The organism is Providencia sp. PROV200 (genome assembly GCF_049901995.1).
Lineage (GTDB): Bacteria > Pseudomonadota > Gammaproteobacteria > Enterobacterales > Enterobacteriaceae > Providencia > Providencia rettgeri_E.
This window is the reverse complement of record NZ_CP096308.1, coordinates 57672-168995: the sequence shown is the minus strand read 5'-3', so window position 1 is coordinate 168995 and position 111324 is coordinate 57672. Positions and strand designations below refer to the sequence as shown.

At 49.6% G+C, this 111324-nt stretch carries 130 protein-coding genes and 18 pseudogenes (1 of these 148 cut by a window edge); 50 read left to right on the top strand and 98 right to left on the bottom strand.

Features of this window, described 5'->3' with window-relative positions:
• Positions 1-176, bottom strand: the beginning of a protein-coding gene (locus tag M1E86_RS20765; protein ID WP_166267798.1) for a GntR family transcriptional regulator. The gene continues 535 nt to the left of window position 1, outside the view; only the first 176 of its 711 coding nucleotides appear in the window; its start codon is at positions 174-176; its stop codon lies beyond the left edge, outside the window.
• Between the two features lie 203 nt (positions 177-379).
• Here M1E86_RS20765 and M1E86_RS20760 point away from each other — a divergent pair, with 203 nt between their 5' ends.
• Positions 380-1054, top strand: coding sequence for a helix-turn-helix transcriptional regulator (locus tag M1E86_RS20760; protein WP_162762206.1), 675 nt, complete (start codon positions 380-382; stop codon positions 1052-1054).
• Between the two features lie 14 nt (positions 1055-1068).
• On the opposite strand, the gene M1E86_RS20755 is transcribed toward M1E86_RS20760, so the two are convergent.
• From M1E86_RS20755 to M1E86_RS20555, 41 genes are all read right to left on the bottom strand, one after another.
• Positions 1069-1737 (bottom strand): hypothetical protein, encoded by a 669-nt coding sequence (locus tag M1E86_RS20755; RefSeq protein WP_042847309.1) that lies wholly within the window; start codon positions 1735-1737, stop codon positions 1069-1071.
• A 44-nt stretch (positions 1738-1781) separates the two neighbouring features.
• The gene (locus M1E86_RS20750; protein WP_042847312.1) at positions 1782-2936 is read right to left on the bottom strand and encodes an acyl-CoA dehydrogenase family protein; all 1155 of its coding nucleotides are present in this window, start codon (positions 2934-2936) and stop codon (positions 1782-1784) included.
• 9 nt (positions 2937-2945) lie between these two features.
• Positions 2946-4379 carry an FAD-binding oxidoreductase gene (locus M1E86_RS20745; RefSeq protein WP_072035188.1) on the bottom strand — a complete coding sequence of 478 codons (1434 nt, stop codon included), beginning with the start codon at positions 4377-4379 and terminating at the stop codon, positions 2946-2948.
• 30 nt (positions 4380-4409) lie between these two features.
• Positions 4410-5258, bottom strand: coding sequence for a GNAT family N-acetyltransferase (locus M1E86_RS20740; RefSeq protein WP_166267800.1), 849 nt, complete (start codon positions 5256-5258; stop codon positions 4410-4412).
• A 182-nt stretch (positions 5259-5440) separates the two neighbouring features.
• A complete protein-coding gene (locus tag M1E86_RS20735; protein ID WP_226617167.1) occupies positions 5441-5719 on the bottom strand; it encodes a hypothetical protein in 279 nt (92 codons plus the stop codon).
• A 71-nt stretch (positions 5720-5790) separates the two neighbouring features.
• Entirely contained in the window at positions 5791-6114 is a 324-nt protein-coding gene (locus tag M1E86_RS20730) for a hypothetical protein (RefSeq protein ID WP_042847315.1), read from the bottom strand.
• Entirely contained in the window at positions 6114-6677 is a 564-nt protein-coding gene (locus M1E86_RS20725; protein ID WP_042847318.1) for a hypothetical protein, read from the bottom strand. The genes M1E86_RS20730 and M1E86_RS20725 overlap by 1 nt, the downstream gene beginning before the upstream one ends.
• On the bottom strand, positions 6674-7156 hold the full coding sequence (locus tag M1E86_RS20720) for a hypothetical protein (protein WP_166267802.1): 483 nt from the start codon (positions 7154-7156) through the stop codon (positions 6674-6676). The genes M1E86_RS20725 and M1E86_RS20720 overlap by 4 nt, the downstream gene beginning before the upstream one ends.
• Before the next feature lie 32 nt (positions 7157-7188).
• Positions 7189-7608, bottom strand: coding sequence for a hypothetical protein (locus M1E86_RS20715; RefSeq protein ID WP_042847321.1), 420 nt, complete (start codon positions 7606-7608; stop codon positions 7189-7191).
• A gap of 8 nt (positions 7609-7616) precedes the next feature.
• Entirely contained in the window at positions 7617-8387 is a 771-nt protein-coding gene (locus tag M1E86_RS20710; protein WP_042847323.1) for a hypothetical protein, read from the bottom strand.
• A 25-nt stretch (positions 8388-8412) separates the two neighbouring features.
• Positions 8413-8775, bottom strand: a complete 363-nt coding sequence (locus M1E86_RS20705) for a hypothetical protein (protein ID WP_042847325.1) — start codon at positions 8773-8775, stop codon at positions 8413-8415.
• Positions 8776-8898: 123 nt separating this feature from the next.
• Positions 8899-9246, bottom strand: a complete 348-nt coding sequence (locus M1E86_RS20700) for a hypothetical protein (protein ID WP_144139272.1) — start codon at positions 9244-9246, stop codon at positions 8899-8901.
• Positions 9247-9380: 134 nt separating this feature from the next.
• On the bottom strand, positions 9381-10262 hold the full coding sequence (locus tag M1E86_RS20695) for an AbaSI family restriction endonuclease (protein WP_042847328.1): 882 nt from the start codon (positions 10260-10262) through the stop codon (positions 9381-9383).
• A gap of 50 nt (positions 10263-10312) precedes the next feature.
• Entirely contained in the window at positions 10313-12028 is a 1716-nt protein-coding gene (locus tag M1E86_RS20690; protein ID WP_052219395.1) for a DUF4942 domain-containing protein, read from the bottom strand.
• 124 nt (positions 12029-12152) lie between these two features.
• On the bottom strand, positions 12153-12761 hold the full coding sequence (locus tag M1E86_RS20685; RefSeq protein ID WP_042847330.1) for a hypothetical protein: 609 nt from the start codon (positions 12759-12761) through the stop codon (positions 12153-12155).
• A gap of 72 nt (positions 12762-12833) precedes the next feature.
• Positions 12834-13286 (bottom strand): hypothetical protein, encoded by a 453-nt coding sequence (locus M1E86_RS20680; protein WP_042847331.1) that lies wholly within the window; start codon positions 13284-13286, stop codon positions 12834-12836.
• Between the two features lie 12 nt (positions 13287-13298).
• Positions 13299-13766, bottom strand: coding sequence for a hypothetical protein (locus tag M1E86_RS20675; RefSeq protein ID WP_042847333.1), 468 nt, complete (start codon positions 13764-13766; stop codon positions 13299-13301).
• An 88-nt stretch (positions 13767-13854) separates the two neighbouring features.
• A complete protein-coding gene (locus tag M1E86_RS20670; protein ID WP_052219397.1) occupies positions 13855-14502 on the bottom strand; it encodes a DUF2726 domain-containing protein in 648 nt (215 codons plus the stop codon).
• A gap of 37 nt (positions 14503-14539) precedes the next feature.
• Positions 14540-14908, bottom strand: a complete 369-nt coding sequence (locus M1E86_RS20665) for a hypothetical protein (protein ID WP_042847335.1) — start codon at positions 14906-14908, stop codon at positions 14540-14542.
• Positions 14905-15225, bottom strand: a complete 321-nt coding sequence (locus M1E86_RS20660) for a DUF1064 domain-containing protein (RefSeq protein WP_052219416.1) — start codon at positions 15223-15225, stop codon at positions 14905-14907. Before M1E86_RS20660 ends, M1E86_RS20665 begins: the two co-directional genes overlap by 4 nt.
• A gap of 242 nt (positions 15226-15467) precedes the next feature.
• The gene (rdgC, locus tag M1E86_RS20655) at positions 15468-16463 is read right to left on the bottom strand and encodes a recombination-associated protein RdgC (RefSeq protein ID WP_042847513.1); all 996 of its coding nucleotides are present in this window, start codon (positions 16461-16463) and stop codon (positions 15468-15470) included.
• A gap of 239 nt (positions 16464-16702) precedes the next feature.
• Positions 16703-17524, bottom strand: a complete 822-nt coding sequence (locus tag M1E86_RS20650; RefSeq protein ID WP_166267806.1) for a DNA adenine methylase — start codon at positions 17522-17524, stop codon at positions 16703-16705.
• Positions 17525-17578: 54 nt separating this feature from the next.
• A complete protein-coding gene (locus M1E86_RS20645) occupies positions 17579-18220 on the bottom strand; it encodes a nucleoside triphosphate pyrophosphohydrolase family protein (protein WP_052219399.1) in 642 nt (213 codons plus the stop codon).
• Between the two features lie 226 nt (positions 18221-18446).
• Positions 18447-19715 carry a DNA polymerase III subunit beta gene (locus tag M1E86_RS20640; RefSeq protein WP_227336995.1) on the bottom strand — a complete coding sequence of 423 codons (1269 nt, stop codon included), beginning with the start codon at positions 19713-19715 and terminating at the stop codon, positions 18447-18449.
• A gap of 148 nt (positions 19716-19863) precedes the next feature.
• Complete coding sequence (locus tag M1E86_RS20635; protein WP_166267808.1) at positions 19864-20196, bottom strand: hypothetical protein; 333 nt, start codon at positions 20194-20196, stop codon at positions 19864-19866.
• Positions 20193-20654 (bottom strand): hypothetical protein, encoded by a 462-nt coding sequence (locus M1E86_RS20630; protein WP_042847339.1) that lies wholly within the window; start codon positions 20652-20654, stop codon positions 20193-20195. The genes M1E86_RS20635 and M1E86_RS20630 overlap by 4 nt, the downstream gene beginning before the upstream one ends.
• A 54-nt stretch (positions 20655-20708) precedes the next feature.
• A complete protein-coding gene (locus M1E86_RS20625) occupies positions 20709-21230 on the bottom strand; it encodes a hypothetical protein (RefSeq protein ID WP_042847341.1) in 522 nt (173 codons plus the stop codon).
• 106 nt (positions 21231-21336) lie between these two features.
• Positions 21337-21762, bottom strand: coding sequence for a hypothetical protein (locus M1E86_RS20620; RefSeq protein ID WP_042847343.1), 426 nt, complete (start codon positions 21760-21762; stop codon positions 21337-21339).
• 856 nt (positions 21763-22618) lie between these two features.
• Positions 22619-23101, bottom strand: coding sequence for a hypothetical protein (locus M1E86_RS20615; protein WP_162762209.1), 483 nt, complete (start codon positions 23099-23101; stop codon positions 22619-22621).
• Between the two features lie 149 nt (positions 23102-23250).
• Positions 23251-23412 carry a hypothetical protein gene (locus tag M1E86_RS20610; RefSeq protein ID WP_161595381.1) on the bottom strand — a complete coding sequence of 54 codons (162 nt, stop codon included), beginning with the start codon at positions 23410-23412 and terminating at the stop codon, positions 23251-23253.
• Positions 23413-23521: 109 nt separating this feature from the next.
• On the bottom strand, positions 23522-23872 hold the full coding sequence (locus M1E86_RS20605; protein WP_042847355.1) for a hypothetical protein: 351 nt from the start codon (positions 23870-23872) through the stop codon (positions 23522-23524).
• Between the two features lie 67 nt (positions 23873-23939).
• Entirely contained in the window at positions 23940-24461 is a 522-nt protein-coding gene (gene ssb, locus M1E86_RS20600; protein WP_052219401.1) for a single-stranded DNA-binding protein, read from the bottom strand.
• Positions 24462-24709: 248 nt separating this feature from the next.
• On the bottom strand, positions 24710-25081 hold the full coding sequence (locus M1E86_RS20595; protein ID WP_369473487.1) for a hypothetical protein: 372 nt from the start codon (positions 25079-25081) through the stop codon (positions 24710-24712).
• 68 nt (positions 25082-25149) lie between these two features.
• Entirely contained in the window at positions 25150-25434 is a 285-nt protein-coding gene (locus M1E86_RS20590) for a hypothetical protein (RefSeq protein WP_042847360.1), read from the bottom strand.
• 110 nt (positions 25435-25544) lie between these two features.
• The gene (locus M1E86_RS20585) at positions 25545-26465 is read right to left on the bottom strand and encodes an SPFH domain-containing protein (RefSeq protein WP_042847363.1); all 921 of its coding nucleotides are present in this window, start codon (positions 26463-26465) and stop codon (positions 25545-25547) included.
• 23 nt (positions 26466-26488) lie between these two features.
• Positions 26489-26920, bottom strand: coding sequence for an NfeD family protein (locus M1E86_RS20580; RefSeq protein WP_042847366.1), 432 nt, complete (start codon positions 26918-26920; stop codon positions 26489-26491).
• A gap of 282 nt (positions 26921-27202) precedes the next feature.
• Positions 27203-27364: a hypothetical protein gene (locus M1E86_RS20575; protein WP_162762211.1), complete on the bottom strand. Its 162-nt coding sequence runs from the start codon at positions 27362-27364 to the stop codon at positions 27203-27205.
• A 50-nt stretch (positions 27365-27414) separates the two neighbouring features.
• Entirely contained in the window at positions 27415-28320 is a 906-nt protein-coding gene (locus M1E86_RS20570; RefSeq protein WP_042847368.1) for a hypothetical protein, read from the bottom strand.
• Entirely contained in the window at positions 28317-28844 is a 528-nt protein-coding gene (locus M1E86_RS20565; protein ID WP_042847371.1) for a hypothetical protein, read from the bottom strand. Before M1E86_RS20565 ends, M1E86_RS20570 begins: the two co-directional genes overlap by 4 nt.
• Before the next feature lies 1 nt (position 28845).
• Positions 28846-29484, bottom strand: coding sequence for a hypothetical protein (locus M1E86_RS20560; RefSeq protein ID WP_113767330.1), 639 nt, complete (start codon positions 29482-29484; stop codon positions 28846-28848).
• Complete coding sequence (locus M1E86_RS20555; protein ID WP_042847373.1) at positions 29481-30071, bottom strand: hypothetical protein; 591 nt, start codon at positions 30069-30071, stop codon at positions 29481-29483. Before M1E86_RS20555 ends, M1E86_RS20560 begins: the two co-directional genes overlap by 4 nt.
• A 301-nt stretch (positions 30072-30372) precedes the next feature.
• On the opposite strand from M1E86_RS20555, the gene M1E86_RS20550 reads away from it, so the two are divergent.
• Entirely contained in the window at positions 30373-31077 is a 705-nt protein-coding gene (locus tag M1E86_RS20550; protein ID WP_001067858.1) for an IS6-like element IS26 family transposase, read from the top strand.
• Here the strand turns inward: M1E86_RS20550 and M1E86_RS20545 are convergent.
• From M1E86_RS20545 to M1E86_RS20505, 9 genes are all read right to left on the bottom strand, one after another.
• Positions 30968-31612: a hypothetical protein gene (locus tag M1E86_RS20545; RefSeq protein ID WP_426099736.1), complete on the bottom strand. Its 645-nt coding sequence runs from the start codon at positions 31610-31612 to the stop codon at positions 30968-30970. The two genes, M1E86_RS20550 and M1E86_RS20545, sit on opposite strands and share 110 nt — an antisense overlap.
• A gap of 147 nt (positions 31613-31759) precedes the next feature.
• A complete protein-coding gene (locus M1E86_RS20540; RefSeq protein WP_042847377.1) occupies positions 31760-32365 on the bottom strand; it encodes a DUF2913 family protein in 606 nt (201 codons plus the stop codon).
• Positions 32366-32526: 161 nt separating this feature from the next.
• Positions 32527-33117, bottom strand: a complete 591-nt coding sequence (locus tag M1E86_RS20535) for a hypothetical protein (RefSeq protein WP_166268309.1) — start codon at positions 33115-33117, stop codon at positions 32527-32529.
• Positions 33118-33180: 63 nt separating this feature from the next.
• Positions 33181-33720, bottom strand: coding sequence for a hypothetical protein (locus tag M1E86_RS20530; RefSeq protein WP_042847383.1), 540 nt, complete (start codon positions 33718-33720; stop codon positions 33181-33183).
• Positions 33721-33734: 14 nt separating this feature from the next.
• Positions 33735-34439, bottom strand: coding sequence for a hypothetical protein (locus M1E86_RS20525; protein WP_042847384.1), 705 nt, complete (start codon positions 34437-34439; stop codon positions 33735-33737).
• A 28-nt stretch (positions 34440-34467) separates the two neighbouring features.
• Positions 34468-34857 (bottom strand): hypothetical protein, encoded by a 390-nt coding sequence (locus M1E86_RS20520; protein WP_042847385.1) that lies wholly within the window; start codon positions 34855-34857, stop codon positions 34468-34470.
• A gap of 88 nt (positions 34858-34945) precedes the next feature.
• A complete protein-coding gene (locus tag M1E86_RS20515) occupies positions 34946-35272 on the bottom strand; it encodes a PerC family transcriptional regulator (protein ID WP_042847386.1) in 327 nt (108 codons plus the stop codon).
• A 278-nt stretch (positions 35273-35550) separates the two neighbouring features.
• Positions 35551-35898: a hypothetical protein gene (locus M1E86_RS20510; RefSeq protein WP_042847387.1), complete on the bottom strand. Its 348-nt coding sequence runs from the start codon at positions 35896-35898 to the stop codon at positions 35551-35553.
• A 130-nt stretch (positions 35899-36028) separates the two neighbouring features.
• A complete protein-coding gene (locus M1E86_RS20505; protein WP_042847388.1) occupies positions 36029-36592 on the bottom strand; it encodes a recombinase family protein in 564 nt (187 codons plus the stop codon).
• Between the two features lie 184 nt (positions 36593-36776).
• On the opposite strand from M1E86_RS20505, the gene M1E86_RS20500 reads away from it, so the two are divergent.
• The 3 genes from M1E86_RS20500 (at position 36777) to M1E86_RS20490 (ending at position 37739) form a co-directional block, all read left to right on the top strand.
• A complete protein-coding gene (locus tag M1E86_RS20500; RefSeq protein ID WP_042847389.1) occupies positions 36777-37127 on the top strand; it encodes a type II toxin-antitoxin system RelE/ParE family toxin in 351 nt (116 codons plus the stop codon).
• A 1-nt stretch (position 37128) separates the two neighbouring features.
• A complete protein-coding gene (locus M1E86_RS20495) occupies positions 37129-37428 on the top strand; it encodes a helix-turn-helix domain-containing protein (protein WP_042847390.1) in 300 nt (99 codons plus the stop codon).
• 140 nt (positions 37429-37568) lie between these two features.
• Positions 37569-37739 carry a hypothetical protein gene (locus M1E86_RS20490; protein WP_206086939.1) on the top strand — a complete coding sequence of 57 codons (171 nt, stop codon included), beginning with the start codon at positions 37569-37571 and terminating at the stop codon, positions 37737-37739.
• Here the strand turns inward: M1E86_RS20490 and M1E86_RS20485 are convergent.
• Positions 37736-38683 (bottom strand): IS30 family transposase, encoded by a 948-nt coding sequence (locus M1E86_RS20485; protein WP_140035165.1) that lies wholly within the window; start codon positions 38681-38683, stop codon positions 37736-37738. The genes M1E86_RS20490 and M1E86_RS20485 overlap by 4 nt on opposite strands.
• 245 nt (positions 38684-38928) lie before the next feature.
• On the opposite strand from M1E86_RS20485, the gene M1E86_RS20480 reads away from it, so the two are divergent.
• Positions 38929-39666 carry a hypothetical protein gene (locus M1E86_RS20480; protein ID WP_206086938.1) on the top strand — a complete coding sequence of 246 codons (738 nt, stop codon included), beginning with the start codon at positions 38929-38931 and terminating at the stop codon, positions 39664-39666.
• A 50-nt stretch (positions 39667-39716) separates the two neighbouring features.
• On the opposite strand, the gene M1E86_RS20475 is transcribed toward M1E86_RS20480, so the two are convergent.
• The 5 genes from M1E86_RS20475 to M1E86_RS20455 form a co-directional block, all read right to left on the bottom strand.
• Positions 39717-40118, bottom strand: a complete 402-nt coding sequence (locus M1E86_RS20475; RefSeq protein WP_042847392.1) for a hypothetical protein — start codon at positions 40116-40118, stop codon at positions 39717-39719.
• Positions 40119-40549: 431 nt separating this feature from the next.
• Positions 40550-41074: a hypothetical protein gene (locus M1E86_RS20470; protein WP_052219403.1), complete on the bottom strand. Its 525-nt coding sequence runs from the start codon at positions 41072-41074 to the stop codon at positions 40550-40552.
• Positions 41075-41107: 33 nt separating this feature from the next.
• Entirely contained in the window at positions 41108-41326 is a 219-nt protein-coding gene (locus M1E86_RS20465; protein WP_042847394.1) for a hypothetical protein, read from the bottom strand.
• A gap of 273 nt (positions 41327-41599) precedes the next feature.
• Positions 41600-41914 (bottom strand): hypothetical protein, encoded by a 315-nt coding sequence (locus M1E86_RS20460; RefSeq protein WP_042847396.1) that lies wholly within the window; start codon positions 41912-41914, stop codon positions 41600-41602.
• Positions 41915-41990: 76 nt separating this feature from the next.
• The gene (locus tag M1E86_RS20455) at positions 41991-42200 is read right to left on the bottom strand and encodes a hypothetical protein (protein WP_042847397.1); all 210 of its coding nucleotides are present in this window, start codon (positions 42198-42200) and stop codon (positions 41991-41993) included.
• Positions 42201-42415: 215 nt separating this feature from the next.
• Here M1E86_RS20455 and M1E86_RS20450 point away from each other — a divergent pair, with 215 nt between their 5' ends.
• Complete coding sequence (locus M1E86_RS20450; protein WP_094962948.1) at positions 42416-43573, top strand: PAAR domain-containing protein; 1158 nt, start codon at positions 42416-42418, stop codon at positions 43571-43573.
• Positions 43563-43826 carry a hypothetical protein gene (locus M1E86_RS20445; protein WP_042847398.1) on the top strand — a complete coding sequence of 88 codons (264 nt, stop codon included), beginning with the start codon at positions 43563-43565 and terminating at the stop codon, positions 43824-43826. Before M1E86_RS20450 ends, M1E86_RS20445 begins: the two co-directional genes overlap by 11 nt.
• Positions 43827-43860: 34 nt before the next feature.
• Here the strand turns inward: M1E86_RS20445 and M1E86_RS20440 are convergent, their stop codons facing one another.
• The 4 genes from M1E86_RS20440 to M1E86_RS20425 form a co-directional block, all read right to left on the bottom strand.
• Positions 43861-44199: a hypothetical protein gene (locus tag M1E86_RS20440; RefSeq protein ID WP_042847399.1), complete on the bottom strand. Its 339-nt coding sequence runs from the start codon at positions 44197-44199 to the stop codon at positions 43861-43863.
• Positions 44200-44422: 223 nt separating this feature from the next.
• A complete protein-coding gene (locus M1E86_RS20435; protein WP_042847400.1) occupies positions 44423-44665 on the bottom strand; it encodes a hypothetical protein in 243 nt (80 codons plus the stop codon).
• Between the two features lie 185 nt (positions 44666-44850).
• Positions 44851-45900: a hypothetical protein gene (locus M1E86_RS20430; protein WP_042847402.1), complete on the bottom strand. Its 1050-nt coding sequence runs from the start codon at positions 45898-45900 to the stop codon at positions 44851-44853.
• Entirely contained in the window at positions 45893-46609 is a 717-nt protein-coding gene (locus M1E86_RS20425; protein WP_094962950.1) for a hypothetical protein, read from the bottom strand. Before M1E86_RS20425 ends, M1E86_RS20430 begins: the two co-directional genes overlap by 8 nt.
• Before the next feature lie 153 nt (positions 46610-46762).
• Between M1E86_RS20425 and M1E86_RS20420 the strand changes: the two genes are divergently transcribed.
• On the top strand, positions 46763-47497 hold the full coding sequence (locus tag M1E86_RS20420; protein WP_042849100.1) for a hypothetical protein: 735 nt from the start codon (positions 46763-46765) through the stop codon (positions 47495-47497).
• Positions 47498-47533: 36 nt separating this feature from the next.
• Here M1E86_RS20420 and M1E86_RS20415 read toward each other — a convergent pair whose 3' ends face one another.
• Both M1E86_RS20415 and merR (M1E86_RS20410) read right to left on the bottom strand, forming a co-directional pair.
• Positions 47534-48274, bottom strand: a complete 741-nt coding sequence (locus M1E86_RS20415) for an SDR family NAD(P)-dependent oxidoreductase (protein WP_241017482.1) — start codon at positions 48272-48274, stop codon at positions 47534-47536.
• A gap of 44 nt (positions 48275-48318) precedes the next feature.
• Positions 48319-48774, bottom strand: coding sequence for an Hg(II)-responsive transcriptional regulator (gene merR, locus M1E86_RS20410; protein ID WP_001166628.1), 456 nt, complete (start codon positions 48772-48774; stop codon positions 48319-48321).
• Between the two features lie 71 nt (positions 48775-48845).
• On the opposite strand from merR (M1E86_RS20410), the gene merT reads away from it, so the two are divergent.
• From merT to M1E86_RS20370, 8 genes and pseudogenes are all read left to right on the top strand, one after another.
• Positions 48846-49211 carry a mercuric ion transporter MerT gene (merT, locus tag M1E86_RS20405; protein ID WP_001294656.1) on the top strand — a complete coding sequence of 122 codons (366 nt, stop codon included), beginning with the start codon at positions 48846-48848 and terminating at the stop codon, positions 49209-49211.
• A 15-nt stretch (positions 49212-49226) separates the two neighbouring features.
• Positions 49227-49502, top strand: coding sequence for a mercury resistance system periplasmic binding protein MerP (merP, locus tag M1E86_RS20400; protein ID WP_000732275.1), 276 nt, complete (start codon positions 49227-49229; stop codon positions 49500-49502).
• 27 nt (positions 49503-49529) lie between these two features.
• Positions 49530-49955, top strand: coding sequence for an organomercurial transporter MerC (gene merC / locus M1E86_RS20395; RefSeq protein WP_000522996.1), 426 nt, complete (start codon positions 49530-49532; stop codon positions 49953-49955).
• A gap of 38 nt (positions 49956-49993) precedes the next feature.
• A complete protein-coding gene (gene merA, locus M1E86_RS20390; protein ID WP_000209296.1) occupies positions 49994-51679 on the top strand; it encodes a mercury(II) reductase in 1686 nt (561 codons plus the stop codon).
• A 17-nt stretch (positions 51680-51696) separates the two neighbouring features.
• Positions 51697-52062, top strand: coding sequence for a mercury resistance co-regulator MerD (merD, locus tag M1E86_RS20385; protein WP_001277466.1), 366 nt, complete (start codon positions 51697-51699; stop codon positions 52060-52062).
• Positions 52059-52295 carry a broad-spectrum mercury transporter MerE gene (gene merE / locus M1E86_RS20380; RefSeq protein WP_001087807.1) on the top strand — a complete coding sequence of 79 codons (237 nt, stop codon included), beginning with the start codon at positions 52059-52061 and terminating at the stop codon, positions 52293-52295. The genes merD (M1E86_RS20385) and merE (M1E86_RS20380) overlap by 4 nt, the downstream gene beginning before the upstream one ends.
• Positions 52296-52360: 65 nt before the next feature.
• The gene (locus M1E86_RS20375) at positions 52361-52573 is read left to right on the top strand and encodes a DUF3330 domain-containing protein (RefSeq protein ID WP_000993245.1); all 213 of its coding nucleotides are present in this window, start codon (positions 52361-52363) and stop codon (positions 52571-52573) included.
• A gap of 32 nt (positions 52574-52605) precedes the next feature.
• A pseudogene (locus M1E86_RS20370) lies at positions 52606-52671 on the top strand (EAL domain-containing protein); the annotation flags it as partial.
• Positions 52672-52810: 139 nt separating this feature from the next.
• Here M1E86_RS20370 and M1E86_RS20365 read toward each other — a convergent pair.
• A pseudogene (locus M1E86_RS20365) lies at positions 52811-53176 on the bottom strand (DDE-type integrase/transposase/recombinase); the annotation flags it as partial.
• A 98-nt stretch (positions 53177-53274) separates the two neighbouring features.
• On the opposite strand from M1E86_RS20365, the gene M1E86_RS20360 reads away from it, so the two are divergent.
• Positions 53275-54483, top strand: a complete 1209-nt coding sequence (locus M1E86_RS20360) for an IS4-like element ISVsa5 family transposase (RefSeq protein WP_001352368.1) — start codon at positions 53275-53277, stop codon at positions 54481-54483.
• Between the two features lie 15 nt (positions 54484-54498).
• On the opposite strand, the pseudogene M1E86_RS20355 reads toward M1E86_RS20360, so the two are convergent.
• Together M1E86_RS20355 and gltS are read right to left on the bottom strand one after the other, a co-directional pair.
• Positions 54499-54618 (bottom strand): annotated as a pseudogene (locus M1E86_RS20355) (LysR family transcriptional regulator); the annotation flags it as partial.
• A 230-nt stretch (positions 54619-54848) separates the two neighbouring features.
• Positions 54849-55556 (bottom strand): annotated as a pseudogene (gltS, locus tag M1E86_RS20350) (sodium/glutamate symporter); the annotation flags it as partial.
• 99 nt (positions 55557-55655) lie between these two features.
• Here gltS and tet(B) point away from each other — a divergent pair.
• Entirely contained in the window at positions 55656-56861 is a 1206-nt protein-coding gene (gene tet(B), locus M1E86_RS20345) for a tetracycline efflux MFS transporter Tet(B) (protein WP_001089072.1), read from the top strand.
• A gap of 112 nt (positions 56862-56973) precedes the next feature.
• On the opposite strand, the pseudogene M1E86_RS20340 reads toward tet(B), so the two are convergent.
• Positions 56974-57291, bottom strand: a pseudogene (locus tag M1E86_RS20340) (tetracyline resistance-associated transcriptional repressor TetC); the annotation flags it as partial.
• Positions 57292-57333: 42 nt separating this feature from the next.
• Between M1E86_RS20340 and M1E86_RS20335 the strand changes: the two are divergent.
• Positions 57334-58031, top strand: a protein-coding gene (locus M1E86_RS20335) for an IS1-like element IS1B family transposase (protein WP_095033700.1) whose coding sequence is annotated in 2 segments (ribosomal slippage) — positions 57334-57583 and positions 57583-58031 — 699 coding nt in all. Because the reading frame shifts where the segments join, the coding sequence is not laid out codon by codon here.
• A 106-nt stretch (positions 58032-58137) separates the two neighbouring features.
• Here M1E86_RS20335 and merR (M1E86_RS20330) read toward each other — a convergent pair.
• The gene (merR, locus tag M1E86_RS20330; RefSeq protein WP_000429836.1) at positions 58138-58572 is read right to left on the bottom strand and encodes an Hg(II)-responsive transcriptional regulator; all 435 of its coding nucleotides are present in this window, start codon (positions 58570-58572) and stop codon (positions 58138-58140) included.
• 71 nt (positions 58573-58643) lie between these two features.
• On the opposite strand from merR (M1E86_RS20330), the gene M1E86_RS20325 reads away from it, so the two are divergent.
• The 14 genes and pseudogenes from M1E86_RS20325 (at position 58644) to tnpC (ending at position 70436) form a co-directional block, all read left to right on the top strand.
• Positions 58644-58994 (top strand): mercuric transport protein MerT, encoded by a 351-nt coding sequence (locus M1E86_RS20325; protein ID WP_001294663.1) that lies wholly within the window; start codon positions 58644-58646, stop codon positions 58992-58994.
• Positions 58995-59007: 13 nt separating this feature from the next.
• Complete coding sequence (gene merP / locus M1E86_RS20320; RefSeq protein WP_000732292.1) at positions 59008-59283, top strand: mercury resistance system periplasmic binding protein MerP; 276 nt, start codon at positions 59008-59010, stop codon at positions 59281-59283.
• A 35-nt stretch (positions 59284-59318) separates the two neighbouring features.
• Positions 59319-59741 (top strand): organomercurial transporter MerC, encoded by a 423-nt coding sequence (gene merC, locus M1E86_RS20315; RefSeq protein WP_001340589.1) that lies wholly within the window; start codon positions 59319-59321, stop codon positions 59739-59741.
• A 51-nt stretch (positions 59742-59792) separates the two neighbouring features.
• Positions 59793-61487 (top strand): mercury(II) reductase, encoded by a 1695-nt coding sequence (merA, locus tag M1E86_RS20310; RefSeq protein WP_000105636.1) that lies wholly within the window; start codon positions 59793-59795, stop codon positions 61485-61487.
• Between the two features lie 17 nt (positions 61488-61504).
• Positions 61505-61867: a mercury resistance co-regulator MerD gene (gene merD, locus M1E86_RS20305; protein ID WP_001277456.1), complete on the top strand. Its 363-nt coding sequence runs from the start codon at positions 61505-61507 to the stop codon at positions 61865-61867.
• Complete coding sequence (merE, locus tag M1E86_RS20300; RefSeq protein ID WP_000993386.1) at positions 61864-62100, top strand: broad-spectrum mercury transporter MerE; 237 nt, start codon at positions 61864-61866, stop codon at positions 62098-62100. Before merD (M1E86_RS20305) ends, merE (M1E86_RS20300) begins: the two co-directional genes overlap by 4 nt.
• A 35-nt stretch (positions 62101-62135) precedes the next feature.
• Complete coding sequence (locus M1E86_RS20295; RefSeq protein ID WP_001300294.1) at positions 62136-62804, top strand: EAL domain-containing protein; 669 nt, start codon at positions 62136-62138, stop codon at positions 62802-62804.
• Between the two features lie 74 nt (positions 62805-62878).
• Positions 62879-64129 (top strand): annotated as a pseudogene (locus M1E86_RS20290) (transposase); the annotation flags it as partial.
• 64 nt (positions 64130-64193) lie between these two features.
• Positions 64194-64898 carry an IS6-like element IS26 family transposase gene (locus tag M1E86_RS20285; RefSeq protein WP_001067855.1) on the top strand — a complete coding sequence of 235 codons (705 nt, stop codon included), beginning with the start codon at positions 64194-64196 and terminating at the stop codon, positions 64896-64898.
• A 449-nt stretch (positions 64899-65347) separates the two neighbouring features.
• The gene (msr(E), locus tag M1E86_RS20280) at positions 65348-66823 is read left to right on the top strand and encodes an ABC-F type ribosomal protection protein Msr(E) (protein ID WP_000052512.1); all 1476 of its coding nucleotides are present in this window, start codon (positions 65348-65350) and stop codon (positions 66821-66823) included.
• Between the two features lie 55 nt (positions 66824-66878).
• On the top strand, positions 66879-67763 hold the full coding sequence (locus M1E86_RS20275; protein WP_000155092.1) for an Mph(E) family macrolide 2'-phosphotransferase: 885 nt from the start codon (positions 66879-66881) through the stop codon (positions 67761-67763).
• A 308-nt stretch (positions 67764-68071) separates the two neighbouring features.
• A complete protein-coding gene (tnpA, locus tag M1E86_RS20270; protein WP_126616196.1) occupies positions 68072-68380 on the top strand; it encodes an IS66 family insertion sequence element accessory protein TnpA in 309 nt (102 codons plus the stop codon).
• Complete coding sequence (tnpB, locus tag M1E86_RS20265) at positions 68380-68748, top strand: IS66 family insertion sequence element accessory protein TnpB (protein WP_126616199.1); 369 nt, start codon at positions 68380-68382, stop codon at positions 68746-68748. Before tnpA ends, tnpB begins: the two co-directional genes overlap by 1 nt.
• A 68-nt stretch (positions 68749-68816) precedes the next feature.
• On the top strand, positions 68817-70436 hold the full coding sequence (gene tnpC / locus M1E86_RS20260; RefSeq protein ID WP_126616202.1) for an IS66 family transposase: 1620 nt from the start codon (positions 68817-68819) through the stop codon (positions 70434-70436).
• A gap of 40 nt (positions 70437-70476) precedes the next feature.
• Here tnpC and M1E86_RS20255 read toward each other — a convergent pair.
• A pseudogene (locus M1E86_RS20255) lies at positions 70477-70743 on the bottom strand (recombinase family protein); the annotation flags it as partial.
• 56 nt (positions 70744-70799) lie between these two features.
• Between M1E86_RS20255 and M1E86_RS20250 the strand changes: the two are divergent.
• From M1E86_RS20250 to M1E86_RS20240, 3 genes and pseudogenes are all read left to right on the top strand, one after another.
• A complete protein-coding gene (locus tag M1E86_RS20250) occupies positions 70800-71504 on the top strand; it encodes an IS6-like element IS26 family transposase (RefSeq protein ID WP_001067855.1) in 705 nt (234 codons plus the stop codon).
• A 53-nt stretch (positions 71505-71557) separates the two neighbouring features.
• Positions 71558-71785: pseudogene (locus tag M1E86_RS20245) on the top strand (Mu transposase C-terminal domain-containing protein); the annotation flags it as partial.
• A 2-nt stretch (positions 71786-71787) separates the two neighbouring features.
• Complete coding sequence (locus tag M1E86_RS20240) at positions 71788-72648, top strand: TniB family NTP-binding protein (protein WP_000344784.1); 861 nt, start codon at positions 71788-71790, stop codon at positions 72646-72648.
• Positions 72649-72698: 50 nt separating this feature from the next.
• Here M1E86_RS20240 and M1E86_RS20235 read toward each other — a convergent pair whose 3' ends face one another.
• Entirely contained in the window at positions 72699-74243 is a 1545-nt protein-coding gene (locus M1E86_RS20235; protein ID WP_000287615.1) for an IS3 family transposase, read from the bottom strand.
• A 122-nt stretch (positions 74244-74365) separates the two neighbouring features.
• Between M1E86_RS20235 and istA the strand changes: the two genes are divergently transcribed.
• Positions 74366-75889, top strand: coding sequence for an IS21-like element IS1326 family transposase (gene istA / locus M1E86_RS20230; protein ID WP_001324342.1), 1524 nt, complete (start codon positions 74366-74368; stop codon positions 75887-75889).
• Positions 75876-76661, top strand: a complete 786-nt coding sequence (istB, locus tag M1E86_RS20225) for an IS21-like element IS1326 family helper ATPase IstB (RefSeq protein ID WP_000983249.1) — start codon at positions 75876-75878, stop codon at positions 76659-76661. The genes istA and istB overlap by 14 nt, the downstream gene beginning before the upstream one ends.
• A 175-nt stretch (positions 76662-76836) precedes the next feature.
• Here the strand turns inward: istB and M1E86_RS20220 are convergent, their stop codons facing one another.
• From M1E86_RS20220 to M1E86_RS20200, 5 genes and pseudogenes are all read right to left on the bottom strand, one after another.
• Positions 76837-77337, bottom strand: coding sequence for a GNAT family N-acetyltransferase (locus M1E86_RS20220; RefSeq protein ID WP_000376623.1), 501 nt, complete (start codon positions 77335-77337; stop codon positions 76837-76839).
• 127 nt (positions 77338-77464) lie between these two features.
• Positions 77465-78304, bottom strand: a complete 840-nt coding sequence (gene sul1 / locus M1E86_RS20215) for a sulfonamide-resistant dihydropteroate synthase Sul1 (RefSeq protein ID WP_000259031.1) — start codon at positions 78302-78304, stop codon at positions 77465-77467.
• Entirely contained in the window at positions 78298-78645 is a 348-nt protein-coding gene (locus M1E86_RS20210; protein WP_000679427.1) for a quaternary ammonium compound efflux SMR transporter QacE delta 1, read from the bottom strand. The genes sul1 (M1E86_RS20215) and M1E86_RS20210 overlap by 7 nt, the downstream gene beginning before the upstream one ends.
• Before the next feature lie 222 nt (positions 78646-78867).
• On the bottom strand, positions 78868-79320 hold the full coding sequence (locus M1E86_RS20205; protein ID WP_001749986.1) for an NAD(+)--rifampin ADP-ribosyltransferase Arr-3: 453 nt from the start codon (positions 79318-79320) through the stop codon (positions 78868-78870).
• An 84-nt stretch (positions 79321-79404) separates the two neighbouring features.
• A pseudogene (locus tag M1E86_RS20200) lies at positions 79405-79818 on the bottom strand (CatB-related O-acetyltransferase); the annotation flags it as partial.
• On the opposite strand from M1E86_RS20200, the pseudogene M1E86_RS20195 reads away from it, so the two are divergent.
• The 4 genes and pseudogenes from M1E86_RS20195 to M1E86_RS20180 all read left to right on the top strand — a co-directional run.
• Positions 79817-79960 (top strand): annotated as a pseudogene (locus tag M1E86_RS20195) (IS30 family transposase); the annotation flags it as partial. The pseudogenes M1E86_RS20200 and M1E86_RS20195 sit on opposite strands and share 2 nt — an antisense overlap.
• Positions 79961-80060: 100 nt before the next feature.
• A complete protein-coding gene (locus tag M1E86_RS20190; protein ID WP_004201164.1) occupies positions 80061-80873 on the top strand; it encodes a subclass B1 metallo-beta-lactamase NDM-1 in 813 nt (270 codons plus the stop codon).
• Between the two features lie 3 nt (positions 80874-80876).
• Positions 80877-81242 carry a bleomycin binding protein Ble-MBL gene (ble, locus tag M1E86_RS20185; RefSeq protein WP_004201167.1) on the top strand — a complete coding sequence of 122 codons (366 nt, stop codon included), beginning with the start codon at positions 80877-80879 and terminating at the stop codon, positions 81240-81242.
• A 4-nt stretch (positions 81243-81246) separates the two neighbouring features.
• Complete coding sequence (locus M1E86_RS20180; RefSeq protein WP_223231887.1) at positions 81247-81741, top strand: phosphoribosylanthranilate isomerase; 495 nt, start codon at positions 81247-81249, stop codon at positions 81739-81741.
• A 177-nt stretch (positions 81742-81918) separates the two neighbouring features.
• Here M1E86_RS20180 and M1E86_RS20175 read toward each other — a convergent pair whose 3' ends face one another.
• The 7 genes from M1E86_RS20175 to M1E86_RS20145 form a co-directional block, all read right to left on the bottom strand.
• Complete coding sequence (locus tag M1E86_RS20175) at positions 81919-83460, bottom strand: IS91-like element ISCR1 family transposase (protein WP_272675800.1); 1542 nt, start codon at positions 83458-83460, stop codon at positions 81919-81921.
• Between the two features lie 404 nt (positions 83461-83864).
• Positions 83865-84704 (bottom strand): sulfonamide-resistant dihydropteroate synthase Sul1, encoded by an 840-nt coding sequence (gene sul1, locus M1E86_RS20170; protein ID WP_000259031.1) that lies wholly within the window; start codon positions 84702-84704, stop codon positions 83865-83867.
• Entirely contained in the window at positions 84698-85045 is a 348-nt protein-coding gene (locus M1E86_RS20165) for a quaternary ammonium compound efflux SMR transporter QacE delta 1 (protein WP_000679427.1), read from the bottom strand. The genes sul1 (M1E86_RS20170) and M1E86_RS20165 overlap by 7 nt, the downstream gene beginning before the upstream one ends.
• A gap of 116 nt (positions 85046-85161) precedes the next feature.
• Positions 85162-86007 carry an ANT(3'')-Ia family aminoglycoside nucleotidyltransferase AadA16 gene (locus M1E86_RS20160; RefSeq protein ID WP_001749984.1) on the bottom strand — a complete coding sequence of 282 codons (846 nt, stop codon included), beginning with the start codon at positions 86005-86007 and terminating at the stop codon, positions 85162-85164.
• 180 nt (positions 86008-86187) lie between these two features.
• Positions 86188-86661, bottom strand: a complete 474-nt coding sequence (gene dfrA27, locus M1E86_RS20155) for a trimethoprim-resistant dihydrofolate reductase DfrA27 (protein ID WP_001749985.1) — start codon at positions 86659-86661, stop codon at positions 86188-86190.
• Between the two features lie 132 nt (positions 86662-86793).
• Positions 86794-87246, bottom strand: a complete 453-nt coding sequence (locus tag M1E86_RS20150; protein WP_001749986.1) for an NAD(+)--rifampin ADP-ribosyltransferase Arr-3 — start codon at positions 87244-87246, stop codon at positions 86794-86796.
• Between the two features lie 96 nt (positions 87247-87342).
• Positions 87343-87897 (bottom strand): fluoroquinolone-acetylating aminoglycoside 6'-N-acetyltransferase AAC(6')-Ib-cr5, encoded by a 555-nt coding sequence (locus M1E86_RS20145; protein ID WP_063840321.1) that lies wholly within the window; start codon positions 87895-87897, stop codon positions 87343-87345.
• A gap of 291 nt (positions 87898-88188) precedes the next feature.
• Here M1E86_RS20145 and intI1 (M1E86_RS20140) point away from each other — a divergent pair.
• Positions 88189-88986, top strand: a pseudogene (gene intI1, locus M1E86_RS20140) (class 1 integron integrase IntI1); the annotation flags it as partial.
• Between the two features lie 52 nt (positions 88987-89038).
• On the opposite strand, the gene M1E86_RS20135 reads toward intI1 (M1E86_RS20140), so the two are convergent.
• Positions 89039-89743, bottom strand: coding sequence for an IS6-like element IS26 family transposase (locus tag M1E86_RS20135; protein ID WP_001067855.1), 705 nt, complete (start codon positions 89741-89743; stop codon positions 89039-89041).
• A 47-nt stretch (positions 89744-89790) separates the two neighbouring features.
• On the opposite strand from M1E86_RS20135, the pseudogene M1E86_RS20130 reads away from it, so the two are divergent.
• Positions 89791-90186 (top strand): annotated as a pseudogene (locus tag M1E86_RS20130) (RepB family plasmid replication initiator protein); the annotation flags it as partial.
• 2 nt (positions 90187-90188) lie between these two features.
• Positions 90189-91225: pseudogene (locus tag M1E86_RS20125) on the top strand (IS3 family transposase); the annotation flags it as partial.
• Between the two features lie 429 nt (positions 91226-91654).
• On the opposite strand, the gene M1E86_RS20120 reads toward M1E86_RS20125, so the two are convergent.
• From M1E86_RS20120 to M1E86_RS20090, 7 genes and pseudogenes are all read right to left on the bottom strand, one after another.
• On the bottom strand, positions 91655-92434 hold the full coding sequence (locus M1E86_RS20120; RefSeq protein ID WP_109018074.1) for an APH(3')-VI family aminoglycoside O-phosphotransferase: 780 nt from the start codon (positions 92432-92434) through the stop codon (positions 91655-91657).
• A 245-nt stretch (positions 92435-92679) separates the two neighbouring features.
• A pseudogene (locus tag M1E86_RS20115) lies at positions 92680-93015 on the bottom strand (enoyl-CoA hydratase/isomerase family protein); the annotation flags it as partial.
• 232 nt (positions 93016-93247) lie between these two features.
• Entirely contained in the window at positions 93248-94789 is a 1542-nt protein-coding gene (locus M1E86_RS20110; RefSeq protein ID WP_272675800.1) for an IS91-like element ISCR1 family transposase, read from the bottom strand.
• A gap of 404 nt (positions 94790-95193) precedes the next feature.
• Complete coding sequence (gene sul1 / locus M1E86_RS20105; RefSeq protein WP_000259031.1) at positions 95194-96033, bottom strand: sulfonamide-resistant dihydropteroate synthase Sul1; 840 nt, start codon at positions 96031-96033, stop codon at positions 95194-95196.
• A complete protein-coding gene (locus M1E86_RS20100) occupies positions 96027-96374 on the bottom strand; it encodes a quaternary ammonium compound efflux SMR transporter QacE delta 1 (protein WP_000679427.1) in 348 nt (115 codons plus the stop codon). The genes sul1 (M1E86_RS20105) and M1E86_RS20100 overlap by 7 nt, the downstream gene beginning before the upstream one ends.
• Positions 96375-96521: 147 nt before the next feature.
• Complete coding sequence (gene lnu(F) / locus M1E86_RS20095; protein ID WP_000939727.1) at positions 96522-97343, bottom strand: lincosamide nucleotidyltransferase Lnu(F); 822 nt, start codon at positions 97341-97343, stop codon at positions 96522-96524.
• A gap of 84 nt (positions 97344-97427) precedes the next feature.
• Positions 97428-98266, bottom strand: a pseudogene (locus M1E86_RS20090) (AadA family aminoglycoside 3''-O-nucleotidyltransferase).
• Positions 98267-98411: 145 nt separating this feature from the next.
• On the opposite strand from M1E86_RS20090, the gene intI1 (M1E86_RS20085) reads away from it, so the two are divergent.
• The 3 genes and pseudogenes from intI1 (M1E86_RS20085) to M1E86_RS20075 form a co-directional block, all read left to right on the top strand.
• The gene (gene intI1, locus M1E86_RS20085) at positions 98412-99425 is read left to right on the top strand and encodes a class 1 integron integrase IntI1 (RefSeq protein WP_000845054.1); all 1014 of its coding nucleotides are present in this window, start codon (positions 98412-98414) and stop codon (positions 99423-99425) included.
• Between the two features lie 305 nt (positions 99426-99730).
• The gene (locus M1E86_RS20080) at positions 99731-100288 is read left to right on the top strand and encodes a recombinase family protein (RefSeq protein WP_001162012.1); all 558 of its coding nucleotides are present in this window, start codon (positions 99731-99733) and stop codon (positions 100286-100288) included.
• Between the two features lie 2 nt (positions 100289-100290).
• A pseudogene (locus tag M1E86_RS20075) lies at positions 100291-101505 on the top strand (DUF4158 domain-containing protein); the annotation flags it as partial.
• Positions 101506-101631: 126 nt separating this feature from the next.
• Here the strand turns inward: M1E86_RS20075 and lnu(G) are convergent.
• From lnu(G) to M1E86_RS20055, 4 genes and pseudogenes are all read right to left on the bottom strand, one after another.
• Positions 101632-102435 (bottom strand): lincosamide nucleotidyltransferase Lnu(G), encoded by an 804-nt coding sequence (gene lnu(G) / locus M1E86_RS20070; RefSeq protein WP_002333496.1) that lies wholly within the window; start codon positions 102433-102435, stop codon positions 101632-101634.
• A 318-nt stretch (positions 102436-102753) separates the two neighbouring features.
• On the bottom strand, positions 102754-103131 hold the full coding sequence (locus tag M1E86_RS20065) for a DUF6262 family protein (protein ID WP_002333497.1): 378 nt from the start codon (positions 103129-103131) through the stop codon (positions 102754-102756).
• The gene (locus tag M1E86_RS20060) at positions 103132-105030 is read right to left on the bottom strand and encodes a tyrosine-type recombinase/integrase (RefSeq protein WP_031911636.1); all 1899 of its coding nucleotides are present in this window, start codon (positions 105028-105030) and stop codon (positions 103132-103134) included. It lies immediately after the preceding gene.
• Positions 105027-106112 (bottom strand): annotated as a pseudogene (locus M1E86_RS20055) (tyrosine-type recombinase/integrase). The gene M1E86_RS20060 and the pseudogene M1E86_RS20055 overlap by 4 nt, the downstream one beginning before the upstream one ends.
• 135 nt (positions 106113-106247) lie before the next feature.
• Between M1E86_RS20055 and M1E86_RS20050 the strand changes: the two are divergent.
• Positions 106248-108008: pseudogene (locus M1E86_RS20050) on the top strand (Tn3 family transposase); the annotation flags it as partial.
• Here M1E86_RS20050 and M1E86_RS20045 read toward each other — a convergent pair.
• The 4 genes from M1E86_RS20045 to M1E86_RS20030 all read right to left on the bottom strand — a co-directional run bounded on the left by M1E86_RS20045 (position 107977) and on the right by M1E86_RS20030 (position 111241).
• Complete coding sequence (locus M1E86_RS20045) at positions 107977-108495, bottom strand: type I-E CRISPR-associated protein Cas6/Cse3/CasE (RefSeq protein WP_166268350.1); 519 nt, start codon at positions 108493-108495, stop codon at positions 107977-107979. The pseudogene M1E86_RS20050 and the gene M1E86_RS20045 overlap by 32 nt on opposite strands.
• Before the next feature lie 135 nt (positions 108496-108630).
• Entirely contained in the window at positions 108631-109323 is a 693-nt protein-coding gene (locus M1E86_RS20040; RefSeq protein ID WP_191901247.1) for a DUF6710 family protein, read from the bottom strand.
• A gap of 55 nt (positions 109324-109378) precedes the next feature.
• A complete protein-coding gene (locus M1E86_RS20035; protein WP_042849106.1) occupies positions 109379-110260 on the bottom strand; it encodes a DNA replication terminus site-binding protein in 882 nt (293 codons plus the stop codon).
• 204 nt (positions 110261-110464) lie between these two features.
• The gene (locus M1E86_RS20030; RefSeq protein ID WP_191901246.1) at positions 110465-111241 is read right to left on the bottom strand and encodes a hypothetical protein; all 777 of its coding nucleotides are present in this window, start codon (positions 111239-111241) and stop codon (positions 110465-110467) included.
• Positions 111242-111324 lie beyond the last annotated feature (83 nt).

Below are 111324 nucleotides of genomic sequence, written 5' to 3'. Positions count from 1 at the left end.
TCTGCAATTTCCTTGGTGATCATCTTTTGGCCTGGAGCAAGAAACCCCAGAATTAAGGCGCATTTTAGACGATTTTCAACTTGTTGGGTTAGACTGATTCTACGCGGAGGTTTTGCATTTAATGACAATAGGATCTGGTCTGAAATGTCACATAGTTGAAATTTATTTTTATTCATAATTGAAATTCTCGCGGAACTTTAACCTAACAAAATATTTTTAGGAACATTTTATTAGAATTGAATATTCTAAAAAAATCAATTTTCAGAAGTAACGAATTCTTTCATTATCATAGATCATGATGATTTTTGAATGAACGACGGGTATCCTAAGAGTAGTCATAGCTGTGTACTCTGAGGTTACGGTGAAACGGTTATTTAGCTTGGATGACGTTGATATTATTGAACAAATTTTGAAGGTTTCAGATGCGCTAGGATGCAAAGGCTTCTCCTATGCGGTCCAGCCTAAAAGCAAAAAAGGTGGTTCCGTAATCGTCTCGAACTTTCCACCACACTGGCAGGTTAGATACGAAAAACTATCATATCATCACATAGACCCTATCATGACATGTGCTAAAAAAAGTATACAGCCTTTTCACTGGGCTGATGCTGGTAGCAAACCATATCAGGATGTCAGAAATATTCAGATATCCGACCATGCCATTCCTGGTGTACTGAATGGATACACAATACCTTTGCATGACCACATGGATAACGTAGTGGCCTTTAGTGTTTGGAATGACAATTCATCCAGCGAACTCCAGCGACCTCATCATCCAATAAATGATAATATATATAGAAAAATCATAACCCTACATGAGATGATGTTAACCAAAAAAAATGAAGTGGCTGAAATAGAACAACACATCCTTAGCAGCAGGGAACTACAGGTGCTGCAACTGTCCGGACATGGAAAAACCTACAAAGAGATCGCTCAGACTCTATCAATTTCTGAGAACACTATAAAATTTCACGTTAAGAATATCCTAACCAAATTGAATTCTAGCAATATGAGACAAGCCATAACTACGTTAAAAAAGACTTCTGGCTATTTTTAAGTGGAGAAATAGCTTCAGAAAGAGTCACCATACACCCGCTCGGGCAGCGCGCTGAGTTTTTCACAAATCTCGCCCCTAACAAACAAGCAGTAATCCCGCTTACCAACCAAATACACATCGTAATCCACCAGGCAAGCATGTGCATTTGATAACTTCACAAGCAAAGCACTCATAATGTCCGGGAAGCCTGGCGCTTGATTCAACAGGTGAAAATTCACTGTAAATCGCGTAGGTAGAGACTCCAGAATATCTCTTTCATAAAAATCATTTTCATTCTGAACACCCCAGTAAAAACTTATCTTTCGTTCCGAATCTTTATTTGCTTCAGTGAGTAAAATAGAGCGAGCATAAGAATAACCAGAACCAAAGGCCAGAACGATGACAGGCCTACCGCTGTCTGAACGAAGCCAGGCGTTCCCCATAGGCCCGGCAACAACAACGTCATCACCGACCTTTAGTTTTTTGAGAAAACTATCATGCTTCCTTGTGTCGGCGATATGTAACTCGATCACCTCACCTGAGTTTTCGGGAGAAGCTATCGAAAAATACCCAGATCGGCCGCAATTTAGAATAACCTGAACATATTGACCGGGCTGATAATTTAGTTCAGATTCAAGTCGAATCACTACACGATAGATGTAAGAGTTTAGAGCTCTCATGCTTGATACAGTTGCCGTTACCATTTTTGCCTCACGTTAAAGGCTGGGGATGACCCAGCCAATAAACATCAAATGAACAGGTTGTTTGAATGGTTGTTTAGTAGAAATTGTCCACACTGCTGAACAATAGACTCACTGGCAACAGCGTGCTGATTCATGGTGTAACTGTCGCGCAACCATTTATCCATCGGTGTTTCGTTTTTATATATCGAAGCACCGCCCACCAAGTCATAAATGGTTGAGATGATTTGACGGGAAACCTTGAATGCTTGTTGCCTTGCCAGGGCAACTGTAATGCGGTGAGCGTTGCTCAGCGGCTCTTTACCTACAAGGCCATCCCATTGCTCATTCAGTGATGAATAAACGGCACATCGTGCGCTATAGAGCTCAATTTCACACCGTGCAAGAACCGCCTGCACTCGTGGACTTTTTTTCCACGAAACCGACAGTGAGCGGTCGTATTTGTGCTCAGCAAGGCTGATCGCATAGTCCAGAGCAGCACGCGCCATCCCGAGTGGTATTCCTGCCATGTTGCGCAGGATAGCATCAGGAACATCGTGTAAAGGCCCTTTGCGATAAGGCTCATTGAAACTAAAACTGTGCTCGTAGGGAACGAACATGTTATTGGCACCATAATCACGACTTCCACTTCCGGCAAGACCAGTCGTGTGCCAGTTATCGTGTAATTCGTACTCATCAGGTTTTGCCATCATAACCCGCCAAATTGGCGCTCCGTGGCGATCAACGACCTGATTACCATCCTGATAAACGAAACACCCTGCGCTGAGTATATCGCAATGACTTAAGCCACTGCCAAACCGCCAGCGGCCGGAAACACGATATCCACCAGGCACTATCTCTGCTTTACCTTGAGGATGTATCCAGCCTGCCGTAATCGAGTCAACGGTGAACATATCACGCGCCACAGGCTCATCTATAAAGCCTGAGTAAATACCTGAGTCACTGCCGATCATTGCACACCAAGCCACAGCAGCATCACCAATAGCCAGTTGCTCGATAACCTGGGTTTGCTGAGGTGAGGTTAATTCCAGCCCTCCCCATCCTAATGGGAAATTCATCCTGAATACGCCAATCTCCCTGAGTTTGTTAACAATATGGGGAGGTAGTCGGCGCTGTTCTTCAAGTACACCACCTTCAGCTGAAACTTCCTTTGCCAGCTTTTTTGCATTAAGTAACAATGATTCGAATGAGATTGCGTGCATTGCGATCACCTATAAATATCTGTCATTACTGATAATGTTATTGGGGTCAATGAATTGCTTTAATTCACGAACAAAGCTTCTTTCACCCACACCAGGAGTAATTGGATCCGCCCACTTGGCATGTTCAACACCTAGCCGGTAAGGGATAAATCCTTGCGCCGTAAATTTTTCATGTAATTTACTTAAAGCGGTCAATGAATCTGCCGACTCTTTTTCGCTTTTCTTAAAAGCGATTGAGACAACCAGGTCTATGACATCACCACTAAGGGCGTTGATCGTAGCCCCGCAAAGAACTCCGGTTTCGTTGTGAACTTCATCAATTAGCTGATAGGCCATTTCCAGCGCATCAGCAGTGAAAGGAATCAACGGAAGGAAAAAGATCCAGCCAGTGCCACCTGTATCAACTTTGTCGTGTCTAGCTCCCAGCGTTTTTCTAAGCAGAGTGTCATTTAGGGATGAATCGCCAACATGGGCAGCTTCAACCAAATTAGCGATCACATCAGGCCCAGGATAATTACCTTCAGTTACCGAATTCGATGTCACATTTGTAAATACCTGCGAAGATTCGCACAATTTTTTAATCAAACCGATTCGTTGCGAGACATCGTCAGATAGACCGTCCACACACAAGTGAACGGTATATAATCCGTCACTACCGCCATAGGTTGAGTTGGCCGTGGTGTCATAGATCTTCAATACGCCGCTACTCAGGCCGTTAGCCACCCATTTCTTCAATGTTTGTATTGCTGGTGAAAGCAACTTTCGGCTGAAGTTAAATCGGACTACATGTGTACTTTCAGGGCGGGTATGTAGTTTTATTACCCCTGCCGTAACAACACCAAAACTAGATTGCGTAAAAAACTGCACTAATGAGGGGCCTACACCATGCGGGTATATAGGCGTTTCAACACTTCCGGGCCACCAGCCAACACGGATGATTTTTCCCGTCGGCAACAGGACTTCAATGCCGACAAGGTCTTCAGTTCGTTGATGACGAAGTCCCACCCCTCTGTCCAAGGCATTGCCGAGGAAGCTGGAGTGAGCGGAAGATGCTGTAATGTTCAACATTTTTTGGGTGCCGATTAACAGCTCAGACAGTTCGCCTTGGGTCACGCCAGGCTCAATAATTGCCCAGCCTTGGTCTGTATCAATTTTCCGTACTGCATTTAATTTTTGTAACTCAACAAGGTAGCTACCGTCCGCAACATCCTCCCTAGAGCCCAGGCCCCAGTTGTACCCAATGCTGACAGGATGCAGCCGGGTGTTAGGAAACTCACTTGCACCTATCACTATTTGCTGGAGGTCTATGAGTGAGTTTGGACGTAAAATGCCTTTAATTTTTCTACGTCGAAAAGCACTGACGTTATCTGGTAGCCGTTTTGCCCTGACAACGCACTCACCATCTACACGCGATGCAATATAGCTAAGGAAATCTTCTTTCATGGTATTCTCTTATGTTGAAAGGTTGGTGTTTCAGAGTTTGGTTTTGACGTAACTTAGTTGGTCACTGAAAGTGCCATCTTGATTAATTAGTCTGTGTTTACTGACTCCTTCATGTACATAGCCTGCCTTGAGCGCGACTTTTTTGGAGGCCACATTTTCGGGTTTAACTCCTAATTCAAGGCGATTAAATCCTCCATCAGTCATCAGCCACTCAGAAAGCAATTTCAGGGCCTGAGATGCATACCCCTTTCCTCTGAACCCTGAAAAAACGCCGTAGCCAACATCACCAACCTTGGGTGGCACTACAGGCCGAAGGCTGATCCGACCAATTAATTCTTGTGTCTCATTTTCGAAAATAGACAGCATCATTTTTTCCCCCAGTAGCCAATATAGGCCTGCCAGACGGCAGTCTTTATCAAACTGAGAGAATGGGATGTCAGGATAGATAGACCAAAAACGAGTGACAGAGTCGTAGTGGTCTTGGAACATACGATGCCCATCGGGTCGGGCTGAAATGCGTAGCGTTACCACGCCATCGGTAAGGCCTTCTTGCGGGAATGGAGTGAAGGATTCGTGACCAGATTTAGCGCTGGAATAATGCAGTTCAACAATATCGATATCAGCGCCCCTGGGATCTTTAAACGCTATCAATCCACTGGGACTGAGTCCGGCATTCAGCGCTGCGGCTACTGCTGGTAGATTGTCTGAGTGAATTAGGCTCAGAACAGTTTTTCCTGCCTGCTCAAGCTCAAGAAATTGAGTCGTGAGTTTTAAAAATGCAGCCTCTGGGTCTGAGCACTCCCCCAGGGAGTGATAGATGACATTGTTAGAAATGGGATGTTCACTGAATAGAGACATTACACCATCGGAATCGCTCATTTGAACAACCCTGTGATGCATGTTTAGTTTATCTAAGACGTGCTGAGTGCTGTTACATAGCGGTGCGGAAGATGCATGATGTAAGAAATTCATCGTTAAACCTGTGAGATGGTTGTTTTGGCTAGGACGCTCAAAGCATATAGCCAATTCTTACAGGTTTAACCTACACAACAGGGTAGTTTTTATGGGGCAGTGGTATTAATGACCTTTGTGGCGACTTCCAGTTCGTCAATGGCAACGTTGCCTAGAAGGAGACCTAATCGGGTTGTAAGATTTAATTGGTTATTTGCATACAGCCAAGCCATTGCTCCCATACAATAGGATTCACGGCCTGAAGACTGATACTGCCCTTCCTCTCTGTCTTCAGCACCGCCCTGGTAGGTTGTCTTGTGGCAGAAAAAAACCTCCTGATCAGAAGAAAGCAATGTGCGCTTAATGTCATCCAGACGGCCCTCTGTCAACGGGATCCCTCCCGTCGTTCTGAACGGACAATTTGCGCAAGGTTTTTTAACGGCAAACAATTTTTTAATGTTCATTTCTGTTCCGTATAAATAATCGATGCACCTTTCCAGCGGCGAGTAGTGTTGAGCATGAAGTTAGGGTCGATACTGCGGACCGCCTCGGCCATCATTCGTGGTAAATCGTGCTCCACACCGACAATGTCGAGAGACATACAAAGGCCGGAAGCGTACTCGTTCAACAGCGTAGCAGCCAGCTCTGGTGTTGATACGCCGCGCTTGACTTCATCTTGCCGGACGGCCAGAACACCACCAAATTGGGCATAGACATCGCGCCGAATAGCATCAAGCAAGTGCGGCCAAAAAGCGCCTTTTGGTAACTCACTTAGGCGATTCATCAAAAAAGCCTCACAAGGAAGTCAGGGGTTGACTGCTTGGTATATAGATTACCATCACATCGTTCGCCATCGAAAGATTCCCAGCCCCATGCGGGGTCAACAGAGGTTCCTTTGAGCACTCTATCAATACGTGGCAGTTGAAGAAGGGCTTCATCGTACAAGGCCTGGTTGGTTTGCTTAAGCATCGGCAAGATCCGATTACCCATTTCCCACAGGTGGAACAGGATACCTTCATTTACGCCGGGCCTTGCTATCTCGTGTAACTCAGGAAGTGTCTTATGAATGCGACTTAACTGATGTTCCCAGTTCACATAGAGATCAACCTCTGCCTTGATTGCAGTGCGGTCAGTAATGATATTTGCGCCGTATATACGGTGCATTAACACGATGACATCCAATTCACATAACCCGTCATTGAGGAAATTGAAGGTCGGCAGGTTGAAGTGCATGAACTGAAGGTAAGCAACAGCCAGATCCACCTGGTGCAAGTTCATCATGGTTTCTATTGCGTAAAAATCATCTTTTCGGGTGGCGTATGTATGGGTAATGCGAAACTTATTCATTGCTGACCGCCTATGTTCCAGTGCCCTGGGATTACATCGCTTAAACGCATGAATGGTGTGTGTTGCTCATCAGAGGGGTAGCGTTCATCCAAAGCGGTAAAGACATCATCGGCATCCAAATCCGTTGCTCGAAAATCGTCCACCAGCCGACGAACTATTTGCCCTTTCCTCTCCAATTCAGTAAGCAACAGGATGACACGACATAGGGCTTGCTTAGCGCTGGCCTGCGCGTATCGAAGTTCACATGCGGCGACATTGGCTTCAGGGCTGATTGGAATATTAAGTTGTAGATAAGCCGTGGCCGCAGCACGGTTGTGTTCAAGGCTTCTCACCAATGCCCTGATCAATACAGGCATCGCACCAATGTGATGTGGTGATATCACGATACTAAGAGCGTCACTCTTAACTATCATTTCATTGGTGATTTTCCATTGATAATCGCGGTTTTTATTGTCCTGAACATACAGTAAACGGACCAAGATCAGGACAGCCGCGATCAGCACATACATCATCATTTAACCCCGTGCTTGATGTCTATTTGTTCAGCACGCGCAATGCTCCCGGCAATCAGTTGCTCGCATTTCTCGCGACGAAAATCTGAACTTGCGCCGATCTCATCGAACTGAGTTTTTAGCTGGCCGGTGTATTTCTCAACGGTTTCCTGCATATAGTCGGTCATTGCCTGCGCCCTTTCATCAGAATCCTGTTCAGCACCTAGCGCTTTAGATAACGCCCGCTGCATTTGTCGGGCAATTTCTTTGCCGCGCGAACTGGGGCTTTCAATGTAGGCTCGGCACTGTGCGATTGCGGCGAGTACAGCGCCATGCGAGCCTGCAATTTCGCCTATGGATTCTTTCGGCAAAGGTGCAGATTGAGCCGGAATAGACCCCAGAGAGAGCACCGCGATGAATATAGCGATAGAACTTTTCATTGTTAACCTCACGGTTTCATTTCGACGGGTAAAGCCAGCACGGCAATGCGATGGATAGCCGCAGTGATTAGCGCAATGGGCACGATCGCAGTGTAAACCAGCCAGTCACTATTAAGTGACGTGTACGACCACAGTGCGAACATGGCAAGGGATAGCATGGAAGTGGCAATCATGATGCTGACATTGCGGAACACGGCCAAGACGACGGCCTTGAAGTTGCTGAACAACGCCCCTTCACAACACACTACAGCCCCCACGAACATGATCATCATTGGCAGGACGAGCAAGGTCGTGAACGTCACCAGACTGTACATGTTGAAGTAGACTGGGAACAATGAAAAGAACCCCTGGGACTGAACGGCTGGAGGGGTTGATAACGGTACTGGTACTTGAGCATTACTTGCGGCAGCGCTGGCTGTCGGCATGTAGAGGCTGAGGCACCAAAGCACAAATACCAGCAAGAGTGTGGCAATAAGGCCAGTAAACAAAGTCACAATCAGGTTCCGAATGTGATTTTTAAATGGCAGTCTTTTGCCCGTGATTTTCTGTTGTGTCAGGGTCATCATCACCAGCGAGGTGATGAAAACAGGTTGGAGGATAAAAAAGCCGATATCGGCCATAGAAAGCCGCTGCATTAGCAAAGAAAGCAATCCTCCGCCGATAAAGGTCGGGACTATCAACATGAGCAAACCGTAAGGGCTCAAAAAGGATTTACACGTTTCGGTGAAAATGGATTTGATCGAACGGGTGCTAACTTTCGCGTGTCGCATTTTGGACATTGGACATCCCTTATTTGAAGGTTGGTTATTGGCCGCAACGCTTTTGAGGCGAAGCGTGGGAAATAACATTGGTGAGGTCACGGCGCTTTCGGCGGGTATTGAGGTCAACAACGTTGGAGTTAGAGGTTGTTGAGAGCAAGGCGGTCCGTTCGGCAGGACGATAGGCCTTAAGAGTAACGCCCTGGAATGTTAACGGGACTCCCTCCCCACCATCTTCATTGCAACGCCCCCCGGCGAGTTCATGCAGTTTCATACGCTGCTTCACATCCGAGGCTTTACGGCGAAACTCGTCCATGCTCTGACGGTCAGCCAGGCACTGGGCCAGATCTTCGTTGCTCAATGTGAAGCGGTATACCACCAGCTTTAACCAATATTTAAAGTTACCCATGACTCTTCCTAAATGGTTTCGAATGGGTTAATTGTCTCATGCAACTACTGCTGACAAAGAATGCAAAGGAGATCGAAATGACCTCCTTTTCTTTCAGAATTTCAACGCAGAATGGAGGATGATTTATTTCGAGGCTGTCATTGATAGGTACTTTTTACACTGCTGGTGGACACGACCGGCAAGAATGATCGAGGCGCTATAGTCGAGAACATCTAACCCAAAATGATAGAGCGTTTCATCGTTAGTCGGCTCAAACCAGCGACGAACGCCACGACGGCCAACTTTCAAGAACCAGGAGATACCTGTGGCTTTGTCATGTTCGATGAAGAGTCTTTCAGCCCCCTGCTCATCGGTGATGATAAACCCTGCCCCTTGCGGGTAGATAAGGCCTGAAGCACCAGGAGGAATGCAAGTTGATTCATTGGCTGAGAAAGCCAGTCGCTTTCCACGCAAATTTACAAACTGAGTCACGCTATTGTCCTGAAGAAAAATGAACAGCAGATAAAAAAAGGCAGGCATTGGAACCCACATGCCTGCCTATGTGTGACGTCATTTTAAGATGAGGTGAACCTGTGACGAAGTAAAATGGGCGACAAAACGCGGTGCTATTTTTGCCCTGAAAAAACCTTCACGCGTGTATCTACCCGCTTGAAAACATTAACGCCTTCAGTTGATTCAGACTCGTCTTGGGTGAAAACCCCCAGAAATCGATATAGCGTTCGATTCAGTTCATCGCGCGAATGAGCCATTACGATGCGGTAACACCATGTTTCCTTATAGTTACGCTCAGGATTAAGGCTTTCTTCCCTTATCAGATCGCCATTAATGGAAAGTGAATTATCCCATTCTCCTGCCTTGTATAAACGTGGAAACCAAACCATCACATCCCCGGTCAACCCTATTGCTTCTACAGCGGCTTTGGGTAATCGCCAGCCTCCTGATTGATGGTGGCCTTTATCTCCATAGCCAAAGCACTGTAAAGCATCACGATGATATCTGAATACAGCGTAAGGTCCCGCCTCCAGGAAACCTGCATCAATATGTTTTTGAGCAGTATAGCGTTCTTCATAGTCCCAGGAGAGGAACAAACCTTGCATTTCCAGCTGGGCTTTTCTATCCCTGACGAACTGGATAAATTCGTCAACGAGTTGATTGATGGCATCCAGGGTTAGGTTATTGGTCGGAATGCGTTTTTCAATAAATCCGGTCGCTTCCAAAATATCTAACCGACGAATACCGTCAGCCTTTTTTGCATCATCGCTGTCATGGTGTGCTTCGTCTATCTCAAGATACAGCTTAAGTTGAGGGAAAAGCAGATCAGCAAGGTAAATCTTTCCAGATTCTCCTTCCTTACGGATGCACTGCTGGCAAACGAACTCAAGCTGCGGATCATCCAACTTGTGAAAGATTCTATTAATGATGTAGTGCTCCCAGCGCTTGTGTGAAATTTTTGATAATGCTCGGAGAACGTAGTCGGTTTTACTCATAGGTTTACCAGTGCGGCCGTTATGGCAAATCCCATTAACGGCCGAGAATATTAATGGAAATCAATAGTAAATAGTCTAACTTGCACTCCAGTTCCTTCAAAGGCATTTTCATATTGGCCGACCTGATGTACATCACACTCACGATCTATCAACGCCTGAATACTTTCGTCAGTAGCGCTTCCAGGTAAGATAACCACAATACGCCCTTCACTCTTAACAAACTGCTGCGCATGCTGTAGGTGCAATTTCCAACGATTGTCGGAGTATGGAGGATTCATTAACACACGCTCAAATAGGCCCAGTTGCGTTACCGTGGTACTGAGGAAATCTTGCTGGTGGGTATCCCAGCGCAAGCGAGAGCACATGGCTGCGACATTGTTTGCCTCGACCCCGATCACCTTAACACCTTCTGGCAAATTGCGAAGTAGCGCACCAAAGCCGATGCTGGGTTCAAGTAAAGTATCACCCTCACGCGGGTCGCATTCGTCCATAGCCGCTTTCTGGAGGTCCCCCGTTGTAGGGTAGAACTGATGTGTTTTTTGGTCGGGCAAGGTACCACTGATTGCGATCGCTTTAAACGCGTCCATCGGCCAGAATTCAAACTCGTAGACTTCAGGCTTTACCTCCACCGCGCCAAGGATACGGAAGATACTATCAAGTTCCTTTTTTACCAAGTCGGTGTATTGGTATGGTCGGGGCATCACGATAGTAAATGGAGCCGCACCATATTGCTTCGCACTGTGTTGGTTGTTTCGGGCCATTTCAGCCAATTCTGTGCAGGTTGGGAACGCAATCCGGTAATCAATTAAATCGCCCGTGTATTGCGTGTTTCGAGGTGCCTTGTTGGTTTTTCCTCTCTCTTTGAATTGAGGGATGAGGCCTGGCATACGGTAAGCCAGTACCGTATTGAGGTCATCGCAAACAGTCTCGGAGACCTGAATATGTACATTGCCGTTAAGGAAGCCTTTACAGGTCAGCGCGCCACCGTCTACCGATATCCATTCTCCCACGTTACTGCTGAGGGATTGCTCCAACGCCCACTTATTCACGATTTCAGCGCCAGGACGGCCTTGCATGAGGCCGATGATTTTACGCAGATCGCTGAGGTAATCCATATTGTCATAACCGCGTTTATAGTCGCGGCATGGCAGGCAATTGGTGATCACCATCTTCGGACTAAAACCTTGAGCCTTGTTAGTTTTGTGAAACACTGACAGTTTTTTGAATACGCCTTCGACCATTTCTGCGAAATAATCTTTTTTCTCAGTGGTCAGGCTTTTTGCAGTGGCGAGCACATTCTCTTCTGTGAAGGCAACAGGCCGTAGGGCGGCAAGTCGATCTGGAGATGCTTTGCGCCACTGCCTAAGCGTGTTGTACCACTCGTCTTTCCGGGCGGTTGGCATAAAATTACGTACACCAGTGAGATCCAATACTTTTTGCCAGAAGGACTCATCCAATGCGCAGGTGGCTCGCTGGAGATCAAACAGACAATCAACGGCCAATGTTGTCCCTATCGAGTTGTTACATCCGTCAGTAAAATAACGAAATGCCTGGCTATGACGTTTACCCATAACGACGAGGTGCAATGAGTCAATTTCGCTACGTGCATCGTGGTATTCTGCGAGTAGTTGCGTAAGTGCGTTGAACAGACGAAACCCTTCGTGTGGGGTTATACCGGCATGATGACCATCTATAGCTTGATACAGAGGAAGTATCGGCTGAAATTCAGTGGCGGGGTTGGGTTCGTAGATGGCTAAACTTGTCATGGGGTACCTCACTGGAAATAGAATTATTATCCGGTGGGACTAACCGCTGACGAAGGGAAAAAGTCAAAAAAAAAGCCTCGTCCTAACGAGGCATCTATTAAAATGAGGTACTACTTATTATCTCTCAACACACGTCGTCTTCAACATCCTCACCGAACTCATCGAAACAAACCCGCGTCGGGAGAGCGACTCCTTTGGGGCGAAACGTATGATGGAGCTGGAGGTTGTTCAAAAACTCTGCTTGTATGAGTATTTTTATACTGTTACGTAGAGTATCTGAGGTCGGGTTTAAGATCCAGCCACATTTTACGCGTATACCACGTTTATTCGTGATCAGCGCGGTGCATTCACTTTCATGATCGGACTCTTGATTGCAGTTCGGGCAAAGGAATACCGGCGTAGAGCCGCCTTCCATGAGGGCCTCGCGAAAGTCTTCAGCGGTCGGCCAGATATAAGCATCGCAAATTTCCGGCAGACGCTGCTCGTTATAGAACTGAGCCGGTGCATCATGACCTCGAATACCCTCCAGTGACTGAAGGATCCGCTCTGGCGAAAGAGATAACACATCGCTGTATTCTTCCAACTTCGCGTAGGTCGTGTTGCGCATTATGGTCACAGTTAACACGTCCGCGCCCGATCGCAAGGCTACATTTTCAAGCGCCTGAATAGCTCCCTCAACCGAGTTCGGTGGTAATTGGGTATGAATGCGTTGCGCTATCAGTGACTGGCTCATTTTCACTTCCTCAGGAATGGTTGTAATGCCGATTTTACTTCGGCTTGTGCCGCTGACTGAATTTTCCAGGTACTACAATTTGCTGCTCATGGTTAGGCCATCACTTGTCGGGATGTCAAAGCACAGGGCATTTCCAGACTGATATTCGTAGTCACCCATCAAATAGCAAAGTTTGAAATTCCCGCGATGGTACTGGCGCAATTCAAGCGGCAGACCCGGATTGGGGAAGATCTGTAGCTGAACAGTAAATTGGCCTTTTGTGGTCTGGAAATCAGTCTTCAAACCAGTGCCCGTTTCATTTGAGGCTCGAACAACAGGCTGCGTGACCGTGCCAACATCCCAGGTGGTGATCAAGGTTGTCGAACGCAAGTAATAAATCACGGAAAGCCCGGCCACAAGCAAGACCAAAAGAAATGCAATCAGGAACTCCCTTGACGTAATTGTGTACGACCAGTGTTTTTGCTTTTTGCGCGTGTTTTTTTTACGGCGCGGAGCTCTTTTAGGAGGCCGCTCAGGAGTAGTCATAAAAACCTCTTTTTAACTTTTCGTGGCAATTTTTAAGCCAGCCAACATGTACATCACTTGAATTTCACTCAAGGTGCTTAGGTTTAATTCTTGTATATATCTACATATCCCTTCCGGGGTTTCAACGATCGGCATGCCAGGCAATACACCTCCACCAGCACGCTTTGCGAGATGCAAACCTGCATAGAGATGTTTGATCTGATGAGAAGAAAGCGCCGATATATCCAGGTGTGTCAGATAATCCCGCTGCCGCTGAATGCTATAGCGTTCGCGGACATCATACTCATCAGGTAGTGCAACAACGCCTTCTATGCTGGTTGCTGTGAATTTATCAAAGGGAGAGGAAATGCCAGCAACAATGAACCGTTGTTCGGCAACATTAACGACCTCACCTTTGGAAAGATGACCGTCCTGGTGCTGAATGAATACCGTGGATCCGGTATACAGGTTACCTGTCCAATATCTATAGGATTGAGACATTCCACGCCCCCTTTAAGTGATCTCACAAATACATGATATCAGTAGTTCAGAATCGACAAAGCCCGAACAAGTCGGGCTTTCATTTGGTTTATTCGAATTGACCGTCGGAGATGGTCTCCGATATATCTATCGCGAGATCGTTATCGCTGATATCTGCCAGGCGCTCGTAGCGGTAGAGCGGGATATTCAGGTGGCTGAGCAGGCCAATCAGAAATGCACTGTTCTCAGATTCGGCCAGTCGCTCTTCAGTCAGCATGACCAGTACAATTTCGCCGCTATGCACATCGCTTAGAACAAAGTTAAAGTTCATTCGCGACATAAACTGCATGGCACTTTTGACGTCCAGACTTTGGCTCTCAAAATCCTTTTCTTCGGCCTGAATAATGTCGGTCACTCTGACGCGTGGTGCAACCGCATATTGGTCGGCAAACATCTCAATCAGGCGAGAGTACAGATTGCTGGCATCGCGCGGGAGAATAAATTTATGGCGTTTGTACCCAACGTAAATGGCCGGAGTCAGTTCGTCATCACTGGATATCACGCCTTCGTGATCTTCCCTTTGATAAATTCGCTCACCCGTTTCGGCATCAATGGGAAACAACTCGTCGAGCGTTGGCTTCCGGCTCCCCTTTTCGCCGCCCGGTTTTTTTTCCGACTTCCCGGTAAAAAACAGTAAGTAGGCCAACCCTAATACACCTGCAATAAATACGGCCAATCCAATCATCTTGAAAGACATGACGCACCCCCGTGCCTGTCTTGGTGAGTAATTCCTGTTATACCGGCCTGTCCGCAATGTCGTTGCGGATCAGGTAGTCAGCCAGGTCCCTAAGTGAAGAAACGCCCAAGTCCCGCAGTACCGCAGGCGGGCGCTCTTTATTAATTTCGGCTTCACGCGCTTTGCGGACATTCTGCAAATATCGATACATCTCTTCCGGCAAAGTCATGGCTTTGGCACTCAACAGCGGGTAATCGCTGCGGGCAAACCACGCTTCATAGGCCGCATCCTTGCGAACGTGATACATGGAGGGATCCATTTGCCCCTCGACGGGCGGTTGCCAAGTATCGTCATTGCGCTTCTTGCGCTCCGTGGATAAGAACCAGGTTTCGAAAAATTGCTTTACCACGCTATCAGTTACGCTCATGGATTTTCCTTGTTGTACCACGGAGAGAAGTCTTCAAAATTCCAACCTCCCTCATCTTTGAGCCATTTCACGGCCAGAAAACGGAAGGGATAGTGTTCTGCTGCAAGCTTTATCTTGACTCTCGCGTCCTCTTCCCAATGCCCTTTCACTTCATGCACCTCCAGATCACCCGAGGTCAGCATGACGAAAAAGTCCGCTGTATACGTTGTTTTGTCGGCAAGGCGCAGTTTGATTGATTCGAACTTGAACCAGGCGACTTCACCAGCATGCATACGCCATTTCAGATGTTCGGCGTAGCGTGCTTCTGTTTTATTCATTGTGCCCGTTCGCAACCGCCCCAGCGCTTGGGTCCGTAGCTTTGCTGTCAACTCTGCGGGTGCAGACTCAAGGCTTTGCTGGATGGGCGTTACAGGCTGCACGTCTTTCTTTGGTACCGATTTTGAACTCGCGCTCCGGCCCATTCTCTGTTCGTATTCGCGTTGCTGTTCTTCAGTCCAACGAAGCATTAGACGTTACCTTCGGTTTCGATTACCTAATTCATACCCGGTATGGTTACACGTTATTCGTCGTCATCCAGCTCGCTGTTATCGGCCGCCTCACCACTTTCATCGCCTTCCTCTTTGTCACCCCCGTCAGCTTCAGTTGAGGACTTAGCTTCCCCGCCGAACGCAGCAATTAACTGATCAAGGAGCTCCATAATGACTCCGGTAAACAAAACGAAGTCTGCATCAAACCTCTGCACTTCATCTTCACGATCAATATCATCGTTTTGCTCAATGAGGGCGTCAGCAAAGTTCAGCCTTGAGATGACAAAGCTGTCGTTGATGACGAAATTAAGTTGCTCCATCCAGCTCATCGCCAGCTTAGTGACCAACTTGCCAGCTTCGATGTGGTTAGCAATCTCATCGCAAACCAGATCTTGTCGTTTTGTCGTCACAACGCCACCGTCTTCCAGAATAGCTTCCAGGGTCGCTTCATCGCACAACGCCAGGCCTGGAGGCAGCTCGGAAGAGCGAACCCACTCGGTCAGCTTCAGCTCAACCGGAGTTTCTAACGTGAAAGGTATGATAGGCAGAGTGCCCAGTGTTTTACGCAGGAGCGCTGCCGCGTCTTCAGCGCGTTTAAAGCTGGTGGTATCCACTATGATCAGCCGGGATTTGGGATCAATCCACATGTTCATGTTGGCGTATTTACTCAGTGCTTTGGGTAGCAATTCCCCTAGCACCAGGTCGTTCAGCGCTGAAATTTCTGTGCGTTTCAGACGACGATTTTGCTCTTTTTCCAGCTTGGTCACACGCTGGCGCACGAGCTCTTTTACCGTGGCCGGAGGAATGATTTTGCTCTCGTTACGCTGAGTCAGCAGAATGAGGCCATTCGCCTGGTGAGTAAGCTCTTCGTACTCTTCACCCAGCGGGCTGACCCAACCAGTGCGCGCCATATCCTGCGGGCCGCACGGCTGAAACATGAAGGGTTTCAGTTGTTCTGTGATGTTACTGAAGTCAATCTGGCGGGTGATGCGGTACACCACGACACTTTTGGGACGAAAAAGAGGCATAGCTCCCTCACTATGATTTTTAATCAGAAGGGGCTTGCCCTTTGATTTTTGTTTTGACAGGTACTGGATGCGGTCACGAATAGCCAATTGCACCCAATACACCACATTGTTGTCTTTGATAAATTCAAGGTATTGGCGACTAGCTTCAGCAGGGTCATACCGGTGAATGATGGCAATTTCATCGCAGAATCGCTCAGTTAGAGGATCCTTGAGCGGTGGAATTTCAAACACCGGCACGGTCATGCTGAGGTCTTGCCGGAAGATACAGCCCGACGGATAGCGATAATTTCATTCGCCTTTTTCCCTTCCCCCGTTCCGTTATAAACACTGCGTGGGGCAGAAAACCCTTTAACTGCGAATCCGGCATACATCTCGCGGATGTTCTCGGCATCATGGCTGGAAGCCACCACATGCACCCCTTCCTCCGGCAGAGTATTCAAAATGCCCACCAGCTCGCGTTGTTGGGCTTCAGAGAATCCGCTTGCGTGATAACCTGTAAATTTGCCCGGATTGACATAAGGCGGGTCACAGTAGACCACGTCACCTTCACCGGCCAGTTTCAGCGTTTCTTCATAGCCTGCGCAAAGCAGATCCACATTTGCAAGGCGGTCAGCCATGTAGCGGATTTCTTTCTCTGGCAGATAGGGTTTGCGGTAATCGCCCCAGGGTACGTTAAACTCCCCTTTACGCTTGTTGTACCGGCACAGACCACGATACCCGTGGCGGTTCATGTAGATGAACATCGCGGCCATACGGACTGGCTCAGCTGTACGTTCGTTAAATTCTTTACGGATCGCATCGTAGTGTTCGCGAGTACGGCACGTAGCATAGAGTTCAGACAGTGCAGCAATAACGCTTTCAGCAGCGTTGCGGATGGTGTCGTAAGTGTTGATTACGTCGGCGTTGATGTCAGCCAGTACGTAGTTTGAATACGCGGTATTCATCATCACTGCACCCGAACCACAGAAAGGTTCGATCAGACGGGCACCCTTTGGCAGCGCCAACTTCAGCTGAGCCATGACGCCTTGCTTACCCCCAACCCACTTCAGAACTGTATTCATTATTTCACCATAGAAAGCGGGCAACCCCACGTTGCCCACATGAATGGATAAGGCTTACTTGATGCCGTTTACCAACGCTTTGCGCTCTTCGACGAGATTACGGTTCTCATCGTGTGCCAGGAACGCTTCAAACTTCTCTGGATAACGGACGGCCAGCTTGACGATATTGGTTTCCAGAATACGGCCATAATGGATACCGGAGGCCGATGGGAAAACACCCAGGCTATACCAGTTCAGGTCGCCGAACTCTTCAGACAGGTTAACCAGGTCCAGCGACTGTCCTTCAATCGTGTTCACCAGCGCTTTGCAGATTTCTGCGGATTCAGTAAACACACCCAGAGAGGCATGCAGAATGCGCGAGTCGATTGCACCCAGGGAACCGAGGCCGATATTGTGTGCTTTGCCGTCAAAACCAGTCATCATCATGGTGTTGGTGTCGTCATGCAGCTCATCAGCGGAAATGGACTCCGGCGAAAGCGTGCCGATCAGGTCTTGCAGGTCGGCCAGGCCTTTTTTAAAGCGATTAATGTCAATCGGTTTACGGTAAAAAATACCTTTTTTAAACTGGTCCAGCATTTCACCCAGTGAGTGAGCCGCTGACAACAACAGATACAGGTGAGGCACACTCACGCCGCTGATGTTAGGGATCACCGATTCGGTGCGAAGGGCTTCTTCATGGTATTGCTTCAGTTCCACGTAAAATCCTCAAGTTTCTTTATTGCTGGTGGAGCAAGAGGTAACTTTTGAAAAATAAATGTTACCCATGCGGGAGAAAGTGCTCTCATCATAACCGTTGACGTTTCCCATTCCCTTCGAAAAGGCGGTCAATTTGTCGTTGTTTTTCAGTGGGAAATGCCAGCAGCTTTGCACGATTGACGTGCGATTGCTTTTGGTTAACAAAACAAACAGTTAGTGCGACTTGTTAGAATCTGACTGGCATGATGATGTCGCAGCAGTCATCGCCGAAGCCGATTTCCAACCCTGTTACCGTGTCTTTCAGGGCAACAGTTATTTCTGTTTCTTCGTCTGAATGTGAGATCAAGCTATTCAGTGCGCGAAGCAGGTATTCGCAGTTGATGCCGATTTCAATTTTGTCTTCCTGCTCCCCTGCCACTTTTTCGATATCCAGCACTTCCTTGCACTCGATCAGGTTTTGATTAGGGGACTTAATCATCAGCGCATTACTTTTGAAAACGAATACGCCTGTACTGTTCGCATTCTTACTGACTGCGCCTGCATTGATGAGCGGCAGCGCACGGCTTAATGCGTCACGGAGCACCAAGGCATTTATGCTGAACTTCTCTGTATTGTGCTTAACAACACCTGCAACACGATGCCAATCGGGATAGCTGCCATTAATCAGATTGGAGACCAAGGTGACATCACCCAGGTTAAAGGTCAGGTAACTTTCGCTGTAGTCAATACGGAAATTTCCTTGGTTTGCACCCAGCAACTTCATGAGGATAGGACATACTTCGATCGGCAGGATGACCCCAGAAGAAGTCCCAGACAGAGATGCAGGGGCTACTGGTGTCACGATCTCTTCTTGTGATTCGTTCGTAAACAGTACGTCTTGAGTCATTACAGACATTCGGTGCCCATCGGTCGCGACGGCGTTGAAGGTATTTTTATCCAGACTCAGGAAAACCCCATTCATGTAATGGCGAACGTCATTCTTACCCGCAGAGTGCATGACACGTTGCAAGGTTCGATGCAGCATATTGGCAGGGAAAGTGATGCTGTACTTGGCTGTCAAATCGGACTCGTCTACAACCGGGATTGTGTCCATACACAGAGGAATGTTGTAAGCATTTTTGCCGGTACGAATGATGAGGCGATTTCGGTCTTGGTCGCATCGTACATTCACGGTTTCTTCACCTTTCATGTTACGGAACAAGGTGCTGATATGGGTTGCAGGTACAGAGGCCACCATATCACCGTTGGCTTTATGGACCACTCCACGGGAGATCACTTGCCCGGTATTGTAATCAACACCGAGCGCGCTCAGGTTGTCCCCTACCAGGGTCAGGGTCAACATTTCCAATACTTTGAACTGAACGTTACCACGCTTAATGATCATGCAAGGCGCATCGATGATACGCAGCATGTCATTTGCAGAGATGTCGAAGCCTGGCAGATCTTTGAAGGTACGCTTCTTTGGTGCCGCTTGCTGATTCAGAGTTGTGGTCATGTCGGATCCCTATAATTTAGTAAGTAGTCATAATTAGACTACCTCGACCCAAACTGGTGACGAATAGCAAAACAGCGAATTATTTAGGATAAGTGAAGTATTATGGCTTCACAAAATAAATGGGGTCACTTGACCCCATCGCCTTCTGTTAACGCAGACAATCCGCCATAGTAAAATATCCGAGCCGCCGCATCATGTCGTACATCTGGCGGGCTTTACCGTTAGGACCTTCGTGCTTACCCAATTTGTAGATCAGAACGCGCATCCCCATCAACACACTTTCTGTATCGGGTTCACCTTTGAGCAGGGGCTTATCTGTATTCTCCAGCCAGGCTCCGTGCTGTGCAAAATGCAGAATATCCCCGGCCAGTAATTCAGGCTGCTGTAACATAAGATGGCAAGTAGTGAGTGCAAACTGAGTTGCTTCGGCTTCACTGACGTTCAATGTAATTGCCAGATCAGCCGCTGAATTAACGGTCATAGTGCATTCCTTTCCCATGCCTCTGGGTTCCCTCCCAGCGTCAGCACCAACGCCTTGAGTCTTTCCGTTTCCGCATCCGCTTCCAGTCGTTCAGCACGAAGGCGCTCATTTTCAGCTGTCAACTGCTCGTTAGCCCCACGCTCAGAGTTAACTTCATCTTGAAGTCGCTTGAGTTCAGCCGGATTGTCTCTGTCTTGCTTGGCTTTTTCACGGTAGAAAGTCAGTTGCTTGCCGAATGAGACGTTCAGTTGCTGGAGGGCATTAAATTGGCGCAACAAACCTTGATAGTCAGGAGCCGGGGAATAGCTGCCTTTGTAATCACCGGACAGGTTAGCCAGCGTTGAGATCAGCTGTGTGATGAGCTCTGAGGGGGCCGTGACTTTTCGCAGATTGTCAGCACAGACCCCTTTCTCTTTCAGCGTCTCAAGTGTTTGGTTCAAAATCGACTTCATGTTCATGATGAATTACTCCGGTTGCTGATGTTGAAAAAAGTTCACTCACCTACGCGAGCATTATGCTGACCAAGGTTTACCCACCGCATCTAATGCGGCGATAACGGTTTGACGATAGGCGGCAACTGCCCCCGCGACCTGTGCGGTATAGACCCTGTCAGAAGATAAATCGACGGGTTGGTTGATGTGCTCCACCAGACGATCCAGCGCCGCAATTAGGTGCGTGACATTCTCATAGCCAAAATCACTGTCTGCCCGGTCATACAGGGCGATGACGGCATGGTGATGTTCGCCATGCTCTTCGAAGTGCTCGCGAAATTCGTCAGCCAACGCACGCATCGTAGCGATAGCGGAATGCGTTTCGGGTGTCAGCAATTGCGATGCCGGTTGTTTCAGGCGAGCATGGTGGCAGCGGACCCAGGCATTCCATTCCACGTTGAGGTCGATACGTTCAGAGTCATCATCATCATCGACAAAGCCTGCGGCTACTAGCTCAGCGGCCGTGGCGTGGTTGATGTTTAAGCGCGATTGCAGATCCTGTATGAACAACTGCCGCAGGTTCAATAAGCATGGGTCTTTCATGGTGTGTCCTTCTGGATAATTTGAGATAGCATAACGTGGGTGATATGGCTCACGAAATTTTTGCGTAGAAAACCCGCTGGTTTAGCGGGTTGATGATCTGGCTGGGTTACTTGGGGCCACTAAAGGTGTTTTCGATAACTTTCTGACTGCGTTCAACCCAGTCGCTGCTGTTTTCACAGTTAACGTTGGCTTCGAATACCTGGCGTGCGGATGTGTACATGGGGCTGTTGTACCCCCCACGATTGGCAAGCATGACGCGGATGCCGTTGAGGTAGGGATAAATCGGGTCCTGCAAGATAGTCTGATCCACATCACCAGCTTGCTGACAATGCTGGGTGCGCATTTTAATAATGTCCTGAGCAACCTGTAAGCACTCAGGGCAGCTGGCTTTGTAGGATTGGAATTCTGCCATTGATTTTCCGGCAACAGGTCGCCCACTCGCATTGGTAGGAATTTCAGCAAAGGCACTGGTCATACACAATGCGGCAATGGCTCCGGCCAGAAATGGTACGCCACGGATACGTTTAAACATGTTTTTTCACCTTGTTAATGTTCACCCAGACGGGTAGCTCGATCCTACTACGGACATGATTTCCACTCGCCCGAAAAGGCCAACAAAACGAGGACTAAAAACGATGACATGGAGCCAGGCTAAAGATAGCTTATTCATATCGTATATGATTAGGCGTAAACATGGAAAACACCACGCAACACCGGAACTCATCGTTACAACAAGACGTAATGTACGTATTGCTTAAAATTAGGGCGCGTAACAGCAATCCAATTCCTTTCACAGCCATCTTCTCGATCCTTAACAAAGGCCGTTCCTGTGAGGTAGAACGCCCCAATTTGCGCATATCTTGTAGAACGTTGGTGGAGCGAAGGCTGTTGCTCAAGTACCGTGACCCACGCTCACTAAAAGTCGCGTACACATTAAGCGAGATTGGCATTGAATTGGCAGAGACTATCCGCAAAGGGCGCGAGGACGAATGAGGAAAAGAAGACCGGCACAGGGCGTGCCGGTTCAAAGGCTAACCTAAATAACGACGGCTAATGGAAATAACACTGCGACGACGAGCTGGTAATAAAGCTGCTTGCTTATCAATTACACGCTCGGCATTATCGACTTGAAACTTCACGCGGTAGCCCTTCCCTATCAGCGCTCGCCGCATGTGTCTGTCCATTTGGTCACGCGACCAGCCGAAGGCAAATTCACGATCACCACCACTACCAGATTGAGGCCCAGCGATGATATCGCGGACCCGTTGTTTCAGAAACTGACCACGAAGGCCGTATCCGGACAGCTTCCGGCGTAGCTTTTTAGTCGTCATTGAGTGCGTAGACTGTCCGTTTTTCACGTTATTTCTCCACTTGTTACGCCCAAGGGGCTAATTGATACGTTGGCCTGGCATTGGATTCGATCTGTCTCCACGTAGTGAGGCTTTGATAATCCCTATGGATTGCTCAATGCCACGGGTATCTTGCCCTTTATTGGCAAGGATGTGCTTTTGCTCATTCAGCGCCATGATGGCATTTTCAACACCAGCACTAAACACGTCAGTCTTCACCTTTTCAGTGGTGATAACACCATTGGTGACAGCCTCAAATCCATTAACGATTTCGTTAAGTGCCAATGCGCCTTCTGGCTCAAATTGTTGGTAGTTGTGTAAGTCAATGAACGGCAGCAGGTTATCCAGCAGGCCGCGTAGCGCATAGAACATTGTCAGCAGATACAGGTTGTCATTCTCAGTCGAACTGTTATCGGCGATTTTTTTTGACAGTGTTTCTTGGGCTTTCGCGTTATACCGAGTTGCCCAAGCCTCACTCACGCAAGCCAAGAAGCGTTCCCCTTCTTGTTCGGTCGCTTCCAAACTCGGGACGCCAAAAGAACTTGGTAAAGCCTCTCTCCAGGGGATCCGAGATAAAAACCTCCATTAAATGGCTATTTTCAGCCAGGAGGGTATGTTCATGGTGTTGAGCGCCCATCGCGAGTTCATTCAGGGCTTTAGTTGTTTTTGGGTCAATCATGCTGATTTTCCATATCAGCGGGATGCGTATGCACTGGCGCGCGGCCATGTCGCATGTGGTACAGGGTATCGCGGTGCTGTTTGGCATCCATCGTGTTATTGTTTTTGTTTCCCCAAGACAACGATGAAATTAATTTTTTGAAGAACGCTTTCAATTTAGCCTCTCTGATTTACGGCAGAATTTATTTCTTAATCAGTGATATCTGCGAGTGAAAAGTGGTAACACAAGAATGCTACCACCGGTTTAACCGCTGTCGAAACACCTTATCTCGGCAACAATCCACAATCTCCGGCAATGGTTAAAACGTCACCATTGCGGATCACAACACCAATGTTACGGATATGCTCAATCTTGCCTGCCGCACATTCACTGGCCTGCGCCATTTGCGTAACCAGCTGGGAAGATGCTGCGGTAGCCTTATCCAGTGCCGCTTCAGGGGTATTCAGGAAGAATACATAGAATGTAGCAACCGCCCCCAGCATGACCATCATCACACTACGAAACAGCAATGACGCAACAGCAAAGCCTGCCACAGCAATCCCCGCGTAACTGAGTGCCTGGCCGATACTACCGTTGTTGAGAATGGCATTCAGTGATGCCTGTATTTCGTTCATGTCAGACTCCGAGAGATAGAAACAGTAATGCAGCCCGGAAGGCTGCATAACGGAACGATGGTGGATGTTAGAATGGTGGGTCGTCGGTATTTGGCGCACCCCAACCGCCTTGGCTGTGCTGTTGCGAATTTTGTTGCGGAGCACCCCATCCTCCTTGCTGGCCGCCAGGTGCATTATTCGGTTGATTATTTGCCTGGCGGGGGTTTTGCTGGTTCTGTTGCTGCCCGCTGGCAGGGGCTGAACCGAGCATTTGCATAGTGCCACCAGAAGCCGGATTGACTACGATCTCAGTCGTGTAGCGATCCGTGCCGCTTTGGTCTTGCCACTTACGCGTGGAAAGTTGTCCTTCGATATATATTTGCGAGCCTTTGTGCAGGTACTCACCAACAACATCGGCTAATTTTCCAAAGAAAACAACGCGATGCCACTCTGTTTTTTCTCGTTGCTCACCCGTCTGCTTGTCACGCCAGGTTTCAGATGTTGCGATTGAAATATTGGCTACAGAGCCACCATTTTGCATTGCACGGAGTTCGGGATCTTGGCCGAGATTCCCGACAATGATGACTTTGTTAACACCACGTTGTGCCATACGACTATCCTTCTGGTATTGATGGTTGACTGAATTACCATCTTTATTTTACGGATGTGCGTCAGATGACAAACCTTTAAGGGGGACAAAATGGGGTGCTTTTCCAGAAACATTCTTAGGGAAAGGAAAATAAAAAAAGCCCGGAAGCCGGGCATGGTGATCGTTATGTCTAACGAGGTAAAACACTTTTTTTATATTTAATAGTGGTGCTGGCTAACTGTATTGCATTCCCTGGTGAGGCGCAATTGCTATAGGAGTTGTGATGCCAATTCCGCAGCATGTTTTTGAGCAATATCAGGAATATCGATGGCAGAGATAAGCGCATGCTTAGCGCCGTCAGCACTGACTCCGTACACCACCCATCGTAGCGTATCGCCAGGCGCTGCAACCAGCTCATCGACATCGCCGCTCGCCGGAAGATCAATGATTTCGTTACCGATACCTTCGGCACCGTAAGCAATGCGGATAAAGCCGTGCCCTGTTCCCAGAGGCAATTCGTTAAGGACAAACTCACGTAGCGACACGAGTTCTTTCTCAGCGGTTTGTGTTGCCAGATAATGAAGGTTTGGGATGCGGCTTAAAATTTCAGCCGCACTGGCGGTGTCGCGGGTCGTGGACATCAAAATATAAGCAGCCCACAGAGCGCCAGCGTTGAATTCATTTGAAGTTAGTGTAGTCATGGGAGTCCTTATCTTTTTTGTCGCTTGAAGCTTTCGCTTCCATATTGTTTGAAATATTCAGTGAAGCCTTTATCGCTTTCACGCGTTGCAGATTCAGCGGCCGCAGTTGCTTTTCGCATGTCACGCTCGGCGACTTCTTTGCTCAGCTGCATATATCGAGTCATGTTGTCAGAACTGGGATCCGTAACCACCTCTTCATAGGCAGATTGGTAGCGTTCATCAAGTGATAACCCAAACGTGGTTGAACATCCTGCCAGAAAAAAAGCCAGAGGTAAAATGATTAATTTATTCATGTGGTTACGCCATTTTCAGAGCCAGAGTCTGTGTTTCGTTTTACAGATTTTGAGAACCAGACTCGGGCTTTCGTTTCTGATAAGGCCACCAAAGTGATGGCCGATTGAGGTTATTTGGACACAGCAGAACCGACAGACATCAGGGAACCTGCATTGATGAGACCACCAACGCTTTGCGCCAAATCAGCGGGCATAGCCACCACTTTCGCGTTAGGGCTGGTTGCCAGCACAGAGAGAGTCTCAATATAGTTGTTCGCTAACTGGAAACTCATTGCTTCGCGCCCCCCCTCAATCGTGAGTGCTTCAGCCAATTTCGACGAAGCTTTGAATTGCCCATTAGCCAGCGTTTCCAGCGCAGTAGCTTCGCGAACAGCCGATTGCTGCTTCGCCTCTGCATCCAGGATCATGGCTTCCTTCTTGCCTTGCGCCTCCATAATGGCAGCATTTTTATTACCGGCCGCGAGCTCTTCGGTCGCTTTGCGTTCACGAACCGCAGCAGCTTGCTTTTCCATTGACTTCAGCATTGAGTCGGAAGGTGTAATATCCTGAATATCCACAGTACGCAGGCTTAGGCCCCAATCAACCATCTGCACGTCCATACTCTGACGTAAACGTGCGGCCAGTTCGTCACGGTTGGTCAGCGTCTCATCGAGCTCCATCCCACCAACGGCGTTGCGGATCGTGGTCATGACCAGATTACGCACGGCGGTGTTGAAGTTATCAACCCCGTAGGCAGCTTTTTTCGGATCTGCGACGCGAATGAAACAAATCGCATTAACCTGCGTCATGGCGTTATCTTTTGTGATGGCTTCAATGCCTTTCACTTCGATCATCTGATCTTTCGCCGACATACGGTAGGCGATGTTATCCAAAAACGGGATCAGGATGTTCAGTCCGGGATTTAACGTCGTATGGTATTTACCCAGGCGCTCGACCACCCATTGGTCCGCCTGAGGCACGATGCGCACACACTGGTACAGCGTGATACCGAGAAACACAACAACAACAGCAAGACTGATAAGTCCAATCATGTTTTTTTCCTATCCAATCAACGTTATTCCGCAGTCACTGCGGCGACTAAAACAACACCACTACCAACACTCACAATTCTGACACGAGCGTCGCGTGGCAGCACCTCTTGTGATTTACACGGCCATTGCTGGTTACCCTGAACCGGCTTTGTCAGCAAAATCACACTTTCCCCACCTTCCGGTAACGCAAATGCCAATTGACCGACCTCGCCGATCAATGGTTCTTCCACGTATCGCTTCGGCTTATTGCGTGAGAACTTCACCCAGAAAAACGCACAACACACCGTTGCAATGCACCAAATGCTAATCTGCCACTGCAAACTCACATCAGGAGCAATCAGCGTGATAGCTGCTGGAATTATCGCGGCCAGCGCCATCCATAGGCCAAAAAAAGTCAATGTGAACAGCTCAATAATGCCAAAAAGTGCGCCCAGTCCCACCCAAATCCAAACCACTGTAACCCCCTTAAAACATCTAACCGATCATAAAAACGTAAGCGGCCAACTTGTAGGCCCCGGTGCCGGATAGCAGAGCAATTAAGCCACAGAGAAATGACCACTCTTTTTCACGCCTGCGCATGACAAGGCCATCTGCCCGACTGCACAAATAAGGCATAAGTGACAGCCCCAAAAATGTCAGGCAGGTAATGCTCAGCAATGCAGCAATGAACGTTAGCAAATGAGCAACCTCTCAGGTGGTCGGATGAAGGATACAAAAATTACGCAGGACGCTCAGCATTAAACGTCCGCAGAATGGGGACGAAAAAAGTACCAGGCGACAATGCCCAAATCAGCAGCAATCCAAGGGATATAAGCCCAGGAATGATAGCTGTCTGGAGAAATGGCAATCCAACTGAGTTGCACCAGTAGTGTGATAATACTGAGCAGCCAAAATGTCATGAGATACCTCAACGATAGTGTTAGTTCGTATGTAGAGAGTTAATCACGAGTCATTCGGGTGACGAAGTTTTCAGGACCTTTTGGGTTACTCCTTCAACGAATTTCCACCGATGGCCGCGACCTTCAAAACCATAGGCTTCACATTCGTAGCCTTGGCGCATCAATGACGTGTTTATGCCGCTGACCGCACTACTCCGGCTCGCCCAGTGATAGCCACCGTTGACGTTTAACCAGTCAACAATCTCAGCAACATGCCTTTGTTTACCATCCCCCATCAACGTTTCAATACGGATCATGGTGCGTTTCCAGTCGGTCATAAATTGTCCCGTGCCTGTGGTGCCCGCAACGGCGATCCGCATATCGTCGTGAAGCTGAGCCCGCAAGATTTTCCCTTGATGACGAGAGCCAGGAACCATGCGAGGTTCAAGCTGAACCCTGAGAGAGTAATGGGCTTCACTGATCTTTTCGGTGACTCCGTCATAACGCAGTTTTCGTGAAGGCGACTTCTCAACTTCCAGCAAACCGATACCCCACTGACGCATGAGTAACAATGGAAAGTCTCGGCGGGCAGACGACTTCTTACAGGCCACATAGATGAGATGGGGAAGGCCTACCTTGTTATTGCGATATGGATAGAACCAGGCCATAGCTTGTTCCAGTACCGGCAAACCGATCGCTTTTTTGCACTCAATGACCTGTACAAAAGGACCTTTCGTGGCAACAAAATCAGGACGCTTTCCGTGGTGTTTTAAATGTACTTCGGGATAGACCTCCCAATGCAGCCACTTCATCCAGGCTTCAACGCACGCGGCAATTTCAGCTTCCGTCATATCGTTGCTGTCAGGCGAAGCGAACTCAGGCTGGTGAGGCAGGTAAGTGGTAAAGCTACATTCCACACCATCATGCGTACCGAAACGTCGGTTGTGTTTAATCATGTGGTCAGCATAGTGACTCATTGGGCATTGACCTCCTGATCTGCCGCAAACATCATTGATAACGCGATAGTGACCTGGGTGACTGTGCGATGGCTAAACGCCATGATATATGCCTGCGCAGCGGCACGAGCGTTCTCGTCTTCCACCTGCGCTATAGTTATGAAAGCTTCGGTATGGCTGGTGGGATATACCCAGCCAGCCCACCAGCTTAACGTGTAATTGAACAGTAGAATAAATGCTGTGAATAGCGTCCAAAGTGTTGCAAACGCAATCAGGCATAACATCATGCACGACAGGAACAACGCGGCCAGTGAATGCCAGCTGTCTACATCAGTGGTGATGACCCGCACAACAAACCCGACGGCACTGGCCCAGAGTGCAACAGACAGTAACCCACGTTTTCGATATTGCTGCTTCGCACCATTTCGCGCCATCATGATTTTGAACCACAACATGAAGAGCGTCAGATAGACTTTTTGTGTGAAAGTGGCGTTAGCCCAGTGAGGACGCACGCTCTTCTCCAGATACTGGTTGGCGTATTTCATCTTAACGTTGGCTCCAGTCGTGCTTCAGTGCAGATATGCTTGGGCGCGGGGCTTTGCCTATCCACTCGCAGCAGGTGAACCAGAATCGGTTAAATTTGTAGGGGATGTGGGTGTAATACCGATCGCCGTCATCTTCTTTGATTTTTTCACCGGCAATGACGGGGTGTTGGTGGCAGAACGGGCATGCCGCTGCACCGTCTGCCATTTCTGGCGCGATCGGGAATTGTGTAGCACCTAACATTTCCGGATCACCCGGCATGCGATGACGCCAGTGGGTGCCTTCTGGCAAGGTGATGAATTCATCGTCCAGTACGTATTCAAAGGTTGGCATCAAGACGTGATGCACACCGTGTTTACGCCAGCGTAACTGCGCCAGAAATTCAACTGTTTCCTCCGGCTTGGATTCCATCGGGACACGGAAGCGATACACGCCGGGAGTGCTTGGTAACCCTTCCCCCTTGGTGCCCACGGGATGCCAACAAACGTTCGCAGTAGGAATTGGATTGTGGTTGGCGTCATCCGCCATTGGTGAAAATGATTGAGAGTCAAACATGATATTCAGCACTCCTTTCGTGCAGATCGCTTTACCGAGTTGAATGAAAACACGCAGGCGCGCGCAGAATGACGAGGGTAGTTTCATCGGCGCACCTGCCCTACAGTGGCAATGCCGTGCAAGATAAACTCTGGAGGGGATCCGTTTTCAATGCGATAGATGGATAAGAAGACAAATAGCGCAACCCAGACAGTCATAAGCGGCGAAAGCATGAACGGCAACACTGTCCAGGTGGTCAATAGGAGCAGGCTCAACGATGCCCCTGCCACAATGAAAATCTGATAAAGCACCAGCTTGTAGTTGGCGACCATACGCAATAGCGCATGTGTCCGAAAGGTTGCATTATGGCGGAAGTTGCGAAACTCAATCCACATCAACCCGATCCAAAAGACATACGGGCTAAGACTGGCAGCGGCGTTAATCAGTAACATATCCCGCAGCGCCATCATCACTGAAGCTCGGTTGGTCTGTGAATATAATTGCCCTTCCGCAAGCAGGTGTACGGCACGAATAAACCCGTTATCCGCAATGTTCAGCAAGAGAACAATGATCGCGAAAACACCGAAGCCAATACGCAGAGCATTGTGTGACATTTCAGAGGTTTTCAAGCCCCAACCGATAGCGGATGTAGCCCCACAAATATAGCCGACACCCAATAGCGTTGACTGTGTCAACGAGGTTTCCTCAAACCCGGCCAGAGAGAACCAGCAAAGGCAGAAAACGCACATCACGCTAAGGCAGCACAAAAGACTACGTCGAGAGATGAGCGGGTAACGCAGTGCGCATGCCGCAATGTGTTGAAGCTCAGCAAACGGAAGAATAAACAAGCTCCGCATCAGCCTGCCCTCCGGCTTTCCAAAGCCAGTCGATTCCGGATCAGTGTGTAACGGTCATGGAAAAGGTGGCTTTCTGGGCACTGTTGCAAATAGTCGGTGGTGATAAACTTATCATCCCCTTTTGCTGATGGAGCTGCACATGAACCCATTCAAAGGCCGGCATTTTCAGCGTGACATCATTCTGTGGGCCGTACGCTGGTACTGCAAATACGGCATCAGTTACCGTGAGCTGCAGGAGATGCTGGCTGAACGCGGAGTGAATGTCGATCACTCCACGATTTACCGCTGGGTTCAGCGTTATGCGCCTGAAATGGAAAAACGGCTGCGCTGGTACTGGCGTAACCCTTCCGATCTTTGCCCGTGGCACATGGATGAAACCTACGTGAAGGTCAATGGCCGCTGGGCGTATCTGTACCGGGCCGTCGACAGCCGGGGCCGCACTGTCGATTTTTATCTCTCCTCCCGTCGTAACAGCAAAGCTGCATACCGGTTTCTGGGTAAAATCCTCAACAACGTGAAGAAGTGGCAGATCCCACGATTCATCAACACGGATAAAGCGCCCGCCTATGGTCGCGCGCTTGCTCTGCTCAAACGCGAAGGCCGGTGCCCGTCTGACGTTGAACACCGACAGATTAAGTACCGGAACAACGTGATTGAATGCGATCATGGCAAACTGAAACGGATAATCAACGCCACGCTGGGATTTAAATCCATGAAGACGGCTTACGCCACCATCAAAGGTATTGAGGTGATGCGTGCACTACGCAAAGGCCAGGCCTCAGCATTTTATTATGGTGATCCCCTGGGCGAAATGCGCCTGGTAAGCAGAGTTTTTGAAATGTAAGGCCTTTGAATAAGACAAAAGGCTGCCTCATCGCTAACTTTGCAACAGTGCCGCTTTCTGCAATTCCACTGGCCTGGCGACTACAGAACCAAGTCACATCATGAACTTGTGCATAAGAGACGTGTTCTTGCTTGTTCAGCAGTACAATGAGTTCACGAATGACGTCTTCTGGCGCACCACTGGCCGCGAACCGAAGCAAAGCTGCATGCGTAAACGGGGTTTCAATCGCGGAGATTTGGTAAAACAGTCCACCAGGATAACGCGCTAATGCGATCATTGAGACCATCACAGCGGAAGCTGCGCCTATCAGTGTCAACAATGGCATTACACCACCCATCGCTATAAAACTGGCCCCAGCGCTCACCATCGTCATTCCCGTGATCAGTGCAGTTGTTCCGGCCAAATTACGCTTCATGGTAACGCGGCGCATGCCCTCTAACGAGATATGACCCGCTCTCGCTTCCTGTTCAAGGAAATGCGAAAGGGACTCGTTGTACTCGGTGCCGGGTGTAATACTGCCTCTAAATTTGGACATAGTGCCCCCTGTGCTTGTATTACTGACAGGTTAACCCTGAGGCACTGACTGACGAAATTAAAAGGGCAGCAGAATGAGGGGGTTTTAAGACAAAAAAAGAGCCTTTTATTGAGGCTCTCTTTTGTGAAAATGGTGCAGCGCTTAGCGCTAATCCGGTAACGCGAGCAGGTGATAAAACGGCTTTTGCGCCAATTCCGTATTGGATAGGCCCCAACAGCAAGAAGCCAGCAGCGACTCCACTTTGTCCACCCTCCCTGTTAACACCACTTCGACTGGGTCGGTTTGTGTGCCGTCGTTATTGAAACCGGAGTCTAATGAGGCTTTTCTGATCCGTAGGTAGTCCGTATTTGCATTTAATCGTGCCGCGTCCATCTTCAGCCATTCCACTTCCGTTAACAGTGAGTACGGCCAGCCCATTTGAGACAGGGTACCCAAGATCGTTGTCAGCCGATACAAGTCGTTTTGAGTGGTCAGCTTGCCAGTCCCGCTGTCGTACAAGTATTGAAGCTTTTCCTTCAGCTTGGCATTGGTGGGGTGATTCTCACCTTGGCTGATAAGCCAGCGCAAGTCAGGGGCAACGTCCTTGTGAAAACGCTTTTGACGCATTGCCTGCTTCAACCATTCGAAGAGAAAAAGGTGCTCTTGTATATTTCCGTTAGCACGGCCATCTCTTTTGGCAATACCCAATGCGGTAAGCGCACACCAGGCAAGGTGCGCGCTCATTTGGTTTAAGGTCGTCTTTGTTTGGTTCATAACGTCAAGTATTGCCTATATTTCTCTTTTGTTTACAGCGCTATTTTACCCGAAATCTCACTGATATTCATGACACAGTTGCCCTGGGGCTGAGTTAAGACGTTAGTCAAATGCGAAGTCTTTAAAAGCACACTGACTACGTTAGCACCTTTTTCGCAATGTTAGTGGTCTGGGTGTTCTAACGAAGGTGTATCCTGAGTCAGACCCGTTTTTGCAATACTGTCAGTCAGCGAATTAATATTTTTTTCCATCTTAAGGCGAGCATCGTGATTGTCTTTTTCTTTTTTTGCCCGGAAAAGCATGGCATCCACGGCTCGGGTATGCACCGCGCTCATCGGCACGCCGGACATGACAACTGCATTGAGATAGTCAATGGCGGGACGCTCGTCCTCTGGCCCATAGCCCAATTTGTCGTAGGCATCCTTAGACACCGTATAAAGCAATTCAATTTCACTGACTGTTAACAGAGCCTTGAACTTAGGCAAAGCCCCATAGAAGAACAGACGAGTTAAGACCAGGATGCTACCACAACCCAGCGCGTAGTACCCCGCCAGATCCATTACACGGTGAAATTCTGAGTCACCGAAACCGACCAGATGGGTACATAAATAAGTAAAGCCATACAAGACCACAAAAAATAACATTGGCGTCAGCACAGCCGACAAGAGGATATTTTCAATAAACACAGTGACCTTCAGCATACGGCTATTACTCTGCCGTTGCAGGTACAGTTGAATGTCTGTCTTATCCATATTCATCATGCTCTCTTTGAGCACTCAAACCGTTCGTGTTAGACGGTCTGAGCGTTACGATATTTAGGGGCGGCTATACGACCGTTTTGTTTTTTCAATGGCAGATTCGAATGTCTGGCTCAAGGCGTTCAGCTTGGAATCACGTTCATCCGCCTCGACCAATGCGTTAATTTTTCGCCGGTGGCGATAATTCATTGGGATCCCTTCCCTGATCAGAGTGTCGAGGTAATCAATACCCGACTTTTGTATTGACTCTGAACACCCCATTTCTTGGTATACGCTGAACGTTTTGGAACAAAGCGCCTCGATTTCACTTACTTCCAGCAGCGGGCACAGGCGTGGAAACACACACGAATAGTACAAATGCACAAAGGCCAGCAAGCAGACACAGCCCCCGGTAAAGAAGCACAACGGGATGAATAAGAGCTCATCCACAATTTTCGGCATGATGATCAGGTGAGCGATAGAAAACAGCAACGCCATGATAAGGAAGGAGATAAGCGGTGGTGTGAGGATGCAGTCCATCAGACGTGTGAACTTCAACAACCCACAGGAGCTTTGACGTTGTAGGTACAATTTGATGTCAATTTGTTCAGTTTTCATGTTGTCCTCTTCGGTTAACGGTCGTTTGCTTTTTTCTGTACATCTTCACATTTGGGCGAAACCCCGTGCGAGCCCTGCTCTTGCGCACTCAGGATCCACCAGCCATTTTCGACTTTATGCCTTGGGCTCAACCCGTCATCATCCGCCCAACGCATTGCTACCACGAAGTTATAATTGTTAAGCCAGCGGACAGCTGTTTGACAGTACAAGGCATTTTGCAGCATTGCTTTAATGCGATTGCTGATTTTTTTTGCCTCAGCGGGACTGCTCGTTGGGTTGACGTTGAAAATCAGCGCCGGATCTGCCTGCATCATGCTCCAGGTGATAATGTCTGCTTCAGAGACTCGTGCATGGCACTGCAAAAACTCGTTATTTCGGATGGCAATACGCGACACCGCACTTGGCCGAACAGCATTGCTTTCCAAAAGTGTCGGTAATTTATCTCGGTACTGCATCTGGTCAATTTGCTTCGACTGTAATGCCGAATCTGGTTTTTCCAGTGTATGCGACCCGTGACCCGCGATTAAATATCCGGCATGGTGATTGTGCAGCGCCTTGTAAATCCACATCGGGAACCGGTGTTCAGCCGTCATGCTGGTGGCAACAATCAATGCCTGATCGTAATCAGGGAAAAACACTTTTTTATGCGACCCGAATTGAATGGTTTTTGCGCCCATCAATAGTGGTGAGCCTACAGAACGATGATAAGGTGCGGCCAAGGTAGGTCCTCCGATACAACGTTGAAAGTTAGAAGGTACACATCGAGACGTAGCCCGACTTCTCCGATACGTCTTCCGGCTTTTTATCCAACTTGACTTGGCGATCTTCGTCGCGCATTAAATCGTACCGCAACACCTTGGTGCCCAGAGATTTTGACATGTCTCGGCAATGGATAAGGATGTGAACACGATTGGGTGGCAGGTGCGGGAACCGCTGCAAAAGGATTTTTGTGAACACGACAAACGACGTTTCATTGGTGTCAAATCCATATAGGTCTTCCAGGATGAAGTAAGTGTGATTTTTATTTCCCAACTTCCCCGGCTCAGGGCACAGCTTGACGCGAAAATGAATGGCCTCGCAGGACCATTCACGGTGCGGCAGCGCCATGAGTACGAAGTCTTTTAGTAAAGTGGACATAGAACCTCTCTGGTTGTGTTAGTTGCGCCCTTGGGCGATAAAAAAATTTTACGGGCAGTGATCCCGGTGACGAAATAAATCAGATCTGTTACAGGCAAGAGTTGCTTTTCACACAGAGGCGTACATACGCCGCTTCGACTTTCTGATGGATTGACGTAATGTCGTTGTGAATGTTGCTAAGTTCGATCCGCCTGGCATGGTAGGCGTTGGATAGTTCTATGCAGCGAAAACGTTGAGCCGCGATGTACTCGGCATGACTGGGGTTTTCCTGCATCGCAACGCCCCACTGCTTAGCAGCACGTAAGTACAAGTGTTTTGCCTCAAGCTCAAGTGCGATTTTGACTGCATCCACCTCGGGCAAATACTGTTTACCCAGGCGGTCAACGATATTCGATAAAACCTTCCTGCGTGCCATCAGACCAACTCCTACGGATAGTTGAAATATTGTACGGAATTGAGAGGATGGTACGATCGGTTGGGAAGTTGACGAAGAGAAAAGCAGGACAAAACGAGCGCCTTTTATTGCGTCTCGTTTTACGACGTCGCTAGCTTGGATATTAAAAACTTAAGGGGCAATTCAAAAGATTCTTTGTAGAATCTAAATTGTACTAGCACTGACTTGTGCTCGATGCTACGGCAAATCACAAATCAATTTTAAATATTGGCCTGTACTAAATATTCATATAAAGCGTTCTATGCCCCGGATTTATCTAGCACCACAACAGCTGGATTACTCTTTATATTTTTAATAATGATTCTGCCGTTGTTATACACTATAGTACGATGAGTTTTTGTTAGAGAGTCATCCCAATAACAAGGGTCGGAATCAAGATCTTTCCAATCATTTGGATTGTTTTCTTGTGGACGAAAAACCCCCATGCGAGTAGTGAAATCATTTTTAGGAAGACCATAAAAATCTTCAACCTCTGCCATTATACGAACCAGCAGAGAGAGCGCCTCTTTACGATCAGCAACAGGGGGGTGAGCTAGAAGTTTTTCGAAAAACAAATTAAGACGAACAGCTCTTGGGGGAAACGCCATAAAACAACCTCCAAAGTAATTAGTGATAATTGAATACCCATTGGATAAGAATCAAATCCCATATATTACACATTTATAACATGTTTTCATGTGGGGAAAATTATTTTGTGTCATTTAGCTATCTATTTCTCTATGTTATCCCACTCCTTTTCTCATTGATAATTTTGTAAACGGTTGAACGCGCAATCTGCATTTCTTTGGCAATGACAGTACCGCCTAACCCGCTTGCCTTCAGTTCTAAAACTCGTTCACGGTCAACCGACCGTTTGCGTCCAAATTTAACACCTTTGAGTAATGCTTCTTGCCGCCCCTCGTTTGTTCGTTCAAGGATTCGTTGTCTTTCCGCTTCAGCAACTGCTGATAAAATGGTGACCACCATCTTTCCCATTGAACCTTCCGTGCTTATGCCATCATCCAAAAATCGAACAGCGACACCCATTGAGTCAAATTCTTTTATTAGTTGGATCATGTCTGCGGTGTCTCGGCCGAGCCGGTCTAACTTTTTCACTAGGATAATATCACCCATCTCAACTTTAACTTTGAGTAACTGTAATCCTTCGCGATTAATATGGCTTCCCGATTCTTTATCGGTAAATAAACGGTGCTTTGCAACCCCAGCATCAATTAACGCTTTTTTCTGAATGTCAAGCGATTGTTGGCTGGTGGATACCCTAGCGTAACCAAAAAGACGCAAAATGTGTCTCCTAATTCATTATCGGACATATAGTGTCTATTAATTAAAATAATCGACTTAATAGACACTATTTTATTATTAATTTCAAGTGTCCGAAATATTATAACATATCGGACATTAATTAAATTGACAATATACCTTCCAGGTTATATCATTCATTATAACTCGGAGGTTATATATATTTATGTGGGAAATATTAACGAGAGATCTCTTTGATTCTTGGTTCGAAGAGCAAAATGAGGAAACTCAGATTGAAGTGTTGGCAGTGTTAATGATTTTACGTGAGGATGGCCCCAATCTTGGACGCCCTCAAGTTGACACCCTGAAGGGCTCACAGTTTCCCAACATGAAGGAACTGCGAATTCAGGTTGGTGGTCATCCGATTAGAGCGTGTTTCGCATTTGACCCAATTCGTCGTGGCATTGTGTTATGTGCCGGTGATAAGAAAGGAAAAGATGAAACCCGTTTCTACAAGAAATTAATCAAGATGGCCGATGCGGAATATGCAGCGCACTTATTAGAGCAGGAGAAATAACATGTCCACTTTAAATGAACTACTTGCAAAACAATCCCCCGAAACGCTGGCAAAAATTGAAGACCGAGCAGAAGAAATCCGGCGTGAAATCACACTAGCTAAAATTCGTGAGGAACTGAAACTTTCTCAAACTGAGCTAGCTCAATCACTGGGCGTTTCGCAACCTTCTATTGCTAAGCTTGAAAATGTTGATAACGATCCGAAGCTTTCAACTCTGAAGCGCTACATTAAAGCTTTAGGCGGTGAACTTTCTATCGATGTAACGTTACCGAATGGTAAGAGAATTGGATTGCATCTTTGAGCATAAAGCCTCTCAAGTTCATTTATAAATAAAAATATCTTTATTAAGCATGTCAAGGAGGAGTACATAAAAAAAATGGTGGCGCTGTTGCAAATTAAGGTGAAATTATGCATGTCAATTCAATAAGGTGAATTTTAGTGATGCAAAATATTGATGAACAAGAAATATTAGAGTTAATGATTGCGAATTATTCAAACTCTAAGTTTTCTCAAATAACTGAGCTGTTAAGGATGTCTAACAAAGGCAATGACTTATTGATGGAGTTTAGTAAATATGAAAACGGCGGATTCAAGTCCGAAGTGCAACGCTAAGCCGCCTTTCTTAGCTCCGCAAACACCACCGAAGGTTGTCTGAACCCCAGACACTTGCGTGGCCTGCTGTTCAACGCTCCCTGATAGCGTTGTAAGTCTTCTTCTGTCACTGTCCGCAGGTCTGTTCCTTTCGGGATAAACTGTCTTAACAATCCATTCGTATTCTCGTTCAGCCCACGCTCATGCGAGGCATACGGATGGGCAAAGTACGTATCTGCGTTCAGTGCTTCTGCTATCGCCTTGTGCTCACTAAACTCTAGACCGTTATCGAACGTTATTGTGTGACATACATCCTGATACTCACTCAGCAGTGAGATAATGGCCTTACTGACTTCCACCGCATCCTTTGAAAACACCTTTTTTGTCAGGTAAATACGGCTTTTGCGTTCTGCCAGTGTCACGATAGCACCAGTGCCCTGTTTACCCTGCACCAAATCGGCCTCCCAGTCCCCCAGACGGCTACGGTCATCGACGACTGACGGCCGTAGCTCAATGGATACCGCGTCAGGGATGCGCCCTCGTTTCTGCCCGTAGCCCTTACGATATCGCCGTTTGCCCTGCCTAAGATGCCTGTACAACTCGCCACCGCTACGCTTATCCGCATAGATATACTGGTAAATCCATTCATGGCTGACGCTAAGACCAATAATGCTGCCAATTGCACTTATTTGCTCAGGACTCCACTTCCACTCCAGAGCAAATATCACGAAATCTATGGTCTGCTGAGGAATTGTCCTTTTGGCAGATGACAGTCGCCTATCACAGCACTTCTGGTGTGCCTGTTGTGGGTTATAACCAGTATCTGAAGTGTTACGCCTCAGTTCACGGGAGACCGTGGACTTGCTTACACCGATACGGATACCTATCTCATGGCAGGATAAATTATCCTCACGCAGTATCGATATCTGGTATCGTTGTCCTTCGGTTAGTTGCTGATACTTCATACTTACTCGCTCATCTTTGGTCGGAAGAGCAGGATAGCTTATCAGTAGCTAACCGTCCTTCCATCTAACATGACCGAGCGTTGCACTTATTATCTGAATTCGCGAACAGATTAAATTATTACCTATCTTTAACTTCTATTTATCACACCATAATTAACATATCTTCGATTTATGCTAGCCTAGCGCTACTTGACAATGATGGCGGAATTAAAAGCCCATCATCTAACCCAAAGGGTGTTTCAAGAATGAAGCTAGAGCCTTTCGTTGGTTTGTTGATTATCCAATTTCAAAAATTAGCAGAAACACATATAAAATATACAAAAGTAGTCAAAGACGAGAAAACAAGAATTTCTAAAGAAGAGAGTGAGTTGAAGATTTTTGAATTTATAAAACGCATAAAATCAATACGTGAATTTCAAAATTTGCGTGACGGCTCATTTGCACATCCATTCGAATTAAGAAATGAAATTAAAGTTTATAAGAACCAGGATATTGCTGAAACTTTTCAAAAAGCTATAACTGAATTCTGCGCCCCTGATATTCAACTAATAAAAGATAAGCTAGTGAATATGGTAAATAAAGAAACTTGTACAGGGGCTACTTATTTTAATAAATTAATGCTTTCTTTGCCAGAGAGCGAAGTTAATGAAAAGGAAGAATACAAAAAGATTATCAAAAGACAAGAGAATACATTTCGTGAATTTACTTCCTCCGTTAATAAGCCTGATTCTTTCAGTAACTTTAATTTATTGTTTCATGGTTTTTTATCATATTATTTTTGTGGATCTAATTTGGTTATAGAAAAAAATGAATTGAAATATAAAACAACAATGAAGGATTGTGTTTTTATTAAGTCATTATATGATTACTCCGAATATGTTAAAGTGAAATATTTAAGAAATATTGTGATCTATCTTTTGAATGAAGACAAATCATTTAACGAGCTACATCAAAAAGCCAGAACGTTAAAAGACAGTATTTGATATAAGTAACTGTTTTTCTATTCATAAACCGCCCCAAGAGGGGCGTGATGTCACTTTTCTCTATAAAAAATAAAATAACATTTTTGAATGCGCATGCTGTTGTTGATGTAACCGCAAAGACCTTCTCTGCCATTAGCGTCACGGCCGATCCACAATCCAGCCAGGCGCTTGTCTGGCTTTTCGGACAGTACATAGACCTTATTGTTGAATCGCTCTACGCTTGCTTTTGGCGTGCCTTCTGGAATGTTAAACTCACCCAGGTGCGCGTAGCTGTTCAGCCGCAGAACCGTAATACTGCCCTTTTCACCAGGCTCGGCTTGCTGCACTGATTCTTTGGTTGCCTGCCCAGCCTTCCCGGCGTAGACCGTGTTTGGGTCAAACTGTGGCGCAGCAAATGCGCTGCCGGTTAAAATGATTAGCGCCCCCACCAGCGCCAGGATTTTAGATTTCATCGGATACCCTCGTTGGATGCGCCCTATACCGCTTTAGGCGCAGATTATCAGCACAATCTCACACCCCCACGGCATGTGAATGGCCCGTATAAAGAGCTCCATAATTCAGGAGAAAAGGCGTTTTTTCAATACGAGCGGAGGGAAAGCGCTACGAATTGAGGACGAAAAAGGCGATCCCTGCACAGGCAATGCAGGTAGTCATCACCAATACCCCGAAATAGCGATAAAGCGATGAGAGGAATATGAAGATAATCAGCCCAATCAGAGTCGCGAGCCAAACACCCGGCGCTATCCCGAAGGCATACCAGGCATCAGCTGGAACCCAATACCTCGGCCAGTAGATAGAGATGAGCGCCTTGCCAAAAAGAATGCATCCAAACAACAGACTGATCAGCAGAGCATAGTGGAAAAATCGAAAGTAGAGCCCACCACTACGCATTCGGCTTTGGCTCGTAGTCACCTGGTTCAGTGGCAATAACTTCACCCAGTTCGGGGCTGTACCGGAGTAATTCGTTTTTATCCAGGTACTCAACGTGGCGTTTTGTTTTGCTGTTCGAGAAGCCGAGCTCATGCGCCAGCATATTGATAGAAGGACCGATGCCGGTGCGCTTCATCATGCTTTTCACCGCTTTGATAATGGCTTTACGATCTTCTGTCAGGTACACCTTATCAGTCAGTTCATCATAGCCCTGCCCTTTAGCAATACGCATCGTTCTGGCCGTGGTTTTCTCTCCATCTATAATGATACGGCCTTGCTCATGCAGCTGCTTCACACGCCGGGCAACCAGCCCCTTTGAATAACCCAGGGCCTTACCGATATCATCGTAAGTTGGTGGAGCGCCCTCTTCTTTGATGCATTTAACCAGGTAGTTAAATAGCGTCTCCAGATGGGCTGAAGGGACTTTAGCTTTCGTCACCAGTGGCTCAGTTTCGTTTGCAGGTAGTTGGTCTGACATGATCTTTGGTCACCTCAAGCAATATTAGGCTGGTTATGGTAATGGGCGGATCCGGGTCACACTGGCGTTAACCTGGCTTACCGGCGTTTTGCCTTGCAGGAGAGTTCTGGTTTCAGACAGTGAGATTAACGCATCCTCCAGCAATTGAATTTCTGCGTCGGAAGAGGCTTCACTAATGGCTGAATTAATCCTTTCGCCGACTGTATCGAGCTCCTGAATCACACTCGAAATGACACCAGTAAGATGAGACATATACCACCTATTCGTTATGTTTACTCTATTGTAAAACAGCGCTCAAATCCAGATGTTTAACGCGCTTTCTCATGCCTGCTCTGAGAGACAATTTCCAGACCCAGACTTGTGACCTCATAATGACAGCTGCCTTTATGCTTCAGGAGTTGCCGGGCCACCAATGCGTCAAGAATGATCCGGCTCCGGCTCAGTGTCTGAACGGTTAGTGGGCAACCCGGCCACCATTCTCCATCCTGCTGGTTAACGATATCGTGCAGCAACGCGTGCTGAAGTTTACCCAGTGGTGACGACATGGTTTTTCCTTTTCAATGCGGCTCGCCGGGCTTTAATGCGGGCGTGCGCTTCGGCTTGGGGATCGGTGCATAATTGAATCGCAAGTAAGAGCTGGTGGCGCTGCTTCCGTTCATCAGCGGTCATAAAATTGAGAGCAGTAAAACCGACGGGCATGGTGCCGTGGATACGGTAGCTCTCATCGAAGCGCGCTTGCGCTGCTGCGCTGAGCGCATTGAAACGAGCAGTGACTTCATCTCGGCCAATGTCATTGAACAGTGCGATAGCGCTCAGTTCGTCTTGGGGCGTGCTGGTCATAACGATTTGCCTGTTTGATTTGTTTACCCCTTCATTGTCACATCAGACCGTCCGGTGACGAAGGGGTTAGGCGAAGTTATTCAGTCCAGTGCGTGAGCTCGTCATCCACGATGTAATCAGCTTCATCCTGCTCAAACTCTTCGGCATCAGAGATGCTTTCTAAAGACGACTCAGCCCAATCACGGCATTGGGCCTTCCGCTCATCCTCACTACCGAACTCCCAGGATACCGAACGGGACAGCCAGGCGTTGTACAGTAATTCAAGGTTGTTTGCTTTAGTGCTCATAAATCTCTCTGATAATAATTAGATCGGTTATGAATGGTTACCTACACAAGTAAAGCATGAGGTGTACGCTCGGCGAAATTCCTGGCAGGAATGGAAATGGGAAGTTGGTGTATTGTAATGATTAGATTATTTATAGTTAGATCAATGTCTGGTATTAATATATTATTTTCGTTAATTAATTATATATCACTACCATATCACACATTGGAGGTGTTATGTCTGGAGTAAGACCCATCATTATGGGTAAGGCAATGGCTTTAAATGGCGACAAAACAACTACCGGTGCAACATGTATTGCAACCATAGAAACTGTAACGTGCTTTAATAAAAAAGCATTAAGAGTGGGTGACCCGACAACAAAATGCCCGAAATGTGGACAGACAGGCACCGTTGTTTCTGGGCAGCAAGGTTTTCTAAATCATGGGAAACTTCAAGCCGTACATGACTCAATTGTACAATGCGGCTGTCCGGCAGGTTCTAACAAGGTTATTGCTCATAGTGTAGCAGCACAAGCCCAGCCAAGTCGTTTTGCAACTCAAGCCCCAGCACCATCAACACCTTCACAGGGAACCAGCTTTGGCAGTCGGATCAACCCCGTAGCGCCAGCACCTTTAAATGGTGAATGCAGGGTTTCAGATAACTTGCTCTATGATGGCGTTTTTGTGTGGACGGAAACATTTGGTTCAGGCCATTCATTTATAACAATCCACAAAAATAATAAAGTCTCATTATATTCATACGGTCGCTACGGAACGCCAGGACCATTAACTTTAACGGGTGATGGAATACTTTTATATATGACCGGTGAGGATGCTCGAAAATACATCAGAGATGAGTTATATATAACGAATGCAAGGGTTTTTAAAATAACAGATGCGGACACAGACAAAACAGAAACTTATTTTAATAACCTTTGGAAATCAGGCAGCATACCTAACCTACCTGAAAAAGCAGGTGAGTTGACTCGTAGAAACGGAAGGTCTATAGATGTTTATGATGTCTCAGGTAATAATTGCACAACTCATACAGTGAAAGGGTTGAAGCAATCTGGCACACGTATATTTGAAGAGAGTTACACTCCAATACGAACGCAGTATCCGGTCGAGCGAGAAGAGGCGTTCACGGTGCCTGTTTCATTCCAGAGTTATTTGAATGGTAAGAAAAATAACTTTAATAAGCTTGATGTAATTGAAGTAACAAATGTCTTTCATGAACAGTACCCAAATATTGACAATCTTACGCCATCAGATAAAGGGACAATGATTCAAATTTTTGAATTTGCCACATCGTCAGCTCAAATTGGTGGAGAAGCAACAAGCTTTGATGGTGGAGAAATGGGTGGAGGGGTATTAGGTAGCACTTATGATAAATAGAACGTTTTTAAGATGGTTTTTGACCATCCTGTTGGTTTTATTATTTTATTTAGGCTTGGCCGTCTTTGATTTCGGGTTTAGTTCAAGCTTTACATACAACTACATGGTGATGGGAGATAATGAACCTATTACCGTTTGGCGTGCTTTCGTGGAGGATTTACGCGCCTACCACCAAAACACGTTGGCTTATGTATATCTGGGCACCCCAGTTTTGCTGGCGCTGTTATTTGTCATTCATAAAAAAATAAGATAGTAACTGTTATGACGAAGTCGGTGAGGGACTCCCCTCACCGGTACCGTTCACCCGCATTGAATCGTTCGATTAACACCGGCAAAGTATCAGTAAGACCATAATTAGCGACCGCTTTATCGCTGGCAGATTGACGCATAACCCCATTTTCAACGACGACAAAAGCCGTAATTCCGCTAAAGATAGTTTTTTCTCCCTCATAAACTTCGACGAACACACCAGGCTCAATGAGTTGTCGTTTAGGTCTGGAAGAAGGCCCGCCATTCGATGCCCGATCACCTTTCTTTGTCTTTGAGCTACCTGGCATGAACTGACCACCTTTATAGTGTTCACCGTTTACACCAACTTCGCCGCCTTTCTTTGCTTGGCCTTTCATGTCGATTAGTAGTCCTATTAATAGGTGGTATTAAAGAAAAGCCGGGTTAACACCCGGCCAGAAAAGTGAGGCCTTGATAGCTTACCCAGCACTGGGGTAAAGACGGTTTGTCTATACTGACTGGCTCACCGCAGTGGGCGACTGAAGAGCCAAGAAAGCCAGCGCCTAGCGCCAATACTAGCAATACCGAAAAAAGTGCTTTTTTATTCATTTCCGGGCTTGGTTAAATAAAACGATGACCGTTGTTATAGCGTGCGATCAGGTCGTCAATTCTACCTGTCAGTCCGCACATCCCAACGGCCACGTCACTGGCATTAATCTGCATAATGCCTTCTTCATCGACAGCGACCACTGCGCGCACTCGATCGAAGATCGATTCTTTTCCTGACTCCACCAGCTCATACCGACCTGGCTCAATCTGAAGTCGCCGTAAATCTCGGCTTTTGCGTTGAAGTGATTGGGTCATGAGTTGTTCCTGTTAGTTGTGGCTCCCATAGTGTGGCACAGCACATTCAGGGAACGAAATGATGTAAGTTTGCGATGCTGATTCAAACATTCAGGCGCATAATCCCCCTCGCAAAATAACAGTTTTCAAAATGATGTCGTGATTTTTAGGCAAAATGGTCACCAGTCAGCGACCGTATTTCACCATCAGTTCGTGATCACAAAAGTAGGCACCCCTGCCCCTATCGTCACGCGCTGCAAGTACGCTTCTATCGCGGGCTTATCCAAGACCCCGGTATGACGTAATTCAGCAGCCATGTCCGTTAATAACGTGACGTTGTCACGCATGAACTGGTTTATGATAGTGATCTGTTCGGCATGAAGGGTATTAAAGGCGGCGATGTTATGTCGCAGAGATTCGTCTTTACCGTCATCGATCAGTAGCACATTGCCAAAGCCGTTCTGAAGGTAACGGTCCGCTTGCTCACCCCATGAACGCATGTCCTCCTGCGACCCTTCGAATTGCTTGCCATAGACGGCCAATTCCGCAGCGGAGCCTCCGAGTGCCAACAACATTCGCCAATAAAGCTGATCGCGTGATGCTCGGCCATCAAGCGCAACGTTGCTTTCCATATAGCCCAGACGTAGTACAGTTCCGCGTGTTTCACGCGTAATGGCAACCCGCATGAATTCCGGATGAGTATTCTGAAGGGCATAGACCAGGGCATGGCCGCATTCATGGATTGCTGTCAGTTTCAGCGAGGCCTCTGATCGGCGAAGGGGGGCAGAAAAACGCCCATATTCGATATGTTGCGTTTGAATTTTTGAATTGCGTATGCATAACCGGTAAACAAAGGTGACAAGATAAAAACTTACCACTGCACTAATCGCCAATTCCGGGTCACGTAGTGCCCCGTCAATAACGCCATTAATCTCACCTTGGACCTGAGCGAAAAAACGGCAGACCAGCTGAAAAACGATCACCAGCAAAACGATATCGTAGACGAGCTTACCGAAGTAGCCGAGATAATCGAAAGTCGTAGTGCGCATAAAAGTGCTGATCACTAACCAGACCACAGCCAGAGGCATCGCCAGACCTAATAGGTTAACGATTATTTTTGTTGCTCCTGTCGCAGTATCGGGTGCAGGCCATCCCCAGAGGGACCAGAGGAGGAGCCCGGCCAATGCGATGAAGGAAAGGTGCTCACGAACAAAGGCGGTTGCACGAACCCATAGCGGGATCTGAGGCTTAAGCATGATTTTCCTCCCAGAGATGGATGGGGCCATTGGTTTGACGATGCTGTAGCGGTCGGGTCAATACCGCAGGGTTTGTCTCGTTGAAATACCGGCCAATTTCAATATCCGCTTTCACGGCACGAATGATGATACCGGCTAAGTGCAACGCCTCGGGCAGATCATAAACCGTCGGTTCGTCAATGGGGTCACCGCATTGCTCTTGTCCTGCCGTGATGCACAAAGGAATGACCAGGTCGCTTTCTTTCGAGTGAAAATCGCAGCTGAGCATGTGGCTATCATCATGACGGTAAGGCCAAACATGCGCGGTGAGCGCCTGACCTTTGGCCTGTTCACGGACATAGGCCACTATCTTTCCTGCAATGCCATGAAGCCCTGTATCGGTGAAGGTAAACCCAGAGGGAACGAGTTGACTCTTTTTGGGCGATTCCAGCGCGTCACGGGCATCGCTTTCGAGTTGGTATTGATCCAGCATCTCGGCAATGGCTTCGAAATTTAGCACATCGCTTAGTGCCTTGTTCAGATCGCCATTATGGGCTTGACTGGCTTTCAGGTGCTCTTCGGCCACCTTCACAAGCATATCAGCGGCCTGATCAAACAACCTCGCAGCCTGACGCATCAAGGACTCCGTTGCGGTTGACTCGGCTTTTGGCAATAAACCTGCCTGATAAAGGGTGTTTTTGAGATGATTGATTGCGTTTTCGTAGTTCATGGAGCTATGCCTATCGGTGGTATGAAGTTCCTCATGGTAGTGGCCGCACTGGGTATAGCGAATATTTAAGGTCCTCGTTTTGATGCCCTTTTCTGTACTCCGGTTTTCACGTCAATGTTATGGTTTTCAAAATTCATAATGAGGACTGCTTTGATGAAGAAAACAATGCTGGTTTTGCTGGTTGGCTTAGCTAATTCAACGATGGCACAAGCCAGTTTCACGATCCTTGAGGATGCCGACACGCAAGCCTATGAATCACCCAATTATGATGGCGGCCTCTATGGATCCAACGTACAGGATAATCTTCCGAAGCCGCCTGCCACTGAAGAAAAGCCAGAACCGGAACCGATCCACTCTGTTGATGTTGGTCAATTTAGCGTCGCGGGCATCCGCCTGGGAATGGATTTGAATGACGCGCTTGAAGCTGCGAATAAACACGCAGAGCAACGAAACATCAATGGTGTACGAACGCAAAGCCGTGATGGCAAAGTTACGGGAATGGCCTGGGCAAACAGTAATGAAGAGGTCATTGTGCAGCTGATTGATGACACTGAAGCAGCGCCAGATAAAAGCCTTGTAAAGGCTATTCGGTACACCTTCAATAACCCTGACAGTCTGGTCGCTGGCGCGATCGAAAAATACGGTGACCCCAGCACTAAATCTAATGGTAAGTTTATCTGGTGCGCCGCGAAAAGTGATGTGAAGAGTGAGTGCGATATGCGCGCCGCATGGATGCAGATTGATACCTACACGGTCAGCAGCATTGGCATTTTAGATGCAGTGGATCCAACTCTGATAAAACGCCTTAAGCAATTGCCCGTTGAAAAAGATGGCGATACAGCCGCAGAAGAGAAAGACGCTCAAGCATCGGTTTCACCTGGCCTATAAGAAAACAACCAGCCAAACGGCTGGTTGAATAACGTATTAAATACAAGAACCACCGGACGTATCGATGACCTGCCCTGTAATCCAACGACTTCGTTCTGAAGCCAAAAATGACACAACCTCGGCAATGTCGTTAGGTTTACCCACGCGTGAAAATACCGAGAATTCAGACGCCATCTTTTGAGCCTGTGCTTCGTGTAGCCAACCGCTGTTCATGTCAGTATCAACAACACCAGGGGCAACAGCATTCACCGTAATACCACGAGAGCCCAATTCGCGTGCCAGCGATAACGTGAGCGTATTTATCGCACCCTTAGATGCCGCATAAATAGCTCGTTGGGGATCGGCAACTCGGGTTAAAACCGTCGATACGTTGATGATGCGCCCTGCTACATTAATGTGTGGTATCGCTGCTTTTAGTAAGAAAAACGGCGCTTCAACGTTGATAGACATGACTGTATTATAAATAGCAGGCTCAGTTTCAGTAATTGAAGCAGAAGGCGCGACACCGGCACAGTTAACCAGAATATCAATCCCTTGATAACCTTTTTCCTGAATGCGCTGGAAGAATTTCTGCCAAAGCTGGGATGCTTCCTGCCCTGCATGACTTGCAAAGTCCGCAGTAAAGACATCGGCATCGGCACCCAGCTGGTGGACCTCGTGAATGACAGATTTTGCCGCCTCCTGGTCTTTACCGCAATGGATCCCTACGTAGGACACGCCCATTTTAGCTAACGTCAGCACTATCTCACGCCCTATCCCCCTTGAGCCTCCCGTCACTAAAGCTACTTGGGGTCGTCTCAGAATTCGGAAAATAAAGCACGCTAAGGCGTAGTCACCCCGTGACTCCCCCGCGCCGATGCAGCGAGCTTCGTTCCGTCTTGCAGTGACGCAATCAGCGGGCAGGAAACGTTCCCTTTCCGCGCATGGCAGGCGCACACCAGTTCAGACAGCACGGCCTCCATGCGTGCCAAGTCGGCCATCTTCTCGCGCACATCCTTGAGCTTGTGCTCGGCCAGGCCGCTGGCTTCCTCGCAATGGGTGCCATCCTCCAGCCGCAGTAGCTCGGCGATTTCGTCCAGGCTAAAGCCCAGCCGCTGGGCCGATTTCACGAACCGCACTCGTGTTACATCCGCCTCGCCATAGCGGCGAATGCTGCCATAGGGCTTGTCTGGCTCCGGCAGCAGGCCCTTGCGCTGGTAGAACCGGATGGTCTCCACATTGACCCCGGCCGCCTTGGCAAAAACGCCAATGGTCAGATTCTCAAAATTAATTTGCATATCGCTTGACTCCGTACATAACTACGGAAGTAAGCTTAAGCTATCCAAACCAAATTTGAAAGGACAAGCGTATGTCTGAACCACAAAAGTCTGAACCACAAAACGGGCGCGGCGCGCTCTTCGCCGGTGGGCTGGCCGCCATTCTTGCGTCGGCCTGCTGCCTGGGGCCGCTGGTTTTGATCGCCTTGGGGTTCAGCGGGGCATGGATCGGCAACCTGACGGTGCTGGAACCCTATCGCCCGATCTTCATCGGCGCAGCGCTGGTCGCGCTGTTTTTCGCCTGGCGGCGCATCTACCGCCCGGCGCAAGCCTGCAAACCGGGTGAGGTCTGCGCGATTCCCCAAGTGCGAGCTACTTACAAGCTCATTTTCTGGATCGTGGCCGCGCTGGTCCTGGTCTCGCTCGGATTTCCCTACGTCATGCCATTTTTCTATTAATCACAGGAGTTCATCATGAAAAAACTGTTTGCCGCCCTCGCCCTCGCTGCCGTTGTTGCCCCCGTGTGGGCCGCCACCCAGACCGTCACGCTGTCCGTGCCTGGCATGACCTGCGCCTCTTGCCCGATCACTGTCAAGCACGCGCTTTCCAAGGTTGAGGGCGTGAGCAAGACCGACGTAAGTTTCGACAAGCGCCAGGCCGTCGTCACCTTCGACGATGCCAAGACCAACGTCCAGAAGTTGACCAAGGCGACCGAGGACGCGGGCTATCCGTCCAGCCTCAAACGCTGATCCGTTAACCGAACTCGGGAGCGACACATGGGACTCATCACGCGCATCGCTGGCAAAACCGGCGCGCTCGGCAGCGTCGTTTCCGCGATGGGCTGCGCCGCCTGTTTTCCTGCCATCGCCAGCTTTGGCGCGGCCATCGGACTGGGCTTCTTGAGCCAGTACGAGGGGCTATTCATTGGCATCCTGCTGCCGATGTTCGCCGGCATCGCGTTACTCGCCAATGCTATCGCTTGGCTCAATCATCGACAGTGGCGACGCACGGCGCTCGGCACGATAGGCCCGATCTTGGTGCTGGCAGCGGTGTTTTTAATGCGGGCTTACGGCTGGCAGAGCGGTGGACTGCTCTATGTCGGCCTGGCCTTGATGGTTGGGGTGTCGGTCTGGGATTTCATCTCGCCAGCACATCGCCGCTGCGGGCCGGACAGCTGTGAATTGCCAGAACAACGTGGCTGACGGCAACAGCCGTAGCCACCACAGAAAAGGAAAAATACATGACCACCCTGAAAATCACCGGGATGACCTGCGACTCGTGCGCGGCTCACGTCAAGGAAGCCTTGGAGAAAGTGCCCGGCGTGCAATCGGCGCTGGTGTCCTATCCGAAGGGCACAGCGCAACTCGCCATTGAGGCGGGCACGTCATCGGATGCGCTGACTACCGCCGTGGCCGGACTGGGCTACGAGGCAACGCTTGCCGATGCGCCACCGACGGACAACCGCGCCGGCCTGCTCGACAAGATGCGCGGCTGGATAGGGGCCGCTGATAAGCCCAGTGGCAACGAACGCCCGTTGCAGGTCGTCGTCATTGGTAGCGGTGGAGCCGCGATGGCGGCAGCACTGAAGGCCGTCGAGCAAGGCGCGCAGGTCACGCTGATTGAGCGCGGCACCATCGGCGGCACCTGCGTCAACGTCGGTTGTGTGCCGTCCAAGATCATGATCCGCGCCGCCCACATCGCCCATCTGCGCCGGGAAAGCCCATTCGACGGCGGCATGCCACCCACACCGCCGACGATCTTGCGCGAGCGGCTGCTGGCCCAGCAGCAGGCCCGTGTCGAAGAACTCCGTCATGCCAAGTACGAAGGCATCCTGGACGGCAATTCAGCCATCACCGTTCTGCACGGTGAAGCGCGTTTCAAGGACGACCAGAGCCTTATCGTTAGTTTGAACGAGGGTGGCGAGCGCGTCGTGATGTTCGACCGCTGCCTGGTCGCCACGGGTGCCAGCCCGGCGGTCCCGCCGATTCCGGGCTTGAAAGAGTCACCCTACTGGACTTCCACCGAGGCCCTGGCGAGCGACACCATTCCCGAACGCCTTGCCGTAATCGGCTCGTCGGTGGTGGCGCTGGAGCTGGCGCAAGCCTTTGCCCGGCTGGGCAGCAAGGTCACGGCCCTGGCGCGCAATACCTTGTTCTTCCGTGAAGACCCGGCCATCGGCGAGGCGGTGACAGCCGCTTTCCGTGCCGAAGGCATCGAGGTGCTGGAGCACACGCAAGCCAGCCAGGTCGCCCATATGGACGGTGAATTCGTGCTGACCACCACGCACGGTGAATTGCGCGCCGACAAGCTGCTGGTCGCCACCGGCCGGACACCGAACACGCGCAGCCTGGCATTGGAAGCGGCGGGGGTAGCCGTCAATGCGCAGGGGGCCATCGTCATCGACAAGGGCATGCGCACCAGTAGCCCGAACATCTACGCGGCCGGCGACTGCACCGACCAGCCGCAGTTCGTCTATGTGGCGGCAGCGGCCGGCACTCGTGCGGCGATCAACATGACTGGCGGCGATGCGGCCCTGGACCTGACCGCAATGCCGGCCGTGGTGTTCACCGACCCGCAGGTCGCCACCGTGGGCTACAGCGAGGCGGAAGCACATCACGACGGGATCGAGACCGACAGTCGCCTGCTAACACTGGATAACGTGCCGCGTGCGCTTGCCAACTTCGACACACGCGGCTTCATCAAGCTGGTCATCGAGGAAGGTAGCGGACGGCTCATCGGCGTGCAAGCGGTGGCCCCGGAAGCGGGTGAACTGATCCAGACGGCGGTGCTCGCCATTCGCAACCGTATGACCGTGCAGGAACTGGCCGACCAATTGTTCCCCTACCTGACCATGGTCGAAGGGCTGAAGCTCGCGGCGCAGACCTTCAGCAAGGACGTGAAGCAGCTTTCGTGCTGCGCCGGATGAGGAAAAGGAGGTGTTCAATGAGCGCCTACACAGTGTCCCGGCTGGCCCTTGATGCCGGGGTGAGCGTGCATATCGTGCGCGACTACCTGCTGCGCGGATTGCTACGGCCGGTCGCGTACACCACGGGCGGCTACGGCTTGTTCGATGACACCGCGTTGCAACGGCTGCGCTTTGTACGGGCTGCCTTCGAAGCGGGTATCGGCCTGGACGCACTGGCGCGGCTGTGCCGGGCGCTGGATGCTGCGGACGGTGACGGTGCGTCTGCGCAGCTTGCCGTGTTGCGGCAACTCGTCGAGCGTCGGCGCGAGGCCCTGGCCAGCCTCGAAATGCAACTGGCCGCCATGCCAACCGAACCGGCACAGCACGCGGAGAGTCTGCCATGAACAGCCCAGAGCACTTGCCGTCTGAGACGCACAAACCGATCACCGGCTACTTGTGGGGCGCGCTGGCCGTGCTCACCTGTCCCTGCCATTTGCCGATTCTCGCCATTGTGCTAGCCGGCACGACGGCCGGCGCGTTCATCGGGGAGCACTGGGGTATTGCAGCCCTCACGCTGACCGGCTTGTTTGTCCTGTCTGTGACGCGGCTGCTGCGGGCCTTCAAGGGAAGATCATGACCGCTTCCCAGCCAGCCGAGAGTGGGCAGCTTTGAGCTTCGCTACCAATCTGGAGGAGTACCACCATGAACGCAAACGCCCCGAACACTGCCAGTTGCACCACCTGCTGCGTATGCTGCAAAGAAATTCCGCTCGATGCCGCCTTCACCCCGGAAGGCGCGGAATACGTCGAACATTTCTGCGGGCTGGATTGCTATGAACGCTTCCAGGCACGCGCCAAGGCCGCGACAGAATCTGACATTGCGCCTGTCCCTGGCGGTTCGCAGCCGTCAGATTGAGGCATACCCTAACTTGATGTCAGATGCCATGTGTCATTTTCAGAAGACGACTGCACCAGTTGATTGGGCGTAATGGCTGTTGTGCAGCCAGCTCCTGACAGTTCAATATCAGAAGTGATCTGCACCAATCTCGACTATGCTCAATACTCGTGTGCACCAAAGCGAGGTGAGCATGGCGACGGAGGCTCTGTTGCAAAGATTGGCGGCAGTCAGAGGTAGGCTGTCGCTCTGCGCCGATCAGGCGGCTGCTGCGAAATGGTGGTTGAGCATGCCCATGGCCTCCGTCAGCGCCGAGGGCCCAATGCCAAAAGCTCTCTCCACAAGGCGCACCTCGCCCCTGATGCCGGGCTGCAGGCACCAGGGGCGAGCCTGTCCTTTGCGCAGGGCTCGCATGACTTCGAATCCCTTGATCGTGGCATAGGCCGTGGGGATCGATTTGAAACCGCGCACCGGCTTGATCAGTATCTTGAGCTTTCCGTGATCGGCCTCGATCACGTTATTGAGATACTTCACCTGCCGGTGGGCCGTCTCCCGGTCCAGCTTTCCTTCGCGCTTCAATTCGGTGATCGCTGCACCATAGCTCGGCGCTTTGTCCTGATGAATCCCCTAATGATTTTTATCAAAATCATTAAGTTAAGGTAGATACACATCTTGTCATATGATCAAATGGTTTCGCCAAAAATCAATAATCAGACAACAAAATGTGCGAACTCGATATTTTACACGACTCTCTTTACCAATTCTGCCCCGAATTACACTTAAAACGACTCAACAGCTTAACGTTGGCTTGCCACGCCTTACTTGACTGTAAAACTCTCACTCTTACCGAACTTGGCCGTAACCTGCCAACCAAAGCGAGAACAAAACATAACATCAAACGAATCGACCGATTGTTAGGTAATCGTCACCTCCACAAAGAGCGACTCGCTGTATACCGTTGGCATGCTAGCTTTATCTGTTCGGGCAATACGATGCCCATTGTACTTGTTGACTGGTCTGATATCCGTGAGCAAAAACGGCTTATGGTATTGCGAGCTTCAGTCGCACTACACGGTCGTTCTGTTACTCTTTATGAGAAAGCGTTCCCGCTTTCAGAGCAATGTTCAAAGAAAGCTCATGACCAATTTCTAGCCGACCTTGCGAGCATTCTACCGAGTAACACCACACCGCTCATTGTCAGTGATGCTGGCTTTAAAGTGCCATGGTATAAATCCGTTGAGAAGCTGGGTTGGTACTGGTTAAGTCGAGTAAGAGGAAAAGTACAATATGCAGACCTAGGAGCGGAAAACTGGAAACCTATCAGCAACTTACATGATATGTCATCTAGTCACTCAAAGACTTTAGGCTATAAGAGGCTGACTAAAAGCAATCCAATCTCATGCCAAATTCTATTGTATAAATCTCGCTCTAAAGGCCGAAAAAATCAGCGCTCGACACGGACTCATTGTCACCACCCGTCACCTAAAATCTACTCAGCGTCGGCAAAGGAGCCATGGATTCTAGCAACTAACTTACCTGTTGAAATTCGAACACCCAAACAACTTGTTAATATCTATTCGAAGCGAATGCAGATTGAAGAAACCTTCCGAGACTTGAAAAGTCCTGCCTACGGACTAGGCCTACGCCATAGCCGAACGAGCAGCTCAGAGCGTTTTGATATCATGCTGCTAATCGCCCTGATGCTTCAACTAACATGTTGGCTTGCGGGCGTTCATGCTCAGAAACAAGGTTGGGACAAGCACTTCCAGGCTAACACAGTCAGAAATCGAAACGTACTCTCAACAGTTCGCTTAGGCATGGAAGTTTTGCGGCATTCTGGCTACACAATAACAAGGGAAGACTCACTCGTGGCTGCAACCCTGCTTACTCAAAATCTATTCACACATGGTTACGTTTTGGGGAAATTATGAGGGGATCTCTCAGTGCTCAGCATGTTTGAGTGCTTTACTCGCCGCGGGTTGAGAAATATGTAAAACTTCAGCCGCACGCGTTAAGGAACCACAAGTCATTACAGCATAAAAGATATCGAGATGTCTTAATTTCATTCCATGTAGCCTACTGATTATTTATTTCTACGGACTATTCTAACGAATAAAGTATAAATAATCAGATATACTCGTCATAATTCAAATTTTGGTTTAGTTGTCACGAGAATTAATTCGTAAACGTGCAAGCTAAATAGATTGACTAGGGGAATATACGGGGTAAGAAAGCGGCTCGGCATACTGCCCTATAATAAATTGTTAGGAGAAGTACGCCGAGTAGTGTGTAGCTATTAGGTAAAGTATGTACCAATTTCAATAAATATTTTAATTAAGATACTGTTTGAAATATCAACAATAAAGGCACCGACCATAGGAACGACAAGGAAAGCTTTATGTGATGGTCCAAATGCTTTTGTGACTGTTTGCATATTCGCAATTGCTGTTGGTGTTGCTCCCATACCAAAGCCACAGTGACCCGCGCTGATCACGACAGCATCATAATCTTTGCCCATCATTTTGAAGGTGACAAAGCAGGCAAATAGCACCATGACAACAGTTTGTACAGCAATGATAATTAATACTGGCCCTGCCATGCTTGCCAATTGACCAAATTTTAATGACATTAACGCCATTGCCAAGAAAAGCGATAAAGCAACGCTACCTAATACATCGACGGTCGGCTCAAACACTTCGTGTTTAAATACATGAGTCAGTGTATTACGGATAATAATACCGACAAATAAACACCAGACAAAAGTAGGCAGTTGCAGAAAAGTATCTTTAAACAATGCACTGATATAGCCACCAACAACAATACAGATAATCAGCATTGAAATGGTTTCAATAACGTTATTTGCATTGATTTTTCTTTTGACGCTTGGTTGCTCAAAAGCTTCAACGATAGTGTCGCGCTCTTGCTCGGTTGTTTTAGGAATAGAGACCTTTTTCAAAAGATGACGGGCAACAGGGCCGCCAACTAAACCACCCAACACTAATCTTTTATCTAATCTAGACATCATTAATTCCTAATTTTTGTTGACACTCTATCATTGATAGAGTTATTTTACCACTCCCTATCAGTGATAGAGAAAAGTGAAATGAATAGTTCGACAAAGATCGCATTGGTAATTACGTTACTCGATGCCATGGGGATTGGCCTTATCATGCCAGTCTTGCCAACGTTATTACGTGAATTTATTGCTTCGGAAGATATCGCTAACCACTTTGGCGTATTGCTTGCACTTTATGCGTTAATGCAGGTTATCTTTGCTCCTTGGCTTGGAAAAATGTCTGACCGATTTGGTCGGCGCCCAGTGCTGTTGTTGTCATTAATAGGCGCATCGCTGGATTACTTATTGCTGGCTTTTTCAAGTGCGCTTTGGATGCTGTATTTAGGCCGTTTGCTTTCAGGGATCACAGGAGCTACTGGGGCTGTCGCGGCATCGGTCATTGCCGATACCACCTCAGCTTCTCAACGCGTGAAGTGGTTCGGTTGGTTAGGGGCAAGTTTTGGGCTTGGTTTAATAGCGGGGCCTATTATTGGTGGTTTTGCAGGAGAGATTTCACCGCATAGTCCCTTTTTTATCGCTGCGTTGCTAAATATTGTCACTTTCCTTGTGGTTATGTTTTGGTTCCGTGAAACCAAAAATACACGTGATAATACAGATACCGAAGTAGGGGTTGAGACGCAATCGAATTCGGTATACATCACTTTATTTAAAACGATGCCCATTTTGTTGATTATTTATTTTTCAGCGCAATTGATAGGCCAAATTCCCGCAACGGTGTGGGTGCTATTTACCGAAAATCGTTTTGGATGGAATAGCATGATGGTTGGCTTTTCATTAGCGGGTCTTGGTCTTTTACACTCAGTATTCCAAGCCTTTGTGGCAGGAAGAATAGCCACTAAATGGGGCGAAAAAACGGCAGTACTGCTCGGATTTATTGCAGATAGTAGTGCATTTGCCTTTTTAGCGTTTATATCTGAAGGTTGGTTAGTTTTCCCTGTTTTAATTTTATTGGCTGGTGGTGGGATCGCTTTACCTGCATTACAGGGAGTGATGTCTATCCAAACAAAGAGTCATCAGCAAGGTGCTTTACAGGGATTATTGGTGAGCCTTACCAATGCAACCGGTGTTATTGGCCCATTACTGTTTGCTGTTATTTATAATCATTCACTACCAATTTGGGATGGCTGGATTTGGATTATTGGTTTAGCGTTTTACTGTATTATTATCCTGCTATCGATGACCTTCATGTTAACCCCTCAAGCTCAGGGGAGTAAACAGGAGACAAGTGCTTAGTTATTTCGTCACCAAATGATGTTATTCCGCGAAATATAATGACCCTCTTGATAACCCAAGAGGGCATTTTTTACGATAAAGAAGATTTAGCTTCAAATAAAACCTATCTATTTTATTTATCTTTCAAGCTCAATAAAAAGCCGCGGTAAATAGCAATAAATTGGCCTTTTTTATCGGCAAGCTCTTTTAGGTTTTTCGCATGTATTGCGATATGCATAAACCAGCCATTGAGTAAGTTTTTAAGCACATCATCATCATAAGCTTTAAGTTGTTTCTCTTGGATCAATTTGCTGACAATGGCGTTTACCTTACCAGTAATGTATTCAAGGCTAATTTTTTCAAGTTCATTCCAACCAATGATAGGCATCACTTCTTGGATAGGGATAAGGTTTTTATTATTATCAATAATATAATCAAGGTGATGCTGCCAACTTACTGATTTAGTGTATGATGGTGTTTTTGAGGTGCTCCAGTGGCTTCTGTTTCTATCAGCTGTCCCTCCTGTTCAGCTACTGACGGGGTGGTGCGTAACGGCAAAAGCACCGCCGGACATCAGCGCTATCTCTGCTCTCACTGCCGTAAAACATGGCAACTGCAGTTCACTTACACCGCTTCTCAACCCGGTACGCACCAGAAAATCATTGATATGGCCATGAATGGCGTTGGATGCCGGGCAACCGCCCGCATTATGGGCGTTGGCCTCAACACGATTTTCCGCCATTTAAAAAACTCAGGCCGCAGTCGGTAACCTCGCGCATACAGCCGGGCAGTGACGTCATCGTCTGCGCGGAAATGGACGAACAGTGGGGATACGTCGGGGCTAAATCGCGCCAGCGCTGGCTGTTTTACGCGTATGACAGGCTCCGGAAGACGGTTGTTGCGCACGTATTCGGTGAACGCACTATGGCGACGCTGGGGCGTCTTATGAGCCTGCTGTCACCCTTTGACGTGGTGATATGGATGACGGATGGCTGGCCGCTGTATGAATCCCGCCTGAAGGGAAAGCTGCACGTAATCAGCAAGCGATATACGCAGCGAATTGAGCGGCATAACCTGAATCTGAGGCAGCACCTGGCACGGCTGGGACGGAAGTCGCTGTCGTTCTCAAAATCGGTGGAGCTGCATGACAAAGTCATCGGGCATTATCTGAACATAAAACACTATCAATAAGTTGGAGTCATTACCCCCCGGACGAGTGGGAATCCATGGTAGGGATTTTTACCGAAATGGAAGAACACTATTAGGGGGCACCTCAGAAAACGGAAAATAAAGCACGCTAAGGCATAGCTGACCTTGCCAGGCCTGCTTCGCCCTGTAGTGACGCGATCAACGGGCAGGAAACATTCCCCTTTCGTGCATGGCAGGCGCACACGAGTTCAGACAGCACGGTTTCCATGCGCGCCAAGTCGGCCATCTTCTCGCGCACGTCCTTGAGCTTGTGTTCGGCCAGGCTGCTGGCCTCCTCGCAGTGGGTGCCATCGTCGAGCCGCAACAGCTCGGCAATCTCGTCCAGACTGAACCCCAGCCGCTGTGCCGATTTCACGAATTTCACCCGAACCACGTCCGCCTCCCCATAGCGGCGGATGCTGCCGTAAGGCTTGTCCGGTTCCCGCAACAGGCCCTTGCGCTGATAGAAGCGGATTGTCTCCACGTTGACCCCGGCCGCCTTGGCAAAAACGCCAATGGTCAGGTTTTCCAAATTATTTTCCATATCGCTTGACTCCGTACATGAGTACGGAAGTAAGGTTACGCTATCCAATCCAAATTCAAAAGGGCCAACGTATGTCTGAACCACAAAACGGGCGCGGTGCGCTCTTCGCCGGCGGGCTGGCCGCCATTCTTGCATCGACCTGCTGCCTGGGGCCGCTAGTACTGGTCGCCCTGGGCTTCTCCGGTGCTTGGATCGGCAACCTGACGGTGCTGGAACCCTATCGACCGTTGTTCATCGGCGCGGCGCTAGTGGCGCTGTTCTTCGCCTGGAAGCGGATTTACCGGCCCGTGCAGGCATGCAAGCCAGGTGAGGTCTGCGCGATTCCGCAGGTGCGCGCCACCTACAAGCTGATTTTCTGGATCGTGGCCGTGCTGGTCCTGGTCGCGCTTGGATTTCCCTATGTCGTTCCATTTTTCTATTAACCAGGAGTTCATCATGAAGAAACTGTTTGCCTCCCTTGCCCTCGCCGCCGCTGTTGCCCCGGTGTGGGCCGCTACCCAGACCGTCACGCTAGCGGTTCCCGGCATGACTTGCGCCGCCTGCCCGATCACAGTCAAGAAAGCGCTCTCCAAGGTCGAAGGCGTGAGCAAGGTCGATGTGGGCTTCGAGAAGCGCGAGGCCGTCGTCACTTTTGACGACACCAAGGCCAGCGTACAGAAGCTGACCAAGGCCACCGCAGACGCCGGCTATCCGTCCAGCGTCAAGCAGTGAGCCAGCAAGCCAACGACAACAGCGAGAGCCGCTTCATGGGACTGATGACACGCATTGCCGATAAAACCGGCGCGCTCGGCAGCGTCGTTTCCGCGATGGGCTGCGCCGCCTGCTTTCCAGCCCTCGCCAGCTTCGGCGCGGCCATCGGGCTGGGCTTCTTGAGCCAGTACGAGGGACTGTTCATCAGCCGCCTGCTGCCGCTGTTTGCCGCGCTGGCCTTCCTGGCGAACGCGCTGGGTTGGTTCAGTCATCGGCAATGGCTGCGCAGTCTGCTCGGCATGATCGGCCCGGCCATCGTGTTTGCGGCCACGGTCTGGCTGCTCGGCAACTGGTGGACGGCGAACCTGATGTACGTCGGCCTGGCCTTGATGATTGGGGTGTCGATCTGGGACTTCGTGTCGCCGGCGCATCGCCGTTGCGGACCGGACGGCTGCGAACTCCCCGCCAAGCGCTTGTGAAAGACGGCTGACCGTGCGACACGGCGGCCCACACGAATAAGGAACGATGGTATGAGCACTCTCAAAATCACCGGCATGACTTGCGACTCGTGCGCAGTGCATGTCAAGGACGCCCTGGAGAAAGTGCCCGGCGTGCAATCAGCGGATGTCTCCTACGCCAAGGGCAGCGCCAAGCTCGCCATTGAGGTCGGCACGTCACCCGACGCGCTGACGGCCGCTGTAGCTGGACTCGGTTATCGGGCCACGCTGGCCGATGCCCCCTCAGTTTCGACGCCGGGCGGATTGCTCGACAAGATGCGCGATCTGCTGGGCAGAAACGACAAGACGGGTAGCAGCGGCGCATTGCATATCGCCGTCATCGGCAGCGGCGGGGCCGCGATGGCAGCGGCGCTGAAGGCCGTCGAGCAAGGCGCACGTGTCACGCTGATCGAGCGCGGCACCATCGGCGGCACCTGCGTCAATGTCGGTTGTGTGCCGTCCAAGATCATGATCCGCGCCGCCCATATCGCCCATCTGCGCCGGGAAAGCCCGTTCGATGGCGGCATCGCCGCTACCACGCCGACCATCCAGCGCACGGCGCTGCTGGCCCAGCAGCAGGCCCGCGTCGATGAACTGCGCCACGCCAAGTACGAAGGCATCTTGGAGGGCAATCCGGCGATCACTGTGCTGCACGGCTCCGCCCGCTTTAAGGACAATCGCAACCTGATCGTGCAACTCAACGACGGCGGCGAGCGCGTGGTGGCATTCGACCGCTGCCTGATCGCCACCGGCGCGAGCCCGGCCGTGCCGCCGATTCCCGGCCTGAAAGACACTCCGTACTGGACTTCCACTGAAGCGCTGGTCAGCGAGACGATTCCTAAGCGCCTGGCCGTGATTGGCTCATCAGTGGTGGCGCTGGAGCTGGCGCAGGCGTTCGCCCGACTCGGAGCGAAGGTGACGATCCTGGCTCGCAGCACGCTGTTCTTCCGCGAAGACCCAGCTATAGGCGAAGCCGTCACGGCCGCATTCCGCATGGAGGGCATCGAGGTGAGGGAACACACCCAGGCCAGCCAGGTCGCGTATATCAATGGTGAAGGGGACGGCGAATTCGTGCTCACCACGGCGCACGGCGAACTGCGCGCCGACAAGCTGCTGGTCGCCACCGGCCGCGCGCCCAACACACGCAAGCTGGCACTGGATGCGACGGGCGTCACGCTCACCCCGCAAGGCGCTATCGTCATCGACCCCGGCATGCGTACAAGCGTGGAACACATCTACGCCGCAGGCGACTGCACCGACCAGCCGCAGTTCGTCTATGTGGCGGCAGCGGCCGGCACTCGCGCCGCGATCAACATGACCGGCGGTGACGCGGCCCTGAACCTGACCGCGATGCCGGCCGTGGTGTTCACCGACCCGCAAGTGGCGACCGTAGGCTACAGCGAGGCGGAAGCGCACCATGACGGCATCAAAACTGATAGTCGCACGCTAACGCTGGACAACGTGCCGCGCGCGCTCGCCAACTTCGACACGCGCGGCTTCATCAAACTGGTGGTTGAAGAAGGCAGCGGACGACTGATCGGCGTGCAGGCAGTGGCCCCGGAAGCGGGCGAACTGATCCAGACGGCCGCACTGGCGATTCGCAACCGGATGACGGTGCAGGAACTGGCCGACCAGTTGTTCCCCTACCTGACGATGGTCGAAGGGTTGAAGCTCGCGGCGCAGACCTTCAACAAGGATGTGAAGCAGCTTTCCTGCTGCGCCGGGTGAGGACAAGGAGGTGTGCGATGAGCGCCTACACGGTATCGCAACTGGCCCATAACGCTGGGGTGAGCGTACATATCGTGCGCGACTACCTGGTGCGCGGCTTGTTACGGCCGGTGGCCTGCACCACGGGCGGCTACGGCGTGTTCGACGATGCGGCCTTGCAACGGCTGTGCTTCGTGCGCGCGGCCTTCGAGGCGGGTATCGGCCTGGATGCCCTGGCGCGGCTGTGCCGTGCGCTCGACGCAGCGGACGGCGCACAAGCCGCAGCGCAGCTTGCCGTGCTGCGCCAGTTGGTCGAGCGGCGGCGCGCGGCGTTGGCCCATCTGGACGCGCAACTGGCCTCCATGCCAGCCGAGCGGGCGCACGAGGAGGCATTGCCGTGAACGCCCCTGACAAACTGCCGCCCGAGACGCGCCAACCCGTTTCCGGCTACCTGTGGGGTGCGCTGGCCGTGTTGACCTGCCCCTGCCATCTGCCGATTCTCGCCGCCGTGCTGGCCGGGACGACCGCCGGTGCCTTCCTTGGCGAGCATTGGGGTGTTGCCGCGCTCGCGCTGACCGGCTTGTTCGTTCTGGCCGTAACGCGGCTGCTGCGCGCCTTCCGGGGCGGATCATGACGAGTTCGCAGCCCGCCGGATGGACGGCGGCCGAGTTGGCGCAGGCGGCGGCGCGCGGACAGCTTGACCTGCATTACCAGCCGCTGGTCGATCTGCGCGATCACCGGATCGCTGGCGCGGAAGCGTTGATGCGCTGGCGGCATCCGAGGCTTGGCCTGTTGCCGCCCGGCCAGTTCCTGCCGCTGGCCGAGTCGTTCGGCCTGATGCCGGAAATAGGCGCGTGGGTGCTGGGCGAGGCCTGTCGCCAGATGCACAAGTGGCAAGGACCGGCATGGCAACCGTTCCGTCTTGCCATCAATGTGTCCGCCAGCCAGGTTGGGCCAACGTTCGACGACGAGGTAAAGCGGGTGCTGGCCGATATGGCCCTGCCCGCCGAGCTTCTGGAGATCGAACTGACCGAATCGGTCGCATTCGGCAATCCAGCCCTGTTCGCCAGTTTCGACGCCTTGCGCGCCATCGGCGTGCGCTTCGCCGCCGACGACTTCGGCACCGGCTATTCCTGCCTGCAACATCTGAAATGCTGCCCCATCACCACATTGAAAATCGACCAATCCTTTGTCGCCAGGCTCCCGGATGATGCCCGTGACCAAACTATCGTGCGGGCGGTGATCCAGCTCGCGCACGGGCTGGGCATGGATGTCATTTTCAGAAGACGACTGCACCAGTTGATTGGGCGTAATGGCTGTTGTGCAGCCAGCTCCTGACAGTTCAATATCAGAAGTGATCTGCACCAATCTCGACTATGCTCAATACTCGTGTGCACCAAAGCGAGGTGAGCATGGCGACGGACACCCCACGGATTCCAGAACAAGGCGTGGCCACTCTGCCTGATGAGGCTTGGGAGCGTGCGCGCCGTCGTGCGGAGATCATCAGTCCGTTGGCGCAGTCGGAGACGGTCGGGCACGAAGCGGCCGATATGGCGGCTCAGGCGCTGGGCTTGTCTCGGCGCCAGGTATACGTTCTGATCCGGCGTGCCCGGCAAGGCAGCGGCCTCGTGACGGATCTGGTGCCCGGCCAGTCCGGTGGAGGTAAAGGTAAGGGGCGCTTGCCGGAACCGGTCGAGCGCGTCATCCACGAGCTACTGCAAAAGCGGTTCCTGACCAAGCAGAAGCGCAGCCTAGCGGCCTTTCACCGCGAAGTCACTCAGGTGTGCAAGGCTCAAAAACTGCGAGTGCCGGCGCGCAATACCGTGGCCTTACGGATCGCTAGCCTTGACCCGCGCAAGGTCATCCGCCGGCGGGAAGGCCAGGATGCCGCTCGTGACCTACAAGGTGTGGGCGGCGAGCCTCCTGCCGTGACCGCGCCGCTGGAGCAGGTGCAGATAGACCATACGGTCATCGACCTGATCGTGGTCGATGACCGCGACCGGCAACCTATTGGCCGCCCGTACCTGACCCTCGCCATCGACGTGTTCACCCGCTGCGTGCTCGGCATGGTCGTCACGCTGGAAGCGCCGTCTGCCGTTTCGGTTGGCCTGTGCCTCGTGCATGTCGCCTGCGACAAGCGCCCTTGGCTGGAAGGACTGAACGTGGAAATGGATTGGCAGATGAGCGGCAAGCCCTTACTGCTCTACCTAGACAACGCGGCCGAGTTCAAGAGCGAGGCCCTGCGCCGGGGTTGCGAGCAGCATGGCATCCGGCTGGACTATCGCCCGCTGGGACAGCCGCACTATGGCGGCATCGTGGAACGGATCATCGGCACGGCGATGCAGATGATTCACGACGAACTGCCGGGAACGACCTTCTCCAACCCTGACCAGCGCGGCGACTACGATTCCGAAAACAAGGCCGCCCTGACGCTGCGCGAGCTAGAGCGCTGGCTCACATTGGCGGTCGGCACCTACCACGGTTCGGTGCACAACGGCCTGCTCCAACCGCCGGCCGCGCGCTGGGCCGAGGCCGTGGCGCGTGTCGGCGTACCGGCCGTCGTCACACGCGCTACTTCGTTCCTGGTCGATTTTCTGCCGATCCTCCGGCGCACGCTGACCCGCACCGGCTTTGTCATCGACCACATCCACTACTACGCCGATGGGCACTGTTGCAAATAGTCGGTGGTGATAAACTTATCATCCCCTTTTGCTGATGGAGCTGCACATGAACCCATTCAAAGGCCGGCATTTTCAGCGTGACATCATTCTGTGGGCCGTACGCTGGTACTGCAAATACGGCATCAGTTACCGTGAGCTGCAGGAGATGCTGGCTGAACGCGGAGTGAATGTCGATCACTCCACGATTTACCGCTGGGTTCAGCGTTATGCGCCTGAAATGGAAAAACGGCTGCGCTGGTACTGGCGTAACCCTTCCGATCTTTGCCCGTGGCACATGGATGAAACCTACGTGAAGGTCAATGGCCGCTGGGCGTATCTGTACCGGGCCGTCGACAGCCGGGGCCGCACTGTCGATTTTTATCTCTCCTCCCGTCGTAACAGCAAAGCTGCATACCGGTTTCTGGGTAAAATCCTCAACAACGTGAAGAAGTGGCAGATCCCGCGATTCATCAACACGGATAAAGCGCCCGCCTATGGTCGCGCGCTTGCTCTGCTCAAACGCGAAGGCCGGTGCCCGTCTGACGTTGAACACCGACAGATTAAGTACCGGAACAACGTGATTGAATGCGATCATGGCAAACTGAAACGGATAATCGGCGCCACGCTGGGATTTAAATCCATGAAGACGGCTTACGCCACCATCAAAGGTATTGAGGTGATGCGTGCACTACGCAAAGGCCAGGCCTCAGCATTTTATTATGGTGATCCCCTGGGCGAAATGCGCCTGGTAAGCAGAGTTTTTGAAATGTAAGGCCTTTGAATAAGACAAAAGGCTGCCTCATCGCTAACTTTGCAACAGTGCCTAAAATAAGCCTTATATCCAAGCATAAAACAAGGTTGTCTAGACTTCTTTTAACAGTAAAGTTATCATAAAACTGAATTTTATTTTTTAGGTAAGTTTATGCATTCTATCCGCATTCGTTAAGACACAACTATTTGCATAGTGACACTATTTTATAATGGTGGGCTTTTGTTGTGTCTTTAAGAATATATGCGGATATATAAAGTAAAAGTATGCTTAATTTATAAGTATGCTTTTAGTGCATAGTTTCCAGTTATAACTTAATTGACTAGCTATTTGTCCACCCTGTGGATGAATAGCTTTTTTTTTGGGAGGACACTGTGATGCTAGCTTTTGTTTTCACCTAAATCCTGTTTGCTGCATAAAAAATTTCAAGAGCTAAACAGGAGTAAATAAAAATGAGTTTAATTATTAAAGCGAGAAACATACGCTTGGATTATGCTGGGCGTGATGTTTTGGATATTGATGAATTGGAAATTCACTCTTATGACCGTATTGGTCTTGTGGGTGATAACGGAGCAGGAAAGAGTAGTTTACTCAAAGTACTTAATGGCGAAATTGTTTTAGCCGAAGCGACATTACAGCGTTTTGGTGATTTTGCACATATCAGCCAACTGGGCGGAATCGAAATAGAAACGGTCGAAGACCGGGCAATGTTATCTCGCCTTGGTGTTTCCAATGTACAAAACGACACAATGAGTGGCGGAGAGGAAACTCGTGCAAAAATTGCTGCCGCATTTTCCCAACAAGTACATGGCATTCTAGCGGATGAACCAACCAGCCACCTTGATCTCAATGGAATAGATCTACTTATTGGTCAACTTAAAGCATTTGATGGAGCATTACTTGTTATCAGTCATGACCGATATTTTCTTGATATGGTTGTAGACAAGATATGGGAGTTAAAAGACGGTAAAATTACGGAATATTGGGGTGGTTACTCGGATTACTTGCGTCAAAAAGAAGAAGAGCGACAACACCAAGCCGTAGAATATGAGCTGATGATGAAGGAACGGGAGCGATTAGAATCTGCTGTGCAAGAAAAACGCCAGCAAGCTAATCGATTAGACAATAAGAAAAAAGGAGAAAAATCCAAAAACTCTACCGAAAGTGCTGGACGACTTGGGCATGCAAAAATGACTGGCACCAAGCAAAGAAAACTGTATCAGGCAGCTAAGAGTATGGAAAAGCGTTTGGCTGCATTAGAAGATATTCAAGCACCAGAGCATTTGCGTTCTATTCGTTTTCGTCAAAGTTCAGCCCTAGAACTGCACAATAAGTTCCCGATTACGGCAGATGGTCTGAGCTTAAAATTTGGTAGCCGTACTATCTTTGATGACGCTAACTTTATAATACCGCTTGGCGCTAAAGTCGCTATAACTGGATCGAATGGAACAGGGAAAACGTCCTTGTTAAAAATGATATCAGAACGTGCTGATGGATTAACCATATCTCCAAAAGCTGAAATTGGCTACTTTACACAAACAGGATATAAATTTAACACGCATAAATCTGTGCTCTCCTTTATGCAGGAAGAGTGCGAGTACACAGTTGCGGAAATTCGTGCAGTATTGGCTTCAATGGGGATCGGAGCGAATGATATTCAAAAAAACTTATCCGACTTATCGGGAGGTGAAATCATCAAACTGCTTTTATCCAAAATGCTTTTAGGAAAATATAATATTTTGCTTATGGATGAACCAGGAAACTATCTTGACCTAAAAAGTATTGCCGCATTAGAAACAATGATGAAGTCCTATGCAGGAACTATTATCTTCGTATCTCATGACAAGCAATTGGTCGATAATATTGCTGACATTATCTACGAGATCAAAGACCACAAAATCATCAAGACTTTTGAGAGAGATTGTTAATGATAGCCAATCTAATCCGAACATTAATTATTGAACTCTTTAAAGGAAATTAAAAATGACAATTCAAGATATTCAATCACTTGCTGAAGCACACGGCTTGTTGCTTACGGACAAAATGAATTTCAATGAAATGGGCATTGATTTTAAGGTCGTTTTTGCTCTTGATACAAAGGGGCAACAATGGTTGCTGCGTATTCCTCGTCGTGATGGCATGAGGGAACAAATCAAGAAAGAAAAACGCATTTTAGAATTGGTAAAAAAACATCTTTCTGTAGAGGTTCCTGATTGGAGAATTTCATCTACAGAATTAGTGGCTTATCCCATACTTAAAGATAATCCTGTTTTAAATTTGGATGCTGAAACCTATGAAATAATTTGGAATATGGACAAAGATAGCCCGAAATACATAACATCTTTGGCAAAAACCTTATTTGAAATCCATAGTATTCCTGAAAAAGAAGTTCGGGAAAATGATTTGAAAATTATGAAACCTTCAGATTTAAGACCTGAAATAGCAAACAATTTGCAGTTAGTAAAATCTGAAATTGGTATAAGTGAGCAATTGGAAACCCGCTACAGAAAATGGTTGGATAATGATGTTCTATGGGCAGATTTCACCCAATTTATACATGGCGATTTATATGCTGGGCATGTACTAGCTTCAAAGGATGGAGCTGTTTCAGGCGTTATTGATTGGTCAACAGCCCATATAGATGACCCAGCGATTGATTTTGCTGGGCATGTAACTTTGTTTGGAGAAGAAAGCCTCAAAACTCTAATCATCGAGTATGAAAAACTAGGGGGTAAAGTTTGGAATAAACTATATGAACAGACTTTAGAAAGAGCAGCGGCCTCTCCTTTGATGTATGGTTTATTTGCCTTAGAAACTCAAAATGAAAGCCTTATCGTTGGAGCAAAAGCTCAGTTGGGAGTTATATAATTTAAAAATATGATTGCTGAGAACTGCCTTGTTTTGAAACTTGGTTGGCTTTAATTAGTTTTTAGTATTCTTTATAGAAAATGCCTCGATCAAGGGGCATTTCTAACAATCATTTAACATAAAATTTCTTATGTGAAGTAACCTGAATGCAGCGGTGCCCCATTGGGGGCGCGTTGAGATAAGCCTCTTTTAGATAACTTTAGCAACTCGATAGACAGTTGCAACGTAAGCGCCCTTAAATCAGCATCTTTTAACCCAGCCTATACAGCTTCACACTAATACCTGTCTTTTTGAAAGGGGTATTGGTGATGACTTTACAGGAACGCCAGCAGTTCTGGCAGCAACACATTGGTGCCTGGCAAGCATCTGATTCATCCGGTGCGGCTTTTTGCAAGCAGCATGATTTGAATTACGCGCAGTTTAATTATTGGCGTAAAAAGCTCCAGGTAAATGAGGTTGTTGAAAAACCTGCAGGCTTTGCTCAAGTGACACAGTTAGCTGCTTCGCACAACCGCCTTCATGATGAGCTGGGCGTTCATTTACCCAGTGGCATAAGCTTTTCAGGGGTCAATGCAGGCAATTTGGATCTCGTCTTGGCACTGCTGAGGCAGCTGTAGTGAAAGTGCGCTATTTGCGGCCAGCCAAACAGATGCCAGAAATTTATCTGTACCGTGCGCCGGTGGATTTTAGGAAACAAACCAACGGTTTAGCGTTGCTGGTGGAACAAGAGCTGGGCCACAATCCGTTCAGCGGTGCGCTGTATGCCTTCACCAATCGCCAGCGCAACAAAATCAAATGCGTGATGTGGGAAGACAACGGTTTCGTCATGTATTACAAAGCGCTGGCCGAAGAGAAATTTAAGTGGCCCAAGCCTGCTGACGAGTTGCTGGCCTTAACAGGTGAGCAAATAAACTGGCTGTTAGATGGCTATGATATTAGTCTATTTAAGGGCCATAAAAAACTACAATACGACAGTCTTGGATAGCTTGATTTTATTGGGTTTTATCTGCTTTTACGGCTGTCTTTCAGAGTCGTTTTTGCTATAATTTGGGTATGAAGAAACAGCCTAAACTCCCCATTAAAACATCTGATTTAAGCAGTCTAAGTGCTGCTGAATTACGTTTGATGGTGGCTCAATTTCAAGCGGTTGTAGAAGAACAAAATGCCAGTTTGTTAGAGCATAAAAGCGAGCTCAAAGCAGCCCATCGTCGTATCGAACTACTGGAAGAAATGAACCGCCTGCTGAAAACGCAGAAGTTCAGTGCCAGCAGCGAAAAATCCAAGTTCCAGTTAAACCTCTTTGATGAAACTGAGCTTGAGGCTCAGCTTGATGAGCTGTTCGATACCTTGCCTGAAGCGTCTGATGAAAACGCAGAGCTGACTCAAGCACGTAAAGCTCGCCAAACACGTCAGCGTGGTTTCTCTGCAAATCTAGTACGTGAGCGCATCGAGCACACGCTAACTGAGTTAGAAAAAACCGGTGCCGACACAACCTTCTTCACCAAAGTAAAAGAAGAGCTACATTACATTCCGGCACAGCTGAAAGTGTTGGAGCATTGGCAAGAAAAAGCCGTTTTCACCTCCAAAGAAAGCATGCCAGAAGAACAGATGATTGCGGCGCAGCGCCCAGTACATCCTTTTGGTAAGTGCTCGGTGACCACTTCGCTGATTGCGCACGTAATTGTAGATAAATATCTGTATGGCATGCCGTTGTATCGCCAAGAAGGCAAGTTTAAAAACTTAGGCCACTTGATTCAGCGCAATAACATGGCGCAATGGTGCATGTGCTTTGCTGATGCAGCTAAACCTCTGCTACAGTTGATGCGCGAGGTGCAAAACAGCGGCAGCTATCTGCAAGCTGATGAAACCCGTCTGCAAGTGCTGAAAGAAGACGGAGAAACAGCACAGTCAGATAAATGGATGTGGGTGATCCGCGGCGGGCCGCCTAGCCAGCTTAGCGTACTCTTTGAATACGATCCTTCGCGTGCAGGCAGTGTGGCTGTGCGCCTGCTCGATGATTTTAAGGGTGTGCTGCAAGCCGATGGTTTTTCTGGCTATAGCGCAGTCTGCAAAGCCAACTCGATTACGCGCATTGGCTGCTGGGATCATGCTCGGCGTAAGTTTGTTGAAGCCGATAAAAGCGCTGATTCTAAAGCTAAAGCCAAGCAAGGCACAGTGAGTAAAGCTGATGTAGCGCTGGGCTATATCCGTAAACTCTATCGCGTAGAAAGCAACATCGCGGACAAAACCGACGAAGAGCGTTTAAAGGCGCGCCAAGAAATCAGCGTGCCGGTACTGAATGAGTTTAAGCTGTGGCTTGAGAAAAACGCTGCAAAAATCATGAAAGGCGGCGCTCTGAGAAAAGCCATCGACTACACCTTAAATCAATGGGAATACCTGATTGGCTATTGTGAGCGCGGCGACCTGATGATCAGCAATATCATGGCCGAAAACGCCATTCGTCCCTTCGCTATTGGCCGTAAAAATTGGCTATTCGCCGACACACGCAAAGGCGCCGAAGCCAGCGCCGCATGTTACTCATTAATCGAAACCGCCAAAGCCAACAACCTGGATCCGCAAGCCTACATTAAACATATTCTTGACCATGTTGCGACTGCTGACACCCTCGAGAAACTCGAAGCGCTACTGCCCTGGAATGTGAAACTGGGTTAGGCTGAGTAATCGTTTTGCAAGGGTGCTGATTTAAGGGCGCTTACGTTGCAACTCCACAATTCACTGCTTTGGCAATTTCTTCCTTAGTCATATTGCCAACTACTAGCAATTCTTTTATTCGTTTATGTTTAGCCTCATTTGCCTTCTTGCCTGTTGGTTTGTAACCCGAACGTGCCAGGCCCTGCTTAATACGTTCTATACGTTTCTCATTGTCTAGGCGGGCCATTGTTGCCAGAAGATCAATCAACATATTGTTGATGAGTTCCAAGATTGAATGAGTAATGCTGTCACTGGTTTGAAGGCACTGTTGCAAATAGTCGGTGGTGATAAACTTATCATCCCCTTTTGCTGATGGAGCTGCACATGAACCCATTCAAAGGCCGGCATTTTCAGCGTGACATCATTCTGTGGGCCGTACGCTGGTACTGCAAATACGGCATCAGTTACCGTGAGCTGCAGGAGATGCTGGCTGAACGCGGAGTGAATGTCGATCACTCCACGATTTACCGCTGGGTTCAGCGTTATGCGCCTGAAATGGAAAAACGGCTGCGCTGGTACTGGCGTAACCCTTCCGATCTTTGCCCGTGGCACATGGATGAAACCTACGTGAAGGTCAATGGCCGCTGGGCGTATCTGTACCGGGCCGTCGACAGCCGGGGCCGCACTGTCGATTTTTATCTCTCCTCCCGTCGTAACAGCAAAGCTGCATACCGGTTTCTGGGTAAAATCCTCAACAACGTGAAGAAGTGGCAGATCCCGCGATTCATCAACACGGATAAAGCGCCCGCCTATGGTCGCGCGCTTGCTCTGCTCAAACGCGAAGGCCGGTGCCCGTCTGACGTTGAACACCGACAGATTAAGTACCGGAACAACGTGATTGAATGCGATCATGGCAAACTGAAACGGATAATCGGCGCCACGCTGGGATTTAAATCCATGAAGACGGCTTACGCCACCATCAAAGGTATTGAGGTGATGCGTGCACTACGCAAAGGCCAGGCCTCAGCATTTTATTATGGTGATCCCCTGGGCGAAATGCGCCTGGTAAGCAGAGTTTTTGAAATGTAAGGCCTTTGAATAAGACAAAAGGCTGCCTCATCACTAACTTTGCAACAGTGCCCGAACAGGTGGATGAGTCGGCGCTGTTCCGCATGATCGGCCAGATGCGTGAGATTGTGACCAGCGCGCAGAAGGCCACACGCAAGGCGCGGCGTGACGCGGATCGCCGCCAGCACCTCAAGACATCAGCTCGGCCGGACAAGCCCGTTCCGCCGGATACGGATATTGCCGACCCGCAGGCAGACAACTTGCCACCCGCCAAACCGTTCGACCAGATTGAGGAGTGGTAGCCGTGGACGAATATCCCATCATCGACCTGTCCCACCTGCTGCCGGCGGCCCAGGGCTTGGCCCGTCTTCCGGCGGACGAGCGCATCCAGCGCCTTCGCGCCGACCGCTGGATCGGCTATCCGCGCGCAGTCGAGGCGCTGAACCGGCTGGAAGCCCTTTATGCGTGGCCAAACAAGCAACGCATGCCCAACCTGCTGCTGGTTGGCCCGACCAACAATGGCAAGTCGATGATCGTCGAGAAGTTCCGCCGCACCCACCCGGCCAGCTCCGACGCCGACCAGGAGCACATCCCGGTGTTGGTCGTGCAGATGCCGTCCGAGCCGTCCGTGATCCGCTTCTACGTCGCGCTGCTCGCCGCGATGGGCGCGCCGCTGCGCCCACGCCCACGGTTGCCGGAAATGGAGCAACTGGCTCTGGCACTGCTGCGCAAGGTCGGCGTGCGCATGCTGGTGATCGACGAGCTGCACAACGTGCTGGCCGGCAACAGCGTCAACCGCCGGGAATTCCTCAACCTGCTGCGCTTCCTCGGCAACGAACTGCGCATCCCGTTGGTTGGGGTAGGCACGCGCGACGCCTACCTAGCCATCCGCTCCGATGACCAGTTGGAAAATCGCTTCGAGCCGATGATGCTGCCGGTATGGGAGGCCAACGACGATTGCTGCTCACTGCTGGCCAGCTTCGCCGCTTCGCTCCCGCTGCGCCGGCCTTCCCCAATTGCCACGCTGGACATGGCTCGCTACCTGCTCACACGCAGCGAGGGCACCATAGGGGAACTGGCGCACTTGCTGATGGCGGCGGCCATCGTCGCCGTGGAGAGCGGCGAGGAAGCGATCAACCATCGCACACTCAGCATGGCCTGTTGAGTTGCATCTAAAATTGACCCACTGGGGGTGCGGACGATTTCTTGGACGGTTTATACGGACATCAATCCGACCGCATGACGATACTCGATGGGACTACGCCCGCCAAGCGACACTTTGATGCGGCGCTCGTTGTACCAGTGGATATAGGCATCGATTCGCGTCATGAGGTCTTTCAGCGTCACGTGCTGCCAATTCCTCGGGTAGATTAGTTCGGTCTTCAATCGTCCGAAAAAGCCCTCGCATGCAGCATTGTCTGGCGAGCAGCCCTTTTTGGACATCGACCGCGTTAATTGGGCATTTTCAGTGCGGCGGATCCACGCAGGCCAGCGATAATGCGAGCCCCTGTCCGAATGGATAACCGGATGCTCACCGGGTCGCAGTGTCCGTACCGCGTGATCCAGCATGGTATTGACCAGGTTCGCATCCGGGCTGGTGCCGATATTCCAGGCCACCACCAGCCCATCGAAGCAATCGACGATCGGCGAGACGTAGACCTTCCCTGCCGGAATGTGTATTTCCGTCAGATCGGTCAACCATTTCGTATTCGGCGCCGACGCGTGAAAGTCGCGATTCAGCAGATTCGGGACCGCTGGTGTCGGGTCGCCAGCATACGCCGAGAAGCGCCGGCGGCGCGGTGTTCTCACGACCAGACGCTCTTGCGCCATCAAGCGACGCACGACCTTCTCGGACACACGCATGCCACCAAGGCGCAAGGCACTATCAATGCGTCGATAGCCATAGCAGCGGTAGTTGTCCTCGAAGATAGTCCGAATGACCTCACGCACCTGCGTGTACTTGTCGGGCCGCGTCTGCCGCAGGCGTTGATAGAAGTATGTGCTGCGCGCCAGCTTCAGGCCGCACAACAGATTGGCTAATGGAAACGTGACTCTGAGGGCATCAACCACCTTCGTTTTTTCTCGGCTTGTCAGTTCGAGGGGGTTGATGCCCATGTCTTTTTTTATCAATTCACTCGCCTTCTCCAGAATTGCATTCTCCATGCGAAGCCGCTGGTTCTGGCTCTCCAGTTCGGCCAGTTCCCTGAGTAGTGCCTCATGCCGCTGCTCGAGCGAGGTGTCACCTTTCTTCTTTGTCATGGGTTTTAGGGGCACTTTGCCAAGTAATCGATGCTGCCAGTTATACAACGTTGGTCGCGATACACCGACAGTGTCGGCCACATCCTTTGCCGAACCTACGCGCAGGTTCAGTGCAATGACGGCTTGCTGCTTCTCGAGGCGAGAGCGGGCGACTGTGGGAGCGCTGCTGCCGACGACCGTCCTAGCGAATTCAGGGCGTAAATCACGGATCCAGGCACGCAAGGCCTCGCGGCTTGGGTAGCCCAGGCTTCGGATTGTGTGACTCAGGCAGTAGCCTTGTTCGATATAGTGATCTACTGCCCGTTGCTTTTGCTCATCGGTGTACTGCCGTTTTATCCGTTGATAGCCTCGGCGAAGATCCTGATTCCGTTCGAATTCTGCCAACCAGGCCTTCAGCGAGTTCTTGGTGGGGTATCCCAGCTGCCGTAGTGTGGCGCTCATCCGGCGCCCAAGCTTCAGGTACAACCTCACGGCTCGAAGGCGATCTTCATACGAATACATGAACTACTCCTAAAGTAGTCCAAGATTTTGTCCGCACCCCAACTTAGGGTAAAGATTTGCGTCGAAATTTGACCCACGTATGACACTGTTTCCCGTCTGGATATGGCGGGAGAAATCAAGGAGTGATAAACGTGGCGATATTGAGCGCAATTCGACGCTGGCATTTTCGCGATGGTGCGTCGATTCGGGAAATAGCCCGACGAAGCGGCCTGTCCAGGAACACCGTTCGCAAGTATTTGCAAAGCAAGGTGGTTGAACCGCAGTACCCAGCGCGAGACAGCGTTGGCAAGTTAAGTCCTTTTGAGCCCAAGTTAAGGCAGTGGCTCTCCACCGAGCACAAAAAGACAAAGAAGCTGCGCAGAAACCTGCGCAGCATGTACCGGGATTTGGTCGCTTTGGGCTTTACCGGGTCTTATGACCGAGTGTGTGCCTTTGCCCGACAGTGGAAAGATTCCGAACAGTTCAAGGCGCAAACCTCGGGCAAGGGTTGTTTCATCCCCTTGCGCTTTGCTTGTGGCGAAGCCTTCCAATTCGATTGGAGTGAGGACTTTGCCCGCATAGCGGGCAAACAGGTCAAACTTCAGATTGCCCAGTTTAAGTTGGCCCACAGCCGGGCCTTTGTGCTTCGGGCTTACTACCAGCAAAAACATGAAATGCTGTTTGATGCCCACTGGCATGCCTTTCAAATCTTCGGTGGCATTCCCAAGCGCGGCATCTACGACAACATGAAGACCGCTGTGGATTCGGTGGGGCGTGGCAAAGAGCGCAGGGTCAATCAGCGGTTCACTGCCATGGTCAGCCACTACCTGTTTGATGCGCAGTTCTGTAATCCAGCATCGGGTTGGGAGAAAGGCCAGATTGAGAAGAACGTGCAGGATTCCCGCCAACGCCTGTGGCAAGGGGCACCAGACTTTCAAAGCCTTGCTGATTTGAATGTGTGGCTTGAGCATCGCTGCAAAGCGCTGTGGTCTGAGCTGCGCCACCCCGAATTGGACCAAACCGTGCAAGAGGCCTTTGCCGATGAACAAGGCGAGTTGATGGCGCTACCCAATGCCTTTGATGCATTCGTGGAGCAAACCAAGCGAGTCACTTCAACCTGCCTTGTTCACCACGAGGGCAATCGCTACAGCGTTCCTGCCAGTTACGCCAACAGGGCCATCAGCCTTCGGATTTATGCAGACAAGCTGGTGATGGCTGCCGAAGGCCAACACATTGCCGAGCATCCAAGATTGTTTGGCAGTGGCCACGCTCGGCGTGGCCACACACAATACGACTGGCACCATTACTTGTCTGTGCTTCAGAAGAAACCTGGGGCGTTGCGCAATGGTGCGCCATTTGCTGAATTGCCACCCGCGTTCAAGAAGCTTCAATCCATCTTGCTGCAACGCCCCGGCGGTGACCGTGACATGGTGGAAATTCTGGCCCTTGTATTGCACCACGATGAAGGTGCGGTACTCAGTGCTGTGGAATTGGCATTGGAGTGTGGCAAGCCATCGAAGGAGCATGTGCTTAATCTGTTGGGACGTTTGACCGAAGAACCTCCACCCAAACCGATTCCAATTCCCAAGGGGTTAAGGCTGACATTGGAACCACAGGCCAACGTGAACCGCTATGACAGTTTAAGGAGAGCCCATGATGCAGCATGAAGGCCATGTGAGAATCCTCAAATCCTTGAAACTCTTTGGCATGGCACACGCCATTGAGGAGTTGGGCAATCAGAATTCACCAGCATTTAATCAAGCCTTGCCCATGCTGGACAGCTTGATTAAAGCTGAAGTGGCAGAGCGTGAAGTACGTTCGGTGAACTATCAATTGCGGGTGGCCAAGTTCCCCGTGTATCGGGACTTGGTGGGCTTTGACTTCAGTCAAAGCCTGGTTAATGAGGCCACGGTCAAACAATTGCACCGGTGCGACTTCATGGAACAAGCCCAGAACGTGGTGCTGATTGGTGGGCCAGGCACAGGCAAGACTCACCTGGCCACAGCCATTGGTACACAAGCAGTGATGCACTTGAACCGACGGGTGCGTTTCTTCTCCACCGTGGATTTGGTCAATGCACTGGAGCAAGAGAAATCATCTGGGCGTCAGGGACAAATCGCAAACCGTCTGTTGTATGCCGATTTGGTGATTCTGGATGAGCTGGGATATTTGCCTTTTAGCCAAACCGGTGGGGCACTGCTGTTTCACCTGCTCTCAAAGCTGTACGAAAAAACCAGCGTGATACTGACCACCAACTTGAGCTTCTCGGAATGGAGCCGAGTGTTTGGCGATGAAAAGATGACAACAGCGTTGTTGGACCGACTAACCCACCACTGCCACATCCTGGAAACCGGCAATGAAAGTTACCGCTTCAAACACAGTTCAACTCAGAATAAGCAGGAGGAAAAACAGACCCGCAAACTGAAAATCGAGACATAATTCTGACAACAAGGGGTGGGTCAAAATTCAATGCAAATCCCGGGTCAAATTTGGGTGCAAATCAACAGATATCGACAACCTCTCGCGCAACCAAGACATCGCGGTCGGACTGCAAGTGATCTTGAAGCCACGGGCCCGTCCCACCCCGACATGGACCTCGATGCCCGAACGGACGTTAGATTTCGAGTTCTAGGCGTTCTGCGATGAAGGTTGGATCCCAGCCGGGATTGAAAGTGTCGACGTGGGTGAATCCGAGCCGCTCGTATAGGCCACGCAGGTTCGGGTGGCAGTCGAGCCGCAGCTTGGCGCACCCCTGCGTTCGCGCGGCATGGCGGCAAGCCTCGATCAGCGCGGAGCTGACACCCCGGCCCGCATGTGTCCGTCGCACCGCGAGCTTGTGCAGATATGCGGCCTCCCCCTTGAGGGCGTCGGGCCAGAACTCGGGATCCTCGGCCGACAAGGTGCAACAGCCGACGATGCCGTCGCTGCAACTCGCGACTAGGAGCTCGGATCTCAGGACGAAGGTCTCCGCGAATGTCCGGTCGATCCGCGCGACGTCCCAGGCGGGCGTTCCCTTGGCGGACATCCACGCCGCAGCGTCGTGCATCAGCCGCACAACCTCGTCGATATCACCCGAGCAGGCGACCCGAACGTTCGGAGGCTCCTCGCTGTCCATTCGCTCCCCTGGCGCGGTATGAACCGCCGCCTCATAGTGCAGTTTGATCCTGACGAGCCCAGCATGTCTGCGCCCACCTTCGCGGAACCTGACCAGGGTCCGCTAGCGGGCGGCCGGAAGGTGAATGCTAGGCATGATCTAACCCTCGGTCTCTGGCGTCGCGACTGCGAAATTTCGCGAGGGTTTCCGAGAAGGTGATTGCGCTTCGCAGATCTCCAGGCGCGTGGGTGCGGACGTAGTCAGCGCCATTGCCGATCGCGTGAAGTTCCGCCGCAAGGCTCGCTGGACCCAGATCCTTTACAGGAAGGCCAACGGTGGCGCCCAAGAAGGATTTCCGCGACACCGAGACCAATAGCGGAAGCCCCAACGCCGACTTCAGCTTTTGAAGGTTCGACAGCACGTGCAGCGATGTTTCCGGTGCGGGGCTCAAGAAAAATCCCATCCCCGGATCGAGGATGAGCCGGTCGGCAGCGACCCCGCTCCGTCGCAAGGCGGAAACCCGCGCCTCGAAGAACCGCACAATCTCGTCGAGCGCGTCTTCGGGTCGAAGGTGACCGGTGCGGGTGGCGATGCCATCCCGCTGCGCTGAGTGCATAACCACCAGCCTGCAGTCCGCCTCAGCAATATCGGGATAGAGCGCAGGGTCAGGAAATCCTTGGATATCGTTCAGGTAGCCCACGCCGCGCTTGAGCGCATAGCGCTGGGTTTCCGGTTGGAAGCTGTCGATTGAAACACGGTGCATCTGATCGGACAGGGCGTCTAAGAGCGGCGCAATACGTCTGATCTCATCGGCCGGCGATACAGGCCTCGCGTCCGGATGGCTGGCGGCCGGTCCGACATCCACGACGTCTGATCCGACTCGCAGCATTTCGATCGCCGCGGTGACAGCGCCGGCGGGGTCTAGCCGCCGGCTCTCATCGAAGAAGGAGTCCTCGGTGAGATTCAGAATGCCGAACACCGTCACCATGGCGTCGGCCTCCGCAGCGACTTCCACGATGGGGATCGGGCGAGCAAAAAGGCAGCAATTATGAGCCCCATACCTACAAAGCCCCACGCATCAAGCTTTTGCCCATGAAGCAACCAGGCAATGGCTGTAATTATGACGACGCCGAGTCCCGACCAGACTGCATAAGCAACACCGACAGGGATGGATTTCAGAACCAGAGAAAGAAAATAAAATGCGATGCCATAACCGATTATGACAACGGCGGAAGGGGCAAGCTTAGTAAAGCCCTCGCTAGATTTTAATGCGGATGTTGCGATTACTTCGCCAACTATTGCGATAACAAGAAAAAGCCAGCCTTTCATGATATATCTCCCAATTTGTGTAGGGCTTATTATGCACGCTTAAAAATAATAAAAGCAGACTTGACCTGATAGTTTGGCTGTGAGCAATTATGTGCTTAGTGCATCTAACGCCGCCATAAACGGCGACAGGGTGGCGCGCCTATTGCGCATAAAATGGCGAAGCCATGCGCAACAGGCGCGGAATCTCTGGCGTCCGGTTTGATGGCTTTGTTATGCAAAGGACTAGTCTTCAATGACGTGTAAACCACGGCGCTTTAAGTCCTCCAACGAATCCAACATTCCCCTTATTAATTCAACAGGATGCCCCTCCCAGTCTTCAACAACGCCAACAATTCTCAAGGGTTCGCAGGTTCTATAGGACTGTGTTGGATTACCGGGAAATCTTTTGTTCGTAAGATTCGGATCGTCTTCGAACGGTCCTGTTGGCTCAACTATGTATATGTAGCCGCGACCCTCGAGGCCAGACAGTGACATAGCAAGTTCAGCTCCCCAAACTGCTGGCTCCATCAAGGCTGAAAAGTAGATGTGCTTAAGAATACGACCGTCCTCGAAATGAGAGATGAACCCTGTGGTTAGCAAGTCACCAATCGCCAAATTGGCTTTGGTTCCATGATAGAACGGTCCTTGCACCTGCTTGTAATTATCATGAGAGATGGGAATCCAATCTTTTACCATTTTAAGACCCTTAATTGTTGGGATTTGGCTGCATAACGCCTGAAATAAGCCGTGCCGCGAAGCGGCATCGGCTTGATTGAATTGTTAGACGGCAAACTCGAGCCAATACTTGTGCAGGCCAACAATATTAGACGAGCACAGCATGGGCATTGCCGCTTTGATCTTCTCCAGTGACCAATTCCACCACTCCATCTCCAGAAGCAATGAAATTTCCTCATCGGTGAAGCGTTTCTTAATCTTCTTAGCGGGATTGCCGCCAACGATAGCGTAAGGCTCCACATCTTTTGTCACCAACGAGCGGCTGCCTATCACCGCACCGTGCCCGATCTTGATTCCGGGCATGACCATTGCCTCAGAGCCGATCCAAACGTCATTGCCAATGACAGTATTACCTGCTTTTTGGAAGGCATCGAGTGCGCTTGAGAATGCAGGTTCTTCCTGCATATAAAAGAACGGGAAAGATGATGCCCAGTCGTACCGATGCCCCTGATTGCCAGCAGATCAGCATTATTTAAATCAAGTTGCCATGTCACTGAATACTCGTCCTAGAAAGGCGTTAGATTGGCTTACACCATTAGAGAAATTTGCTCAGCTTGTTGATTATCATATGGCTTTTGAAACTGTCGCACCTCATGTTTGAATTCGCCCCATATTTTTGCTACAGTGAACCAAATTAAGATCATCTATTTACTAGGCCTCGCATTTGCGGGGTTTTTAATGCTGAATAAAAGGAAAACTTGATGGAATTGCCCAATATTATGCACCCGGTCGCGAAGCTGAGCACCGCATTAGCCGCTGCATTGATGCTGAGCGGGTGCATGCCCGGTGAAATCCGCCCGACGATTGGCCAGCAAATGGAAACTGGCGACCAACGGTTTGGCGATCTGGTTTTCCGCCAGCTCGCACCGAATGTCTGGCAGCACACTTCCTATCTCGACATGCCGGGTTTCGGGGCAGTCGCTTCCAACGGTTTGATCGTCAGGGATGGCGGCCGCGTGCTGGTGGTCGATACCGCCTGGACCGATGACCAGACCGCCCAGATCCTCAACTGGATCAAGCAGGAGATCAACCTGCCGGTCGCGCTGGCGGTGGTGACTCACGCGCATCAGGACAAGATGGGCGGTATGGACGCGCTGCATGCGGCGGGGATTGCGACTTATGCCAATGCGTTGTCGAACCAGCTTGCCCCGCAAGAGGGGATGGTTGCGGCGCAACACAGCCTGACTTTCGCCGCCAATGGCTGGGTCGAACCAGCAACCGCGCCCAACTTTGGCCCGCTCAAGGTATTTTACCCCGGCCCCGGCCACACCAGTGACAATATCACCGTTGGGATCGACGGCACCGACATCGCTTTTGGTGGCTGCCTGATCAAGGACAGCAAGGCCAAGTCGCTCGGCAATCTCGGTGATGCCGACACTGAGCACTACGCCGCGTCAGCGCGCGCGTTTGGTGCGGCGTTCCCCAAGGCCAGCATGATCGTGATGAGCCATTCCGCCCCCGATAGCCGCGCCGCAATCACTCATACGGCCCGCATGGCCGACAAGCTGCGCTGAGCCATGGCTGACCACGTCACCCCCAATCTGCCATCGCGCGATTTCGATGTGACAGAGGCGTTTTATGCGAAGCTGGGCTTTGCGACGAGTTGGAAGGATCGCGGCTGGATGATCCTGCAGCGCGGCGGTTTGCAGCTCGAATTCTTCCCCTATCCTGACCTCGACCCAGCTACGAGCTCGTTCGGCTGTTGCCTGCGGTTGGATGATCTCGATGCCATGGTGGCATTGGTGAACGCGGCGGGAGCCGAGGAAAAAAGCACCGGCTGGCCGCGCTTCAAAGCTCCGCAACTGGAGGCGAGCGGCCTGAGGATCGGCTACCTGATCGATCCCGACTGCACGCTGGTGCGGCTGATCCAGAACCCCGACTGACCGCATGCCCGCGAAAATCAAGATTTGCGGGATCAGCACACCCGAGGCGCTCGATGCGACCATCGCGGCGCGGGCGGACTATGCCGGGTTGGTGTTCTATCCAGCGTCGCCCCGTGCGGTTACGTCGAATGTCGCGGGCGCTTTGACATCGCGCGCAGCTGGCCAGATCGCCATGGTCGGTTTGTTCGTCGATGCGGATGATGCTGTCATCGCCGACGCACTGGTGGCAGCCAAGCTGAACGCGCTGCAGCTGCACGGTTCGGAATCGCCCGAACGCGTGGCCCAGTTGCGCGCGCGGTTTGGCAAGCCGGTGTGGAAGGCGCTGCCCGTCGCCAGCGCCAGCGATGTCGCACGCGCCGCAGCCTATGCCGGGGCGGCGGACTTGATCTTGTTCGACGCCAAGACCCCCAAAGGCGCGCTGCCCGGCGGCATGGGGTTGGCGTTGGGTATAGGAAGTATAAACCACCTTTTTGCTCCTCATCCGAAGTATCTTACCTGAAATTCCCTCACTCGTTTACCGCTCAAGCCCCAATTTTAACTGCCGGTCCAGCCTAAACCGCTCTAATAAGGTTCGATTTGGCGGTAAAATCTCTAGCCTGATAGCTCGAGAGATACAAACTGCCCCACCGCCCCGTTTAAAAGTTGGCAGTGTTGAGCAGTGTTGGATTTGGGGTCGTCAGTCAAAGAGACGACTCTGTGATGGATCGAACAGGCTGGGAGTCAGTGGCGGCGCTCGTTCTGGTGGCAGCTCACGCTGCTTGGCGGCATTCGCCTTGGCTGTTTTCTGTTTCAGATGCTTGAGAATCTGCTCAATGACCTTCGGATCTTCGATGCTGGCAATCACTTTGACGTGACCGCCGCAGTGTTCGCAGACTTCAATATCAATATTGAAGACTCGCTTGAGGCGTTGCATCCAGGTCATGGCGCGGTGGCGCTCTGCAGGACTCTTGTCACGCCAGTTAGTATCGAGACCTTCCGATTTGTCGGGCTTCTTGCCCCGCTTGGCGGGTGTTACTTGAACTCGGTGTTTGCTGTTCGGTGCAAAGACGCCGTGGAAGCGTGTGAGGTTGACTCGCGGCTTAGGTACCAACGCAGCGAATTTGGCGATGAAGTCCAGCGGCTCGAAGATCACATGGGTGGTGCCATTGCGGTACGGAGTTTTGAGCTCGTAACGCACCTGCCCATTGGCGGTTAATGCCAGACGTTTTTCTGAAACCGCTGGCCGACTAATGTAGCGACACAAGCGCTCAAGCTTATCCCGCTGATGCGCTTCGGCCATCACACCGGCGTGTAGCGAGAAACCAGCATGGTTGGCTACTCGACTGCTTGAGTCGGCTTTATCCTCACGCCCTGGCAAGGTTTGCAGGGTGAAGACTTTGCGCCCTTGCTGGGGGCCGACGGCAATGCGATACGTAACCGAAGCACCATGTAATTGAGTCAGCGTATCGTCTTCGCCCTCTTCCAGTGTCAACCACGTATTCTCGGCATCACGCTCCAAAATCCCACGCTTTTCCATGCAGCGAGCGATGCGATGGCTGAGGGTGTGAGCGAGCGTATTCAGCTCATCGTAAGTGGGTGCCTTGACACGATGGAAGCGTTGCTTGCCATAGTCATCTTCGGCATAGACACCATCGAGAAACAGCATGTGGTAGTGGACATTGAGATTTAGCGCGGAGCCAAAGCGTTGGATAAGAGTCACTGAGCCAGTTTGTGCAGAGGCTTTGGTGTAACCGGCTTTTTTGATCAGATGAGTTGAGAGTGTACGATAGACGATACTCAAGACCTGGCCCATCAGCTGGGGATGGCGAGCCAGCAAAAAGCGTAGCTGGAAAGGAAAGCTGAGCACCCACTGGCGAATGGGCTCCTTGGGGAAGACTTCGTCTATCAGCAGCGCCGCACTCTCGGCCATCCGGCGGGCACCGCAGCTAGGGCAAAAGCCGCGTCGTTTACAGCTGAAGGCGACCAGACGCTCGTGATGACAATCCTCGCAGCGAACCCGCATGAAACCATACTCCAGACGGCCACATTGGAGGAGGTCGTTGAATTCTTGTTGGATGTAGCGAGGCAGGTGTTGACCTTGGGCTTCGAGTGAGGCTTTGAAGGCTGGGTAGTGCTGCTCAACCAGCTGGTAGAGCAGCGTCTGGTCGGGTTGGTGGCGTTCGTAACCGTTTGTTTGAGTGGGCGATTGACTCGCCGTGGCGTTCCTTGCCAGCGACATGGGTATCCTCCGCTGATACTGTGGTTATGTACAGTATCAGCGGCTTGCGTTCAGACGTCCAGTCTGGCCCTAGACATCGCTAAATGCTTAACCCGCAATAGCCCTCACGAGTTGTTATCAGCCACTACCGGTTGAGCGAGAAGGTTTTGGGTTCAGGGTGCTATTGCTCCACCAATCACAATACTGAAGCCCCAACTGTTATCAGTTGGGGCTTTTTCTTGTCTGTTTGCGGCGGTTGCGTTTTATCGGTAGTCGTCGAGCTCTGCACCATCCCACATAAGAGCTTAACGGTGCGATCTTCAACGCCATCACACAAAACTTTCTTTTTCACGCACAGTCAACTTATTGGATGTTTTATTAACAACCCAAAAGGAGATATTTAGCGGGCGGCCGGAAGGTGAATGCTAGGCATGATCTAACCCTCGGTCTCTGGCGTCGCGACTGCGAAATTTCGCGAGGGTTTCCGAGAAGGTGATTGCGCTTCGCAGATCTCCAGGCGCGTGGGTGCGGACGTAGTCAGCGCCATTGCCGATCGCGTGAAGTTCCGCCGCAAGGCTCGCTGGACCCAGATCCTTTACAGGAAGGCCAACGGTGGCGCCCAAGAAGGATTTCCGCGACACCGAGACCAATAGCGGAAGCCCCAACGCCGACTTCAGCTTTTGAAGGTTCGACAGCACGTGCAGCGATGTTTCCGGTGCGGGGCTCAAGAAAAATCCCATCCCCGGATCGAGGATGAGCCGGTCGGCAGCGACCCCGCTCCGTCGCAAGGCGGAAACCCGCGCCTCGAAGAACCGCACAATCTCGTCGAGCGCGTCTTCGGGTCGAAGGTGACCGGTGCGGGTGGCGATGCCATCCCGCTGCGCTGAGTGCATAACCACCAGCCTGCAGTCCGCCTCAGCAATATCGGGATAGAGCGCAGGGTCAGGAAATCCTTGGATATCGTTCAGGTAGCCCACGCCGCGCTTGAGCGCATAGCGCTGGGTTTCCGGTTGGAAGCTGTCGATTGAAACACGGTGCATCTGATCGGACAGGGCGTCTAAGAGCGGCGCAATACGTCTGATCTCATCGGCCGGCGATACAGGCCTCGCGTCCGGATGGCTGGCGGCCGGTCCGACATCCACGACGTCTGATCCGACTCGCAGCATTTCGATCGCCGCGGTGACAGCGCCGGCGGGGTCTAGCCGCCGGCTCTCATCGAAGAAGGAGTCCTCGGTGAGATTCAGAATGCCGAACACCGTCACCATGGCGTCGGCCTCCGCAGCGACTTCCACGATGGGGATCGGGCGAGCAAAAAGGCAGCAATTATGAGCCCCATACCTACAAAGCCCCACGCATCAAGCTTTTGCCCATGAAGCAACCAGGCAATGGCTGTAATTATGACGACGCCGAGTCCCGACCAGACTGCATAAGCAACACCGACAGGGATGGATTTCAGAACCAGAGAAAGAAAATAAAATGCGATGCCATAACCGATTATGACAACGGCGGAAGGGGCAAGCTTAGTAAAGCCCTCGCTAGATTTTAATGCGGATGTTGCGATTACTTCGCCAACTATTGCGATAACAAGAAAAAGCCAGCCTTTCATGATATATCTCCCAATTTGTGTAGGGCTTATTATGCACGCTTAAAAATAATAAAAGCAGACTTGACCTGATAGTTTGGCTGTGAGCAATTATGTGCTTAGTGCATCTAACGCCTGAATTAAGCTGCGCCGCGAAGCGGCGTCGGCTTGAATGAACTGTTAGACATCATTGGCGTGGAGCCGAGCAGACTGGCGGCTTCGTGCTTCACAAAGTAAATGAACGCAGTCAACTGATCAGCGCGTGAGGCCAAGCAATCCATCCCTTGTCCAAGGTAAGCCTGCTGGGCTTCAAGCAGCACGGGCTGATGTTGGACGGGCAGGCGTTCCATTACCCAGTTGGCAGCTACATCCTTCGGCGCGATCTTGCCGGTTGCTGCGCTGTACCAAATGCGAGACAAAGTAAGCACTACATTCCGCTCGTCGCCTGCCCAATCCGGTTGTGAGTTCCATAGTTTCAAGGTGTCGGCCAGTGCTTTGAATAGATCGCTTTCCGGGACTGAGTTGAAGAAATCTTCCGCGGCCGAACCTGCCAAGGCAAGGCTGTGTTGCCTTGCTTTAGTTAGCAGAATAGCCAGATCAACATCGGTTGTCGCGGGCTCGAAGATGCCCGCAAGAATGTCCTTGCGCTGCCACTCCCCGAATTGCAGTTCCCGTCTGGCTGGATAACGCCAAGGAACAACATCGCCGTACACGACGATGGTAACTTCCAAGGCACGGAGAGCTTCACTTTGGCCGGGAGAAGCGGAAACTTCCAGGAAATCTACGAACAGAGCCTGCCGCACAGTCTCATCGAGCTGTGCAGTCACAGTAACCAGCAAATCAATATCACTGCATGGCTTCAGGCCACCGTCGAGTGCAGAGCCGTACAAATGCACGGCCAGCAACGTCGATCCCAGATGATGCTCGATGACGTTGAGTGCCTGTGATAGCTGTACCGAAATCTCGGCGGGCACTGCGTTGCTCATGATGTCTAACTCCCAATTTGTGTAGGGCTTATTATGCACGCTTAAAAATAATAAAAGCAGACTTGACCTGATAGTTTGGCTGTGAGCAATTATGTGCTTAGTGCATCTAACGCCGCTAAGCAGCGGCACATTTTGCGTTTTGAGCGCAGCGAAGCAAAATGTGTCCGATGGCTTGGATGGTTAACCCCTTTGCCAGATTTGATAGCGATAATTTATATTTGAATGAAATTCCTGCTCGAACACCACATTGAACTCTTTGGGGATTTCCGGAAAGAAAACATTGCCCTCTGGCTCGGAATCTATTGTCGAGATATGTAGCGTGTCGGCATGGGCGATCAGACTCTTGTAGATCTCTCCACCACCAGAAACAACAACATGGTTCGTAAGAGTCTTTAGCTCCCTCATTGCTGCTTCTATAGATGGAAACACAACCACATCATCGTTAGTAGCTACCGATCCTGAGCGGCTGACAACTGCATACTTTCTATTTGGGAGAGCCCCCATTGCCTCAAATGTTTTACGGCCGACTAAGAGCCATTGATTGTAAGTTATTGCTTTAAAAAGCAGCTGCTCACCTTTAGCGTTCCACGGGATATCCGAGCCGCAGCCAATAACCCCATTTCTTGCTTTTGCAGCCATTAGTGATATTTTCACGATACTCCTTTGGGTTAACGCCGCCATAAACGGCGACAGGGTGGCGCGCCTATTGCGCATAAAATGGCGAAGCCATGCGCAACAGGCGCGGAATCTCTGGCGTCCGGTTTGATGGCTTTGTTATGCAAAGGACTAGTCTTCAATGACGTGTAAACCACGGCGCTTTAAGTCCTCCAACGAATCCAACATTCCCCTTATTAATTCAACAGGATGCCCCTCCCAGTCTTCAACAACGCCAACAATTCTCAAGGGTTCGCAGGTTCTATAGGACTGTGTTGGATTACCGGGAAATCTTTTGTTCGTAAGATTCGGATCGTCTTCGAACGGTCCTGTTGGCTCAACTATGTATATGTAGCCGCGACCCTCGAGGCCAGACAGTGACATAGCAAGTTCAGCTCCCCAAACTGCTGGCTCCATCAAGGCTGAAAAGTAGATGTGCTTAAGAATACGACCGTCCTCGAAATGAGAGATGAACCCTGTGGTTAGCAAGTCACCAATCGCCAAATTGGCTTTGGTTCCATGATAGAACGGTCCTTGCACCTGCTTGTAATTATCATGAGAGATGGGAATCCAATCTTTTACCATTTTAAGACCCTTAATTGTTGGGATTTGGCTGCATAACGTTTGACATGAGGGGCGGCCAAGGGCGCCAGCCCTTGGACGTCCCCCTCGATGGAAGGGTTAGGCATCACTGCGTGTTCGCTCGAATGCCTGGCGTGTTTGAACCATGTACACGGCTGGACCATATGGGGTGGTTACGGTACCTTGCCTCTCAAACCCCGCTTTCTCGTAGCATCGGATCGCTCGCAAGTTGCTCGGCGACGGGTCCGTTTGGATCTTGGTGACCTCGGGATCATTGAACAGCAACTCAACCAGAGCTCGAACCAGCTTGGTTCCCAAGCCTTTGCCCAGTTGTGATGCATTCGCCAGTAACTGGTCTATTCCGCGTACTCCTGGATCGGTTTCTTCTTCCCACCGTCCGTCCCCGCTTCCAAGAGCAACGTACGACTGGGCATACCCAATCGGCTCTCCATTCAGCATTGCAATGTATGGAGTGACGGACTCTTGCGCTAAAACGCTTGGCAAGTACTGTTCCTGTACGTCAGCAAGTGTCGGGCGTGCTTCTTCTCCGCCCCACCACTCGACGATATGAGATCGATTTAGCCACTCATAGAGCATCGCAAGGTCATGCTCAGTCATGAGGCGCAGTGTGACGGAATCGTTGCTGTTGGTCACGATGCTGTACTTTGTGATGCCTAACTTTGTTTTTGCGTTGCTCATGATGTCTAACTCCCAATTTGTGTAGGGCTTATTATGCACGCTTAAAAATAATAAAAGCAGACTTGACCTGATAGTTTGGCTGTGAGCAATTATGTGCTTAGTGCATCTAACTTTGTTTTAGGGCGACTGCCCTGCTGCGTAACATCGTTGCTGCTCCATAACATCAAACATCGACCCACGGCGTAACGCGCTTGCTGCTTGGATGCCCGAGGCATAGACTGTACAAAAAAACAGTCATAACAAGCCATGAAAACCGCCACTGCGCCGTTACCACCGCTGCGTTCGGTCAAGGTTCTGGACCAGTTGCGTGAGCGCATACGCTACTTGCATTACAGCTTACCAACCGAACAGGCTTATGTCCACTGGGTTCGTGCCTTCATCCGTTTCCACGGTGTGCGTCACCCGGCAACCTTGGGCAGCAGCGAAGTCGAGGCATTTCTGTCCTGGCTGGCGAACGAGCGCAAGGTTTCGGTCTCCACGCATCGTCAGGCATTGGCGGCCTTGCTGTTCTTCTACGGCAAGGTGCTGTGCACGGATCTGCCCTGGCTTCAGGAGATCGGAAGACCTCGGCCGTCGCGGCGCTTGCCGGTGGTGCTGACCCCGGATGAAGTGGTTCGCATCCTCGGTTTTCTGGAAGGCGAGCATCGTTTGTTCGCCCAGCTTCTGTATGGAACGGGCATGCGGATCAGTGAGGGTTTGCAACTGCGGGTCAAGGATCTGGATTTCGATCACGGCACGATCATCGTGCGGGAGGGCAAGGGCTCCAAGGATCGGGCCTTGATGTTACCCGAGAGCTTGGCACCCAGCCTGCGCGAGCAGCTGTCGCGTGCACGGGCATGGTGGCTGAAGGACCAGGCCGAGGGCCGCAGCGGCGTTGCGCTTCCCGACGCCCTTGAGCGGAAGTATCCGCGCGCCGGGCATTCCTGGCCGTGGTTCTGGGTTTTTGCGCAGCACACGCATTCGACCGATCCACGGAGCGGTGTCGTGCGTCGCCATCACATGTATGACCAGACCTTTCAGCGCGCCTTCAAACGTGCCGTAGAAGGCACTGTTGCAAAGTTAGCGATGAGGCAGCCTTTTGTCTTATTCAAAGGCCTTACATTTCAAAAACTCTGCTTACCAGGCGCATTTCGCCCAGGGGATCACCATAATAAAATGCTGAGGCCTGGCCTTTGCGTAGTGCACGCATCACCTCAATACCTTTGATGGTGGCGTAAGCCGTCTTCATGGATTTAAATCCCAGCGTGGCGCCGATTATCCGTTTCAGTTTGCCATGATCGCATTCAATCACGTTGTTCCGGTACTTAATCTGTCGGTGTTCAACGTCAGACGGGCACCGGCCTTCGCGTTTGAGCAGAGCAAGCGCGCGACCATAGGCGGGCGCTTTATCCGTGTTGATGAATCGCGGGATCTGCCACTTCTTCACGTTGTTGAGGATTTTACCCAGAAACCGGTATGCAGCTTTGCTGTTACGACGGGAGGAGAGATAAAAATCGACAGTGCGGCCCCGGCTGTCGACGGCCCGGTACAGATACGCCCAGCGGCCATTGACCTTCACGTAGGTTTCATCCATGTGCCACGGGCAAAGATCGGAAGGGTTACGCCAGTACCAGCGCAGCCGTTTTTCCATTTCAGGCGCATAACGCTGAACCCAGCGGTAAATCGTGGAGTGATCGACATTCACTCCGCGTTCAGCCAGCATCTCCTGCAGCTCACGGTAACTGATGCCGTATTTGCAGTACCAGCGTACGGCCCACAGAATGATGTCACGCTGAAAATGCCGGCCTTTGAATGGGTTCATGTGCAGCTCCATCAGCAAAAGGGGATGATAAGTTTATTACCACCGACTATTTGCAACAGTGCCGTGTACATCGAAATACGGCTTATCAGGCGTTAAAAGATGCTTGCGATGACTTGTTTGCAAGACAATTCAGTTATCAGAGTCTTAGTGAAAAAGGTAACACTATTAATCACAAATCAAGATGGGTGAGCGAGGTGGCTTATATTGATAATGAAGCTGTCGTTAGACTTATTTTTGCCCCTGCTATTGTGCCTTTAATTACTAGGTTAGAAGAACAATTTACAAAGTATGAAATACAACAAATAAGTAATTTAACAAGTGCTTATGCTGTTCGTTTATATGAAATATTGATTGCATGGCGTAGTACTGGAAAAACGCCTCTCATAACTATGTATGATTTTAGACAAAAAATAGGTGTACTCGAGACTGAATACAAACGAATGGTGCTGAATTTGATGTTCATCAAAACCAAATTATTGACTGGAAAAATCAATTGATCTCAGCTTCCTCGCAAGCTTTCGATCAATCAAAAGCTCCATCAGAACCCCCCATTGATCTTAAAAAGTTACATGCAAAAATCGGTGAGCAGGCATTAGAAATTGATTTTTTAGAAGGTGTGTTGAAGAAACTGGGCCGCTTCAACCACAAAAGTTAATCGACGACTCACTTCAGATTTCAGTATCTAAGCAAGCTAAGCTGCTGAAAGTCTCCCGTGGTTGTTATTATTATCGCCCAAAACCTGTTAGCTCATCAGATCTGAAGCTGATGCGATGTATTGATGAATTACATATGCAATATCCTTTTGCAGGCAGTCGTATGATGCGTGATTTGTTGAATCGTCAAGGGCATCATATAGGACGACGTCATACACGTACTTTAATGAAGAAAATGGGTATTCAGGCGTTATATTGCAAACCAAATTTAAGCCAGGCTAATCAAGCTCACCGTAAATATCCATATCTGCTCAAAGGGTTGGCTATTCAGCGCAGTAATCAAGTGTGGTCTACGGATATAACGTATATCCCTATGGCAAAAGGCTTTGTTTATTTATGTGCTGTGATTGATTGGCATAGCCGCAAGGTACTTGCGCATAGGGTATCGATTAGTATGGAGGTGGATTTTTGTATTTCGGTTTTAAATGAAGCGATTGAAAAATATGGATCACCTGAAATATTGAATACAGACCAAGGCAGTCAGTTCACCAGTGATGCATTTATTGATGTATTGAAATCAAATGGCATTCAAATCAGTATGGATGGTAAAGGTCGATGGGTAGATAATGTGATGGTTGAACGATTATGGCGGAGCGTTAAATATGAAGAGGTGTATCTCAAAGCTTATAGCAGTGTCACAGATGCGAAAAAGCAATTAAGTGCATATTTTGAGTTTTATAATTTGAAACGACCTCATTCGAGTCTAGACAAAATGACACCAAATGATTTTTACTATGATCAGCTACCCCAACAAAACAAGGTGGCTTAACTAGAGCGGAATATCACTTATAAATACGCTTTTAGTTGTTCAAACAAGTGGGACCACCTCTATTCGTCATTTCCCATAAGAATTTAATAAAATACTATATGGTTGACGGATAGATAAAAGACTAGGAAAAGAAAAGCAGACAAAAAAATACCATCGATAATAAAATTGGTTAAAAATGTTGCACGATGAAATTTAAATAAACTTGTAAAGCTAATAAATTAACAATTTTATATTCAAAAAAACTTAAATCACAAGTTAAGCTAATAAACAGCTTTAGCTATTTTAAATAAGTTCATTTTAAAAACCAAAATTTAGATTTATTGGCTATATAAAACTTTAAATCAGTAGTTCCACTAACTTTTTTCACTTATTTATTTAAAAATTAGCAACTTAAAAATACAGCTAAGTATTTTTAGATATTGCTTGGAGTTAATTCAATTCATCAAGTTTTAAAAAATAATTCCTTTTGTCAGGCATATCGTTTTTTAAATGCTTTAAAAATATTTTAGCAGTTTCCTCAGATACATCCTCTCTTAGGCAACGTTCAACAAAAGATATATCTACAAATTCATCTGCTAATCCAGCACGACCAAGATCTAAAAAGTAAATTTCACCAGATTTATCTATAAAAATATTACTATCCGTGATATCGCCATGAGAAAAAACCAATCTTTCTTCAACACGAGTCTCATTTAACTCATTCCAAAGACTTAGGTAAGTTTTATGGTCTCCCCATAATTCAGCCTCAAAATCATCTTGATCTATCTCGTCAAGGAGTTGGTTATCAATAAAAAATTTTGACTCTTTTAACCGATGATCAATGCTTGAAATAAATGGGCAATCAAAAATAGCAACTGCATTTAACTGATTGAGTGTTTCCTTATAGATAGAAAGCAATTCTTGCTCTGTTAAAAAAAGCGCTGAAATTGGTTTTGCATTGATCGCTTTAGTGATCATGAATTCAAACTGCTCATCCTGAAAAGTCATGATGAGTTCAGGCACCTTTAATTTATCAGAGAGCCAACTCATCATTTTCGCTTCACGAGAGACACTGTATGTGGTCTCTGTATATAAAGTGCTAGATCGCTTAAGAAAAAAAGTTTCATTATTTCGATTAAAAGAATAAACATCCGATGGCGACTGACCAATTTTATTTGGCTCTAAAACGCTGTTTCCAATAAATTGTTGAATAATATTAGGCAATTCCATCAAGTTTTCCTTTTATTCAGCATTAAAAACCTCGCAAATGCGAGGCCTAGTAAATAGATGATCTTAATTAGGTTCACTGTAGCAAAAATATGGCTTATTGTCTATAGAGGGTCAATGCATCAAACTTTTGTCATTACCTCTCAATTGCATAAATAGCGCTAGGCTTAAGGAAAATGGGTTGCTGTATTTCTCTGTCTCAAATCTCAAGAATAAGCTAGAGCAGAATATTAGACAGCAGCAAGACCTCAGGATGCAGACAAATCGCGGAGTAGTTGCTCCAAATCCTGTTCGCCCACTTTTGTTTGAGCACCTGCCTGCAAGCCGCCACGAATGAGTTTTTCAGCAGCCGGACGCGCAAACAGACCAGCCCATGCCTTGTGCTCTCGAAGGAAGTCTTCACTTAAATCCGTTGGTGGGATTGCTTTCTTTGCAGCGGCGATGACCCCTTCAGGTAAAGCTGCAATATTTGTGGCGATGCGATGAACAAAAGCGTCTAACTCATTTGCCGGAAGCGCACGATTTACCCAACCATATCGTTCGGCTAGCAAAGCGTCAATAAGGTCAGCACCAAGAATTACCTCGGGTATAGGAAGTATAAACCACCTTTTTGCTCCTCATCCGAAGTATCTTACCTGAAATTCCCTCACTCGTTTACCGCTCAAGCCCCAATTTTAACTGCCGGTCCAGCCTAAACCGCTCTAATAAGGTTCGATTTGGCGGTAAAATCTCTAGCCTGATAGCTCGAGAGATACAAACTGCCCCACCGCCCCGTTTAAAAGTTGGCAGTGTTGAGCAGTGTTGGATTTGGGGTCGTCAGTCAAAGAGACGACTCTGTGATGGATCGAACAGGCTGGGAGTCAGTGGCGGCGCTCGTTCTGGTGGCAGCTCACGCTGCTTGGCGGCATTCGCCTTGGCTGTTTTCTGTTTCAGATGCTTGAGAATCTGCTCAATGACCTTCGGATCTTCGATGCTGGCAATCACTTTGACGTGACCGCCGCAGTGTTCGCAGACTTCAATATCAATATTGAAGACTCGCTTGAGGCGTTGCATCCAGGTCATGGCGCGGTGGCGCTCTGCAGGACTCTTGTCACGCCAGTTAGTATCGAGACCTTCCGATTTGTCGGGCTTCTTGCCCCGCTTGGCGGGTGTTACTTGAACTCGGTGTTTGCTGTTCGGTGCAAAGACGCCGTGGAAGCGTGTGAGGTTGACTCGCGGCTTAGGTACCAACGCAGCGAATTTGGCGATGAAGTCCAGCGGCTCGAAGATCACATGGGTGGTGCCATTGCGGTACGGAGTTTTGAGCTCGTAACGCACCTGCCCATTGGCGGTTAATGCCAGACGTTTTTCTGAAACCGCTGGCCGACTAATGTAGCGACACAAGCGCTCAAGCTTATCCCGCTGATGCGCTTCGGCCATCACACCGGCGTGTAGCGAGAAACCAGCATGGTTGGCTACTCGACTGCTTGAGTCGGCTTTATCCTCACGCCCTGGCAAGGTTTGCAGGGTGAAGACTTTGCGCCCTTGCTGGGGGCCGACGGCAATGCGATACGTAACCGAAGCACCATGTAATTGAGTCAGCGTATCGTCTTCGCCCTCTTCCAGTGTCAACCACGTATTCTCGGCATCACGCTCCAAAATCCCACGCTTTTCCATGCAGCGAGCGATGCGATGGCTGAGGGTGTGAGCGAGCGTATTCAGCTCATCGTAAGTGGGTGCCTTGACACGATGGAAGCGTTGCTTGCCATAGTCATCTTCGGCATAGACACCATCGAGAAACAGCATGTGGTAGTGGACATTGAGATTTAGCGCGGAGCCAAAGCGTTGGATAAGAGTCACTGAGCCAGTTTGTGCAGAGGCTTTGGTGTAACCGGCTTTTTTGATCAGATGAGTTGAGAGTGTACGATAGACGATACTCAAGACCTGGCCCATCAGCTGGGGATGGCGAGCCAGCAAAAAGCGTAGCTGGAAAGGAAAGCTGAGCACCCACTGGCGAATGGGCTCCTTGGGGAAGACTTCGTCTATCAGCAGCGCCGCACTCTCGGCCATCCGGCGGGCACCGCAGCTAGGGCAAAAGCCGCGTCGTTTACAGCTGAAGGCGACCAGACGCTCGTGATGACAATCCTCGCAGCGAACCCGCATGAAACCATACTCCAGACGGCCACATTGGAGGAGGTCGTTGAATTCTTGTTGGATGTAGCGAGGCAGGTGTTGACCTTGGGCTTCGAGTGAGGCTTTGAAGGCTGGGTAGTGCTGCTCAACCAGCTGGTAGAGCAGCGTCTGGTCGGGTTGGTGGCGTTCGTAACCGTTTGTTTGAGTGGGCGATTGACTCGCCGTGGCGTTCCTTGCCAGCGACATGGGTATCCTCCGCTGATACTGTGGTTATGTATAGTATCAGCGGCTTGCGTTCAGACGTCCAGTCTGGCCCTAGACATCGCTAAATGCTTAACCCGCAATAGCCCTCACGAGTTGTTATCAGCCACTACCGGTTGAGCGAGAAGGTTTTGGGTTCAGGGTGCTATTGCTCCACCAATCACAATACTGAAGCCCCAACTGTTATCAGTTGGGGCTTTTTCTTGTCTGTTTGCGGCGGTTGCGTTTTATCGGTAGTCGTCGAGCTCTGCACCATCCCACATAAGAGCTTAACGGTGCGATCTTCAACGCCATCACACAAAACTTTCTTTTTCACGCACAGTCAACTTATTGGATGTTTTATTAACAACCCAAAAGGAGATATTTAGCGGGCGGCCGGAAGGTGAATGCTAGGCATGATCTAACCCTCGGTCTCTGGCGTCGCGACTGCGAAATTTCGCGAGGGTTTCCGAGAAGGTGATTGCGCTTCGCAGATCTCCAGGCGCGTGGGTGCGGACGTAGTCAGCGCCATTGCCGATCGCGTGAAGTTCCGCCGCAAGGCTCGCTGGACCCAGATCCTTTACAGGAAGGCCAACGGTGGCGCCCAAGAAGGATTTCCGCGACACCGAGACCAATAGCGGAAGCCCCAACGCCGACTTCAGCTTTTGAAGGTTCGACAGCACGTGCAGCGATGTTTCCGGTGCGGGGCTCAAGAAAAATCCCATCCCCGGATCGAGGATGAGCCGGTCGGCAGCGACCCCGCTCCGTCGCAAGGCGGAAACCCGCGCCTCGAAGAACCGCACAATCTCGTCGAGCGCGTCTTCGGGTCGAAGGTGACCGGTGCGGGTGGCGATGCCATCCCGCTGCGCTGAGTGCATAACCACCAGCCTGCAGTCCGCCTCAGCAATATCGGGATAGAGCGCAGGGTCAGGAAATCCTTGGATATCGTTCAGGTAGCCCACGCCGCGCTTGAGCGCATAGCGCTGGGTTTCCGGTTGGAAGCTGTCGATTGAAACACGGTGCATCTGATCGGACAGGGCGTCTAAGAGCGGCGCAATACGTCTGATCTCATCGGCCGGCGATACAGGCCTCGCGTCCGGATGGCTGGCGGCCGGTCCGACATCCACGACGTCTGATCCGACTCGCAGCATTTCGATCGCCGCGGTGACAGCGCCGGCGGGGTCTAGCCGCCGGCTCTCATCGAAGAAGGAGTCCTCGGTGAGATTCAGAATGCCGAACACCGTCACCATGGCGTCGGCCTCCGCAGCGACTTCCACGATGGGGATCGGGCGAGCAAAAAGGCAGCAATTATGAGCCCCATACCTACAAAGCCCCACGCATCAAGCTTTTGCCCATGAAGCAACCAGGCAATGGCTGTAATTATGACGACGCCGAGTCCCGACCAGACTGCATAAGCAACACCGACAGGGATGGATTTCAGAACCAGAGAAAGAAAATAAAATGCGATGCCATAACCGATTATGACAACGGCGGAAGGGGCAAGCTTAGTAAAGCCCTCGCTAGATTTTAATGCGGATGTTGCGATTACTTCGCCAACTATTGCGATAACAAGAAAAAGCCAGCCTTTCATGATATATCTCCCAATTTGTGTAGGGCTTATTATGCACGCTTAAAAATAATAAAAGCAGACTTGACCTGATAGTTTGGCTGTGAGCAATTATGTGCTTAGTGCATCTAACGTCAAAATCAGCGGCGCGTTTTTATGCGTCCGCTGGATTTACTTGTTGTGCGGCGTCGCAGACTCATTGAGCAACCTTTTTGCCTGCGCAATTACAGTTCTCGGAAGCTCGATATTCAGAGGTTCTGTCACGCTCTTGAACAATTCGAGACTCCACGTCCACGTTTGATGATAGGCTGCACATAGTGCTCTTGGTTCTGCACTGCTTGTGCATGCCAGATAGCGATTATACGAGTCCTCCGAGATATCCTTTTCGAGCGCGCGTGAAGGTGTCGGCCAGTGGTCTGTTGCCCCTTCGTGGAGTCGAACCAGCTTGAGTAGGTTTTCATGTGCTTTGCTGAGCAAAGCCCAGGCGCGAGCGTACTCTCCCCGATTTAAAAGATTGGCCCCAAAGAGCATCAGGCTGATGAGGTTCAACACAAGCCCTTCCACCAGCGGCGCGCCTTCACGTATCGGGGGACCGCCCACGAGAGCGCTTGCGTACCTTGACAACTCTCCTGATCGGTCCAACAAAACAGCCGCCTCAAGCGAGGGAAACCACCCATAGCCTTGCCAAGTGGAAATGACCGGTATGTCCGATTTTCGCATGAAATGGAATTCACCGCGAATGCCGTTTTCAAAAAGTGCGGTGTGGTGGCCGAAGTCGTCCGGAAAGTAAGCAGCAACCGGACTTACGGCATTAAGCCACGAGCGCTGATCGAAATTTTCAAAATGGTCATCCTGGATGAACACTGCGAATTCGATATCAGAGAACTCGTCACCCTCTCCGATAGCAAATGAGCCGAACATCAATGCCGCGATTATTCGTGCATCCTCATGACAACCTTCCTTGAAGAGTTCGATCATTTTCAGTTGAAGCATAGAAATATCCTTTTATTGAAGCCACAGATTATGAGGAAAGGTATACGCAGATTTTTGTTTTTTTTCGTCAGCACAACGCCGGAGTTAAGCCGCCGCGCGTAGCGCGGTCGGCTTGAACGAATTGTTAGACATCATTTACCAACTGACTTGATGATCTCGCCTTTCACAAAGCGAATAAATTCTTCCAAGTGATCTGCGCGTGAGGCCAAGTGATCTTCTTTTTGTCCCAGATAAGCTTGCTTAGCTTCAAGTAAGACGGGCTGATACTGGGCAGGTAGGCGTTTTATTGCCCAGTCGGCAGCGACATCCTTCGGCGCGATTTTGCCGGTTATTGCGCTGTACCAAATGCGGGACAACGTAAGCACTACATTTCGCTCATCGCCGGCCCAGTCGGGCTGCGAGTTCCATAGCTTCAAGGTTTCCCTCAGCGCCTCGAATAGATCCTGTTCAGGAACCGGGTCAAAGAATTCCTCCGCTGCCGGACCTACCAAGGCAACGCTATGTTCTCTTGCTTTTGTAAGCAGGATAGCTAGATCAATGTCGATCATGGCTGGCTCGAAGATACCCGCAAGAATGTCATTGCGCTGCCATTCTCCAAATTGCAGCTCGCGCTTAGCCGGATAACGCCACGGGATGATGTCGTCATGCACGACAAGGGTGACTTCTATAGCGCGGAGCGTCTCGCTCTCGCCAGGGAAAGCCGAAGCCTCCATAAGATCATTGAGCAATGCTCGCCGCGTCGTTTCATCAAGCTTTACGGCCACAGTAACCAACAAATCAATATCGCTGTATGGCTTCAGGCCGCCATCCACTGCGGAGCCGTACAAATGCACGGCCAGCAACGTCGGTTCGAGATGGCGCTCAATGACGCTTAGCACCTCTGATAGTTGGTTCGAAATTTCGATGGTCACCGCTACCCTCATGATGTCTAACTTTGTTTTAGGGCGACTGCCCTGCTGCGTAACATCGTTGCTGCTCCATAACATCAAACATCGACCCACGGCGTAACGCGCTTGCTGCTTGGATGCCCGAGGCATAGACTGTACAAAAAAACAGTCATAACAAGCCATGAAAACCGCCACTGCGCCGTTACCACCGCTGCGTTCGGTCAAGGTTCTGGACCAGTTGCGTGAGCGCATACGCTACTTGCATTACAGTTTACGAACCGAACAGGCTTATGTCAACTGGGTTCGTGCCTTCATCCGTTTCCACGGTGTGCGTCACCCGGCAACCTTGGGCAGCAGCGAAGTCGAGGCATTTCTGTCCTGGCTGGCGAACGAGCGCAAGGTTTCGGTCTCCACGCATCGTCAGGCATTGGCGGCCTTGCTGTTCTTCTACGGCAAGGTGCTGTGCACGGATCTGCCCTGGCTTCAGGAGATCGGAAGACCTCGGCCGTCGCGGCGCTTGCCGGTGGTGCTGACCCCGGATGAAGTGGTTCGCATCCTCGGTTTTCTGGAAGGCGAGCATCGTTTGTTCGCCCAGCTTCTGTATGGAACGGGCATGCGGATCAGTGAGGGTTTGCAACTGCGGGTCAAGGATCTGGATTTCGATCACGGCACGATCATCGTGCGGGAGGGCAAGGGCTCCAAGGATCGGGCCTTGATGTTACCCGAGAGCTTGGCACCCAGCCTGCGCGAGCAGCTGTCGCGTGCACGGGCATGGTGGCTGAAGGACCAGGCCGAGGGCCGCAGCGGCGTTGCGCTTCCCGACGCCCTTGAGCGGAAGTATCCGCGCGCCGGGCATTCCTGGCCGTGGTTCTGGGTTTTTGCGCAGCACACGCATTCGACCGATCCACGGAGCGGTGTCGTGCGTCGCCATCACATGTATGACCAGACCTTTCAGCGCGCCTTCAAACGTGCCGTAGAACAAGCAGGCATCACGAAGCCCGCCACACCGCACACCCTCCGCCACTCGTTCGCGACGGCCTTGCTCCGCAGCGGTTACGACATTCGAACCGTGCAGGATCTGCTCGGCCATTCCGACGTCTCTACGACGATGATTTACACGCATGTGCTGAAAGTTGGCGGTGCCGGAGTGCGCTCACCGCTTGATGCGCTGCCGCCCCTCACTAGTGAGAGGTAGGGCAGCGCAAGTCAATCCTGGCGGATTCACTACCCCTGCGCGAAGGCCATCGGTGCCGCATCGAACGGCCGGTTGCGGAAAGTCCTCCCTGCGTCCGCTGATGGCCGGCAGCAGCCCGTCGTTGCCTGATGGATCCAACCCCTCCGCTGCTATAGTGCAGTCGGCTTCTGACGTTCAGTGCAGCCGTCTTCTGAAAACGACACCATGTGCAAACGATGTCAGAATAGAGTTAAATTTCCTATTGATTGACATATTCCGTCAAAGGTAATAGATTTCATCCTGACACTTTTGCCTTTGGAGGCATCTTGCAAGGTCAACGCATCGGCTATGTCCGCGTCAGCAGCTTCGACCAGAACCCGGAACGGCAATTGGAGGGTGTTCAGGTGGCGCGGGTGTTCACCGACAAGGCTTCTGGCAAGGACACCCAGCGTCCCGAGCTGGAAAGGCTGCTGGCCTTCGTCCGCGAGGGCGACACCGTGGTGGTGCATAGCATGGACAGGCTGGCACGCAACCTTGATGACCTGCGCCGCATCGTCCAAGGGCTGACACAACGGGGCGTGCGCATGGAGTTCGTCAAAGAAGGGCTGAAGTTCACCGGCGAGGACTCACCGATGGCCAATCTGATGCTGTCGGTCATGGGAGCCTTCGCTGAGTTCGAGCGCGCCCTGATCCGCGAACGTCAGCGCGAGGGAATCGTGCTGGCCAAGCAGCGCGGTGCCTACCGGGGACGAAAGAAATCGCTGAACAGCGAACAAATTGCCGAGTTGAAACGGCGAGTTGCGGCAGGCGACCAAAAAACCTTGGTGGCCCGTGACTTCGGCATCAGCCGCGAAACCTTGTACCAGTACCTGCGGGAAGACTGACCATGCCACGCCGCTCAATCCTGTCCGCCACCGAGCGCGAAAGCCTGCTGGCACTGCCAGATGCCAAAGACGAACTGATACGGCACTACACGTTCAACGAAACCGACCTGTCGGTGATCCGTCAGCGTCGCGGCGCCGCGAATCGATTGGGCTTCGCTGTGCAGCTTTGCTACTTGCGATTCCCTGGCACCTTTTTGGGCGTCGATGAGCCTCCGTTTCCGCCCCTGTTGCGCATGGTGGCCGCGCAACTCAAGATGCCAGTGGAAAGTTGGAGCGAGTACGGCCAGCGCGAACAGACACGGCGGGAGCACTTGGTCGAGCTGCAAACGGTTTTTGGGTTCAAGCCCTTCACCATGAGCCACTATCGGCAAGCCGTGCATACATTGACCGAGCTGGCCTTGCAGACCGACAAAGGCATCGTGCTGGCGAGCGCACTTGTCGAGAATCTGCGGCGGCAGAGCATTATCCTGCCCGCCATGAATGCCATCGAGCGCGCAAGCGCCGAGGCCATCACCCGTGCCAACCGACGCATTTACGCGGCGCTGACCGATTCTTTGTTATCACCCCACCGTCAGCGCCTGGACGAACTTCTCAAGCGCAAGGACGGCAGTAAAGTGACGTGGCTGGCATGGCTGCGCCAGTCGCCTGCCAAACCGAACTCTCGCCACATGCTCGAACATATTGAGCGCCTGAAATCCTGGCAAGCACTTGATCTGCCCGCAGGCATCGAGCGGCAGGTTCACCAGAACCGCCTGCTCAAAATCGCTCGTGAAGGTGGCCAGATGACGCCTGCTGATCTGGCAAAGTTCGAGGTGCAACGACGCTATGCCACGCTGGTAGCGCTGGCCATCGAAGGCATGGCCACCGTCACCGATGAAATCATCGACCTTCACGATCGCATCATCGGCAAGCTGTTCAACGCGGCCAAGAACAAGCATCAGCAGCAGTTCCAGGCTTCCGGCAAGGCGATCAACGACAAGGTGCGGATGTATGGGCGCATCGGTCAAGCGTTGATTGAGGCCAAGCAAAGCGGCAGCGATCCGTTCGCCGCCATCGAGGCCGTTATGCCCTGGGACACCTTCGCCGCCAGCGTCACCGAAGCGCAAACATTGGCGCGGCCTGCCGACTTTGATTTCCTGCACCACATCGGTGAAAGCTATGCCACGCTACGCCGCTACGCGCCGCAGTTCCTGGGCGTGCTCAAATTGCGGGCTGCAAATTTATCAAGAGTAAACTATTAAAAATCCATTAAAATCAATACTTTCACTTTGAGAACATGTATTTAAAGTAAATAACAATTAAAGCCTGTATCTTAGTTATCACTTGAGATACAGGCTTTTTATTTATTCGTTCATATAATTAAACAGTTTGCCTAAAAAATCATCGCTAATGGTTAATTGATACTGTTTTTCAACGAGATTTCGAAGTTCCATAACGAGAAGCAAAGAGTTCTTATAGGCTTCATATAGTTCTAATTCATTTAATCGGGCAGTAGTCTTTTTAAACTTTTCATAGTTTTCAGGACTAATTTCTTTTTCAAGATTCTTTGTCATATTAAACCAATTATCGGCATTTTCTTCCGCAATTCGAATGAGTTGTAGTATATTTTTTTGTAATTGAGATAAAAGTTCCAGTGAACGTGCATTTTCCCCTCTTTTAAGAACATTAATCCCCATTAACCATAGGTTGGAAAAATTATTCAATAAAAAATTTACGTTTTCTTCTGTAAGTCTATTTGGTCCCGGACCTTCCAACTCTGATAAATACAATTCTAGTTGTCCTGTTTCATCATAAATAAACATTGCTTTTGTGTCAGGAATGTAGCCTGATTCTTTGAATGAAGGAATAATATTCATTTCGTTTTCGGAAAGGAAATGAAATTCACCACGTATTAGATTTTCAAAAATTACTACTTCCGTACCGTACTCATTTTGATAGAGTAAAGTGTAGGAAGCGACTTCATTTAGCCATTTTGCTGAATCAAAGGTGGAAATTGTATCATCTTTTAGAAAAACGTAATATTCTATATCAGAGTATTGATCTCCCTCTCCTTTTGTAAAAGAGCCATACATCATACAAGCAGATATTCGTTCATCTGACTGGACAAGTTCCTTAACCCTTGCCATTAGTTCCTTTTGTTTTAACAATTCGATTCCTTCTTTCTTTATTTTGATTCAGGGAGAAATAAAAAATCCTCCCAAATAATGTTGGAAGGATTAGTCATGTCACTTTTTAAGACACTCAAATAAAACTATTTAGCCTTTTTAGCTATTCAGTCTTACATTTATTTAGTATATGGAAAAATGGGCAGACTAATCCTAAGTTTTTAAACTGAAATATACTATTTCATTTGTTAAAAATTAGATTAGTTCTTCATTGTCCACCCATCTCTCCTTTCGATTAATAGTATATTAATTTTAACACTTCAAAGTTCAAAGCACAAGTTGGTGAAACTCATAGATTAACTATTCTCTAATGTACAAATCTCCGTATAATTTTTGGATCTGGTTCCTTAATCTTATATTTTCCTCTTCTAATTCCTTTACTCTTGTTTTTAAGGTTTTAATAAGGACTTCTTCAGAACGGGAGCTTTTCTTGGGTTTTGATATTACATTTTCTGTTTTTTGCTGTTTTCGGAGAGATTCAATCCTTTGCCTAATATCATGTTCCTTATAAAGCCATGATTTAGAAACATTAGCTTCCTTTGCAACTGTGTTAAAATTAATAGTCTTACCTTCAAGCGATAGTTTAGAGATAACCTTGTCTACATTTTCTCTAGTCCGCCTGGACTTTTGCTTTGCCAAACGCACAATTTCCTCTGTATTTCGTACCTGTTTAACCATCTAACTAATCCCCTTCAGGCTGCCAATTATTTGCTCTAGTCGCTCTTTAACACGGTTATTAGTCTCTATTTGCCTTTGCCATTGCTTTTCCTTAGCGACTGCCAATAACTCCTCAGTACGATTTAACTGTTCCTCATGCTGCGATAAAAACTGCTTACTTGTACAAAAATGAGTACAATCTAAACAAGCATTGGCGTGTGGACAAGAACCTGCTATTACTGGTAATCGGCAATAACCATTTGGAAGAACTTGTGCATTAATATTTTTCTTGAACCATTGAAGATCAACATCATCGACTTCATTGTCATTATCTAACTCAATTATATCTCCATTATTAGTTACCAGTTTTTCTTTGAATTTTGTAAATTCAGCTTTAAGGGTTTCATCAAAAATATGAGCATATCTGCTTGTCATTTCAGGACTTTCATGACCCAAAAACTTTTGTACAATATGCTGCGGTACTCCGTTATTAATCATTCTTGTTCCTACTGTATGGCGAAAGGCATGGGCATGGAATCTATAAATCTCGCCTGATTTATCGACTATTTTTTGCTCATAAGCTAATTTGTTTAACTCGTCTCTAAATGTTTCTTGTTTTAATGGCGATCCATCTTTTCTTGGAAAGAGGTATTCACTATCTGGAAACTCCCATGAAACTTTATCTTCCCGAACTTTAATCAATAAAGCTACCTCTTTTGATATTGGAACTATATGCTCCTTTTTCATTTTCCATTGATAATACTTTAAAAAGTAATCTCCATCTTTGTCCTCTAATAGACAACCTTTTTTCAAGGTGCACAATTCGCTTATCCTCATCCCACATTCTTGGACTATCATAGTCATCGTAGCTATATATTCGGGTAATTTATCAAGATGACTGTTCAATTGCTCCAGAACGTATTCATCTATAAAACGAGGTTTTGCTCTCGGTATTTTGGGATAGTCTTCTGGATAGATTAACACCTTGGAAGGAATATCATTCCATTCTAGCCTTAGAAGGGTACTAAATAGTCCTTCCAATATAGAGATCCTCCCAGTTATTGTGCTAGGCTTTATCCCCATCATATTTAATTCGCTTAAATATGCTTCAATTTCCATTCTCGTTAATTGGTTTATTCTCTGAACGTGTTTAAAATTCATGTCCAAGAAATTAAAGAACTCTTTAAGTTTTTGGGCGATATCACATACATAGGAAAAGCTATCCGTATTTAATCTCAATTTACAATATCTTTTTACGAGTTGTTTAAAATACGTATTGCGAACCCCTTTAAAGTTAATTACATATTCATATTGTGTCGGATTAACCTTATCATCTGGCAAAGGTAACTTACGTCTATCCCAAATGTCTTTATCCCACTCCTCCCCATCAAAATAAAAGTCCTCATAAAACTCCATAAATTGTTTTAAATTAGTAACATAGTAAGAATTAGCTTCTACAGCTATTTTTTCTTGATTAGCAGTAATCTTATAATTAGTAGTGGTAATTCTAACACCCTGTTCTGTCAAATATGTCCTATATTCCGTCATTGCTTTTTTAATAGGAACTTCAGTAATTGAAGTAATGTTAGGATACTTTAAATCTAAAAAATCTAACATTCTATTAATTACAGTTCCTTTTCTAATCCATACAGTTTTTGCATTCCATATTCCATTATTTAAATGGTAAAAATAAAAATATTTCAATTCTGTTCTTAACCACAGATTTTTAACACGTTCAAAACGAACCCACCGATTTCTTAAAGTAGGGTTCTTACTTAATTCTATGGCAGAAGGATGCGGACATTTCCTTATATCCCAACTATTATTAGCCCAAAATCCCTGCAATTCTTCATTCATTGCAGCTATTTTCTTACTGATCTCACTCTGACTGATAATTTTCCTTTTACTAGAATCATTCATTTCTTATGTTCCTTTCTCTCAAGATATTTATTAAACTCATTTTTCATATCTTGATCTGAAAGATGAACATAGGTATTTAACGTTGTTTGAACATGTGCATGGCCCAACCTCTTTTGAACGTGTGCAACATCCCATCCATCCCTAATTAGCTGCGTTGCATGAGTGTGGCGTAGCATATGCGGCGTAAACTCTATTCTAGTTCTTTTAACTATTCTTCTAACTAGATCAAGAACACTTTGGTACTTTAGTGGTTTTCCAAAATAGCCTTCTTTTAAAGAAATAAAAACATAATCATGCTCCAAGTCCTCACCATACTCATATACCAAATAATCTGTATAAAGTGCCATAAGTTCTTTACTCACATGTATTGTTCTTTCCTTCCTTAATTTAATATAGGCCTCATTAACATTAACGTCTCTGGGTGTTAAATGGATTTGATTGTCCCAAGTGGCAATATCCTCAAGCCTTAGCGATAACACTTCACCGATTCTTAAACCACCCTCATACATAAGCATTAAAATTAATTTATCCCTCTTCGTATGACAAGCATCAATAATTTGCTTAACTTCCTCTGATGTTAGTGTTCTTATCTGCTTCTTTTTAACCCTTAACTTTAAGATATTCTTTTGATATTTACCCTTATTAATATGATGTAAAAACCCCTTAAAATTTCTCCCCTTTGCTTGTTTAAATACATCAATTGACTTAAATTCTCCTAATCTACTTAAATATTCCAGATAACTCATAACAGCATTTAAAATTGTATTCACTGTCGTTTCTTCTCTTATGGCTTCTTTTGACTAGAGATCAATTACATTTGCTGCTGTTGGGTATCTCAACCAACCTACAAAATCTGCTAATTTCTCAAAGTTAATATCATTAAGGGTAATCCCCCTCTGTTCCATAAACTCATATAGCAACTTTAAATGATAGCAGTATGCTTTAATGGTATTTGGTGACTTACCAGTATTATCTAGATATTTTATAAACCTCATTACTGGTTCTATTACCTGATATTCTTCATCTAGCAATAAATACAATGGATATGGCTTATTCTCCACTTTTATCCTTTGAACCTTCACATCCTCCCACCTCTCTTTAACCACTTTAACTACTATAAATTATAGACCTTGTTAATTTTTATTTAAAGTAAAAACCTCCCTAATATCCCCCTCCTAAACTACTTTAACTACTATTATTCATTATACTATGGATAAGCGCCCGCCGCCAAGGGTGTGCTCGATGCCATCGACATGCTGCGCGGCATGAACAGCGACAGCGCGCGCAAGGTGCCCGCCGATGCGCCAACCGCATTCATCAAGCCGCGCTGGGCAAAGCTGGTTCTGACCGACGACGGCATCGACCGGCGTTACTACGAGTTATGCGCCCTGTCGGAGCTGAAGAACGCGCTGCGCTCCGGTGATGTCTGGGTGCAGGGTTCTCGCCAGTTCAAGGACTTCGACGAATACCTGGTGCCGGTCGAGAAGTTCGCCACTTTGAAGCTGGCCAGCGAATTGCCGCTGGCAGTGGCCACCGACTGCGACCAATACCTGCATGACCGGTTGGAATTGTTGGAGGCGCAACTCGCCACAGTCAACCGCATGGCTGCGGCCAACGACTTACCGGATGCCATCATCACCACCGCGTCAGGCCTGAAGATCACGCCGCTGGACGCGGCAGTACCAGACGCCGCGCAAGCCATGATCGACCAGACAGCTATGCTGCTGCCGCACCTCAAAATCACCGAGTTGCTGATGGAGGTCGATGAATGGACGGGCTTCACCCGCCACTTCACACACCTGAAGACCAGCGACACGGCCAAGGACAAAACCTTGCTGTTGACGACGATCCTGGCCGACGCGATCAACCTGGGTCTGACCAAAATGGCCGAGTCCTGCCCTGGCACCACCTACGCCAAGCTGTCTTGGCTGCAAGCCTGGCACATCCGCGATGAAACCTATTCGACGGCGCTGGCCGAGCTGGTGAATGCGCAGTTTCGGCAACCCTTCGCCGGCAACTGGGGTGACGGCACCACGTCATCGTCGGACGGCCAGAACTTCAGAACCGGCAGCAAAGCAGAAAGCACTGGTCATATCAACCCGAAGTATGGAAGCAGTCCAGGACGGACTTTCTACACCCATATCTCCGACCAGTACGCGCCCTTCAGTGCCAAGGTGGTCAACGTGGGCATTCGTGATTCAACTTACGTGCTTGATGGCCTGCTGTACCACGAGTCGGACTTGCGCATCGAGGAACACTACACCGACACGGCAGGCTTCACCGATCACGTGTTTGGCTTGATGCATTTGCTGGGATTTCGCTTCGCGCCGCGTATCCGTGACTTGGGCGAAACCAAGCTATTCATCCCCAAGGGCGATGCCGCCTATGACGCGCTCAAGCCGATGATTAGCAGCGACAGGCTGAACATCAAGCAAATACGCGCCCATTGGGATGAAATTCTGCGGCTGGCCACCTCCATCAAGCAAGGCACGGTAACGGCTTCGCTGATGCTGCGCAAACTCGGCAGCTACCCGCGCCAGAACGGCTTGGCCGTGGCGTTGCGCGAGCTGGGGCGCATCGAGCGCACGCTGTTCATTTTGGATTGGCTGCAAAGCGTGGAGCTGCGCCGCCGCGTCCATGCGGGGCTGAATAAGGGCGAGGCGCGCAACGCGCTGGCCAGGGCGGTCTTCTTCTACCGATTGGGTGAAATCCGCGACCGCAGTTTTGAGCAGCAGCGCTACCGGGCCAGCGGCCTCAATCTGGTGACGGCGGCCATCGTGTTGTGGAACACGGTATATCTGGAGCGTGCCACCAGTGCTTTGCGTGGCAACGGCACGGCGCTGGACGACACATTGTTGCAATATCTGTCGCCGCTGGGGTGGGAGCACATCAACCTGACCGGCGATTACCTATGGCGCAGCAGCGCCAAGGTCGGTGCGGGGAAGTTTAGGCCATTGCGACCGCTGCCACCGGCTTAGCGTGCTTTATTTTCCGTTTTCTGAGACGACCCCAGGCAGGGATATGGATCCTGTGCCCTTTTTGCGTAGGTTGGTCAGCCTTTTTTACGATTAAATTATCCATTTTGTTTACCCCGACATGGTGGGGAGTCAAGCCAGCACGATCTAAGCGGTATTTTACAAAATCCGGCAATTCCTCGGATGGGGGGCAAGTTTCACGCTTGCGGCCGTTTAAAACTTCACGCCGAACCGCTGCAATAGTCCCTGTGATTGTGACTTCCTGCCCTTCTGAAAAATACACGCTTTTTTTAACCTCACCCGGCACGCCAACGGCTTGTGCTGTGCGCAACAAGATGTAGGTATCATTGCCGGTGCCCGGTTGAATGGAAAACGAGTATGGGAGTTTTGCCTTGCACTGTTCCTGAATGAAATAATCCAGATGCTGATGTATCCGGTATAAGTCGTAGGACGAAATCCTTAAGCGAAGCGTACTTTCGAAATAATTCATGCTTTTTCTCACCAAAGGCCTTAGGCTGTATTACCTAAGGTTTGCTTATGGTAATGGGTAGGCGTCAGGTGACGAAATTGGGACTGAAAAAGAAAGAGGCAGATTCAGAAGGTTACGAAGTAAGTATTGCCATATTCATTCTGTTGCTGATGTGAGCATCCTACCAAGCTCAAACAATGCAGCACGGCGATGACATGTTACTTTGTCAAAGACCGTGCCATTCCGGTACCAAAATTTTCCATCGGTCTTTACTTGAGAGAATAATGGTGACATGTCGTAGACAGTATCTGGAATTATCATGCCTTCATTGGCGAGGACACCAGCAGTAATTGAATGGTTTCCACCGAATACAAAAGCTATATTCCAGGGAAGCCAAATCATTACTCGGTAGTTCATTTCATCCTGCTCCCAAGGGTTTCCCGCATGGAACCCTATGGAAGATAATGCGGATACATAACGATTGTAGTTCCAAGGACAAGGTAATATTAATGATGTAGATAGATCAGCAACATAGCTCGTTTCGTGGGTTAAACATGACTGTAGAGCATCATAATCAAGTACATCAAAAATATCTGAGAAAAAGAATTTATATGGGTTAACAAAGTCATCAGAGCGTGCATCCGTACCTTCTTCAGCTACCGCTATCAGTAAGTCACTTTGAATGTTTCTTCCGATGGCATTGATTAGCAACGGTATTGACCTCCCTCCGATTGACTGCCCCACAGCAATAATTCTGTTGAATTTCTCATAATTCATTTCTTGGATTTTACGCTGTTCATCCAAAATATGGTTCTTGATAATATGATTTTTCAGCTTACTTAAAAACATGATGATTATCTCGAATTATTGATTATTTGATTTCTGCTGTTCCAAGCAAAATACCTCACACAAGCAGCACTTCGATGGTTTCGCCATGATAAGTACCTATGACCTCAGTTGCCAGGCGGTCACTGTTACGCTGGATATCGCGCGGTGCATAGTTTTGAAGTGGCTTAATATCCAGACGCTGATCTTGAATGACAATATAGGGCATCAAAGCGGTTACGGTTTTCAATGCGGCAGTCGCTGCACCATCTTCATTACGAAATACGATGTTTGCCACAGGCTGTATTTTGGCTGGCCGACGCAGGCGCAACTTTTCCTGAGGGGTATTTGCAATTTTCTGGGCAAGATTACCGACAGGTAAGCTCACGGCACTATTGTCAATGACATCCGTTTGCATAGATGCCAGCAATTTAGTTTTGTCTGGGATCCGCAGTAGCGATTTGCGTTGCCATGAGAAGCGGACAGATTGAAGGTCGGCATTATGCCAGGCACGGATTTGGCGGTACAGATGTAGAGTCATAACACCAGGACACGCATTATGTAGTGCAGAAAAGCGCGCATTCTGATTACCGAACTCACTGATGATGTGGTCCTGTATAGACTGCTTACTAAAGTTAATGGCCGTGATCAGCGCCATGACTTCAGCTGAGAATTCTGGGTTGTCATCCGCGTACCAAAGTACACCGGCAGTTCGACGCGTCGATTTCTGAGAAAGCCCATCCTTAATATGCAGATCGGTGTAAGCTTTTTGGGCCTGCTCGATGGCTTGAGCGCCATACATTAGAATCGGTTCAATACGGGCAACCGGCAGGTTTTCTTCACCATCGGCCACTGGCGGTATAACGCAAACGCGTGCATATAGCGGAGACTTCTCCGCCAGCACTCGATTGAGCAACGCCAAGTCATCTTCCAGGCGATGGAAGGTTTGTGCGATGTTCATAATAATAAATCCCCGAGAAAGGGTAACGTGCTAACCCCCCACCGTGGTGGGGGCTGTATATATATCCATACTTTATACAATTATCAGGCGGGAATGCAAGAATTCGTTATTTCACATGAAGCCGGGGTTTGAGATTAACCGAGGAACGTAGTGTGTTCGGAAACTAGAACTTTGGCGTGATCAACTATCCATGTATGTGCTTCTTTAACTGTGCCAGGGGCATTCTGGGCTGCGTAAGAGCTGGCAAAATTCGGAATGGACTTTCAATCTGGCCGCTAATGTCATTAAACTTGCTACCTGTTCCACTGTGAGGGGTCTGTTGAGAACTATAGCCTGTGCTTTTGCTTGAAGCTTGCTCCGCAGAAACCTAAAAACCAATGCCAGAAGTAGCGTGAACATAATGAATGGAATGCCTTCCGCCAGTGTGTTTTGCGGATTAAGCAGGATAAGGCCGAGCACTCCACTCAGGAGGAAGAAACCAATACTCATCCACTTTAAGACAGGCGTTCCATGTCGATATACAATGAGTTTAATAATCTGGGTATCTGGTAAATCCTTCCCCATCGGTAATGAATATGCTGTTTGTATCGCTTTAGCTAACCCGTCATCTAATTGGCCGAGCGTCAGAGGTTTGTCTTTGTCTTTAACCCAGGCGTCGAACTCTGGTTTCACATCACTCTCTTCTATCAGATCGATATAGAACTGTGTTAGCGGCCATTCTATCTGTTGGTCATAATAGGCTTGTGGTCCACCCGCGTCATCCAGAGCGCGAATTTTAATTGCATACTTAGAGATACCAAACAGCACTACCGCAACAAACAAGATTGCGGAAGCCAGAATCAGTCTGTCTATATCCATGCCGGTAAAGAGCGAGTAAATAAACAGGGCGACACTTACCACTTGCAGCACCGCTGTACCAATAACAAAAAACCAAGCACTCTTGCCCAGAAAGGAAATGCATGCGTCAATATTTAACTTCATCAGATAATTAGCCCGCTTAATAATAGATATTAATAATACCTAAACCACGATCAGCTGCATCAGGAAATGACAGCAAACCGATC

Bases quoted from the DNA above. Each gene is read 5' to 3' on its own strand.
- M1E86_RS20285 (WP_001067855.1), top strand. From the start codon at position 64,194: ATGAACCCATTCAAAGGCCGGCATTTTCAGCGTGACATCATTCTGTGG.
- M1E86_RS20730 (WP_042847315.1), bottom strand. From the start codon at position 6,114: ATGAATCGCCTAAGTGAGTTACCAAAAGGCGCTTTTTGGCCGCACTTG.
- M1E86_RS20275 (WP_000155092.1), top strand. From the start codon at position 66,879: ATGACAATTCAAGATATTCAATCACTTGCTGAAGCACACGGCTTGTTG.
- M1E86_RS20570 (WP_042847368.1), bottom strand. From the start codon at position 28,320: ATGAGTCACTATGCTGACCACATGATTAAACACAACCGACGTTTCGGT.
- intI1 (WP_000845054.1), top strand. From the start codon at position 98,412: ATGAAAACCGCCACTGCGCCGTTACCACCGCTGCGTTCGGTCAAGGTT.
- M1E86_RS20440 (WP_042847399.1), bottom strand. From the start codon at position 44,199: ATGAAAGGCCAAGCAAAGAAAGGCGGCGAAGTTGGTGTAAACGGTGAA.
- sul1 (WP_000259031.1), bottom strand. From the start codon at position 78,304: ATGGTGACGGTGTTCGGCATTCTGAATCTCACCGAGGACTCCTTCTTC.
- merC (WP_001340589.1), top strand. From the start codon at position 59,319: ATGGGACTGATGACACGCATTGCCGATAAAACCGGCGCGCTCGGCAGC.
- M1E86_RS20135 (WP_001067855.1), bottom strand. From the start codon at position 89,743: ATGAACCCATTCAAAGGCCGGCATTTTCAGCGTGACATCATTCTGTGG.
- M1E86_RS20740 (WP_166267800.1), bottom strand. From the start codon at position 5,258: ATGAGCGATTCCGATGGTGTAATGTCTCTATTCAGTGAACATCCCATT.
- M1E86_RS20250 (WP_001067855.1), top strand. From the start codon at position 70,800: ATGAACCCATTCAAAGGCCGGCATTTTCAGCGTGACATCATTCTGTGG.
- M1E86_RS20530 (WP_042847383.1), bottom strand. From the start codon at position 33,720: ATGAAAACTGAACAAATTGACATCAAATTGTACCTACAACGTCAAAGC.
- merD (WP_001277456.1), top strand. From the start codon at position 61,505: ATGAGCGCCTACACGGTATCGCAACTGGCCCATAACGCTGGGGTGAGC.
- tnpA (WP_126616196.1), top strand. From the start codon at position 68,072: ATGACTTTACAGGAACGCCAGCAGTTCTGGCAGCAACACATTGGTGCC.
- tnpC (WP_126616202.1), top strand. From the start codon at position 68,817: ATGAAGAAACAGCCTAAACTCCCCATTAAAACATCTGATTTAAGCAGT.
- merP (WP_000732275.1), top strand. From the start codon at position 49,227: ATGAAAAAACTGTTTGCCGCCCTCGCCCTCGCTGCCGTTGTTGCCCCC.
- M1E86_RS20220 (WP_000376623.1), bottom strand. From the start codon at position 77,337: ATGGACAGCGAGGAGCCTCCGAACGTTCGGGTCGCCTGCTCGGGTGAT.
- merR (WP_000429836.1), bottom strand. From the start codon at position 58,572: ATGGAAAATAATTTGGAAAACCTGACCATTGGCGTTTTTGCCAAGGCG.
- M1E86_RS20565 (WP_042847371.1), bottom strand. From the start codon at position 28,844: ATGAAATACGCCAACCAGTATCTGGAGAAGAGCGTGCGTCCTCACTGG.
- M1E86_RS20375 (WP_000993245.1), top strand. From the start codon at position 52,361: ATGAACGCAAACGCCCCGAACACTGCCAGTTGCACCACCTGCTGCGTA.
- M1E86_RS20650 (WP_166267806.1), bottom strand. From the start codon at position 17,524: ATGAATACAGTTCTGAAGTGGGTTGGGGGTAAGCAAGGCGTCATGGCT.
- merA (WP_000209296.1), top strand. From the start codon at position 49,994: ATGACCACCCTGAAAATCACCGGGATGACCTGCGACTCGTGCGCGGCT.
- M1E86_RS20540 (WP_042847377.1), bottom strand. From the start codon at position 32,365: ATGAACCAAACAAAGACGACCTTAAACCAAATGAGCGCGCACCTTGCC.
- M1E86_RS20575 (WP_162762211.1), bottom strand. From the start codon at position 27,364: ATGACATTTTGGCTGCTCAGTATTATCACACTACTGGTGCAACTCAGT.
- M1E86_RS20545 (WP_426099736.1), bottom strand. From the start codon at position 31,612: ATGTCCAAATTTAGAGGCAGTATTACACCCGGCACCGAGTACAACGAG.
- M1E86_RS20035 (WP_042849106.1), bottom strand. From the start codon at position 110,260: ATGAACATCGCACAAACCTTCCATCGCCTGGAAGATGACTTGGCGTTG.
- M1E86_RS20045 (WP_166268350.1), bottom strand. From the start codon at position 108,495: ATGAATTATTTCGAAAGTACGCTTCGCTTAAGGATTTCGTCCTACGAC.
- M1E86_RS20535 (WP_166268309.1), bottom strand. From the start codon at position 33,117: ATGGATAAGACAGACATTCAACTGTACCTGCAACGGCAGAGTAATAGC.
- merR (WP_001166628.1), bottom strand. From the start codon at position 48,774: ATGCAAATTAATTTTGAGAATCTGACCATTGGCGTTTTTGCCAAGGCG.
- M1E86_RS20750 (WP_042847312.1), bottom strand. From the start codon at position 2,936: ATGCACGCAATCTCATTCGAATCATTGTTACTTAATGCAAAAAAGCTG.
- ble (WP_004201167.1), top strand. From the start codon at position 80,877: ATGGCTGACCACGTCACCCCCAATCTGCCATCGCGCGATTTCGATGTG.
- M1E86_RS20470 (WP_052219403.1), bottom strand. From the start codon at position 41,074: ATGTCAGACCAACTACCTGCAAACGAAACTGAGCCACTGGTGACGAAA.
- merT (WP_001294656.1), top strand. From the start codon at position 48,846: ATGTCTGAACCACAAAAGTCTGAACCACAAAACGGGCGCGGCGCGCTC.
- M1E86_RS20640 (WP_227336995.1), bottom strand. From the start codon at position 19,715: ATGACCACAACTCTGAATCAGCAAGCGGCACCAAAGAAGCGTACCTTC.
- M1E86_RS20690 (WP_052219395.1), bottom strand. From the start codon at position 12,028: ATGACAAGTTTAGCCATCTACGAACCCAACCCCGCCACTGAATTTCAG.
- M1E86_RS20515 (WP_042847386.1), bottom strand. From the start codon at position 35,272: ATGGCACGCAGGAAGGTTTTATCGAATATCGTTGACCGCCTGGGTAAA.
- M1E86_RS20100 (WP_000679427.1), bottom strand. From the start codon at position 96,374: ATGAAAGGCTGGCTTTTTCTTGTTATCGCAATAGTTGGCGAAGTAATC.
- M1E86_RS20325 (WP_001294663.1), top strand. From the start codon at position 58,644: ATGTCTGAACCACAAAACGGGCGCGGTGCGCTCTTCGCCGGCGGGCTG.
- M1E86_RS20430 (WP_042847402.1), bottom strand. From the start codon at position 45,900: ATGCTTAAGCCTCAGATCCCGCTATGGGTTCGTGCAACCGCCTTTGTT.
- ssb (WP_052219401.1), bottom strand. From the start codon at position 24,461: ATGGCACAACGTGGTGTTAACAAAGTCATCATTGTCGGGAATCTCGGC.
- M1E86_RS20160 (WP_001749984.1), bottom strand. From the start codon at position 86,007: ATGAGCAACGCAGTGCCCGCCGAGATTTCGGTACAGCTATCACAGGCA.
- M1E86_RS20480 (WP_206086938.1), top strand. From the start codon at position 38,929: ATGAAGCTAGAGCCTTTCGTTGGTTTGTTGATTATCCAATTTCAAAAA.
- rdgC (WP_042847513.1), bottom strand. From the start codon at position 16,463: ATGCCTCTTTTTCGTCCCAAAAGTGTCGTGGTGTACCGCATCACCCGC.
- M1E86_RS20065 (WP_002333497.1), bottom strand. From the start codon at position 103,131: ATGGTTAAACAGGTACGAAATACAGAGGAAATTGTGCGTTTGGCAAAG.
- M1E86_RS20120 (WP_109018074.1), bottom strand. From the start codon at position 92,434: ATGGAATTGCCTAATATTATTCAACAATTTATTGGAAACAGCGTTTTA.
- M1E86_RS20665 (WP_042847335.1), bottom strand. From the start codon at position 14,908: ATGAGCGTAACTGATAGCGTGGTAAAGCAATTTTTCGAAACCTGGTTC.
- M1E86_RS20030 (WP_191901246.1), bottom strand. From the start codon at position 111,241: ATGAAGTTAAATATTGACGCATGCATTTCCTTTCTGGGCAAGAGTGCT.
- merD (WP_001277466.1), top strand. From the start codon at position 51,697: ATGAGCGCCTACACAGTGTCCCGGCTGGCCCTTGATGCCGGGGTGAGC.
- M1E86_RS20675 (WP_042847333.1), bottom strand. From the start codon at position 13,766: ATGTCTCAATCCTATAGATATTGGACAGGTAACCTGTATACCGGATCC.
- M1E86_RS20695 (WP_042847328.1), bottom strand. From the start codon at position 10,262: ATGAGTAAAACCGACTACGTTCTCCGAGCATTATCAAAAATTTCACAC.
- M1E86_RS20165 (WP_000679427.1), bottom strand. From the start codon at position 85,045: ATGAAAGGCTGGCTTTTTCTTGTTATCGCAATAGTTGGCGAAGTAATC.
- M1E86_RS20150 (WP_001749986.1), bottom strand. From the start codon at position 87,246: ATGGTAAAAGATTGGATTCCCATCTCTCATGATAATTACAAGCAGGTG.
- M1E86_RS20110 (WP_272675800.1), bottom strand. From the start codon at position 94,789: ATGTCGCTGGCAAGGAACGCCACGGCGAGTCAATCGCCCACTCAAACA.
- M1E86_RS20180 (WP_223231887.1), top strand. From the start codon at position 81,247: ATGCCCGCGAAAATCAAGATTTGCGGGATCAGCACACCCGAGGCGCTC.
- M1E86_RS20635 (WP_166267808.1), bottom strand. From the start codon at position 20,196: ATGACCGTTAATTCAGCGGCTGATCTGGCAATTACATTGAACGTCAGT.
- merC (WP_000522996.1), top strand. From the start codon at position 49,530: ATGGGACTCATCACGCGCATCGCTGGCAAAACCGGCGCGCTCGGCAGC.
- M1E86_RS20465 (WP_042847394.1), bottom strand. From the start codon at position 41,326: ATGTCTCATCTTACTGGTGTCATTTCGAGTGTGATTCAGGAGCTCGAT.
- M1E86_RS20725 (WP_042847318.1), bottom strand. From the start codon at position 6,677: ATGAATAAGTTTCGCATTACCCATACATACGCCACCCGAAAAGATGAT.
- M1E86_RS20670 (WP_052219397.1), bottom strand. From the start codon at position 14,502: ATGTCTTTCAAGATGATTGGATTGGCCGTATTTATTGCAGGTGTATTA.
- M1E86_RS20175 (WP_272675800.1), bottom strand. From the start codon at position 83,460: ATGTCGCTGGCAAGGAACGCCACGGCGAGTCAATCGCCCACTCAAACA.
- M1E86_RS20715 (WP_042847321.1), bottom strand. From the start codon at position 7,608: ATGAAAAGTTCTATCGCTATATTCATCGCGGTGCTCTCTCTGGGGTCT.
- M1E86_RS20490 (WP_206086939.1), top strand. From the start codon at position 37,569: ATGCAAAATATTGATGAACAAGAAATATTAGAGTTAATGATTGCGAAT.
- M1E86_RS20705 (WP_042847325.1), bottom strand. From the start codon at position 8,775: ATGGGTAACTTTAAATATTGGTTAAAGCTGGTGGTATACCGCTTCACA.
- M1E86_RS20620 (WP_042847343.1), bottom strand. From the start codon at position 21,762: ATGTTTAAACGTATCCGTGGCGTACCATTTCTGGCCGGAGCCATTGCC.
- M1E86_RS20660 (WP_052219416.1), bottom strand. From the start codon at position 15,225: ATGAATAAAACAGAAGCACGCTACGCCGAACATCTGAAATGGCGTATG.
- M1E86_RS20710 (WP_042847323.1), bottom strand. From the start codon at position 8,387: ATGTCCAAAATGCGACACGCGAAAGTTAGCACCCGTTCGATCAAATCC.
- M1E86_RS20550 (WP_001067858.1), top strand. From the start codon at position 30,373: ATGAACCCATTCAAAGGCCGGCATTTTCAGCGTGACATCATTCTGTGG.
- M1E86_RS20360 (WP_001352368.1), top strand. From the start codon at position 53,275: ATGTGCGAACTCGATATTTTACACGACTCTCTTTACCAATTCTGCCCC.
- M1E86_RS20520 (WP_042847385.1), bottom strand. From the start codon at position 34,857: ATGTCCACTTTACTAAAAGACTTCGTACTCATGGCGCTGCCGCACCGT.
- M1E86_RS20560 (WP_113767330.1), bottom strand. From the start codon at position 29,484: ATGAAACTACCCTCGTCATTCTGCGCGCGCCTGCGTGTTTTCATTCAA.
- M1E86_RS20500 (WP_042847389.1), top strand. From the start codon at position 36,777: ATGTGGGAAATATTAACGAGAGATCTCTTTGATTCTTGGTTCGAAGAG.
- M1E86_RS20210 (WP_000679427.1), bottom strand. From the start codon at position 78,645: ATGAAAGGCTGGCTTTTTCTTGTTATCGCAATAGTTGGCGAAGTAATC.
- M1E86_RS20745 (WP_072035188.1), bottom strand. From the start codon at position 4,379: ATGAAAGAAGATTTCCTTAGCTATATTGCATCGCGTGTAGATGGTGAG.
- M1E86_RS20590 (WP_042847360.1), bottom strand. From the start codon at position 25,434: ATGAATAAATTAATCATTTTACCTCTGGCTTTTTTTCTGGCAGGATGT.
- merP (WP_000732292.1), top strand. From the start codon at position 59,008: ATGAAGAAACTGTTTGCCTCCCTTGCCCTCGCCGCCGCTGTTGCCCCG.
- M1E86_RS20435 (WP_042847400.1), bottom strand. From the start codon at position 44,665: ATGACCCAATCACTTCAACGCAAAAGCCGAGATTTACGGCGACTTCAG.
- M1E86_RS20190 (WP_004201164.1), top strand. From the start codon at position 80,061: ATGGAATTGCCCAATATTATGCACCCGGTCGCGAAGCTGAGCACCGCA.
- M1E86_RS20485 (WP_140035165.1), bottom strand. From the start codon at position 38,683: ATGAAGTATCAGCAACTAACCGAAGGACAACGATACCAGATATCGATA.
- sul1 (WP_000259031.1), bottom strand. From the start codon at position 96,033: ATGGTGACGGTGTTCGGCATTCTGAATCTCACCGAGGACTCCTTCTTC.
- M1E86_RS20585 (WP_042847363.1), bottom strand. From the start codon at position 26,465: ATGATTGGACTTATCAGTCTTGCTGTTGTTGTTGTGTTTCTCGGTATC.
- M1E86_RS20475 (WP_042847392.1), bottom strand. From the start codon at position 40,118: ATGAAATCTAAAATCCTGGCGCTGGTGGGGGCGCTAATCATTTTAACC.
- M1E86_RS20420 (WP_042849100.1), top strand. From the start codon at position 46,763: ATGAAGAAAACAATGCTGGTTTTGCTGGTTGGCTTAGCTAATTCAACG.
- M1E86_RS20495 (WP_042847390.1), top strand. From the start codon at position 37,129: ATGTCCACTTTAAATGAACTACTTGCAAAACAATCCCCCGAAACGCTG.
- M1E86_RS20040 (WP_191901247.1), bottom strand. From the start codon at position 109,323: ATGTTTTTAAGTAAGCTGAAAAATCATATTATCAAGAACCATATTTTG.
- M1E86_RS20625 (WP_042847341.1), bottom strand. From the start codon at position 21,230: ATGAAAGACCCATGCTTATTGAACCTGCGGCAGTTGTTCATACAGGAT.
- M1E86_RS20605 (WP_042847355.1), bottom strand. From the start codon at position 23,872: ATGAACGAAATACAGGCATCACTGAATGCCATTCTCAACAACGGTAGT.
- M1E86_RS20425 (WP_094962950.1), bottom strand. From the start codon at position 46,609: ATGAACTACGAAAACGCAATCAATCATCTCAAAAACACCCTTTATCAG.
- M1E86_RS20235 (WP_000287615.1), bottom strand. From the start codon at position 74,243: ATGTATTCGTATGAAGATCGCCTTCGAGCCGTGAGGTTGTACCTGAAG.
- M1E86_RS20205 (WP_001749986.1), bottom strand. From the start codon at position 79,320: ATGGTAAAAGATTGGATTCCCATCTCTCATGATAATTACAAGCAGGTG.
- M1E86_RS20680 (WP_042847331.1), bottom strand. From the start codon at position 13,286: ATGACTACTCCTGAGCGGCCTCCTAAAAGAGCTCCGCGCCGTAAAAAA.
- merA (WP_000105636.1), top strand. From the start codon at position 59,793: ATGAGCACTCTCAAAATCACCGGCATGACTTGCGACTCGTGCGCAGTG.
- merE (WP_001087807.1), top strand. From the start codon at position 52,059: ATGAACAGCCCAGAGCACTTGCCGTCTGAGACGCACAAACCGATCACC.
- M1E86_RS20450 (WP_094962948.1), top strand. From the start codon at position 42,416: ATGTCTGGAGTAAGACCCATCATTATGGGTAAGGCAATGGCTTTAAAT.
- M1E86_RS20460 (WP_042847396.1), bottom strand. From the start codon at position 41,914: ATGACCAGCACGCCCCAAGACGAACTGAGCGCTATCGCACTGTTCAAT.
- M1E86_RS20595 (WP_369473487.1), bottom strand. From the start codon at position 25,081: ATGTCCACGACCCGCGACACCGCCAGTGCGGCTGAAATTTTAAGCCGC.
- M1E86_RS20455 (WP_042847397.1), bottom strand. From the start codon at position 42,200: ATGAGCACTAAAGCAAACAACCTTGAATTACTGTACAACGCCTGGCTG.
- M1E86_RS20755 (WP_042847309.1), bottom strand. From the start codon at position 1,737: ATGGTAACGGCAACTGTATCAAGCATGAGAGCTCTAAACTCTTACATC.
- M1E86_RS20685 (WP_042847330.1), bottom strand. From the start codon at position 12,761: ATGAGCCAGTCACTGATAGCGCAACGCATTCATACCCAATTACCACCG.
- M1E86_RS20060 (WP_031911636.1), bottom strand. From the start codon at position 105,030: ATGAATGATTCTAGTAAAAGGAAAATTATCAGTCAGAGTGAGATCAGT.
- M1E86_RS20630 (WP_042847339.1), bottom strand. From the start codon at position 20,654: ATGAACATGAAGTCGATTTTGAACCAAACACTTGAGACGCTGAAAGAG.
- M1E86_RS20445 (WP_042847398.1), top strand. From the start codon at position 43,563: ATGATAAATAGAACGTTTTTAAGATGGTTTTTGACCATCCTGTTGGTT.
- istB (WP_000983249.1), top strand. From the start codon at position 75,876: ATGATGCAGCATGAAGGCCATGTGAGAATCCTCAAATCCTTGAAACTC.
- M1E86_RS20510 (WP_042847387.1), bottom strand. From the start codon at position 35,898: ATGGCGTTTCCCCCAAGAGCTGTTCGTCTTAATTTGTTTTTCGAAAAA.
- sul1 (WP_000259031.1), bottom strand. From the start codon at position 84,704: ATGGTGACGGTGTTCGGCATTCTGAATCTCACCGAGGACTCCTTCTTC.